Source organism: Burkholderia territorii (genome assembly GCF_902833055.1).
GTDB lineage: Bacteria > Pseudomonadota > Gammaproteobacteria > Burkholderiales > Burkholderiaceae > Burkholderia > Burkholderia territorii.
In genome coordinates, this window is record NZ_CADFEJ010000007.1 from 172,440 (window position 1) to 277,911 (window position 105,472).

The 105,472-nt window shown below is 66.8% G+C and carries 98 protein-coding genes, 1 tRNA gene and 1 rRNA gene (1 of these 100 running past the window's edge); 34 read left to right on the plus strand and 66 right to left on the minus strand.

The window, feature by feature from the left end:
- Positions 1-59: the start of a 4-hydroxy-tetrahydrodipicolinate reductase gene (gene dapB, locus HW466_RS15750; RefSeq protein ID WP_059451963.1), read on the minus strand. It extends 739 nt beyond the left edge of the window; 59 of the gene's 798 nt are visible here — the first part of the coding sequence; its start codon is at positions 57-59; its stop codon lies beyond the left edge, outside the window.
- Between the two features lie 65 nt (positions 60-124).
- Positions 125-922 carry an outer membrane protein assembly factor BamE gene (locus HW466_RS15755; protein ID WP_059451962.1) on the minus strand — a complete coding sequence of 266 codons (798 nt, stop codon included), beginning with the start codon at positions 920-922 and terminating at the stop codon, positions 125-127.
- Between the two features lie 142 nt (positions 923-1,064).
- Between HW466_RS15755 and fur the strand changes: the two genes are divergently transcribed.
- Positions 1,065-1,493, plus strand: coding sequence for a ferric iron uptake transcriptional regulator (gene fur / locus HW466_RS15760; RefSeq protein WP_059451961.1), 429 nt, complete (start codon positions 1,065-1,067; stop codon positions 1,491-1,493).
- 194 nt (positions 1,494-1,687) lie between these two features.
- Here the strand turns inward: fur and HW466_RS15765 are convergent, their stop codons facing one another.
- From HW466_RS15765 to HW466_RS15775, 3 genes are all read right to left on the minus strand, one after another.
- Positions 1,688-2,212, minus strand: coding sequence for an ureidoglycolate lyase (locus HW466_RS15765; RefSeq protein ID WP_059506915.1), 525 nt, complete (start codon positions 2,210-2,212; stop codon positions 1,688-1,690).
- A 13-nt stretch (positions 2,213-2,225) separates the two neighbouring features.
- Positions 2,226-3,233, minus strand: coding sequence for an allantoicase (alc, locus tag HW466_RS15770; RefSeq protein ID WP_059506914.1), 1,008 nt, complete (start codon positions 3,231-3,233; stop codon positions 2,226-2,228).
- Between the two features lie 101 nt (positions 3,234-3,334).
- A complete protein-coding gene (locus HW466_RS15775; protein WP_059452037.1) occupies positions 3,335-4,654 on the minus strand; it encodes a C4-dicarboxylate transporter DctA in 1,320 nt (439 codons plus the stop codon).
- Positions 4,655-4,841: 187 nt separating this feature from the next.
- Between HW466_RS15775 and HW466_RS15780 the strand changes: the two genes are divergently transcribed.
- On the plus strand, positions 4,842-5,564 hold the full coding sequence (locus HW466_RS15780) for a FadR/GntR family transcriptional regulator (RefSeq protein WP_174905773.1): 723 nt from the start codon (positions 4,842-4,844) through the stop codon (positions 5,562-5,564).
- 57 nt (positions 5,565-5,621) lie between these two features.
- Here HW466_RS15780 and cynR read toward each other — a convergent pair whose 3' ends face one another.
- Positions 5,622-6,512 (minus strand): transcriptional regulator CynR, encoded by an 891-nt coding sequence (cynR, locus tag HW466_RS15785; protein ID WP_059506913.1) that lies wholly within the window; start codon positions 6,510-6,512, stop codon positions 5,622-5,624.
- A gap of 315 nt (positions 6,513-6,827) precedes the next feature.
- Here cynR and HW466_RS15790 point away from each other — a divergent pair, with 315 nt between their 5' ends.
- On the plus strand, positions 6,828-8,027 hold the full coding sequence (locus tag HW466_RS15790; protein WP_151005978.1) for an MFS transporter: 1,200 nt from the start codon (positions 6,828-6,830) through the stop codon (positions 8,025-8,027).
- Between the two features lie 97 nt (positions 8,028-8,124).
- On the opposite strand, the gene gap is transcribed toward HW466_RS15790, so the two are convergent.
- Together gap and tkt are read right to left on the minus strand one after the other, a co-directional pair.
- Positions 8,125-9,135 (minus strand): type I glyceraldehyde-3-phosphate dehydrogenase, encoded by a 1,011-nt coding sequence (gene gap / locus HW466_RS15795; protein ID WP_006476940.1) that lies wholly within the window; start codon positions 9,133-9,135, stop codon positions 8,125-8,127.
- Between the two features lie 85 nt (positions 9,136-9,220).
- Positions 9,221-11,293: a transketolase gene (tkt, locus tag HW466_RS15800; protein ID WP_059506911.1), complete on the minus strand. Its 2,073-nt coding sequence runs from the start codon at positions 11,291-11,293 to the stop codon at positions 9,221-9,223.
- Between the two features lie 216 nt (positions 11,294-11,509).
- Between tkt and speE the strand changes: the two genes are divergently transcribed.
- The 3 genes from speE (at position 11,510) to HW466_RS15815 (ending at position 13,775) form a co-directional block, all read left to right on the plus strand.
- A complete protein-coding gene (speE, locus tag HW466_RS15805; protein ID WP_059451953.1) occupies positions 11,510-12,367 on the plus strand; it encodes a polyamine aminopropyltransferase in 858 nt (285 codons plus the stop codon).
- Positions 12,368-12,573: 206 nt separating this feature from the next.
- On the plus strand, positions 12,574-12,990 hold the full coding sequence (locus tag HW466_RS15810) for a VOC family protein (protein WP_059451952.1): 417 nt from the start codon (positions 12,574-12,576) through the stop codon (positions 12,988-12,990).
- A 17-nt stretch (positions 12,991-13,007) separates the two neighbouring features.
- Positions 13,008-13,775, plus strand: coding sequence for a 16S rRNA (uracil(1498)-N(3))-methyltransferase (locus HW466_RS15815; protein WP_174905774.1), 768 nt, complete (start codon positions 13,008-13,010; stop codon positions 13,773-13,775).
- Between the two features lie 166 nt (positions 13,776-13,941).
- On the opposite strand, the gene HW466_RS15820 is transcribed toward HW466_RS15815, so the two are convergent.
- The 3 genes from HW466_RS15820 to HW466_RS15830 form a co-directional block, all read right to left on the minus strand.
- A complete protein-coding gene (locus tag HW466_RS15820; protein ID WP_059452036.1) occupies positions 13,942-14,505 on the minus strand; it encodes a barstar family protein in 564 nt (187 codons plus the stop codon).
- Between the two features lie 16 nt (positions 14,506-14,521).
- On the minus strand, positions 14,522-14,953 hold the full coding sequence (locus HW466_RS15825; protein WP_059451950.1) for a ribonuclease: 432 nt from the start codon (positions 14,951-14,953) through the stop codon (positions 14,522-14,524).
- Positions 14,954-15,333: 380 nt separating this feature from the next.
- The gene (locus tag HW466_RS15830; RefSeq protein WP_275405505.1) at positions 15,334-17,676 is read right to left on the minus strand and encodes an NADP-dependent malic enzyme; all 2,343 of its coding nucleotides are present in this window, start codon (positions 17,674-17,676) and stop codon (positions 15,334-15,336) included.
- Positions 17,677-17,776: 100 nt separating this feature from the next.
- Between HW466_RS15830 and thiL the strand changes: the two genes are divergently transcribed.
- The 3 genes from thiL to HW466_RS15845 are packed head-to-tail and all read left to right on the plus strand — an operon-like array spanning position 17,777 to position 19,875.
- Positions 17,777-18,811: a thiamine-phosphate kinase gene (thiL, locus tag HW466_RS15835; RefSeq protein WP_174905775.1), complete on the plus strand. Its 1,035-nt coding sequence runs from the start codon at positions 17,777-17,779 to the stop codon at positions 18,809-18,811.
- Positions 18,801-19,343, plus strand: a complete 543-nt coding sequence (locus HW466_RS15840; RefSeq protein ID WP_059451948.1) for a phosphatidylglycerophosphatase A family protein — start codon at positions 18,801-18,803, stop codon at positions 19,341-19,343. The genes thiL and HW466_RS15840 overlap by 11 nt, the downstream gene beginning before the upstream one ends.
- A 31-nt stretch (positions 19,344-19,374) precedes the next feature.
- Positions 19,375-19,875, plus strand: coding sequence for a CinA family protein (locus HW466_RS15845; RefSeq protein ID WP_059451947.1), 501 nt, complete (start codon positions 19,375-19,377; stop codon positions 19,873-19,875).
- Positions 19,876-20,072: 197 nt separating this feature from the next.
- Here the strand turns inward: HW466_RS15845 and pyrF are convergent, their stop codons facing one another.
- The 17 genes from pyrF to mpl form a co-directional block, all read right to left on the minus strand.
- Positions 20,073-20,900 (minus strand): orotidine-5'-phosphate decarboxylase, encoded by an 828-nt coding sequence (gene pyrF, locus HW466_RS15850; RefSeq protein WP_151006566.1) that lies wholly within the window; start codon positions 20,898-20,900, stop codon positions 20,073-20,075.
- Between the two features lie 39 nt (positions 20,901-20,939).
- Positions 20,940-22,004 carry an aldose 1-epimerase gene (locus HW466_RS15855; RefSeq protein ID WP_059451945.1) on the minus strand — a complete coding sequence of 355 codons (1,065 nt, stop codon included), beginning with the start codon at positions 22,002-22,004 and terminating at the stop codon, positions 20,940-20,942.
- Positions 22,005-22,068: 64 nt separating this feature from the next.
- Positions 22,069-22,884, minus strand: coding sequence for an SDR family NAD(P)-dependent oxidoreductase (locus HW466_RS15860; protein WP_059451944.1), 816 nt, complete (start codon positions 22,882-22,884; stop codon positions 22,069-22,071).
- Positions 22,885-22,907: 23 nt separating this feature from the next.
- Positions 22,908-23,924, minus strand: a complete 1,017-nt coding sequence (araH, locus tag HW466_RS15865) for an L-arabinose ABC transporter permease AraH (RefSeq protein WP_059451943.1) — start codon at positions 23,922-23,924, stop codon at positions 22,908-22,910.
- 80 nt (positions 23,925-24,004) lie between these two features.
- Entirely contained in the window at positions 24,005-25,525 is a 1,521-nt protein-coding gene (gene araG / locus HW466_RS15870; protein ID WP_059546935.1) for an L-arabinose ABC transporter ATP-binding protein AraG, read from the minus strand.
- A gap of 67 nt (positions 25,526-25,592) precedes the next feature.
- Complete coding sequence (locus HW466_RS15875) at positions 25,593-26,588, minus strand: arabinose ABC transporter substrate-binding protein (RefSeq protein WP_059506905.1); 996 nt, start codon at positions 26,586-26,588, stop codon at positions 25,593-25,595.
- Between the two features lie 102 nt (positions 26,589-26,690).
- A complete protein-coding gene (locus tag HW466_RS15880; protein WP_174905780.1) occupies positions 26,691-27,470 on the minus strand; it encodes an SDR family oxidoreductase in 780 nt (259 codons plus the stop codon).
- On the minus strand, positions 27,470-28,147 hold the full coding sequence (locus tag HW466_RS15885) for a 2-dehydro-3-deoxy-6-phosphogalactonate aldolase (protein WP_060346735.1): 678 nt from the start codon (positions 28,145-28,147) through the stop codon (positions 27,470-27,472). The genes HW466_RS15880 and HW466_RS15885 overlap by 1 nt, the downstream gene beginning before the upstream one ends.
- 22 nt (positions 28,148-28,169) lie before the next feature.
- A complete protein-coding gene (locus HW466_RS15890; RefSeq protein WP_059506903.1) occupies positions 28,170-29,195 on the minus strand; it encodes a 2-dehydro-3-deoxygalactonokinase in 1,026 nt (341 codons plus the stop codon).
- Entirely contained in the window at positions 29,192-30,091 is a 900-nt protein-coding gene (locus tag HW466_RS15895; RefSeq protein WP_059465354.1) for an IclR family transcriptional regulator, read from the minus strand. Before HW466_RS15895 ends, HW466_RS15890 begins: the two co-directional genes overlap by 4 nt.
- A gap of 350 nt (positions 30,092-30,441) precedes the next feature.
- On the minus strand, positions 30,442-30,846 hold the full coding sequence (locus HW466_RS15900) for an EF-hand domain-containing protein (protein WP_059451936.1): 405 nt from the start codon (positions 30,844-30,846) through the stop codon (positions 30,442-30,444).
- An 84-nt stretch (positions 30,847-30,930) separates the two neighbouring features.
- Positions 30,931-32,541, minus strand: a complete 1,611-nt coding sequence (locus tag HW466_RS15905) for a S10 family peptidase (RefSeq protein ID WP_059451935.1) — start codon at positions 32,539-32,541, stop codon at positions 30,931-30,933.
- A gap of 426 nt (positions 32,542-32,967) precedes the next feature.
- Positions 32,968-33,705, minus strand: a complete 738-nt coding sequence (gene mtgA / locus HW466_RS15910; RefSeq protein ID WP_059506901.1) for a monofunctional biosynthetic peptidoglycan transglycosylase — start codon at positions 33,703-33,705, stop codon at positions 32,968-32,970.
- 15 nt (positions 33,706-33,720) lie between these two features.
- Complete coding sequence (gene aroE / locus HW466_RS15915) at positions 33,721-34,587, minus strand: shikimate dehydrogenase (protein ID WP_059451933.1); 867 nt, start codon at positions 34,585-34,587, stop codon at positions 33,721-33,723.
- Positions 34,584-36,677: an RNB domain-containing ribonuclease gene (locus HW466_RS15920; protein WP_151006174.1), complete on the minus strand. Its 2,094-nt coding sequence runs from the start codon at positions 36,675-36,677 to the stop codon at positions 34,584-34,586. Before HW466_RS15920 ends, aroE begins: the two co-directional genes overlap by 4 nt.
- Before the next feature lie 81 nt (positions 36,678-36,758).
- Complete coding sequence (locus HW466_RS15925; RefSeq protein WP_151006173.1) at positions 36,759-37,328, minus strand: YqiA/YcfP family alpha/beta fold hydrolase; 570 nt, start codon at positions 37,326-37,328, stop codon at positions 36,759-36,761.
- Positions 37,325-38,710: a UDP-N-acetylmuramate:L-alanyl-gamma-D-glutamyl-meso-diaminopimelate ligase gene (gene mpl / locus HW466_RS15930; protein ID WP_059451930.1), complete on the minus strand. Its 1,386-nt coding sequence runs from the start codon at positions 38,708-38,710 to the stop codon at positions 37,325-37,327. The genes HW466_RS15925 and mpl overlap by 4 nt, the downstream gene beginning before the upstream one ends.
- A gap of 233 nt (positions 38,711-38,943) precedes the next feature.
- On the opposite strand from mpl, the gene HW466_RS15935 reads away from it, so the two are divergent.
- The 10 genes from HW466_RS15935 (at position 38,944) to HW466_RS15980 (ending at position 47,211) form a co-directional block, all read left to right on the plus strand.
- A complete protein-coding gene (locus tag HW466_RS15935) occupies positions 38,944-39,588 on the plus strand; it encodes a UDP-N-acetylmuramate--alanine ligase (RefSeq protein WP_151006172.1) in 645 nt (214 codons plus the stop codon).
- Positions 39,589-39,595: 7 nt separating this feature from the next.
- Positions 39,596-40,150, plus strand: coding sequence for a TlpA family protein disulfide reductase (locus tag HW466_RS15940; RefSeq protein WP_059451928.1), 555 nt, complete (start codon positions 39,596-39,598; stop codon positions 40,148-40,150).
- Positions 40,151-40,344: 194 nt separating this feature from the next.
- A complete protein-coding gene (gene aroQ / locus HW466_RS15945) occupies positions 40,345-40,797 on the plus strand; it encodes a type II 3-dehydroquinate dehydratase (protein ID WP_040143361.1) in 453 nt (150 codons plus the stop codon).
- Between the two features lie 64 nt (positions 40,798-40,861).
- Positions 40,862-41,338, plus strand: a complete 477-nt coding sequence (gene accB, locus HW466_RS15950) for an acetyl-CoA carboxylase biotin carboxyl carrier protein (protein ID WP_059451927.1) — start codon at positions 40,862-40,864, stop codon at positions 41,336-41,338.
- Positions 41,339-41,423: 85 nt separating this feature from the next.
- Positions 41,424-42,791, plus strand: coding sequence for an acetyl-CoA carboxylase biotin carboxylase subunit (accC, locus tag HW466_RS15955; RefSeq protein ID WP_059451926.1), 1,368 nt, complete (start codon positions 41,424-41,426; stop codon positions 42,789-42,791).
- A 2-nt stretch (positions 42,792-42,793) separates the two neighbouring features.
- A complete protein-coding gene (prmA, locus tag HW466_RS15960; protein WP_059506895.1) occupies positions 42,794-43,696 on the plus strand; it encodes a 50S ribosomal protein L11 methyltransferase in 903 nt (300 codons plus the stop codon).
- A 45-nt stretch (positions 43,697-43,741) separates the two neighbouring features.
- Positions 43,742-45,109 carry a zinc-ribbon and DUF3426 domain-containing protein gene (locus tag HW466_RS15965; RefSeq protein WP_174905776.1) on the plus strand — a complete coding sequence of 456 codons (1,368 nt, stop codon included), beginning with the start codon at positions 43,742-43,744 and terminating at the stop codon, positions 45,107-45,109.
- A 72-nt stretch (positions 45,110-45,181) separates the two neighbouring features.
- The gene (gene tpx / locus HW466_RS15970; RefSeq protein ID WP_059451923.1) at positions 45,182-45,685 is read left to right on the plus strand and encodes a thiol peroxidase; all 504 of its coding nucleotides are present in this window, start codon (positions 45,182-45,184) and stop codon (positions 45,683-45,685) included.
- Between the two features lie 94 nt (positions 45,686-45,779).
- Positions 45,780-46,718: a carbohydrate kinase family protein gene (locus HW466_RS15975; RefSeq protein ID WP_059546947.1), complete on the plus strand. Its 939-nt coding sequence runs from the start codon at positions 45,780-45,782 to the stop codon at positions 46,716-46,718.
- A gap of 19 nt (positions 46,719-46,737) precedes the next feature.
- On the plus strand, positions 46,738-47,211 hold the full coding sequence (locus tag HW466_RS15980; protein WP_059451921.1) for an outer membrane lipoprotein: 474 nt from the start codon (positions 46,738-46,740) through the stop codon (positions 47,209-47,211).
- A 218-nt stretch (positions 47,212-47,429) separates the two neighbouring features.
- Here HW466_RS15980 and HW466_RS15985 read toward each other — a convergent pair whose 3' ends face one another.
- The 7 genes from HW466_RS15985 to HW466_RS16015 all read right to left on the minus strand — a co-directional run bounded on the left by HW466_RS15985 (position 47,430) and on the right by HW466_RS16015 (position 55,366).
- Positions 47,430-48,098: a histone H1-like DNA-binding protein gene (locus tag HW466_RS15985; protein WP_059506892.1), complete on the minus strand. Its 669-nt coding sequence runs from the start codon at positions 48,096-48,098 to the stop codon at positions 47,430-47,432.
- 28 nt (positions 48,099-48,126) lie between these two features.
- Positions 48,127-48,453: a hypothetical protein gene (locus tag HW466_RS15990; protein WP_081053240.1), complete on the minus strand. Its 327-nt coding sequence runs from the start codon at positions 48,451-48,453 to the stop codon at positions 48,127-48,129.
- Positions 48,454-48,535: 82 nt separating this feature from the next.
- On the minus strand, positions 48,536-49,747 hold the full coding sequence (locus tag HW466_RS15995) for a ribonucleotide-diphosphate reductase subunit beta (RefSeq protein ID WP_059451919.1): 1,212 nt from the start codon (positions 49,745-49,747) through the stop codon (positions 48,536-48,538).
- A 364-nt stretch (positions 49,748-50,111) separates the two neighbouring features.
- The gene (locus HW466_RS16000; RefSeq protein ID WP_059506891.1) at positions 50,112-53,105 is read right to left on the minus strand and encodes a ribonucleoside-diphosphate reductase subunit alpha; all 2,994 of its coding nucleotides are present in this window, start codon (positions 53,103-53,105) and stop codon (positions 50,112-50,114) included.
- 452 nt (positions 53,106-53,557) lie between these two features.
- Entirely contained in the window at positions 53,558-54,148 is a 591-nt protein-coding gene (ampD, locus tag HW466_RS16005; protein ID WP_060346738.1) for a 1,6-anhydro-N-acetylmuramyl-L-alanine amidase AmpD, read from the minus strand.
- A complete protein-coding gene (locus HW466_RS16010) occupies positions 54,145-54,459 on the minus strand; it encodes a PP0621 family protein (protein WP_059870141.1) in 315 nt (104 codons plus the stop codon). Before HW466_RS16010 ends, ampD begins: the two co-directional genes overlap by 4 nt.
- A 13-nt stretch (positions 54,460-54,472) precedes the next feature.
- Positions 54,473-55,366: a cytochrome C assembly family protein gene (locus tag HW466_RS16015; protein ID WP_059506889.1), complete on the minus strand. Its 894-nt coding sequence runs from the start codon at positions 55,364-55,366 to the stop codon at positions 54,473-54,475.
- Between the two features lie 89 nt (positions 55,367-55,455).
- Here HW466_RS16015 and ffh point away from each other — a divergent pair, with 89 nt between their 5' ends.
- Together ffh and HW466_RS16025 are read left to right on the plus strand one after the other, a co-directional pair.
- The gene (ffh, locus tag HW466_RS16020) at positions 55,456-56,823 is read left to right on the plus strand and encodes a signal recognition particle protein (RefSeq protein WP_040143347.1); all 1,368 of its coding nucleotides are present in this window, start codon (positions 55,456-55,458) and stop codon (positions 56,821-56,823) included.
- 94 nt (positions 56,824-56,917) lie between these two features.
- Complete coding sequence (locus HW466_RS16025; protein WP_009688452.1) at positions 56,918-57,469, plus strand: hypoxanthine-guanine phosphoribosyltransferase; 552 nt, start codon at positions 56,918-56,920, stop codon at positions 57,467-57,469.
- Positions 57,470-57,554: 85 nt separating this feature from the next.
- Here HW466_RS16025 and HW466_RS16030 read toward each other — a convergent pair whose 3' ends face one another.
- Positions 57,555-58,163 (minus strand): MarC family protein, encoded by a 609-nt coding sequence (locus HW466_RS16030; RefSeq protein ID WP_040143346.1) that lies wholly within the window; start codon positions 58,161-58,163, stop codon positions 57,555-57,557.
- Between the two features lie 21 nt (positions 58,164-58,184).
- A complete protein-coding gene (locus HW466_RS16035) occupies positions 58,185-59,921 on the minus strand; it encodes a proline--tRNA ligase (RefSeq protein ID WP_151004687.1) in 1,737 nt (578 codons plus the stop codon).
- 218 nt (positions 59,922-60,139) lie between these two features.
- Here HW466_RS16035 and HW466_RS16040 point away from each other — a divergent pair, with 218 nt between their 5' ends.
- A complete protein-coding gene (locus tag HW466_RS16040; protein WP_059451911.1) occupies positions 60,140-60,787 on the plus strand; it encodes an RNA pyrophosphohydrolase in 648 nt (215 codons plus the stop codon).
- A gap of 63 nt (positions 60,788-60,850) precedes the next feature.
- Positions 60,851-61,408: a CNP1-like family protein gene (locus HW466_RS16045; protein WP_059546960.1), complete on the plus strand. Its 558-nt coding sequence runs from the start codon at positions 60,851-60,853 to the stop codon at positions 61,406-61,408.
- A gap of 96 nt (positions 61,409-61,504) precedes the next feature.
- Here the strand turns inward: HW466_RS16045 and proB are convergent, their stop codons facing one another.
- The 4 genes from proB to rplU form a co-directional block, all read right to left on the minus strand.
- Positions 61,505-62,623 carry a glutamate 5-kinase gene (proB, locus tag HW466_RS16050; protein ID WP_040143342.1) on the minus strand — a complete coding sequence of 373 codons (1,119 nt, stop codon included), beginning with the start codon at positions 62,621-62,623 and terminating at the stop codon, positions 61,505-61,507.
- A gap of 90 nt (positions 62,624-62,713) precedes the next feature.
- The gene (gene cgtA, locus HW466_RS16055) at positions 62,714-63,826 is read right to left on the minus strand and encodes an Obg family GTPase CgtA (protein WP_059451908.1); all 1,113 of its coding nucleotides are present in this window, start codon (positions 63,824-63,826) and stop codon (positions 62,714-62,716) included.
- Positions 63,827-64,013: 187 nt separating this feature from the next.
- Positions 64,014-64,277, minus strand: coding sequence for a 50S ribosomal protein L27 (rpmA, locus tag HW466_RS16060; protein WP_006476999.1), 264 nt, complete (start codon positions 64,275-64,277; stop codon positions 64,014-64,016).
- Positions 64,278-64,301: 24 nt separating this feature from the next.
- Positions 64,302-64,613, minus strand: a complete 312-nt coding sequence (rplU, locus tag HW466_RS16065; RefSeq protein WP_006025184.1) for a 50S ribosomal protein L21 — start codon at positions 64,611-64,613, stop codon at positions 64,302-64,304.
- A gap of 210 nt (positions 64,614-64,823) precedes the next feature.
- Here rplU and HW466_RS16070 point away from each other — a divergent pair, with 210 nt between their 5' ends.
- From HW466_RS16070 to HW466_RS16110, 9 genes are all read left to right on the plus strand, one after another.
- On the plus strand, positions 64,824-65,819 hold the full coding sequence (locus tag HW466_RS16070; protein WP_059451907.1) for a polyprenyl synthetase family protein: 996 nt from the start codon (positions 64,824-64,826) through the stop codon (positions 65,817-65,819).
- A gap of 148 nt (positions 65,820-65,967) precedes the next feature.
- Positions 65,968-66,044: transfer RNA gene (locus tag HW466_RS16075), tRNA-Pro, on the plus strand.
- Positions 66,045-66,193: 149 nt separating this feature from the next.
- On the plus strand, positions 66,194-67,480 hold the full coding sequence (locus HW466_RS16080; RefSeq protein WP_081053742.1) for an HlyC/CorC family transporter: 1,287 nt from the start codon (positions 66,194-66,196) through the stop codon (positions 67,478-67,480).
- Positions 67,481-67,562: 82 nt separating this feature from the next.
- The gene (locus tag HW466_RS16085) at positions 67,563-68,840 is read left to right on the plus strand and encodes a GspE/PulE family protein (RefSeq protein WP_151004689.1); all 1,278 of its coding nucleotides are present in this window, start codon (positions 67,563-67,565) and stop codon (positions 68,838-68,840) included.
- 5 nt (positions 68,841-68,845) lie between these two features.
- Positions 68,846-70,051: a type II secretion system F family protein gene (locus tag HW466_RS16090; RefSeq protein ID WP_174905777.1), complete on the plus strand. Its 1,206-nt coding sequence runs from the start codon at positions 68,846-68,848 to the stop codon at positions 70,049-70,051.
- A gap of 44 nt (positions 70,052-70,095) precedes the next feature.
- Positions 70,096-71,007, plus strand: a complete 912-nt coding sequence (locus HW466_RS16095) for a prepilin peptidase (protein ID WP_151005327.1) — start codon at positions 70,096-70,098, stop codon at positions 71,005-71,007.
- A gap of 84 nt (positions 71,008-71,091) precedes the next feature.
- A complete protein-coding gene (gene coaE, locus HW466_RS16100; protein ID WP_151005329.1) occupies positions 71,092-71,700 on the plus strand; it encodes a dephospho-CoA kinase in 609 nt (202 codons plus the stop codon).
- Between the two features lie 109 nt (positions 71,701-71,809).
- Positions 71,810-72,565: a cell division protein ZapD gene (gene zapD / locus HW466_RS16105; protein ID WP_014898170.1), complete on the plus strand. Its 756-nt coding sequence runs from the start codon at positions 71,810-71,812 to the stop codon at positions 72,563-72,565.
- 28 nt (positions 72,566-72,593) lie between these two features.
- Positions 72,594-72,794: a DNA gyrase inhibitor YacG gene (locus HW466_RS16110; protein ID WP_059506884.1), complete on the plus strand. Its 201-nt coding sequence runs from the start codon at positions 72,594-72,596 to the stop codon at positions 72,792-72,794.
- 61 nt (positions 72,795-72,855) lie between these two features.
- Here HW466_RS16110 and HW466_RS16115 read toward each other — a convergent pair whose 3' ends face one another.
- The 4 genes from HW466_RS16115 to secA all read right to left on the minus strand — a co-directional run bounded on the left by HW466_RS16115 (position 72,856) and on the right by secA (position 78,374).
- On the minus strand, positions 72,856-73,299 hold the full coding sequence (locus tag HW466_RS16115) for an NUDIX domain-containing protein (RefSeq protein ID WP_151005331.1): 444 nt from the start codon (positions 73,297-73,299) through the stop codon (positions 72,856-72,858).
- Entirely contained in the window at positions 73,296-74,165 is an 870-nt protein-coding gene (locus tag HW466_RS16120) for an ATP-binding protein (RefSeq protein WP_059506883.1), read from the minus strand. The genes HW466_RS16115 and HW466_RS16120 overlap by 4 nt, the downstream gene beginning before the upstream one ends.
- Before the next feature lie 19 nt (positions 74,166-74,184).
- Positions 74,185-75,426 carry a bifunctional glutamate N-acetyltransferase/amino-acid acetyltransferase ArgJ gene (gene argJ, locus HW466_RS16125; RefSeq protein WP_151005333.1) on the minus strand — a complete coding sequence of 414 codons (1,242 nt, stop codon included), beginning with the start codon at positions 75,424-75,426 and terminating at the stop codon, positions 74,185-74,187.
- A 149-nt stretch (positions 75,427-75,575) separates the two neighbouring features.
- On the minus strand, positions 75,576-78,374 hold the full coding sequence (secA, locus tag HW466_RS16130) for a preprotein translocase subunit SecA (RefSeq protein WP_059451899.1): 2,799 nt from the start codon (positions 78,372-78,374) through the stop codon (positions 75,576-75,578).
- A 266-nt stretch (positions 78,375-78,640) separates the two neighbouring features.
- Here secA and HW466_RS16135 point away from each other — a divergent pair, with 266 nt between their 5' ends.
- On the plus strand, positions 78,641-79,120 hold the full coding sequence (locus HW466_RS16135) for a DciA family protein (RefSeq protein WP_060346757.1): 480 nt from the start codon (positions 78,641-78,643) through the stop codon (positions 79,118-79,120).
- Between the two features lie 80 nt (positions 79,121-79,200).
- Here HW466_RS16135 and lpxC read toward each other — a convergent pair whose 3' ends face one another.
- The 18 genes from lpxC to coq7 form a co-directional block, all read right to left on the minus strand.
- A complete protein-coding gene (lpxC, locus tag HW466_RS16140) occupies positions 79,201-80,118 on the minus strand; it encodes a UDP-3-O-acyl-N-acetylglucosamine deacetylase (protein WP_059506998.1) in 918 nt (305 codons plus the stop codon).
- 240 nt (positions 80,119-80,358) lie between these two features.
- The gene (locus HW466_RS16145) at positions 80,359-80,865 is read right to left on the minus strand and encodes a peroxiredoxin (protein ID WP_151005144.1); all 507 of its coding nucleotides are present in this window, start codon (positions 80,863-80,865) and stop codon (positions 80,359-80,361) included.
- 197 nt (positions 80,866-81,062) lie between these two features.
- Positions 81,063-82,259 carry a cell division protein FtsZ gene (gene ftsZ / locus HW466_RS16150; RefSeq protein WP_011883181.1) on the minus strand — a complete coding sequence of 399 codons (1,197 nt, stop codon included), beginning with the start codon at positions 82,257-82,259 and terminating at the stop codon, positions 81,063-81,065.
- A gap of 111 nt (positions 82,260-82,370) precedes the next feature.
- Entirely contained in the window at positions 82,371-83,603 is a 1,233-nt protein-coding gene (ftsA, locus tag HW466_RS16155) for a cell division protein FtsA (protein ID WP_006752447.1), read from the minus strand.
- Positions 83,604-83,629: 26 nt separating this feature from the next.
- A complete protein-coding gene (locus tag HW466_RS16160) occupies positions 83,630-84,382 on the minus strand; it encodes a cell division protein FtsQ/DivIB (protein WP_059465315.1) in 753 nt (250 codons plus the stop codon).
- Positions 84,383-84,401: 19 nt separating this feature from the next.
- Complete coding sequence (locus tag HW466_RS16165; RefSeq protein ID WP_151005138.1) at positions 84,402-85,343, minus strand: D-alanine--D-alanine ligase; 942 nt, start codon at positions 85,341-85,343, stop codon at positions 84,402-84,404.
- Between the two features lies 1 nt (position 85,344).
- Positions 85,345-86,742 (minus strand): UDP-N-acetylmuramate--L-alanine ligase, encoded by a 1,398-nt coding sequence (gene murC / locus HW466_RS16170; RefSeq protein WP_151005140.1) that lies wholly within the window; start codon positions 86,740-86,742, stop codon positions 85,345-85,347.
- Positions 86,739-87,842: an undecaprenyldiphospho-muramoylpentapeptide beta-N-acetylglucosaminyltransferase gene (gene murG / locus HW466_RS16175; RefSeq protein ID WP_059506879.1), complete on the minus strand. Its 1,104-nt coding sequence runs from the start codon at positions 87,840-87,842 to the stop codon at positions 86,739-86,741. The genes murC and murG overlap by 4 nt, the downstream gene beginning before the upstream one ends.
- A complete protein-coding gene (ftsW, locus tag HW466_RS16180) occupies positions 87,839-89,122 on the minus strand; it encodes a putative lipid II flippase FtsW (protein WP_059451893.1) in 1,284 nt (427 codons plus the stop codon). Before ftsW ends, murG begins: the two co-directional genes overlap by 4 nt.
- A complete protein-coding gene (gene murD, locus HW466_RS16185) occupies positions 89,119-90,630 on the minus strand; it encodes a UDP-N-acetylmuramoyl-L-alanine--D-glutamate ligase (protein ID WP_151006372.1) in 1,512 nt (503 codons plus the stop codon). Before murD ends, ftsW begins: the two co-directional genes overlap by 4 nt.
- Before the next feature lie 28 nt (positions 90,631-90,658).
- Entirely contained in the window at positions 90,659-91,828 is a 1,170-nt protein-coding gene (mraY, locus tag HW466_RS16190; RefSeq protein ID WP_059451891.1) for a phospho-N-acetylmuramoyl-pentapeptide-transferase, read from the minus strand.
- 16 nt (positions 91,829-91,844) lie between these two features.
- The gene (locus HW466_RS16195) at positions 91,845-93,251 is read right to left on the minus strand and encodes a UDP-N-acetylmuramoyl-tripeptide--D-alanyl-D-alanine ligase (protein ID WP_174905778.1); all 1,407 of its coding nucleotides are present in this window, start codon (positions 93,249-93,251) and stop codon (positions 91,845-91,847) included.
- A complete protein-coding gene (locus HW466_RS16200) occupies positions 93,248-94,786 on the minus strand; it encodes a UDP-N-acetylmuramoyl-L-alanyl-D-glutamate--2,6-diaminopimelate ligase (protein WP_174905779.1) in 1,539 nt (512 codons plus the stop codon). The genes HW466_RS16195 and HW466_RS16200 overlap by 4 nt, the downstream gene beginning before the upstream one ends.
- A complete protein-coding gene (locus HW466_RS16205; protein WP_151004999.1) occupies positions 94,783-96,630 on the minus strand; it encodes a peptidoglycan D,D-transpeptidase FtsI family protein in 1,848 nt (615 codons plus the stop codon). The genes HW466_RS16200 and HW466_RS16205 overlap by 4 nt, the downstream gene beginning before the upstream one ends.
- Positions 96,627-96,968 carry a cell division protein FtsL gene (gene ftsL, locus HW466_RS16210; RefSeq protein ID WP_059506874.1) on the minus strand — a complete coding sequence of 114 codons (342 nt, stop codon included), beginning with the start codon at positions 96,966-96,968 and terminating at the stop codon, positions 96,627-96,629. The genes HW466_RS16205 and ftsL overlap by 4 nt, the downstream gene beginning before the upstream one ends.
- Entirely contained in the window at positions 96,965-97,906 is a 942-nt protein-coding gene (rsmH, locus tag HW466_RS16215; protein WP_151004997.1) for a 16S rRNA (cytosine(1402)-N(4))-methyltransferase RsmH, read from the minus strand. The genes ftsL and rsmH overlap by 4 nt, the downstream gene beginning before the upstream one ends.
- Positions 97,907-97,929: 23 nt before the next feature.
- Entirely contained in the window at positions 97,930-98,358 is a 429-nt protein-coding gene (gene mraZ / locus HW466_RS16220; RefSeq protein WP_006400450.1) for a division/cell wall cluster transcriptional repressor MraZ, read from the minus strand.
- Between the two features lie 386 nt (positions 98,359-98,744).
- Entirely contained in the window at positions 98,745-99,371 is a 627-nt protein-coding gene (coq7, locus tag HW466_RS16225; protein WP_059546993.1) for a 2-polyprenyl-3-methyl-6-methoxy-1,4-benzoquinone monooxygenase, read from the minus strand.
- Positions 99,372-99,648: 277 nt separating this feature from the next.
- On the opposite strand from coq7, the gene HW466_RS16230 reads away from it, so the two are divergent.
- Positions 99,649-100,806: a porin gene (locus tag HW466_RS16230; protein ID WP_059506872.1), complete on the plus strand. Its 1,158-nt coding sequence runs from the start codon at positions 99,649-99,651 to the stop codon at positions 100,804-100,806.
- A 389-nt stretch (positions 100,807-101,195) separates the two neighbouring features.
- On the opposite strand, the gene HW466_RS16235 is transcribed toward HW466_RS16230, so the two are convergent.
- From HW466_RS16235 to rrf, 3 genes are all read right to left on the minus strand, one after another.
- Positions 101,196-102,869: a long-chain fatty acid--CoA ligase gene (locus HW466_RS16235; RefSeq protein WP_059506871.1), complete on the minus strand. Its 1,674-nt coding sequence runs from the start codon at positions 102,867-102,869 to the stop codon at positions 101,196-101,198.
- 136 nt (positions 102,870-103,005) lie between these two features.
- Entirely contained in the window at positions 103,006-105,081 is a 2,076-nt protein-coding gene (locus HW466_RS16240; RefSeq protein WP_151004995.1) for a molybdopterin-containing oxidoreductase family protein, read from the minus strand.
- 292 nt (positions 105,082-105,373) lie between these two features.
- A 5S ribosomal RNA gene (rrf, locus tag HW466_RS32295) occupies positions 105,374-105,472 on the minus strand; the annotation flags it as partial.

Consider the following 105,472-nt stretch of genomic DNA (forward strand, 5'->3'; position numbering starts at 1 on the left):
ACGGCTTCGATCAACATCCGGCCCATACGGCCCGATGCACCGGCAATCGCAATCTTCATGGCTTTCTACACGACAGGTCTAAAGGCGGGCGGCGCATGCCGCCCTGTTTCCGCTCGCCGGCCGCTTACTGCGCCGGCGCGGTGAGCGGCTGGTTCTGCAGGGTGTCCGAGCCTTGCGGGCCGACTGGCGGCGCCGCTTCGTTCGTCGCGGCCGGCTGCGGCGGACGGTGGAACTGGAACTGCGGCTGGATCGCCGGCGCGGCGCCCGGCGGCTGGCCGCCCGGCACCGGCGCGCCGCCCGAGGCCTGCGCGGACGGCGTGAAGCGGCGGGCGGTCGTGCCCTGGCCCGACACCTGGTTGGTCGCGCGGTTCGCCGCGCGCGCGGCCTGCGCGTTGGCATCCTGGTCGACCGCCGCAGCGGAAACCGGCGCGGCCGATGCGCTCGCAGCGGCGGCCGCCTGCGCGGCGCTCGCGGCCGCCGCGGCTTCGGACGCCTTCTTCGCCGCGGCCGCGGCCTTCGCCTTCTTGCCGCCGCGATCGCCGTCGATATCCGCCAGCAGGTCGAGCTCGGAAGGCAGGTTCTCGGCACCCGTCCAGCTCGCGAGGCGATCGCCCGCGAACGTCAGCACGAGGTCGCGCTGCTGGACGACGGACGTCGAGCCGCGCTTGAAGTAGAAGAGGTAATCCCAGCGGTCGGCATGGAACATGTCCGACAGCAGCGGCGTGCCGAGCAGCGCGCGGACCTGCTCGCGCGTCATCCCGGCCTGCAACTGCGCGGCCTTCTCCTGCGACACGAAGTTGCCCTGCACGACGGTGATCCGATAGGGCGTGATGCTCTGCGCGATGCGCTGCGTCACGCTGTCGTACGACGAACAACCAGCCAGCGCGGCAACGGCGGCGGCAGCGATGATGGCACTCCGCATGCGACTCCTCTGAAGGTGCGAAAGAGATTCCGTGAACATTTCCGTCACCGTGCAGGCCCGCGTCGCGGGCCGCGCGTGTTTCTGGAACGGCGAAAAGCCGGTAACATTGAAGCCCTGCATTGTACTCTAGGGATGCCTAGCCATGACCAATCCGACGGATCTCAAGAATATCGGGCTAAAGGCCACCCTACCGCGCCTCAAGATTCTCGAGATCTTCCAGCAAAGCCCGGTGCGTCACCTGACGGCCGAAGACGTCTACCGCAACCTGCTCAACGAGCAACTCGACATCGGGCTTGCCACCGTTTACCGCGTGCTGACGCAGTTCGAGCAGGCCGGCCTGCTGTCGCGCAGCAACTTCGAATCCGGCAAGGCCGTGTTCGAACTGAACGAAGGCTCGCACCACGATCACCTGGTCTGTCTCGATTGCGGCCGCGTCGAGGAATTCTTCGATGCCGAGATCGAAACGCGCCAGCAGGCGATCGCGAAGGAACGCGGCTTCCGGCTCCAGGAACACTCGCTCGCGATGTACGGCTCCTGCACGACCGAGAACTGCCCGCACCGCAAGCACTGACCCGCACGCTTCACGCCTGCGCCACGGCCCGGACGGCATCTCGCCGCCGGGCCGTGTCGTTTTCGGGATCGGAATGCAAAAGGCCCGCAAGCTGCGTGCGGGCCGGTTCGAGAACGTTTCCAATCGTGAGCGGCACGCCGTGCCGCCGCCGCACGGCGCACGCTGCCCGCCCCCGATCGCGCGTTCGCCGCGCGTCAGACCGCGCTCGCGCAAGCCGGCGCGAACTCGAGCGCCCACGCGCCGTCGAGCGGAATCTCGTCGCAGTTCGGCTGCGGGCCGCCGCGGTCGACGATCACGAAGTCGCTGACCGCGTCGAGCGCGAGCAGCGGATGGTGCCAGACGCCCTTCGCGTAATTCACGCCCTGCCAGCCTTCGGCGAGAAACGCGCGCATCGCGTCGGGCCGGAACTCGCCGGCCGGCGCGACGACGATCGCGTACCGCGACACGGCCGCGAGCGGAATGAACGCCTGGCTGCCATGAGGATGGCGCTCCATCAGCGTGAGCGCGACCGGCAGCGCGCGCGGCTGTGCGCGAAACACGCTGACGAGCGGCCGGCCGCCGTCCGCGCAGACGTCGATCGTCGCGAGATCGTGGAAGCGCTCGGTCGTGCCGCCGTTGATCGGGAAGTGCCGCGCGCCTTCGAGCGCGATCACGTCGCCGAACGGCGCGAACGCCTCGCGGGTCAGGCGCTCGACGCGCAGGATGTGTGGTCCGCTCATGCCGATGCCTCCGTCAAGCCGGCTCGCCCCACAGACGCAGGCGCGACACGCCGCCGTCCGGGAAGATGTTGAAGCGCACGTGCGTGACGGGGCCGAGCGCCGCGAGCTGGTCGAACGTATGCACGTGGTCCATCTGCAGCTTCTGCTCGCCGAGCAGCTCGGCCCAGAACATCGCCTGCGTGACGAGCGAATCGTCGGTGCCGCCCGCGACCCGCGCGGCCTGCAGCGAACAGCGATCGGGGAAGTTGCCCTTGAAGAACGCCGTGTCGACCTCGACGCGCCGGATGATGCCCGGCCGCGCCAGCGCGACGATCGCCCAGTCGTTGCCGGGCTCGCGGCGGCGCCGCGTCTCCCACCCGTCACCCATGTTCGCGCCGCGCCCCGGCATCAGCATCTGCGAGGCCGCGCCGAAGTGCTGGTTGTTCGCGGCCACCAGGTAGCCGCCATTCTCGATCGCCGCGAGATCGACGAGCTCGCCGGCCGCCACGCGGCGCCAGTCTCGCTGCGGCTGGCCGTACACGCGCAGCCGCGCGAGCCCGCCGTCCGGATACAGGTTCACGCGCAGGTGCGTGACCGGCTGCCCGTCGTCGACGCTCACGTAGTGATGCGCATTGCCCTGCAGCGTCGTCGCGGGAACGATCGTGCGCCATTCGGCGTCGTCCGGCGGCGTGTCGCCGTCCACCGCGCACGCGTCGATCGACGCGGCCGGCGGGAAGTTGCCGGTGAAGTGGCTCGTATCGAGATCGACGCCGTGAATCACGCCCGGCCGCGCGAGCCGGACCACGCAGAAGTCGTGGCCGGTGGTGCGCTTGCGGCGCGTTTCCCAGCCGTCCATCCACTTGCCGTGGTCGTCGTACTTGCCGGGAATGAAGACGGCCGGCTCCGGATTCAGCATGCGCTCCTTCGGCGCGAAGAATTCGTCGCTGGCGAAGAGCGCCTGCGCGCCCAGGCGCGGGTCGGCGAGATTCATGTAGCGCCGCGTGAAGGCCGGCGCGTTCGGATCGAGGATGGGGGCTGCCATGTCGTCTCCATTGTCATGTCGACGGCCGGCGCATCGTCGCGCCGGCCGCAGGAAAGTCGTGCGCGCGAAGCGGCCGGGGAAGCGGCTTCGCGCGAGCGTGCTCAGAGCGCGTGTGCCTGGTCGCCGGCGACCGGTGCGGCGCTGCCCGGCTCGTCGGCCACGTAGCGCAGTTCGCGATTCAGCACGCGCGTCGCGCGGGCCCGGTCGATGTCGTTCTCCCACACGGCGACGACCACCGTCGCAACGCAGTTGCCGATCAGGTTGGTCAGCGCGCGGGCGATGCCGACGAACCAGTCGACCGGCAGGATCAGCACGAGGCCGAGCACCGGGATCGCGGGAATCGCCGACAGCGTCGCCGCCAGAATCACGATCGCCGAACCGGGAATGCCGTGCGCGCCCTTCGACGTGACGAGCGATACCAGCAGCACGACGATCAGGTCATGCGTGGACAGCGGCGTGTTGGTGGCCTGCGCGATGAACAGCACGGCAAGCGTCAGGTAGATCGAGAAGCCGTCGAGGTTGAACGAATAGCCGGTCGGGATCACCAGGCCGACCGTCGAATCCTTGATGCCCATGTATTCGAGCTTGCTCATCACCTGCGGCAGCACGGCGTCCGACGATGCCGTGCCGAGCACGATCGACAGCTCCTCGCGCAGGTAGCGGATCAGCTTGAACACCGAGAAGCCCGCGATGCGCATCACGATGCCGAGCACGACCGTGACGAACACGAAGCAGCTCAGGTAGAACACCGCGACGAGATAGCCGAGCTGCTTGAGCGACGCGACGCCGTACTTGCCGGTCGTGAACGCGATCGCGCCGAGCACGCCGAGCGGCGCGAGCTTGATGATGAAGCCGATGATGCGGAAGAACACGTGCGACAGCTCCTCGATCAGGCTGTTCACGCGCTGCGCCTTGTCGCCGAGCAGCGACAGCGCGGAGCCGAACAGCACCGCGAACACGAGGATCTGCAGGATGTCGCCCTTCGCGAATGCATCGATCGCGGTCTCGGGGATGATCTTCATCAGGTAGCCGGCCGTGTCCTTCAGGCTTTCGGCGTTCTTCGCGTACGACGACAGCGACGCCGCATCGAGCGAGCGCAGGTCAATGTTCATCCCGACGCCCGGGCGCGTGAACCATGCGAGCACGAGCCCGATGCCGAGCGCGATCGTCGTCATCACCTCGAAGTAGACGACCGCCTTCAGGCCGACCCGGCCGACCTTCTTCAGGTCACCCGCATTGGCCATCCCGCTGACCACGACGCAGAACACGATCGGGCCGATGACCATCTTGATGAGCTTGAGGAAACCGTCGCCGAGCGGCCGCAGCGACTCGGCGAAATGCGGGAAGAACGCGCCGAGCGCGACCCCCAGTATCAATGCGACGACTACCCGGCCAAACAGCGAATTGAGGAATTTCGACACGGCGCTCTCCCGATCCAACGGTTGCAGTTTCGTCTGTTCATACTGGTAAGACCAGTGATGTTATGGTGGATAGTAGGAAGCCGATATAGTCGAGTCAAGGCGAACAAAATAGGGATTTCCCGCCCATGCAGGGGCGGATCGTGGCTTTCCCGTAGGCCGCTCATGCACCGCGCGCGGCCGGATTACAATGCCGGTCAGACCGGCCATCGTTCACATCATGAAAAACGTTCCGCACACCGTGACCGACGCCGCCATCGCGACGATCCGCGACCGGATCGAGGCAGGCGTGTACCCGGTCGGCAGCCTGCTGCCGGCCCAGCGCCAGCTCTCCGAGGAGCTGGAGATCAGCCGTGCGTCGCTGCGCGAGGCGCTCTCCACGCTCGAGGCGCTCGGGATGCTGCGCATCCGCGCCGGCAAGGGCGTGTATGTCGAAAGCGCGCAGGCAACGGCGGCACATCCGTGGCAGTTCGCCGAGCAGTCGTCACCGCCCGACACGTACCAGATGCGCTATGCGCTCGAAGGATTCGCCGCGCGGATGGCCGCGCACGTCGTCACCGACGACGACATCGCTTGGTTCGAGGACAACCTCGCCGCCCTGCACGTCGCGCTGACCGAGAGTGCGCTCGACGAAGCGTCGCAGCTCGACTTCGACTTCCACATGCGGATCATTCATCTCGCCGGCAACGCGGCGATCGAGTCGGTGCTGCGCAGCAGCGCGGACATCATGAAGGAAAGCCAGCGCATGCCGTTCTACCGGCGCGAGCTGCTGCTGTCGACGTGGCACGAGCACCGCGCGATCGTCGATGCGCTGATCGCCCGCGATGCGGCCGCCGCCGGCACGGCGATCGAGACGCACATCGCGAACGCCGCGCAACGCGCGGGCATCTTCTTCCCTACACCGGGTACCTGACGCGACCGTCGGCCGGCGGTCGTGGCCGCGGCTGCGGTCACGCGCCGGACGTACCGATCAGCACCCCGAAGGATCGCGATACGCGAGCGCGCGCGCGATGAACGCGCGCGCCGCGACGCTGCGGTACGCACCCTTGCGCGTGAGCAATGCCGCCGTGCGCGACGGCAGTGGCGGGTCGAGCGCCAGCGCGCACAGGTCATCGCTCTCGCGCGCGACCGCATCCGGCAACACCGTCGCAAGCCGCCCGCGGCGCACGAGCTCCAGCACCGCGGTGACCGTGTTCGTCTCGATCGCGATCGTCGGCCGCGCATCTTGCTCGATGAAATACCGGTCGATGCTTTCGCGCGTCGCGAATGCTCGGCTCAGCAGCACGAGCGGCTCGCCGACGAGCTCGGCCGGGCTCAGCGCGCGCCGGCGGCGGGCAAGGCGGTGCGTGCGGGCCGTCACGAGCGCGAGCGATTCGTCCCATAGCGGCAGCGCGTCGATGTCCGGCGCGCGCGGCGGCACGAACGCGAAACCCGCATCGAGCCGATCGTCGGCGAGCAATGCCTCGATGCGCTCCTGCGGCATCGCGTCGATCGTCAGCGCGACGTTCGGGAAATCCGCGTGGAATGCGTCGATCAGCGAGCCGCTCAGGTAGGCCGCGAAGGTCGGCATCATCGCGAGCCGCAGCGAACCGCTACCGAGGTCGGCGACGTCGTGCAGCGCACGCTGTCCGGCATCGAGCTCGTGCAGCGCCGCGCGCGCATGACGCGCATAGACCTCGCCGAATTCGGTTAGCCGCACCGCGCGGCCCGAGCGGTCGAACAGCTGGACGCCGAGCATGTCCTCGAGCTGGCGGACCTGCTGCGACAGCGTCGGCTGCGACACGTGCAGCGCGTCGGCCGCGCGCGTGAAGCTGCGCTGCTCGGCGACGGCCAGGAAATAGCGGATGTGACGGAGTAGCATCGCGGCCCATGTATTGGCAATATCAATGGATGCCATAAGAATCCAGTCTTGGACGCTATGGCTCGATGTCCGCATCATACGCACATCCGCTCCCGCGGCGGCTGGCTGCCACACCGGAGCGGTCCCCCGGGCCCGCCCTCCCTTAGCCCGCCGTACGACGACGGTCGCGACCCGATCCGGGTGCCGGCCGCGCGTCACGCGGCGCGCATCGACGGATCGGCGGATCGCCGATCCGTCGACGCCGGCCCCGATTCCCGCAACCCCGCGTTGCCGATGGCCTTTGCCGCCGGCCGGCGACGCCGTCTTTTCGCGACCATGGAACCGCATCACGACAACCATCCTCCGCTGACCCGCGCGATGACGCTGCTGTTCGCGTGCGCATGCGGCATCGTCATCGGCAACATCTATTACGCGCAGCCGCTGCTCGCGGCGATCGCGCACAGCTTCGGCCGCCCGCCCGCCGAACTCGGCTATCTCGTCACGCTGACGCAGCTCGGCTATGCGGCGAGCCTGCTGCTGGTCGTCCCGCTCGGCGACGCGCTCAATCGTCACACGCTGATCGTGCGGCTGCTCGTGCTCAACGTGATCGCGCTGGCCGCCGTCGCGTTCAGCACGAACTTCACGATGTTCGTCGTTGCGAACGTCGCGCTCGGCTTCGTCACGTGCTCGACGCAGCTGCTCGTGCCGTTCGCCGCTTCGCTCGCCGATGCGCGCACGCGCGGCCGCGCGGTCGGCACCGTGATGAGCGGGCTGCTGCTCGGCATCCTGCTCGCGCGCGTCGCGGCCGGTGCGATCGCCGACGGGTTCGGCTGGCGTGCGGTGTACGGAATCGCCGCGGGGCTGATCGTCGTGCTGACCGGCGTGCTCGCGCTGAAACTGCCGAAGGACCGCCGCCACGCGCGGCTCGATTACGCGGTGCTGATGAAGTCGCTCGTCGCACTGGTGCGCGCGCAGCCGCTGATCGCGCTGCGCTCGATCTACGGCGCGCTCGTGTTCGCCTGCTTCAGCATGCTGTGGACCGGCCTCACGTTCCTGTTGAGCCAGCCGCCGTACAGCTATTCCGAAGGACAGATCGGCCTGTTCGGAATCGTCGGCGCGGTGGGTGCGCTCGCGGCAACGTCGGCCGGCCGCCTCGTCGATCGCGGTCACGGCAACGCGGCGACCGGCCTGTTCGCGGCGGCCGTGCTCGCCTCGTTCGCGCTGATCGCGACCGGCGCGCATTCGCTCGTCGCGCTGATCGCGGGCATCCTGCTGCTCGACGTCGGCGTGCAGGGCATGCACATCTCGAACCAGAGCGTGATCTATGCGCTTGCCGGCAACGCGCGCAGCCGCGTCACGACGATCTATCTGACGAGCTACTTCATCGGTGGCGCATTCGGATCGTGCGCGGCAAGCGTCGCGTACGGCATCGACGGCTGGCGCGGCGTGTGCATCGCGGGCGCGGCGCTCGCGGGCGTGTTGATCGCGCTGTGGCTCGCGTCGCAGCGCGCCGGCACGCGGCAAGTCACGCAGTAATCGGTTTGCGCCGGACAACAAAAAAGCCCGACCGGAAAAACCGGTCGGGCTCGTTCGCCACGCAGGCCGCCTTGCGGCGGCCGCGCGACGTGCAGGATTACTTCGCGTTCGCGAATGCGATTGCCGTATCCAGCATGCGGTTCGAGAAACCCCACTCGTTGTCGTACCAGCTCGACACCTTGACGAGGCGGCCCGAAACCTTGGTCAGCGTCGCGTCGAACGTCGACGAAGCCGGGTTGTGGTTGAAGTCGATCGACACCAGCGGTGCGTCGTTGTAGCCGAGGATGCCCTTCAGCGCGCCTTCCGATGCTTCCTTCATGATCGCGTTGACTTCCTCGACCGTCGTGTCGCGCTTCGCGATGAACGACAGGTCGACGATCGACACGTTGATCGTCGGGACGCGGATCGCGTAGCCGTCGAGCTTGCCGTTCAGTTCCGGCAGCACGAGGCCGACGGCGGAAGCCGCGCCCGTCTTCGTCGGGATCTGGCTGTGGGTGGCCGAACGCGCGCGGCGCAGGTCTTCGTGATAGACGTCCGTCAGCACCTGGTCGTTGGTGTATGCGTGGATCGTCGTCATCAGGCCGGTTTCGAGGCCGATCTTGTCGTTCAGCGGCTTGACGAGCGGCGCGAGGCAGTTCGTCGTGCACGATGCGTTCGAGATGACGGTGTGCTCGGCCTTCAGCACGTCGTGGTTCACGCCGTAGACGATCGTCGCGTCGACGTCCTTGCCGCCCGGCGCCGAGATGATCACCTTCTTCGCGCCGCCCTTCAGGTGCGCGCTCGCCTTTTCCTTCGTCGTGAAGAAGCCCGTGCATTCCATCACGACGTCGACGCCCAGCTCGCCCCACGGCAGTTCAGCCGGGTTGCGGTTGGCCAGCACGCGGATCTTGTCGCCGTTCACGACGAGGTAGTCGCCGTCGACCGACACTTCGCCCGGGAACTTGCCGTGTGCGGTGTCGTACTGGGTCAGGTGCGCGTTGGTCTTCGCATCGCCCAGGTCGTTGATCGCGACGATCTCGAGATCGTGCTTCTTGCCGTTTTCATAAAACGCGCGCAGCGTATTGCGGCCGATACGGCCGTAGCCGTTGATTGCGACGCGAATCGTCATGGTCTATCTCCTGATGGCTGAAAAAATTCGTTTCGTGCAGCTTCACGGTGCGACGCGCGCGGGGCGGCGCGCGTCGCGAATGCTTTTAGGCCAGCACGGCCTTCGCGGTCTCGACGACGCGCTCGACGGTGAAGCCGAAGTACTTGAACAGCACGCCGGCCGGGGCCGATTCGCCGAACGTGTCGATCCCGACGACGCCGCCCTCGAGGCCGACGTACTTGTGCCAGAACGCGGTCACGCCCGCCTCGATCGCGACGCGGCGCACGCCGTGCGGCAGCACGCGTTCGCGGTATTCAGCGTCCTGGCGGTCGAACACGTTGGTCGACGGCATCGACACGACACGGGCCGCGATGCCCTGCTGCGCGAGCGGCTCGACGGCCTTCATCGCGAGCTCGACTTCCGAGCCCGTCGCGATCAGGATGATCTTGCGCGCGACGATCTCTTCGTCCCAGTCCTTCAGCACGTAGCCGCCCTTCTCGATGTTCGCGATCTGCGCGTCGGTGCGCGGGTTGAACGCAAGGTTCTGGCGGCTGAAGATCAGGCTCGACGGACGGTCGGCGGCGACCGCGTGGGTCCATGCGACGGCCGTCTCGACCGTGTCGGCCGGGCGCCATACGTCGTGGTTCGGGATCAGGCGCAGGCTCGACACGTGCTCGATCGACTGGTGCGTCGGGCCGTCTTCACCGAGACCGATCGAATCGTGCGTGAACACGAAGATCGACGGGACCTTCATCAGCGACGCGACGCGCAGCGCGTTGCGGCTGTAGTCGGAGAACGTCAGGAACGTGCCGCCGAACGGCTTGTGGCCGCCGTGCAGCGCGAGGCCGTTGATCGCGGCGCTCATGCCGAATTCGCGCACGCCGTAGTTGATGTGGTTGCCGAGCAGCACGCCGGCGCCTTCCGGATTCGCGCGCACGGCCTTCGATGCCTTCCAGTTCGTCAGGTTCGAGCCGGTCAGGTCGGCCGAGCCGCCGAGCAGTTCGGGCAGTGCGGCGGCCAGGCCTTCGATCGCCTGCTGCGATGCCTTGCGGGTCGCGACCGTCTCGGCACGCTCGTTCGCGCCGGCGATGATCGCCGCGGCCTTCTCGGCCCAGTCGGCCGGCAGCTTGTTGGCCATCCGGCGTTCGAATTCAGCGGCTTCCGCCGGGAATTTCGCGCGATATTGCGCGAACGACGCGTCCCATTCGGCTTGCGCACGCTTGCCGGCTTCCTTCGCATCCCAGGCCGCATAGACTTCCTGCGGGATCACGAACGGTTCCCACTTCCAGCCGAGCGCTTCGCGCGTCTTCGCGATTTCTTCCGCGCCGAGCGCCGCGCCGTGCACGTCGTGGCCGCCGGCCTTGGTCGCCGCGCCCTTGCCGATCACCGTCTTGCAGCAGATCAGCGTCGGCTTGTCCGACAGCTTCGCCTTCGCGATCGCCGCGTCGACCGCGTCGACGTCGTGGCCGTTCACGTTCGGGATCACGTTCCAGCCATATGCCTCGAAACGCTTCGGCGTATCGTCGTGGAACCAGTTGACGACGTCGCCGTCGATCGAGATGCCGTTGTCGTCGTACAGCGCGATCAGCTTGTTCAGCTTCAGCGTGCCCGCGAGCGAGCAGGCTTCGTGCGAGATGCCTTCCATCAGGCAGCCGTCGCCGAGGAACACGTACGTGTGGTGATCGACGATCTTCGCGCCGTCACGGTTGAACTCGTCGGCCATCAACGCTTCGCCGAGCGCCATGCCGACCGCGTTCGCGAGACCCTGGCCGAGCGGGCCGGTGGTCGTCTCGACGCCCGGCGTGATGCCGTATTCCGGGTGGCCCGGCGTCTTGGAGTGCAGTTGGCGGAAGTTCTTCAGCTCTTCGATCGGCAGGTCGTAGCCGGTCAGGTGCAGCAGCGAGTACAGCAGCATCGAGCCATGGCCGTTCGACAGCACGAAGCGGTCGCGGTCTGCCCAGTGCGGGTTCGCCGGGTTGTGCTTCAGATGGCGCGACCAGAGCGCAACGCCGATTTCGGCCATGCCCATCGGCATGCCGGGGTGGCCGGAGTTCGCTTGCTGGACGGCGTCCATCGCGAGCGCACGGATCGCGTTGGCCATCAGGGTGGTGGAGGCGGGAGACGAAGTCGTCATGTCGAGTCCGGAGAACGAGTCGAGGAAACGGGGGCACGGCGGCATCCGGAAGCTCGAGCGTCAATCGTTCCCGGCGCGCGGTGCGGCGCCTGACGGACGCGAAGCGGACGGAGCCTACGGACGGGGCTGCAAAGCTCGTCATTTTAACAGATGGGCCGACATTTCCCCTGTCGGCACGCGGTGTTCCGGCACGCTTTTCCGCGCAACCGCGCGCCTCCTATAATTCAGGCGTCGGAACTGCCCGCCTCGCGCGGCCCGCCCGTGAACACGACCCTTCTCTTCCATCCCACGCCCGACGCCGCGTACGGCTTCCCGAACGCACGCCGGCTCGCGCACGTCGCGTCGCCGCACCAGCACATCGAAGTCTGGGAAACCCCGCAGCTCGGCCGCCTGTTCACGCTGGACGGACGGCCGATGACGTCGGTCGGCGACGAATACGTGTACCACGAGTGCATGACGCACCCGGCCGCGCTCGCCCATCCGTGCCCGAGGAAGGCGCTCGTGCTCGGCGGCGGCGACGGCGGCGCGGCGCGCCAGCTGCTCAAGCACGCATGCATCGAGCGGATCGTCGTCGCCGAGCTCGACGACGAGGTGATCGGCATGGCGCGCCGCTATCTCGACGACGTCCATCAAGGCGCGCTCGACGATCCGCGCGTCGAAGTCGTGATCGGCGACGCCGCGCATTTCGTCACGTCGACCGTCGAGCATTTCGATCTCGTCGTGTTCGACCTCACGCCGCCCGATTCGCCGGCCGCCGGCCTCTATACGCGCGAGTTCTACGCGCGGCTCAAGCGGATCCTCACGCCGCGCGGCGCGATTTCGATGCACCTTGGCTCGCCGCTGTTCCACGTGGCGCGCATCGCCGCGCTGCTGGACGACCTGCGCGCGAGCTTCGCGTTCGTCGATCCGCTGTCGGCGCACGTGCCGCTGTATGGCTCGCAATGGCTGATGGCGATCGCGAGCGACACGCTGGATGCGGCCGCGCTGTTCGCGCACGACATCGACGAGCGCCTCGCCGCGCGCCGCGTGCAGGGCTTGCGCTACTACGATGCGCGACTCCATGCGGCCCTCTTTGCCCTGCCGCGCGCGCTGCGCGATACACTGGGCGTTCGCCGCTGAGCGTGCGGGCGGACGCATCGTTGCGCGGACCGCCCGCGCGCGCTCCCGCGCCTGCCTCGCGATGCGCATGCCCGCGACGATGCGCTCGACCCGCCGGCGTATTCGCGGGACCGCACCGGGCGCCCGCGCGCCAATACCCGTTGGACTGCAAAGCATGGGACAGGCGTAACCGCTCAAGCGCCAACACCGTTCGACAGGAGATTTTCATGACCGATCCACGTCCGGCCAACGTGCCTTGGTTGACGCCTTACCTGGCCGTGCGCAATGCGCAGGCGGCCATCGAGTTCTTCAAGGCCGCATTCGGCTTCGAGTTGCGCGACGTCCTCGACGAAGACGGCGCAATCATGCACGTCGAGATGACCTACCGCGGGCAACTGATCGTGATGTTCGCGCCCGAACGCGCATTCGGCTCGCCCGCGCTCACGCCGAAGAGTGCGGGCGCGACCGCGCCGCAGTCGTTCTACCTGTATGTCGACGATGTCGACGCGACCTGGCAGCGCGCGCTCGACGCCGGCGCGAAGTCGCTGACCGCGCCGCAAGACCAGTTCTGGGGCGACCGCTTCGCGCAGATCGAGGATCTCGACGGCTACCGCTGGGCGCTCGCGCGCCGCCTGGCCGCATGAACGGAGCCGCGATACGCATGAGTGAAGCCACCACCACCGCGGCCGTGCCGCGCTTTTTCGTCGAAGCGGCGCTGCGCACCGACGCGACGCTCGCGTTGCCGGCCGACGTCGCGCGTCACGCGCAGGTGCTGCGGCTGCAGCCCGGCGACGCCCTGGCGCTGTTCGACGGCAGCGGCGGCCAGTACCGCGCGCGGCTCGTCGAGATCGACAAGCGCAGCGCGCTCGCGCAGATCGACGCGTTCGACCCGGCCGAGGCCGAGCCGCCCTATCGCGTGACGCTCGCGCAGGGCATCGCCGGCGGCGACAAGATGGACTGGGTGATCGAGAAGGCCGTCGAGCTGGGCGTCGCGGCGGTCGTGCCGCTGTCGACCGCGCGCGGCGTGGTGAAACTGTCCGGCGAGCGCGCGGACAAGCGCGTCGCGCACTGGCGCGGCGTCGTGCGCGCGTCGTGCGAACAATGCGGGCGCAATCGCGTTCCCGACGTCGCGCCGGTACGCAGCTTCGGCGCCTGGCTCGACACGCTGCCGGCCGCGCCGGCCGGCGGCGAGCTGCGGCTGCTGCTGTCGCCGCGCGCGAGCATCCCGTTCGCGTCGCTGCCCGGGGCGCCGCCCGCGGCGGCCGTCACGCTGCTGATCGGCCCCGAAGGCGGGCTGTCGCCGGACGAGGAAAACGCGGCACGCGCACACGGGTTCACCGCGTTGTCGCTCGGTCCGCGCGTGCTGCGCACCGAAACGGCCGGCGCGGCCGTGCTCGCGGCGCTGGCCGCGCGCTGGGGCGGCTGGTGACGACTCGACGTGCCGCGACACGCGGCGCCCCGGCTCGCGGGGTCGCCACGTGAATGCGGCACGCTTCGCGCATTGCAACCGGCTGCGCGCACGGACGCAAAAAAGCCCGCGCAAGGCGGGCCTTTTGCCGGACTGACCGCACTCTGGCGGCCGGTAGATTCGCGCTTTACGCGAACGAATAGAACACGCGGAACGCGACCTTGCGCTCGGCCCAGAATTCGGCGGCTTCGCGGAACACGTCGAGCAGCGTCTCGCGCCCTTCCTTGTCGAATTTCTGCGCGATCGGCAGCCCTTCGAGCACGATCACGAAACCCGGCTGCGCGCCGGCCTTCGCGACGAGGTCGGTCAGGCAATCGTACAGCGCATCGTAGTTCTTCCCGAAATGCTTCGGAAACAGGAACGACGTCGCGATCGTCTCCATCACTTCCTGCTTCGACTGCGCGGCGCCGCAATATGCGTACAGGAAATGCTGGCCGAGCCGGCCGGCTTCGTCGGCAAGATCCTGCACGCGGAACGCGCGGATCGACTGCACGAGATTGGGTCGCACGGTCGTGAAAAGGCTCATAGGCTCCTCGTTCGATGAAAGCCCGGGCTCGGCTTCCTGTTGCTCAGGCGCGCCGCCGGCCTGTGCCGCCGCGTGGAGTTGCATCACACGCTGAAACAGATTGCCGTCGCCGGCCGCGAACAGTTCCGCCGCCGCCGTATCGTGCGCGTAGATGGAGTCGCTCATGCCGTTCATCCCGAAGTCATTCAACAATACGTTTAAAACTGTTGTAGTGGTCGTCCGTGTAATAACAGTTGTCGATCCGGCGCAATGGCCCGCCACAGACGATCCGGCGCGCGCCGCGATTGCGTGCACGCGGCGTCGGCACCGTGTACTCGTGGTAGTAGCCGCGCTTCGCCTTCGGCAGGATCCGCTCGCGGTTGCCGAAGACGACGCCGTCTTTCTCGTACGGATAGGGGCCACCGGCGCCGATCAGGCCGAGCGTGGTCACGGCCTCGCGCGGCAGACGGGCGGTCGGGATCGTATCGACCCCGCCGACGGCCATGTCGGCCGAAACGGCCTGCCGTGCGTAAGCGGCGGAAACCAGACTGCCCGTCGGTGTACCGACGATACCCATCGCGAACATCGCGAAGACGGACGCCAGCGCGCCGTTGCGGAGCCACTTGCGTGCCATGAACCAGGGTTCCCGCTGTTAAATCAAGTAGTTGACGACCAACCAAAGGCGTTAGCGTAGCGCTATTGTCCGCGCGAATCAATGTTCGTTTGGGAATCGAAAGGCTGGCTTCGCCCCGAAGCGCGCATTTTTTACCGAAAATAGACTACATTTAGCTTACATGGGATAAAATGTCGGCGGCATCTCTCGTGTGGCAAGACCCTGCCTCCTTGCCACGCTCGCTGCCCTGGGTGGAGAGATGCTGCTGTTGCTTACGGGAAGCGCGTTTGCGCCCTGCCCGACGGCGTGCCCATTGCGGGCACGCCTCTTTTTGCTTTTGTTTACAATTTCGCCCGCCGCGCGGCGCCGGTTTCGACCGTTGCCGCGCGGTTCGCGCCGGCTCAGCGTGCGGCGTTCACGTCGGCGACCAGCAGCGCCGCCATGTTGACGATGCGGCGAACGGTCGCCGATTCGGTCAGCACATGCACCGGCTGGGCCGCGCCCAGCAGGATCGGTCCGATCGCGATGTTGTTGCCGGCGGCCGTCTTCAGCAGGTTGTACGCGATGTTCGCGGCATCGATGTTCGGCAGGATCAGCAGGTTCGCTTCGCCTTCCAGCGTCGACTCCGGCAGGATTTCCTTGCGCAGCGCCGCGTCGAGCGCGACGTCGCCGTGCATTTCGCCGTCGACTTTCAGCTCGGGCGCACGTTCCTGCAGGATCGCGAGCGTATCGCGCATCTTCTGCGCCGACGGCGCGTTGCTCGTGCCGAAATTCGAGTGCGACAACAGCGCGACCTTCGGCTCGATGCCGAAGCGGCGCACTTCTTCGGCGGCCATGATCGTGATCTCGGCGAGTTGCTCCGGGGTCGGATCGACGTTCACGTGCGTGTCGACCAGGAAGATCTGGCGGCCCGGCAGCACGAGGCCGTTCATCGCCGCGTACACGCTGCAGCCCGGGCGCTTGCCGATCACCTGGTCGATGAAGTGCAGGTGGCGGTGCGTGGTGCTGATCGTGCCGCAGATCATCCCGTCCGCTTCGCCCTTCTTCACCAGCATCGAGCCGATCAGCGTCGTGCGGCGGCGCATCTCGACGCGGGCCAGCTGCTCGCTGATGCCCTTGCGCGCCATCATCTTGTGGTACGTCTGCCAGAAGTCGCGGTAGCGCTCGTCGTGCTCGGTGTTGACGACCGTGAAGTCGGTGCCGGGCGTGAGGCGCAGGCCGTAGCGCTGGATACGATGCTCGATCACCGACGGACGGCCGATCAGGATCGGCTTCGCGAGCTTCTCGTCGACGATGATCTGCACGGCGCGCAGCACGCGCTCTTCCTCGCCTTCCGCGAACACGACACGCTTCTTCTCGGCCGGCGCGCTGCGCGCGAGCTGGAAGATCGGCTTCATCGTCGTGCCGCTGTGGTACACGAACTGCTGGAGGTGCACGCGATACGCCTCCATGTCCTCGATCGGGCGCGTTGCGACGCCGCCGTCCATCGCAGCCTGCGCGACGGCCGGCGCGATCTTGACGATCAGGCGCGGGTCGAACGGCTTCGGAATCAGGTATTCGGGCCCGAACGACAAGTCCTGGATCCCGTATGCGGTCGCGACGATGTCGCTTTGCTCCTGCTGCGCGAGTTCGGCGATCGCATTGACGGCCGCAATCTCCATTTCACGCGTGATCGTCGTCGCGCCGACGTCGAGCGCGCCGCGGAAGATGAACGGGAAGCACAGGACGTTGTTGACCTGGTTCGGATAGTCGGTGCGGCCGGTCGCGAGAATCGCGTCGGGGCGCACTTCGAGCGCGGCTTCCGGCAGGATCTCGGGCGTCGGGTTCGCGAGCGCGAGGATCAGCGGGCGCTCGGCCATGCCCTTCACCATTTCCGGCTTCAGCACGCCGGCGGCCGACAGGCCGAGGAAGATGTCCGCGCCGTCGATCACCTCGGCCAGCGTGCGGGCGTCGGTTTCGCGGGCAAAACGCTCCTTGTCCGGATCCATCAGCTCCGTGCGGCCCTTGTAGACCACGCCGGCCAGGTCGGTCACCGTGATGTTCTCGAGCGGCAGGCCGATGTCGACCAGCAGGTCCAGGCACGCGAGCGCGGCCGCGCCCGCGCCGGACGCGACGAGCTTCACCTTCTTGATGTCCTTGCCGACGACCTTCAGGCCGTTCGTGACGGCCGCGGCCACGACGATCGCGGTGCCGTGCTGGTCGTCGTGGAACACCGGGATCTTCATCCGCTTGCGCGCTTCGCGCTCGACGATGAAGCAGTCCGGCGCCTTGATGTCTTCCAGGTTGATCCCGCCGAAGGTCGGCTCCAGCGCGGCGATCACGTCGACCAGCTTGTGCGGATCCGACTCGTTCAGCTCGATGTCGAACACGTCGATGCCGGCGAACTTCTTGAACAATACGGCCTTGCCTTCCATCACCGGCTTCGACGCGAGCGGGCCGATGTTGCCGAGCCCGAGCACCGCCGTGCCGTTCGTGACGACGCCGACCAGATTGCTGCGCGCCGTGAAGCGCGCGGCGTTCAGCGGGTTCTCGACGATCTCCTCGCACGCAAACGCGACGCCCGGCGAATACGCGAGCGCGAGGTCACGCTGGTTGATCATCTGCTTGGTCGGGGCAATCGCGATCTTCCCCGGCGTGGGGAACTCGTGATAGTCGAGAGCGGCTTCGCGGAGCTTGGCTTTGGAGGAGGCTTGAGTCGACATGTGTCTCTTGACGTGCGGATTAGAATAACTGTTCGACGGCATTGTAGCGCCAATCGAAGCCCGCCAGACCGGCGATTCGGGTGCAACAGCCGCGACAAAAATGTACTGAACGGTGCAGGAACGGCACCGTTCGCTGCGTACAATGCCGTTCCTTTCACCGCTTCCGGGTTCGTCCGCCGTGCCAGCCGCCTTGTCCGAGTTTTCGCTGATCGATCGCTTCTTCGCGCGCCGCGCGGCCCGCGGAGCGCGTGCGTCGACGCTCGGCATCGGTGACGATTGCGCACTGATCGCGCCTCGATCCGGAAAATTGCTGGCCATTTCGACGGACATGCTGGTCGAGGGGCGCCATTTCTTCCCCGATGTCGCGCCCGACGCGCTCGGCCACAAGACGCTCGCGGTGAATCTGTCGGATGTCGCGGCGATGGGCGCCGAGCCGCGCGCGTTCACGCTCGCGTGCGCACTGCCGCGCGCGGACGCCGCGTGGCTCGAGGCATTCAGCAACGGGCTGTTCGCGCTCGCCGAGCGGTTCGACTGCGAACTGATCGGCGGCGACACGACGAGCGGGCCGCTGAACCTGTGCGTGACCGTGTTCGGCGAAGTCTCGCCGGACGCGGCGCTACGGCGCGATGCCGCGCGTGACGGCGACGACGTCTGGGTGTCCGGCACGCTCGGCGACGCCCGCGCGGGGCTTGGAATCGCGCGCGGCGAATGGACCGCCGGCGCGCACGAAGCCGCCGCGTTCCGGCAGGCGCTCGAGCGTCCCGAGCCGCGCATCGCGCTCGGGCTGGCGCTCGCGGGCGTCGCGCATGCGGCGCTCGACATCTCCGACGGCCTCGCCGGCGACTTGCAGCACATCCTGACCCGCTCGAACGTGCGCGCCGAAATCGACGCGGACGCGGTGCCGCGCTCGGCCGCGCTCGCGACGCTGCCGCCCGACGTGCAGCGACGCTGCACGCTCGCCGGCGGCGACGACTACGAACTGTGTTTCACCGCGCCGGCGTCGGCCCGCGCGGCGATCGACGCGGCGGGCGCGAGCGCCGGCGTCCGCGTCACGCGAGTCGGTACAATACATGCGTTGTCCTCGCCGTCCGAGCAGCCCGCGATCGCGTGGCGCGACGCCACCGGCGCCCCCCTGACTCTCACGTTGCACGGCTTCGACCACTTCCATGCAGACTGACCCGCCCGCGCAATCCGCGGCCGCGCCCGGCGCCGCCCGCAACGTGCCGCAGCGCGCCACCGCGCGCTTCATGCTGTCGCACCCGGCGCACATCGTGTCGCTCGGCTTCGGCAGCGGGCTCGCGCCGTTCATGCCCGGCACGTTCGGTTCGCTGTTCGGCTGGCTCACGTTCGTGGTGCTCAACCGCTACCTGACGGTGCCCGAATGGTGGGCGCTGATCGCGGTCGGCTTCGCGGCAGGCACGTGGATCACCGGTTTCACCGCACGGAAGATGGGCACGTCCGATCCGGGCGCCGTCGTCTGGGACGAAATCGTCGCGATCTGGCTCGTGATGCTGTTCGTCACGCCCGCGACCTTCATCGGCCAGCTGTGGGCGTTCGTCGTGTTCCGCTTCTTCGACATGCTCAAGCCGCCGCCGATCCGCTATTTCGACCGTCGCGTGAAAGGCGGGCTCGGCATCATGATCGACGACCTGATCGCCGCGTTCATGACGCTGCTCGTGATCGCCCTCTGGCGCTCCGTCGTCGGCTGACCGATTTCCCGACTCCCGTTTCCCGACGCGCATGCCAACCGATTCCGTCGTCCATCAGCTTGCGATCCGCGCAGGCAACAAGCTGCGTGACGAGCACCTGTCGCTCGCCACCGCCGAATCCTGCACGGGCGGCATGATCGCCGCCGCGATCACCGACATCTCCGGCAGCAGCCAGTGGTTCGAGCGCGGCTTCGTCACCTACTCGAACCAGGCGAAGAGCGAGATGATCGGCGTGCCGCCGGACCTGATCGAGAAACACGGCGCCGTCAGCGAGCCGGTCGCGCGCGCGATGGCCGAAGGCGCGCTGCGCAACAGCCGCGCGCAGGTCGCGTTGTCCGTCACCGGCATCGCCGGACCGGCGGGCGGCAGCGAGAAGAAGCCGGTCGGCACCGTCTCGTTTGCCTGGAGCAACCGGCTACACACCGACGTCGAGACGCTCGTGTTCAGGGGCGATCGCGAACAGATCCGCACGCAGGCGGCCGCGCATGCGCTGCGCGGGCTGCTGAAGCTGCTCGACGAGCGCGAAGGCTGATTGGCAGGCGCGGCGCACGGGCCGAGCGCGGCCCCTGCCCGCTTGCCGGATCGCGTCGGGCTTCCCGACGGTCCCGTTCTTGTCCGAATCGTTCGCGTGCGCCCGATGGCGAATACGCGAAGCAGGCGCGCGGCCCGCGGATGCGGGCTCGGCGAGGAAAGGCCGCCCCAGCGGGCGGCCCGTGTTTCAGCGATATTTCAGCGATGCGCGTTGATCGTGTCGCGCGTCTTCTGCGCCGCGAGCGCCGCGGCTTCGGCGAAGTCCTCGCCGCGGCTCGCGTACAGGATCGCGCGCGACGAGTTGATCATCATCCCCGTGCCGTCGGCGGTGCGGCCCGCGTTGACGGTCGCCTGCACGTCGCCGCCCTGCGCGCCGATGCCGGGAATCAGCAGCGGCATGTCGCCGACGATCCCGCGCACGATCTCGATTTCCTTCGGGAACGTCGCGCCGACCACGAGGCCGAGCTGGCCGTTCTTCGCGTTCCACTTGTTCGCCGCGAGATCGGCGACGACCTGGTACAGCGGCCGCCCGCCCGTTTCGAGGAACTGCAGATCCGAGCCGCCCGGGTTCGACGTGCGGCACAGCACGATCACGCCCTTGCCTTCATGCTCGAAGTACGGCTCCACCGAGTCGTAGCCCATGTACGGGTTCACGGTGACCGCGTCCGCGCGATAGCGTTCGAACGCCTCGCGCGCGTACTGCTCGGCCGTGCTGCCGATGTCGCCGCGCTTCGCGTCGAGGATCACGGGCAGGCCCGGATGCTGGAGGTGGATGTGCGCGATCAGGCGCTCGAGCTGATCTTCCGCGCGATGCGCGGCGAAGTACGCGATCTGCGGCTTGAACGCGCTCGCATATTGCGCGGTCGCGTCGACGATCTGCCGGCAGAACTCGAAGATCGCGTCGGGCTGGCCGTCGAGCTGCACGGGAAAGCGCGACGGCTCGGGATCGAGGCCGACGCACAGCAGCGAATTCGTGCGCTGCCACGCGGCGCGCAGCGATTCGATGAAAGTAAGCGGGGAAGACATGGCGGGTACTCGCGGCAAACCGTTGGTAGACCGTGTATTTTACCCGCGTCGCCGGCGCCCTTCGCGCGCGGCGGCGTCGATGCGCGCATCGGACCGCTCGACGGTGAACGCGAAACGCCGCGCGAGCCGCTCGCCGGGCGCGAGCAGCGTCATCCCGTGCGCGGCCGCGCCGCCCGGCAGGTTCACCGCATTGATCGGATGATCGACCGGCTCGAAGCAGAAGAAAGGCTCGCCGGGCGGCGTGTAGAGCACGTACGAGTCGGCGTCGGCCGCGATCGTCAGCAACAGCCCGCGGCGCGGCCAGCTCACCGTCGCGTGGCCGCCCCAGCCGGTAAATGCATGATTGACGAGCGTCGCCGGCAACGGATACGCGACGCCAAACTGCCAGGCCGGCGGCACGCTCACATGCCGCACCGGCAGGAAATCCGCGCCCGACAGCCACAGGCCGCCCGCGGCCGCGGCCAGCTCGGTCGCGTCGTCGCGCACCAGGAACGGATGCAGGCCCAGCCCGAACGGCAACCGCGCGCGCCCCGTATTCTCGATCGTCAACGCGATCGACAGCGTCGTGTCGTCGAGCGCGAACGACTGGATCGCGCGAAACGCATACGGCGCGCCGCTTGCGCGATCGAGCGACAGCTGCAGCGTCGTGTCGGTCGCGTCGTCCACCTGCCACGGCGCGAGCCAGCCGTCGCCATGAATCGGCAACGGCTCGTCGCGGCGGTTGCGCGGCACCACGATGCGGCGTCCGTCGAGTTCGAAGCGGCCGTTGCCGATCCGGTTCGAGTACGGCAGCAACGGATAGCACGCGAGCGCGTTCGGATCCGTCGCCGTGTCCGGATGCTCGCAGCGGCGGAACACCGGCACGAGCGCGCCGTGATCGCCGCGCCAGTCGAAGCGCGCGATGCCGCCGCCCAGGTGCGGCAGCACGTCGAGCCGCAGCGCCGCGTTCGACAGCGTGACGGCCGCCGCATGCGCGGCGCCGACGCCCTGCGCGAACGCGGCGGTCTGCGGGCCCGCACTGACCGGCTGCGCGGCGGCAGCCAGCCGCGCGCGGCGCGACTGGCTCGTGGACGACGACGATGCGCGCGAGGACGTGGCGGTCATGATGGACTCCTTTCCTTCGTCGATGAAACGATACGGGGCGCCGCGCGAGCGCGGCCCCCGGCAATCAGGCCCAGCCGCCGTCGACCACCACGTCCTGCGCGGTGATCATCCGGCTGTCGTCGGCCGCGAGAAACAGCGCCATGCGCGCGAGATCCTCGGGCAGCAACTCGGCGTCGATGCACTGGCCGGCCTTGATCGACGCGCGACCGGCGTCGTCGAGCCACAGCCTGCGTTGCTTGTCGGTCATCACCCAGCCGGGCACCAGCGAATTCACGCGGATGCCGAACGGGCCGAGATCGCGCGCGAGCCCGCGCGTGAGGCCCTGCACCGCGGCCTTCGCCATCACGTAGACGGGGTAGCCGCCGTTCTTCAGCATCCAGCTGATCGAGCCGAGATTGATGATCGCGCCGCCGCCGCGCTGCTTCATGTCGTCGATCACCGCCTGCGCCGCGAAGAACTGGTGGCGCAGGTTGACCGCGATGCCCGCGTCGAACGATTCGGGCGTCACGTCGGCGATCGCGTGGCGCGTGTCGTTCGCCGCGTTGTTCACGAGCACGGCGATCGCACCGATGCGCGCGCGGATCGCGTCGATCGCACCGCGCAGCGCGCCGATGTCGGTGAGGTCGCACGGCAGGAACAGCGGCGCGTGGCGCACGTCCGGCGCCTGCGCGAGGCTTTCCGCGAGGGCGTGGCCGGCGTGCGCGTCGAGATCGACGAACGCCACGCGTGCGCCCTGCCGCGCGAAATGCTCGACGAACGACGCGCCGATGCCGGTCGCCCCGCCCGTGATCAGCACCGCGCGATCCGCGAGACTCGGGTAGCGCGCATAACGCGCGTCGCTCGCGGCGTGCTGCGCTGGCGCGGGTGTTTCGATGGTCATGCGAATCGTCTCCGTGTATTCGGTCAGTCGCGTACGCCGCGGTTCTTCAGCTGGTCGAGCAGCACGGCCGCGAGCAGGATCGCGCCGCGCACCAGGTACTGGTAGAACGCGTCGATGTTCAGCAGGTTCATCACGTTCTCGACGGTGCCCATGATCAGCACGCCGATCACGACGCCCGAGATCGTCGCGCGGCCGCCCATCAGCGACACGCCGCCGAGCACGCACGCGGAGATCACGTTCAGCTCGAAGCCCTGCGCCGCGTTCGGCTGGCCCGACGTGATGCGCGACGCGAGGATCACGCCCGCGAGCGCCGTCACCGCGCCCTGGATCAGGAAGATGTACACGCGCGTGCGTTCGACGTTGATCCCCGCGAGGCGCGACGCCTCCGGGTTGCCGCCGATCGCGAGCGTATTGCGGCCGTAGACGGTCTGGTTCAGCAACACGCCGAACACGACGAAGCACATGAGCGTGACCCAGATCGGCAGCGACACGCCGAAGAGCGACAGCCCGCCGAGCGCGATGAACGTATCCGACGACACGCCGACCGCCTGCCCCTTCGACACGATGAAGCCGAGCCCGCGCACGATTTCCATCGTCGCGAGCGTCGTGATCAGCGCGTTGATGCGCAGGTACGCGATCACCGCGCCGTTCACGAAGCCGATCGCGGCACCTGCCGCGACCGCCGCGACGATCGCGACGAACGTGTTGCCGGTCGCGTTCAGGACCATCGCGCACAACACGCCGGAGAACGCGACGGTCGAGCCGATCGACAGGTCGAAGTCGCGCGATGCCAGGCAGAACATCATCGTGCACGCGACCATCCCGATCTGCGAGATCGACAGCGCGAGGCCCAGCATGTTGTCGATCGAGAAGAAGTGCTCGACCGTCAGCGACATCGTCACGAACATCACCGCGAAGATCGCGATCAGGCTGTATTCGGTGAGGTGCTGCCACCACTTCTGGCGGTCGCTCTGCTGTGGAACCAGCGCGTCGGCCGACGGCTTCACGGCTGCGCTGGCGAGGTTTTCCCTGACTTGCATGATTGTGTCTCCTGCTCCTGCATCGCGCGGCCCGCGCCGCGCTCGATCGATTCGAAAGTCCTGCGTCGCACGCGGCGACCTCAAACTGCGTCAGCCGCCTCGACAACGCTCGTCTGCGGCAGCGCGAGGCTCAGCACCGCATGTTCGTTCGCCCGCTCGCGCGGCAGCTCGCCCGCGATGCGGCCTTCGCGCATCACGACGATGCGGTCGGACACGCCGAGCACTTCCGGCAGCTCCGACGACACCATCACGATCGCGCAGCCGCGCTCCGCAAGCCGGTAGATCACGTCGTAGATCTCGTGCTTCGCGCCGACGTCGATGCCGCGCGTCGGCTCGTCGAGGATCACGACCTTCAGGTCGGGCTCGGCGAGCCAGCGCGACAGGATCGCCTTCTGCTGGTTGCCGCCCGACAGGAAGCGGATCTTCTGCCGCCGGTTCGGCGTCTTGATCTTCAGCCGCTGGATGAAGCGGTCGGCCGTTTCGGACTCGGTCTTGCGGTCGATGAACAGCCCCGCGCGCAGCGAATGACGGCGGCAGCTGATGTTGATGTTCTCCGCGACCGACGCCATCGCGATGATCCCTTCCTCCTTGCGATCCTCCGGGCACAGCACGATGCCGTGACGGATCGCGTCGCCGGTGCGCTTCACGTCGATGCGCTTGCCGTCGAGCGTGAGCACGCCCGCGCGCCGGCGGTCCGCGCCGTACACGAGCCGCATCAGTTCGCTGCGGCCCGCACCGACCAGCCCGAAGAAGCCGACGATCTCGCCCGCGCGCACCGAGAAGCTCGCGGGCTCGCGCAATGCGGGGCCATCGACGCCTTCGGCCGAAAACCGCACGTCGCCGAGCGCACGCGGCGCGTAATGGTAGATATCCGCGATCTCGCGCCCGACCATCTCGGCGACCAGCCGCTCGCGCGGCACGTCGGCGAGCGATTCGTGCGACGCGATCTTGCGACCGTCGCGGAAGATCGTGCACGCGTCGCACAGCCGGTAGATCTCGTCCATCCGGTGCGAAATGTAGATCAGCGCGCGGCCCTGCGCGCGCAGGTCGTCGACGAGCTTGAACAGCACCTCGGTCTCGCGGTGCGACAGCGAACTCGTCGGCTCGTCGAGCGCGATCACGCGCGCGTTGCGCATCAGCGCCTTGCAGATCTCGACCATCTGCCGCTGCGCGATCGACAGCCGCCCGAGCTTCGCATCGGGATCGAGATCGACGCCCATCGCGGCGAGCCGCTCGCGCACGTGACGCTTCGCCTCGCCCTTTCTCACCCAGCCGAGCGCATTCGGCAGGCGGCCGAGCAGCAGGTTCTCCGCGACCGTCAGGTCGGGCACGTACTGCAATTCCTGGTGAATCACCGCAATGCCGGCCGCGATCGACGCGGCCGCACTCGAGAAATGCACGGGCTGGCCGTCGACCAGCACGCTGCCCGCATCGGGCTGGTATTCGCCGCCGAGAATCTTCAGCAGCGTCGACTTGCCCGCGCCGTTCTCGCCCATCAGGCCATGCACCTCGCCCGCGTGCACGTCGAACGAGATGCCGTCCAGTGCGCGCACGCCGGGAAATACCTTGCCGATATTGTCAAAACGCAGTGCCGCTGACACGTCGTCTCCCCACTAGCAGTTCCATCGATCGCCGGCCGCCGCATCGCCGCGGCGGCCGGCGGGCCGCTTACTTCGATGCGAGCCCCATCTCCTCGCGCACCTTCGACACGTTGTCGCGCGTGGCGAGCATGCCCGTCGTCAGCGTCAGGGGCGGCGGTGCCTTGCCCTGCGTGATCCATGCGTACATCAGGTCCGAGGTTTCCTCGCCGTGGCGCTTCGGGCTGATGATCACCGTGCCGTAGAAGCCCGTCGGCTGCGGCTTCTTGAATTCGTTGAGCGCCGAATCGGATCCGCCGATGCCGATGCCGATCATGTTGTCCGCCTTGAAGCCGCGTCCTTCCGCCGCGCGCACCGCGCCGAGCACGGCCTCGTCGTTCAGGCCGTACGCGACCCAGTGCTTGAACTGCGGGTTCTTGGTGAGCGCGATGTTCGCCGCGTTGAACGCGTTCTCGGTGTCGGTCTTCGCCTGCGGCGCCGCGATCACGTTCGCCTTCGGGAAGCCGGCCGCCACCAGCGCGTCGGTCGCGCCGCTCGTGCGATCGTGCGCGGTCGGCAACTGCTCGTAGGTGATGTCGATCGCGCCGACGTCCTTCATGTCCCAGCCGCGCTTCTTGATCTCGGCCGCGATCCCGTCGCCGACCTGCTTGCCGATGTTGTACGCGGAGATGCCCATGTGCGGCACCGCCTCGATCGGCTTGCCCGCGCCGTCGACGAGGCGATCGTCGACCGTCATCATCTTCAGGTTGTGCGACTTCGCCTTCGCGACGATGCCCGGCCCGAGCTTCACGTCGGGCGTGCAGATGATGAAGCCCTGCGCCTTCTGCGCGGACAGGTTGTCGATCGCGCTCATCACCTTCTCGCCGGACGGCGCGCCGATCTTCACGAGCGTGAAGCCCTTGTTCTTCGCCGCGATCTCGGCGAACTTCCATTCGTCCTGGAACCACGGCTCTTCCGGCTGCTTCACCAGGAAGCCGATCTTGACCGGGTCGGCCGCGTGCGCGACCGGGCTGCCGATCACCACTGCCGCCGCCGCGGCCAGCGTTACGAAGGTTCTGCGTTTCATCTCCAGTGTCTCCTAGTCTTCATCGAACGAAATGCAGCCGCTTGTTGGTTTCGACGCAGCGTGCGCGCGGCCGTCGCACGTGCGGTCTTTCGAATCGTTGCGTCAGTCGTGGTACAGCGCCGCGCGCCCGCCGTCGACGGTGATGCACGCGGCATTGATGAACGGCGCCTCGTCGGACGCGAGGAACACGGCCGTCATCGCGACTTCCTCCGGCTTGCCGATCCGCTTCATCGGCTGCAGCTCGAGCGTCTCGGCGCGCGCGGCGGCCGGGTCGGGCTGCGCGTCCCACCAGTCGCGCGTGAGCTGCGTCTCGATGTAGCCCGGCGCGATCGCGTTCACGCGCACGTTGCGCGCCGCGTATTCGATGCCGAGCGCCCGCGTGAGGCCGAGCACGCCGTGCTTCGCGACCGGATACGGAAAACAGCCCGGGATGATCCGGAACGCATGCGTCGACGCGATGTTCACGATGCTGCCCCGGCCGCGTTCGACCATTCCCGGCAGCGCCGCGCGGCAGCCGTGCCACACGCCGTCGAGATCGACCGCGAAGCAGCGCCGCCAGTCGTCGTCCGTCATCGTCAGCGGATCGGCGAACACGTTGATGCCCGCGTTGTTCACGAGCACGTCGAGCGGGCCGAATGCGGCTTCGGTCTGCGCGAGCGCGTCGCGCACCGACTCCTGCCGCGCGACGTCCGCCTGCAGCGGCAGCACGCGCGCGCCGTCGCATTCGTGTGCGATCGCGGCGGCCGTGTGCTGCGCCTGCGGGAAGTCGAGATCGACGAGCGCAACCGCCGCGCCTTCGCGCACGAACGCGCGCGCGATCGCCGCGCCGATGCCGCGGCCCGCGCCCGTCACCAACGCGACCTTGCCCGCGAGGCGGCCCATCATGCGGCTCCGCCGCGCGCCGCGCGCAAGCCGGCCTGGAACGCGCGCGCGTTCGCCGCCGTCGCATCCGCCGACTGGCCGGGCCGGTACAGCGCCGAGCCGAGCCCGAAGCCGTTGGCGCCGGCCGCGAGGAACGGCTGCATGTTGTCCGGGGAAATCCCGCCAACCGGGATCAGCGGCACCGCACGGTCGATCACCGCGCGCCACGCCTTCACGACGGACACGCCGAGCTGCTCGGCCGGGAACATCTTCAACACGTCGGCGCCGTTCGCGAGCGCGGCGAACGCCTCGGTCGGCGTCGCGACGCCCGGCGCGCTGGCCAGCCCGCATTCGCGCGCGCGGCGGATCACGGCCGCGTCGCTGTGCGGCATCACGATCAGCGAGCCGCCGGCGTCGCGCACGCGGTCGACGAATTCGGCGCGCAGCACGGTGCCGGCGCCGACGATCATGTCGTCGGGCAGCGCGCGACGCAGCGCCGCGATGCTGGCGAACGGTTCGGGCGAGTTGAGCGGCACCTCGACGATCCGGAAGCCCGCTTCGTGCAATGCGAGGCCATGCTCGGCTGCTTCGCCGGGCGTGATGCCGCGCATGATCGCGATCAGCGGACACGCGTCGAACGCGCGCATCAGCGCGGCGTGCGGCGTGTACGGTGCGGGCAGCGTAAGGTCGGACGACATCGGCAATTCCTCTTCAATCGGTTCATTGGTCGGCGCAGACGGGCGCGCCGTCCGCGCGGACGAGCCCGGCGCGCGACGCGATCCACCACAGGCCGCGCTCGGTCGCCTGCGCGACGACGCGCGCATGCGTGCAGCCGAACACGCTCAATGCGTCGACGTAGCGCGCGCACAAGCCGTCGTCGCCGATCAGCAGCAGCGGCTGGTTCGCGAGCGCGACACCGCGCTCGGCCAGCATCGCGTCGAGCGCGTTCAGCTCGTGTCCGATCAGCAGCCCGGACAGGTAATCGCCCTGCGCATCGGGCGCGAGCCGGTCGGTCAGGCCGAGCGTGCGCGTGCTGAAGATCGTCGCGAGCAGCCCCGCGCGCTGCGCGCCGCGGGCCACCGCGACACCGCGCGCGAATGCCGCGCGGTCGGGCGACGCGCTCGCGCGCATCGTGCGGCCGAGAATCGTGTGGTCGCGCAGCGCCGCGAACAACTCGCCGGTCATGAAGGTCTGGAAGCGCTCGATGAGCCCGTCCTTCACCCATGCCCACTTCGCATGCGTGCCCGGCAAGCCGATCAGTACCCCTGAACGATCTGCATCAAGCATCGGATCGTTCGCGAGTGCACCGAATATCTGCGTTTCCTCGCCGCGCATCACGTCCGGCAATTCGCCCGTCGCGATCACGCCCGGCACGATCGACACCGTCGTGCCGCGCGACGTCGTCACCGTGACAAGCCCCGCGACGAGCGCGTCGGCGCCCGCCGGCACTTCGACGTACGGCGCCTCGCGCCAGCCCTGCGCGCTGCCGACCATCCCGGCGGCCAGCACCGGCACGCCCGGCGCGCGGTCGAGCCAGTCGCCGCACGCTTGCTCGAACACGACGTCAAACGCACGCGCGCCGCCGGCCGGCACGTGCATCACGCCCGCGGCACGGCTGCGCGTGTCGAGCAGCGCGCCGTGCGCGTCGAACAGATACGCGCGCAGCGACGTGGTGCCCCAGTCGAGCGCGATCAGCGACGGTGCGGCGCGGGAGGCGTCCGGAGCGGTCCGGGTCGAATTGGTCATCGTTTGATCCTGCGGGTACCCTGCGGCGGGCTCCAGCCCAGTTCCGCGGAAATGGCTCGCGCTTCGCGCTGCACGAGCGGAATCAGTTCGTCCATCCGGTCGTGCGGCATGTACGGAATCGTGCTCGCGACCGATACGGCCGCGACGATCGCGCCCGACGCGTCGCGAATCGGCGCGGCCACGCAGCGGATCGACGCCTCGTTTTCCTCGAGGTCGAACGTGTAGCCGCCGGCCGCGTAGTGCGCCATGCGCTGCAGGAACGCGCTCGTCTCGGGCCGGTTGTCCGGCTTGAAGTTGACGCCGGCCAGCGCGCGCCGCGCGGCTTCGAACAGCGAGCGCCACAGGTCCGGATCGAGGTCGAGCATCATCGCCTTGCCGATGCCGGTCGACGCGAGCGGCATCCGGTGGCCGACGCGCGAGCGCATTTCGAGACCGCGCGTGCCGGGAATCTTGTCGATGTACAGCACGTCGTCGCCGTCGCGCACGCCGAGGTGGATCGTGTCGAGCGTCGCCTCGGCGAGCGCCTCGAGGTGCGGCCGTGCGACGGCCGTCAGCGGCATCTGTTCGAGCGCGATCGTGCCGAGCTCGATCAGCTTCGGGCCGAGCAGGTAGCCGCCCTGCACCTGGCGCAGGTAGCGCGCCTGCACGAGGCTGCTGACGAGACGGTGCGTCGTGCTGCGAGTCGTGCCGAGCGCCGCGCCGATCGCACGCATGTCGCGCGCGCCGTTCGCGATCGCTTCGAGGATCGCGAGACCGCGCAACAGCGTCTGCGTGCCGGCCTGCTGCGCGGCGAGATCGAGCGGCGTGCTGGTCGCGCCGATCGTGTCGGTGAGCGGCGCATCGTCCGGCGTCGCGCGCCGGGCGTCGAGAGCAAGGGAATCGGGCATCTTGGTCATGGAACGGGCTTCGTCAACGGAATCGGTGAAGCCGCTGTCGCGACGCCGCAACGAGGTCGGGCGTCGCGGCAACGCGGCGGTCGATGCACCGAGGAAAGCGCCCGGCGAACTTCATGGAATGTGTCTCCGTATGCGTCGGGCGCCGCGCGGTGCGTGGGTCCGAAGCTGTCGATGTGCTTCGGATTGTAGGAGCGCACGCACTCGTCTCCAATATTTGAATGCGTTGTCCAGATAATGAGAAAACGTGCGAATGGCTGGGCCGTGTCGTCGCGAAACGGCCGCACCATGCGCACGGGGGCGGAACCCGGCGCATCGCGGGTTCCGCCCCCGTCGAGTCACGCGCGCCGCGCTTACTGCTGGTTCGTGCTGCGCGCCTGCATGTAGCGCTGCACGTCGGAGAACGACACGCGGCCGCTACCGCTCGCATCGATCTGCCGGAAGTGATTCGCGACATAGCCGAGGCCGGCCGCGCGCGCCTGCGCTTCGGTGATCGAACCGGTGTTCTGCGTATCGGCCGCGCCGAACTGCCGCGCGAGCTTGCGCACCACCTGCGCGTGCAGCGCGGCGCCCGTCGTTTGCGTGCCGGCGGTCGGCTTGCGCGCGGCCGGCGGCACGTACGGATCGCCGAGCTGCGCCTGGCGCGCGCGTGCCGGGGTGGCGGTGTCGCTCGCCTGCGCGAACGCGGATACCGATGCGGATGCTGCAACGCCGGCGCATGCGAGCGCCGCGGCAACGACGATGAAACGTTTCTTCATGTCAGGCTCCAGTCTGGAATGAGGTCGTCGACGGCCGGCGAACGGCGCCACGACGGGCGCGCGCCGCCAGGCCCGCACATCGCATCAGTGCGCGGCCGCGTTGTAGAAAGTCACGAGGTCGGCTTTCTCCTGCGGACGCGACGTATCGTCGAGATAGACCATGTGTCCACCCTGATAGTCCTTGATCGTCAGGTTCGGTTGCGAGCCAAGCCGCGCGAGGTCGAGCTCGGTCTGGTAGAACGGCGTCGCGATGTCGTGATACCCGTTCAGCGACAGCACCTTCAGCGACGGATTCAGCGTCAGCGCAGCCGCGAGATCGGGGATCGTGTCCGGCATCGCGAGCCCGTCGTGCGTCCAGTCCCAGGTCTGGATCGCATTGCTGCTGACCGAATACGCCGACTGCGCGCTGTACTTGAGCACGTTCGGCAGGTAGCTGCCGATCGTGTCGGTGAACGGCTTGGTGATGAACGTGCTCGACGGGTCGCCGTCCGCCGCGAGCGGGCTCGACGACGGCACGTTCACGCGCGCGTCGTAGCGGCCGATCAGCGTGCCCGGAATCAGCGATACCTGGAAGCTGTTGTCGAAGAAGGTCGGGACGACGTTGAAATCCGCGTTCCACAGCGCCTGCTTCACGCCGGTCGAATTCACCATCGTCGTGACGAGCGTCGGCGAGGGCGGCGTGTGGCTCGCGAGATACGCGTTCACGGCGGGCGCGTAGCTGCCGGCCGTCAGCTGGCGCATCTGGTCCGCGTATTGCGGCAGGCTCGACGGGTTCGGGTTGTCGAGCTGGTAGTACGCGCCGACCGTGCCGTACGACGGCACGAAGCCCGCGCAACTCACCGGGCTCGCCCCGTTGTTCGAGTTGCCGACGTAGTCGCTCGCCATGTCGCAGTTCGCGTTGTAGTTCAGGATCGACGACTGCAGCACGATGCCGTCGAGCTTCACGCCGGCCGTCTCGAGCAGGTTCGCGAGCACGTCGGTGCGCGGCGTGCCGTACGACTCGCCGAACAGGTATTTCGGCGAAGTGTCGCGCTGGTTCACGGCGATGTAGCGCGTCACGAAATCGCGGAACGCGCCGGCATCCTGGTCGACACCCCAGAACGTCTGGTTCGTGTTCGGCGCGATCGCTTCCGAGAAGCCGGTGCCGATCGCATCGACGAACACGAGGTCGGTCGTATCGAGCAGGCTTTCCGCGTTGTCGACGAACGGGAAGGTCGACGTGTTCGCATTCGGGTCGCCCGTCTGGATCCGCTTCGGACCGAACGAGCCGAGATGCAGCCACACCGACGCGGAGCCGGGGCCGCCGTTGTACAGGAACGTGACGGGGCGCTTGGCCGCGGGCTGGTTGTCGGCGGTGTACGCGACGTAGAAGAACGATGCTTCGGGCGCGCCCGTCTGCGGATTGCGCGCGACGAGGTGGCCGGCGGTGGCCGTGTAGCGAATCGTCTTGCCGTTCAGCGTGATCTGGTGATGGGTGACGGCGGCCTTTTCGACCGCGGCGGACGCGTCGAGCGACGCGGTCGCGCTCGACGAATAACTGTTGGGATCGTTGTACGGCTTGTCCACCTGAGCGGCGGGATCGGCTGAATTGTCGGTACCTGCTGCCGAGGACGACGTCACGTCGTCGTTGCAGGCCGTCAGAATCAGCGAAGAGAACACGACTCCCAACAACAGCTTCGCTTTGCTCGCTGGCATCGTTGCTTTCCTTCTCTCGAATGTTTTTTATGTCGAGCAGCCGGGTAAGCCGCCCCCCGCCTCGATTGCGGCCGATAAGCCGAGGCGCTGGCCAATATACGTGAGCAGGTGGGCTTTGAAAAATTTGGAAATATTCGATCGACGCTCGGTGCGGCGCACACCTTTCAGGAATGCTTCGATTCGCGCACCGTTGCGTTTCAACAGTCTTTCAACTGCTTTCGCGTTTACCCGGAAATGCTAAAACCGCGCGGATTTCGTGCCATATCGGCAAACAAAATCCCGCGCGGGCGCGCATTGCTCAGTAAAGCGAAATAGACGAATTCGTCTAATGGATGTGTCCCGAAATGCGGGCGACACGAATGCGCTGCAGCGCACCAATGGCGCACCGGCGACGGAATGGACAACGTGACGGCGCGTTCGCGTCGCTCATTGCGATTGCGGAAGTTCGGCGGCGCCCATCCGGCGGGCGATCACGGCCGCGCGCTGCGCCTGGTAGGCCGAGCCGCGGTGCGCGTCGAACCAGCGCGGCTTCGGCAGCATCACCGCGAGACGCGCCGACTGCCACGCACCGAGCCGGCTCGCGGGAATCTTGTAGTAATAGCGGGCGGCAGCCTCGGCACCGTACACGCCGCGGCCCCATTCGACGGAATTCAGGTAGATCTCGAAGATCCGCTCCTTGTCGAGCACCGTCTCGAGCATCCACGTGATGATCAGTTCCTGCCCCTTGCGGATATAGCTCTTCTCGCGCGACAGGAACAGATTGCGCGCGAGCTGCTGCGTGATCGTCGAACCGCCCGCGACGATCCGGCCGCGCGCCTTGTTCTTCTCCCACGCCTGCAGGATCGCATCGACGTCGTAGCCGTTGTTGGTCGCGAAGGTCGAATCTTCCGATGCGATCAGCGCACGCTTCAGATTGCGCGAGATCTGGTCGTACGGCACCCACTGGTGCTGGATCCGCGCGGGCGGATTGTCGCGCGACAGCCACCACGCGTCGGTGCGCATGAACGCGGTCGACCCTGGATTGATGAACGACCACAGCGCGATCTGCGCGAGATAGAACAGCTGCGTCGCGAGCCACGCGCCCGCGAACACCGAGGCCGCGTAGACGATCCAGCGGGTCGCGCCGATCGTCCGCGTGCGCTGCGTGCCGCTTACCGCCACCACTTGCCGCGCTCCGGCTCAGGCCGCCGCGAGCGCCTGGCGCAGCGCGGCCAGCACCGGTGCACCGTCCGGCCGCACGCCGCGCCAGATGAAGAACGATTCGGCCGCCTGCTCGACCAGCATGCCGAGCCCGTCGGCCGTGCGCGCGCCGAGCGACGCCGCATGCTGCATGAACACGGTCGGCTGCGCGCCGTACATCATGTCGTACGCGAGCGTGTGCGCGCCGAACGCGGCCGCGTCGCACTCCGGCAGCGCCGCGTCGAGGCTGCCGGCCGTCGCGTTGACGATCACGTCGTACGGTTGCGCACGCACGGTATCCGGGCCGCCGCCCGACAGCACGCAGCCGGCATCGTGCGCCGCCTGCGAGAACTGGCCGACGAGCGCCTCGGCCTTGCTCGCGGTGCGGTTCACGATCGTGATCGACAGCGGCGCGCGCTCGAGCATCGGCAGCACGACCCCGCGCGCCGCGCCGCCCGCGCCGAGCAGCAGGATGCGCGCGCCCGCGAGCGACACGCCGAGGTTCGCTTCGATGTCGCGCACGAGGCCGACGCCGTCCGTGTTGTCGCCGTAGAGGCTGCCATCGGCTTCGATGCGCAGCGTGTTCACCGCGCCGGCCGCCGCCGCGCGCGGCGACAGCGTGTCGGCGAGCGCATGCGCGTCGAGCTTGAACGGCACCGTCACGTTGGCGCCGCGGCCGCCTTCGGCGATGAACGCGCGCACGGCGGCCTCGAAACCGTCGACCGGCGCGAGCCGGTGCTCGTAGACGATCGCCTCGCCCGTCTGCGCGGCGAACTGCGCGTGGATGAACGGCGACTTGCTGTGCGCCACCGGATTGCCGAACACCACGTAGCGGTCGGCGCCGCTCGTCGACGCGGCTGCATTCATGATGCGCGCCCCTGTTCGCCTGGTTCGCTTTCGCGGTCGTTGCCGGCGTCGCCGCCATCGGCCGCCGCGCCGTCCGCTTCGGCCAGCGCCTCGGCCTCCGCTTGCGCCGACGCGTCTTGCGCATCGACCAGCGTGTCGTCGCCGCCTTCGGTCTCGTCTTCGTCGTCGGCCGCATCGCCACTCGTCACCGTCGGCGCGTCGAGCACGTTCAGCAGCCGCACCGACGCCTCGATCGTCAGCTCGTCGAGCGACATCACCTCGAGCAGCACGCGCGTGCCGCGCGCATGCACGCCGAGGCCCGGCACGTGCAGCAGCAGCGGAATTTCCTCGAGGCGCACGAGATCGCCCTTCACGACGCTCGCGACAACCTGCTTCTTCTGCTCCTGCGCGAGCCAGCGCAGGCACCAGAAATACTCCATCCGGCGCTGGTAGTCAGCGTAGGCCGTGTACGTATCGTCGAAGCCCTGCACGACCGCGTACAGGTCGGCGTCCTTCGGCTTGAACGGCGCGGCGAGCTTCGCGGTGACGCCGTGCTGCACGCACGCGAGCAGCTGCCACTGGTTCACGAGGTCGACGTAGCGGCGCAGCGGCGACGTGCTCCACGCATACTGCGCGACGCCGAGGCCCTCGTGCGGCGCGGCCGTCGTCTGCATCCGCGTGCGCTTCGGGCCGGGTGCACCGAAGCCGCGCTGCGAGCGGTAGATGCCCGGCACCGTGTGATCGTGCAGGAACGCGCCCCAGGTCGAGTTCGCGAGGATCGCGAGCTCCGACACGATCAGGTCGAGCGGCGAGCCGCGGCGGCGCGGCGTGATCGTCACGTGCTCGCCTTCGACGTAGAAGTTGTAATCGGTGTTGCGCTGCACTTCGCGCTTCAGGCCGTAGCCCGCGCGCGCGACCTGGCGCTTCTCGAACAGTGCCTGCGCGAGCGGCCACAGCACGGCGATGTCGTCCTTGTGCGGGTAGTCGCCGGTGCCGGCCGCGAGCGTCTCTTCGTTGACGAGCTCGTCGAGCGTGTTGTGGCGCAGGTTGTTCTTCACGTACACGAGCTCGGCGCGCGTCTCGTTCGCCACGATCTCCTGCGTCTCGCGGTTGACGATGATGTACAGCGACAGCGCAGGACGGTAATCGCCTTCCTTCAGCGTGAACACGTCGACGACGTCGTCCGGCAGCATCGTGATCTTGTCGCCCGGCATGTAGACGGTCGACAGGCGCGCGCGCGCGATCGCGTCGACCGCGTCGCCGCGCACGATGCCCAGCGCCGGCGCCGCGATGTGCACGCCGATCCGCACGCGACCGTCGGCCAGGTGCTCGACCGAGAACGCGTCGTCGATTTCGGTCGTCGTGATGTCGTCGATCGAGAATGCCTCGACGTCCGCGCGCGGCAGGTCGTCCGGCAGCGGGCCGACCGTGACGGGCGGAAAGCCCGTGCCGTGCGGGAAGAATTCCGCGAGGAAGCGCGCTTCGTGCAGCGCACGCGGCGACTCGATGCCGCCGCAGTCGAGCATCAGCCGAGCCGGCGACACGCCGCGCGCGCCGGCCGCCGCTTCCATCGCCTTGTATTCGATCGAATTCTTGTCCGGCCGCGTCAGCAGGCCGAGCACCTTGCCCGCGAATGCCTCCGGCAGCTTGCCGGCCTTCAGTTCCTCTTCGTACTGCGCCTGCACGAGTGCCTGCTGGCGCTTGCGCTCGAGCGACGCGAGCGCCATCTTGAGCTGCTCTTCCGGCGCGCGCTGATACTGGCCGCGCCCCTTGCGGCGGAAGTAGACGGGCGAGCCGTGCAGCCGCAGCACGAGCGCCGCGCGCTCGACCGGGCCGTAGGTCGCGCCGAAGTATTCCGCGGCCAGCGCCGTATACGCGAATTCCTCGGGCGGCGCGCACTCCCACAGGAAATCCAGGTCGATCTGTTGCGCGGCCGTGTCGGCTTCCTGCATCAGCTCGCTCGCGGCCGGCTTCTCGAATTCGATCAGCACGTCTTTCGCACGCACCTTCGCGCGCCGCCCGCCGGGCAACTCGACCTGAAATGCGTCGCCTTGGCGCGACAGCACGCTGCCCGCCTTGAAACTGCCCGATTCCTCGAAGAAAACGTTCACTCAGTACTCTCGTTCAGACTGCCGGGCGCCGTATCGGCGGCGCCGCAAGATGATGGGAATTCGATCGGCATGACGCCGGATTCATGACGTACGTTCGTCGCAAAAGGCGAGAACGTCGTCGACGTAGTCGGCAAATTCGCTGATCCCGTGATCGCTGCCTTCGATCACGCGCGTTTTCGCGCCCGGGTAATGGGCGAGCATCTCGCGGTAGTCCAGCACTTCGTCGCCCGTCGCCGCGAACAGATAGTAGCGTTCGGGCCGCGAAATCGCCGGCACGCGCAGCGCATCGAGTTCGTGCAGGTGACGGCGTTCGACGACGATCGACCCGCCGCCGTGCCAGAGCGGCTGTTCGCCCAGATACTGCTCGAGATCGCGCTGCGGGACGATCGCCGGATTCAGCAGCACCGCCTTCCAGCCGCGCTTCTCGGCGAGCCAGGTCGCATAGTAGCCGCCGAGCGAGCTGCCGATCACCGTCACGTCGCGCGCGCCGGCCACCTCGGTTTGCGCGAGTGCGATCGCCTCGAGCGGCGACACCGACAGCGACGGGCAGCGCCACTCGTGCGAGCGGCCGAGTTCGGCCATGCGCGCGGCGAGGAGCCGCGACTTCTGCGACTCCGGCGACGACCGGAATCCGTGCAGGTACAGGATCACGCGCGGCTCCCGAGCGCGTCGAGCAACTTCTGGTGCACGCCGCCGAAACCGCCGTTGCTCATCACGAGCACGTGGTCGCCCGGGCGCGCGGCCTCGACGACCGACTTCACCAGCAGATGGAGATCGTCGAACGCGCGAGCCTTGTCGCCGAGCGGCGCGAGCGCGTCGCCGAGGTTCCAGCCGAGCGCGTCACGCCCGGTCGGCGCACCGTAGCCGAACACCAGATCGGCGTCGGCGAGGCTTGCCGGCAGTTGCGCCTTCATCACGCCGAGCTTCATCGTGTTCGAACGCGGCTCGAGCACGGCGAGAATGCGGGAATTTTCGCGACCGATGCGCGCACGAAGGCCGGCGATCGTCGTTTCGATCGCGGTCGGATGGTGCGCGAAGTCGTCGTAGACGGTCACGCCGTCCACGCTGCCGCGCACTTCCATGCGCCGCTTCACGTTGCGGAACGATGCGAGCGATTCGGCGGCCTGCGCGGGCGGCACGCCGACGTGGCGCGCGGCGGCGATCGCCGCCAGCGCGTTCATCCGGTTGTGGTCGCCCTGCACCTGCCATGCGACTTCGCCCACGCGCTCGGCCTGCGAGTACACCGCGAAGCGCTCGTCGACCGGCACGCCGTCCTCGGCCGGGAGCGCCTGCCAGCCGCCGTCGACACCGAAGCGCTCGACTTCGCTCCAGCAGCCGCGCGCGAGCACACGCTCGAGTGCGTCCGAGCGGCCGTTGGTCACGATCCGGCCGACGCCCGGCACGGTGCGCACGAGGTGATGGAATTGCGTTTCGATCGCGGCGAGATCCGGGAAGATGTCGGCGTGATCGAATTCCAGATTGTTGAGCACCGCGGTGCGCGGCCGGTAGTGGACGAACTTCGAGCGCTTGTCGAAGAACGCCGTGTCGTATTCGTCGGCCTCGATCACGAAGAAGCTCGAATCGGTCAGCCTCGCGGATACGCCGAAGTTCAGCGGCACGCCGCCGATCAGGAAGCCCGGGTTCAGGCCGGCATCTTCCAGCAGCCACGCGAGCATCGACGAGGTGGTCGTCTTGCCGTGCGTGCCGGCGACCGCCAGCACCCATTTGCCGGCCAGCACGTGCTCGCCGAGCCATTGCGGCCCCGATACATACGGCAGGCCGCGATCGAGGATCGCCTCCATCAGCGGGTTGCCGCGCGTGACGACGTTGCCGATCACGAACAGGTCGGGCTTGAGGTCGATCTGTTCGGCGCCGTAGCCCTCGATCAGCGTGATGCCCTGCGCCTCGAGCTGCGTGCTCATCGGCGGATAGACGCCCGCGTCGCAACCCGTCACCGTGTGCCCCGCCTCGCGCGCGAGCACGGCGAGACCGCCCATGAAGGTGCCGCAGATGCCAAGAATGTGGATGTGCATAGATGAATGCTTTCGCGCCGCCGGGCGCCGTCGATTCGGAAAGATGGTCTGCGGCACGCCGGACGGGCCGTCCGGCCAACGACTTTCGCCGCGACACGAAGACCGCCATTGTAACTGACGGCCCGCCATGCCCGGCGGCCCGAACGACGGATCCGAACACCGCGCGGCGCGGCGGGCGGCACCGGGGCGCACCACGCTCGGCCGTGGCGTCGATCGAGTATGATTGCCGGATCATGTCTCGCAAACCTCTTGTCGACCCGCGGCGCGCCCGCGAGGAAATTGCCCAGTCCGCCGCCCGCCTGATCGCGGAGGACGGCCTCGATTACGCCGGCGCGAAACGCAAGGCCGCGCGCCAGCTGTTCGGCGACACGCGCGTTGCCGGCGAATGGCTGCCTGATAACGACCTGATCGAGGAAGAACTGCGCGAGTACCTGGCCTTGTTCCAGAGCGACACACAGCCGGGCGAGCTGCGCCGCCTGCGTGAAATCGCGCTCGACTGGATGCGCCGGCTCGCCGACTTCAATCCGTTCGTGACGGGCGCGGTGCTGAATGGCACCGCGAACACGCATTCGGACATTCATTTGCAGATATTCACCGACAACCCGAAGGACGTCGCGATCTACCTGCTGAACCAGAACGTTCAGTACGACGTGTCCGAGACGCGGCATTTCGCCGGCCGCGCCGACGTCGAGACGCTCAGCTTCCTGTGGCGTCCACGGCGCGACGTGGACGCGATCGGCATCCACGTCGCGCTCTACGCGAGCGACGACCTGCGCGGCGCGGTCAAGGCCGACGCGCGCGGCCGAATCGCCCGTGCGGACGCCCACGTGTTGCGCGCGCTGCTCGAGGCCGGCAACGCCCCTTCCGAACCGGAATGATTCAACGATGATGATGAAACGCATGTTGGCGCTCGCGGTGGTCGCGGCCGCCGCCGTCGCCGGCGGGCTCGCCGCCGGCCATTGGTTCCGCGGCGGCAGCGCCGACGACGGCGTCGCCGTCGCCGCATCCGCCACGCCAGGCAGCCCGGTCGACCAACTGTGGGCCGCGTCGCTGACCGGCGTCGACGGCAAGCCGGCGTCGCTCGCCTCCTTCAAGGGCCAGAAGGTCGTCGTCAATTTCTGGGCGTCGTGGTGCGGCCCCTGCGTCGAAGAGATGCCGGAGCTCGTCGCGTTGTCGCACCAATACAAGCAGAAGGGCATCCGCTTCATCGGAATCGGCGTCGATTCCGACCAGAACGTGAAGAACTTCCTGCAGAAGGTGAAGGTCGACTACCCCGTCTTCGTCAGCGGCTATGCGGGCGCCGATCTGGCCCGTAATTTTGGAAATACCGCGGGCGCGCTTCCGTTTACGGTCGTCATCGACGAAACCGGCAAAGTTCGCGAGACAAAATTGGGACAAATCCAACCGGCGGAGCTGAAAAAGACCCTGGACGCGTTGTGATCGCCGTGAGCCGCCGCTTGCGCGTTGGCGGCGATTTATCCGTCGATCACCGCAATTTCACGTGATTTCGCTGAGACTTTGCGATGGCACCGGTAATTCTTGCAGGTCGCGCGCGCCCGGCCGTTCGGCAAAACTAGACAAATTTCTCTAAATAGCGCTAAAGTTCGCGCAATTCCGCAGAAATAGAAGCGACCATGACACGATTGCTGGTGCTGCACGGCCCCAACCTGAACCTTCTCGGCACCCGGGAACCGGAGGTGTACGGCCGCGTCACGCTCGCGCAGATCGATCAGGCGCTTGCCGCGCGGGCACAGGAGGCCGGTGCCGAACTGTCGTCGTTCCAGAGCAACCATGAAGGCGCGCTCGTCGACCGCATCCAGGCCGCGCGGGAGGAACAGACCGATTTCATCCTGATCAATCCCGCCGCGTATACGCACACGAGCGTCGCGATCCGGGACGCGATCGCCGGCGTCGGCATCCCGTTCGTCGAGGTTCATCTGTCGAACGTGCACCGCCGCGAAGCGTTCAGGCACCACTCCTACTTTTCCGACCAGGCCGAAGGCGTGATCTGCGGGCTGGGCTGGAAAGGTTATCTGTACGCGCTCGAGTACGCGCTGGACAAGCTGCAAGGCGCGTCGCGCGGCTGATTTCGCGATCTAGATTCAGCGCCGGTCTCACCGGCGCTTTCACGTATTGAAAGGGGAATTCCCGATGGATCTTCGTAAGCTGAAAACTCTGATCGACCTCGTCTCCGAATCCGGCATCTCCGAGCTGGAAGTGACGGAAGGCGAAGGCAAGGTGCGTATCGTCAAGAACGCACCGCCGGTCTATGTCCAGCCGACGGGCGGATTTGCCCCGCAGGTCAGCGCGCCGGCCCCGGCGGCCGCACTGCCGACCGAAGGCGCGGCTGCCGCGCCGGCCGCCGGCGCCGCTGCCGCGCCCGCCGCACCGCAAGGCCACGTCGTGACGTCGCCGATGGTCGGCACGTTCTACCGCGCGCCGTCGCCGGGCGCCGACCCGTTCGTCCAGGTCGGCGATTCGGTCAAGGAAGGCCAGACCATCTGCATCATCGAAGCGATGAAGCTGCTCAACGAGATCGAGTCGGACAAGGCCGGCGTGATCAAGGAAATCCTCGTCGAGAACGGCCAGGCCGTCGAATACGGCCAGCCGCTTTTCGTGATCGGCTAAGCCCGCCGCGCGGCCCGTCCGGCCGCGCTCCGCCGATGCTCGCCAGGCGCCGTTCGCGCGCCCCTCGAAGAGACGAATACTCGCTATGTTTGAAAAAATCCTCATTGCCAACCGCGGTGAAATCGCGCTGCGCATCCAGCGCGCGTGCCGCGAGCTCGGCGTCAAGACGGTGGTCGTCTACTCGGAAGCCGACAAGGAAGCCAAGTACGTGCGCCTCGCGGACGAAGCCGTCTGTATCGGCCCGGCCCCGTCGAATCTGAGCTACCTGAACATGCCGGCGCTGATCAGCGCCGCGGAAGTCACCGATGCCGAGGCGATCCACCCCGGCTACGGCTTCCTGTCGGAGAACGCCGACTTCGCGGAACGCGTCGAGCAGTCGGGCTTCACGTTCATCGGCCCGCGCCCGGAAACGATCCGCCTGATGGGCGACAAGGTCACCGCGAAGCAGACCATGATCAAGACGGGCGTGCCGTGCGTGCCGGGTTCGGAAGGCGCGTTGCCGGACGATCCGAAGGAGATCGTGAAGATTGCCCGCGCGATCGGCTATCCGGTCATCATCAAGGCAGCGGGCGGCGGCGGCGGGCGCGGGATGCGCGTCGTGCACACCGAGGCCGCGCTCGTCAATGCGGTCAACATGACCCGCGAGGAAGCCGGCCGTGCGTTCGGCAACCCGCAGGTGTACATGGAGAAGTTCCTCGAGAACCCGCGCCACATCGAAATCCAGGTGTTGTCGGATGCGCACAAGAACGCGATCTGGCTCGGCGAACGCGACTGCTCGATGCAGCGCCGTCACCAGAAGGTGATCGAGGAAGCGCCGGCGCCCGGCATTCCGCGCCGCCTGATCGAGCGCATCGGCGACCGCTGCGCGGACGCGTGCAAGAAGATGGGCTATCTCGGCGCGGGCACGTTCGAATTCCTGTACGAGAACAACGAGTTCTACTTCATCGAGATGAACACGCGCGTGCAGGTCGAGCACCCGGTGTCGGAGATGATCACGGGCGTCGACATCGTGCAGGAACAGATCCGCATCGCAGCCGGCGAGAAGCTCACGCTGCGCCAGCGCGACATCCAGTTCCGCGGACATGCGATCGAATGCCGGATCAACGCGGAAGATCCGTTCAAGTTCACGCCGTCCCCGGGCCGGATCACGTCGTGGCATACGCCGGGCGGCCCCGGCGTGCGCGTCGATTCGCATGCATACAATGGCTATTTCGTGCCGCCGAACTATGATTCGATGATCGGCAAGCTGATCACCTACGGCGCGACGCGCGACCAGGCGATCCGCCGGATGCGCATCGCGCTGTCGGAAATGGTCGTCGAAGGCATTCAGACCAACATCCCGCTGCACCGCGAGCTGATGATCGACTCGAAGTTCGTCGAAGGCGGCACCAGCATCCATTACCTCGAACACCGGCTCGCCCAGAAGCAGCAGGTCGCACCGGAAGAAGCGTAAGCATGAGCTATCGCGAACTCGTCGTCGAACTGGCCCGGGAGCATGCGGAGGCGCTGTCCGATGCGCTGCTCGAGCTCGGCGCGCTGTCGGTGTCCGTCGAGGATGCCGATGCCGACACGCCCGACGAACAGCCGCTCTTCGGCGAGCCCGGGCTCGTCCCCGAACGCACCGCGTGGCAGCACTCGCGCGTGATCGCGCTGCTGTCGCCCGATCACGAGCCGGCCGTGCTGCTCGCGGCGGCCGCGAACGAGATCGGCGTCGCCGAGACGCCGAAGTTCGACGTGCGCGAAGTCGAGGAGCAGGACTGGGTACGGCTCACGCAATCGCAGTTCGAGCCGATTCCGATCGGCGAGCGGATCTGGGTCGTGCCGTCGTGGCACGACGCACCCGACCCCGATGCCCTGATCCTCGAGCTCGACCCCGGCCTCGCATTCGGCACGGGCAGCCATCCGACCACGCGCCTGTGCATGGAATGGCTCGAGCAGTCGGTGAAACCCGGCCAGTCCGTGCTCGACTACGGCTGCGGCTCGGGCATTCTCGCGATCCTCGCGAAGAAATGCGGGGCGAATCCCGTGGTCGGCATCGACATCGATCCGCAGGCGGTCGAATCGGCGCGGCAGAACAGCGAACGCAACCATGCGGAAGTCACGTACGGGCTGCCCGACGCGTGCCCGGCCGGCGAATTCGACATCGTCGTCGCCAACATCCTGTCGAACCCGCTGAAGCTGATGGCGTCGATGCTCGCATCGAAGGTGAAACCGGGCGGGCATATCGCGCTGTCGGGCGTGCTCGCGCGCCAGGCGGACGAGGTCGCGGCCGTCTACGCGCGCTACGTCGACATCTCGGTCTGGCGCGAACACGAAGGTTGGGTATGCCTCGCCGGAACGCGGCGCGAAAGCCATTAGAATAGCGCTGTCCTTCACTCTGGCCAGCAGGCCGCCCGGCTCGACATGCTTCTTGCGACGCGCTGCCCTCATTGCGAAACCGTCTTCCGGCTGCAGCAGGAACAGCTCTCGCTGCATGACGGGCTCGTGCGCTGCGGACACTGCCAGCAGATCTTCAACGCGTCGCACTCGCTCGTTCCCGAGCCGGCACCGCAGCCCGAGCCGGCGCTGAGCGAAGCGGCTCCGGCCGGCCCGACCGCCGCCGAACCGCAACACGAAGCCGCGCCCGCGCGGCTCTTCACTACCGACGCACCGGTCGAGCCGGCATCGGCCCGTTCCGACTACCAGCCAGAAGGCTGGGACATGTGGGCGCCCTGGCTCGACGCCGGCGTCGATCCGTCCCTGCAGCACAACGTTCGGACCGTGCGCACCGAGCCGCTGGTGCCGCTCGCGCTGCCGGCCATGGAGGCCGGTGTCGTCCATCTGTCCGGCACGCCCGCCCCGATCGCATCGGCGCCGGCCGAACTGCACGCCGTCGTGTCGGGCGAGCCGGATCGGGCGCCGCACGAAACCGACCGGTCCGACACGTCGCAGGCGACGCCCCCGGCCGAACCGGACTTGCGCGAACCGCGCTTCGTCGCGCACACGCCATCGGCGGCCGATGCAGGCGAACCGCTCGGCAACGCGCACTTTCCCGTACTCGACGACGATCGCGAGCCGCGCGAACCGCGCTTCGCATTCACGCCGGCGCAAGCCGTTCCTGAACACGATGCCAACGCCGACGAGCGCTCCTCCGCTGCGGCCGCGGCTGTCGGCGAAGCGCACGCCCGAGCGGACGCACAGCCGGCCGTCCAACCGGCCGTCCGACCGGCCGTCCCCTTCCCCGCCGCACTGGGCGACGACGATCGCCCGCACTTCGCCGTGACCCGCGAGACGCGCGCGCCGCAGCGACGCGGGATGCTCGGCGGCTTTTTCGGCGGGCTCGTCGCCGCCGCGCTCGCGGTGCTGCTCGTCGCGCAACTCGCATGGTGGCAGCGCGAAAACGCGATGATCTACTGGCCGGTCACGCAGGGCTGGTTCCGGCAGGCGTGCGCGCCGCTCGGCTGCACGGTCGCGGCGCCGCGCGCGATCGACGGCCTGCGGCTCGACGCGGCCGACTTGCGCCAGCTCGACGGCCCGCGCGTGCTGGAGCTGAAGGTGCCGCTGACGAACCGCTATCGCGTCGCACTCGCCTACCCGTCGCTCGAGCTGACACTGCTCGACGACACGAATCACGTGACCGTGCGCCGCGTGCTCGCGCCGCGCGACTACGTCCGCCCGGGCACGCCGATCGATGCGGGGCTGCCGCCCGGCACGACGCGGACGATGGTCGTCCGCCTCGACACGAACGGCGCACCCGCCTCGAATTTCCGCGTCCAGATCTTCTATCCGTGACGCCCCGCGGCGCGCGCATGCGCGCCGTCTCAACCCGCGCGCCGCAGCGGCGCGCTATTTCGGAGCACGAACATGAGCAAAGTTACGCTGGGTGGCAACCCGATCGATCTCGCCGGCACGTTTCCGGCCGTCGGCTCGCAAGCCCCCGACTTCAAGCTGGTCGGCAAGGACCTCGCCGATCTGTCGCTCGCCAGCTTCGCCGGCAAGCGCAAGGTGCTGAACATCGTGCCGAGCCTCGACACGCCGACCTGCGCGACGTCGACCCGCAAGTTCAACGAAGCCGCGTCGTCGCTCGACAACACGGTCGTGATCGTCGTGTCCGGCGACCTGCCGTTCGCCGCGACGCGCTTCTGCACGACGGAAGGCCTCGCGAACGTCGTGACGGCCTCGACGTTCCGCGGCGGCCGCGCGTTCGCGAACGCGTACGGCGTCGACGTGACGAGCGGCCCGCTGAACGGCCTGACGGCCCGCGCGGTCGTCGTGCTCGACGCGCAGGACAAGGTGATTCACGCGGAACTCGTCGGCGAGATCAAGGACGAGCCGAACTACGACGCGGCACTCGCCGCACTGAAGTAACCCGCTGCCGCCCGGCCCCGCCGCGCGAGGCCCGACGGCCTCGTCGCACCGGCCGGGCGGCCGCTTCTTATTGCTCTCTACAGGAACGCACGCCTTGACTACGCTGATTTGCGGCTCGCTCGCCTACGACAACATCATGACCTTCGAAGGCCGGTTTCGCGAGCACATCCTGCCCGACCAGGTTCACCTTCTGAACGTGAGCTTCCTCGTGCCGACGATGCGTCGCGAATTCGGCGGTTGCGCGGGGAACATCGCCTACGCGCTGCACATGCTCGGCGGCGACGCGCGCATCATGGCGACGGTCGGCGCGAACGACGCCGATCGCTATCTCGAACGTCTCGACAGCCTCGGCCTGTCCAGGGCCAGCGTGCGCGTGGTGCCCGAAACGCACACCGCGCAGGCGATGATCACGACCGATCTCGAGAACAACCAGATCACCGCATTCCACCCGGGCGCGATGATGCAGTCGCACCTGAACCGCGCGGACGAAGTCGCCGGCGTGAAGCTCGGCATCGTCGCGCCGGACGGCTTCGACGGGATGGTCCAGCACGCCGAGCAATTCGCGAAGGCCGGCATCCCGTTCATCTTCGATCCGGGCCAGGGGCTGCCGCTGTTCGATGGTGCGACGCTGCGCCGCATCATTGAACTCGCGACCTTCGTCGCGGTCAACGACTACGAGGGCAAACTCGTCAGCGACAAGACGGGCTGGTCCGAACAGGAAATCGCCAGCCGGGTTCAGGCGTTGATCATCACGCGCGGCGAGCACGGCGCCACCATTCTTCACAAAAACGGCGAAGAACAGATTCCGGTCGTGCAAGCCGAGCGTATCGTCGATCCGACCGGCTGCGGCGACGCCTTCCGGGGCGGCCTGCTGTACGGCATCGAGAACGGCCTCGACTGGGCAACCACGGGCCGCCTCGCGAGCCTGATGGGCTCGATCAAGATCGCCCACCAGGGGCCTCAAACTTACGCACTGACGCGCGCCGAAATCGACGCGCGTTTCGAGGCTGCCTTCGGGTACAGTCTCAAATGAATATTGTGGGAGAGCAAAAATGTTGACCAGGAAAACCCTCACGCTCGCCGCGATGCTGACGGCCACGCTCACGCTCGCGGGCTGCTTCACGGCGCCGGGCTCGGCGGATGTCTATAGCGTCGGCCAGGCGCAGCGCGAACAAACCGTCCGCATGGGCACGGTCGAAAGCGTCCGTGCCGTGCGCATCCAGTCCGACGGCGGCGGCAGCGCGATCGGCACGCTCGGTGGCGGTGCGCTCGGCGCGGTCGCGGGCAGCGCGATCGGCGGCGGCAAGGGATCGATCCTGACGGCCATCGCCGGCGGTCTCGTCGGCGCGGTCGCGGGCAACGCGGTCGGCGAAAACCTCAGCACGGCGAACGGTGTCGAAATCACCGTGCGCCTCGACAACGGCGATCTGCGCTCGATCACGCAGGCGGCGAGCGGCGAAATGTTCCGCGCCGGCGAACGTGTGCGACTGCTCTCGAGCGGCGGCGTCACGCGCGTCACGCACTAACGGGCATCCTCAGCACGCGGCGCAGGCCGCGGTCGAACGCATGTGCGAAGCTGCACATGCGTTTTTTTTCGTCCGTGGCCGGCAACCACCGATCGACACATCGACGAATGCGGACGAAAAAAATCCCGCCACCTGAGCCAGATGGCGGGATCGATTGAGTAGCGCTACTCAACCCACGGACACCGCGTGAGTGTCCGGGTGGTACGGCTCAGCCGCGATTACGGACGGCTGCCGGTCGGGAACGGCCATGCCGCTGCCGGGTTGAGCGCGGTCTTCACGCCCGATGCCGGCGCGACCGATGCGGTCGACGCGGTGGTTGCCGGTGCAGCCTTCTTCACGACGGCCTTCTTCGGAGCAGCAGCCTTCTTCGCCGGTGCGGCGGCCTTCGGTGCAGCAGCAGCCTTCTTCGCGGGCGCAGCCTTCTTGGCAGGAGCGGCCTTCTTCGCAGCAGCCTTCTTCGCAGGCGCGGCCTTCTTCGCGGCAGCCTTCTTCGCCGGTGCGGCCTTCTTCGCAGCAGCCTTCTTCGCCGGTGCTGCCTTCTTCGCAGCAACCTTCTTCACCGCGACCTTCTTGGCTGCAACCTTCTTCGCTGCGGCCTTCTTCGCCGGTGCTGCCTTCTTCGCGGCAACCTTCTTCACCGCGACTTTCTTCGCTGCGACCTTCTTGGCTGCAACCTTCTTCGTTGCGACCTTCTTTGCCGCGACCTTCTTCGCAGCAGCCTTCTTCGCCGGTGCTGCCTTCTTCGCGGCAACCTTCTTCACCGCGACCTTCTTGGCAGCAACCTTCTTCACTGCAGCGGCCTTCTTCGCCGGAGCAGCAGCCTTCTTCGCAACGGTCTTCTTGGCAGCGACCTTCTTAGCAGCCGGTTTTTTCTTGGCAGTAGCCATGTTGTTCTCCTTCAGGTTCAGATGAGAGTCAGTTCAAACTACACCCTTCGTCAAAACCCGCTTCCCGCGGACGCTGTTCAGGACGTGCGCTTCGAAGCGGGCTATTCATCGGCGTACGCGGATACCGCGCGCTTACGCTAATGAATACGGTATGGCGCGCGTGACCCCATGGCCTCGCGCGCCAAATCAAGTCGGTAGCCGGCGCACCTCGCGCCGCTACCCCTAATCGCTTGATCAAGCGGACCGCCACACGGCCGCCCGCTTTTTCCGGAGGGAAGTTTGCCCATCCCACTGAAGGGTTCGCAAAGTGCCGATCATGTCGTTGGGCCGTTAAGGCACCGGGCATGCTTTGCATCAGGCGTTCTTGCTCCTAAACCTTGGGCCGGGGCCGAGAGGCCGCCGGCTGCTCCATCATGTGACGGGTTCGCTGCTGCGGGTTATTCCCAGGACAGCGCACCGCCCGTCTGATACTCGATCACACGCGTCTCGAAGAAGTTGCGTTCCTTCTTCAGGTCGATCATCTCGCTCATCCACGGGAACGGGTTTTCCTCGTTCGGGAACAGCGGATCGAGGCCGATCTGCTGGCAACGGCGGTTGCTGATGAAGCGCAGATAGCTCTTGAACATCGACGCGTTCAGGCCCAGCACGCCGCGCGGCATCGTGTCCTCGGCGTAGCGGTATTCGAGTTCGACAGCCTGCTTGAACAGCTCGCGGATCTCGGCGCGGAATTCCGCGGTCCAGAGATGCGGGTTCTCGAGCTTGATCTGGTTGATCAGGTCGATGCCGAAATTGCAGTGCATCGACTCGTCACGCAGGATGTACTGATATTGCTCTGCAGCACCCGTCATCTTGTTCTGGCGGCCGAGTGCGAGGATCTGCGTAAAGCCGACATAGAAGAACAGGCCTTCCATGATGCAGGCGAACACGATCAGCGACTTCAGCAGCTTCTGATCCGCTTCGAGCGTGCCGGTCTTGAAGGCCGGGTCCGTCAGCGTGTGGATGAACGGGATCAGGAATTCGTCCTTCGCGCGGATCGACGGTACCTCGTGGTACGCGTTGAAGATCTCGCCTTCATCGAGACCGAGCGATTCGACGATGTATTGATACGCGTGCGTGTGGATCGCTTCCTCGAATGCCTGGCGCAGCAGGAACTGCCGGCACTCGGGCGCCGTGATGTGGCGGTACGTGCCGAGCACGATGTTGTTCGCGGCGAGCGAGTCGGCGGTCACGAAGAAGCCGAGGTTGCGCTTCACGATGCGGCGCTCGTCCTCGGTCAGACCGTTCGGGTCCTTCCACAGAGCGATGTCGCGGGACATGTTGATTTCCTGCGGCATCCAGTGGTTCGCGCAACCGGCCAGATACTTTTCCCACGCCCATTTGTACTTGAACGGCACCAGCTGATTGACGTCAGTCTGGCCGTTGATGATGCGCTTGTCGGCGACATTGACCCGCGCTTCCGAACCGCCGGCGGGAACAGCCGATGCTTGCGGCGGCACCGCAAGATCGCCTTCGAAAATGTCGCGGACCTGATGGGCGGCAGGCGTTGCAGCCTGCAGTCCGACAGCCATCCCTGCGGAAGTGCGCATCGCGTTTTGCTGCGCTCCGCTCGCGGGGGTTACGGCAGTCTTCTCGTCATCCCAGTTGAGCATAAATTCTCACCATCAATTTAGAACGGTTTGTACCATCTTTTCCTGAGCGATAAAAGGGTTCGCTCACGAAAAATCCTTTTTTCGATTCGCGTTGCGACCTCGATACAACACTTTGAGCAACGCATCGTCGTTCATGCAGAGCGCGACGCGTGTCACGCATGTATCGCGAGGTGCGCTCGACGCATCGAACGCTGATCGAAACGCGACGTCGTCGGGGATGTTTCGATCGCTTGTCACTGCCTGCAACGCAAGTGCCGCGTTACAGATTCCTTATCATTTTTTTAGTAGAGAGCAGCGCACACTTCAACCTTGATCGGTTGCCGTGCGCGCTGCCCGAACCTTCTTCAGGTCATGCGCGCCCGCGTTACTGGCACGCTTCGCACTCGTCGAAACCCGGATCGCCCGGACGCATCGTGCACACCGGACCGTCTGCTTCGACCGGCGCGAGTGCCGGTGCCGCGTCGAGTGCGCCCGACGACGACGCCGCGCCGCCTGCCGCACCGAAGCCGCCGGCCGCGCCTTGCGCGCCGCCGCTGCTCGAGCCGCCCGTCGGCACCGCGTTCAGCGCGCCGTGCGCGACCGTCGACTTCTCGACGTGCGTCGCCGCCATCGTGCGCAGGTAGTAGGTCGTCTTCAGACCGCGCAGCCATGCGAGCTTGTAGACCTCGTCGAGCTTCTTGCCCGACGCGCCACCCATGTAGATGTTCAGCGACTGCGCCTGGTCGATCCACTTCTGACGACGCGATGCCGCTTCGACCAGCCACGTCGGGTCGACTTCGAACGCGGTCGCGTAGATCGCGCGCAGGTCGGCCGGGATGCGATCGATGCGCGACAGCATGCCGTCGAAGTACTTCAGGTCGGCGACCATTACTTCGTCCCACAGGCCGCGTTCCTTCAGGTCGCGAACGAGGTACTCGTTGACCACCGTGAATTCGCCCGACAGGTTCGACTTCACGTACAGGTTCTGGAAGGTCGGCTCGATGCATGCCGACACGCCGATGATGTTCGAGATCGTCGCCGTCGGCGCGATCGCGACGCAGTTCGAGTTGCGCATGCCGTGCGCGGCGATGCGCGAGCGCAGCGTCGTCCAGTCGAGCGTCTCGGACGTGTCGACCTCGACATAGCCGCCACGTGCTTCCGTCAGCAGCTTCAGCGTGTCCTGCGGGAGGATGCCGCGATCCCACAGCGAGCCGCGGTAGCTCGAGTAGCGGCCGCGTTCCTCGGCCAGCTCGGTCGACGCGTAGTACGCGTAGTAGCAGACCGCTTCCATCGAACGATCGGCGAACTCGACGGCCTCTTGCGACGCGTACGGCGTGCGCAGCAGGTGCAGGCAGTCCTGGAAGCCCATGATGCCCATGCCGACCGGACGGTGCTTCAGGTTCGAGTTACGCGCCTTCGGCACCGCGTAGTAATTGATGTCGATCACGTTGTCGAGCATGCGCATGGCGACGCTGATCGTGCGCTTGAGCTTGTCGTGGTCGAGCGCGTAGCTGCCGTCGGCCTGCTTCACCAGGTGGGCGACGAGGTTCACCGAGCCCAGGTTGCACACCGCGATTTCGGTGTCGCTCGTGTTCAGCGTGATTTCCGTGCACAGGTTCGACGAATGGACGACGCCGACGTGCTGCTGCGGCGAGCGCACGTTGCACGGATCCTTGAACGTGATCCACGGGTGGCCGGTTTCGAACAGCATGCCGAGCATCTTGCGCCAGAGCTGCTGCGCCGGGATCTTCTTGAACAGCTTGATCTCGCCGCGCGCGACCTTCTCTTCGTAAGCCGTGTAAGCCTTCTCGAACTCCGCGCCGAACTTGTCGTGCAGGTCCGGGCAGGTCGACGGCGAGAACAGCGTCCAGTCGCCGCCTTCCATCACGCGCTTCATGAACAGGTCGGGAATCCAGTTCGCCGTGTTCATGTCGTGCGTACGGCGGCGGTCGTCGCCGGTGTTCTTGCGCAGCTCGAGGAACTCCTCGATGTCGAGGTGCCACGATTCCAGGTATGCGCACACCGCGCCCTTGCGCTTGCCGCCCTGGTTGACCGCGACGGCCGTGTCGTTGACGACCTTCAGGAACGGAACCACGCCTTGCGACTTGCCGTTCGTGCCCTTGATATGCGAGCCGAGTGCGCGCACGCGGGTCCAGTCGTTGCCGAGACCGCCGGCGAACTTCGACAGCAGCGCGTTCTCCTTCAGCGCTTCATAGATGCCGTCGAGATCGTCCGCGACCGTCGTCAGGTAGCACGACGACAGCTGCGAGCGGTGGGTGCCCGAGTTGAACAGGGTCGGCGTCGAGCTCATGAAGTCGAAGCTCGACAGCACGTTGTAGAACTCGATCGCGCGCGTTTCGCGGTCGATCTCGTTCAGCGACAGGCCCATCGCGACGCGCATGAAGAATGCCTGCGGCATTTCGATGCGGGTGCCGTCGACGTGCAGGAAGTAGCGGTCGTACAGCGTCTGCAGGCCGAGGTAGCCGAATTGCAGGTCGCGGTTCGCGTCGAGCGCTTCGCCCAGACGCTTCAGGTCGAACTGCAGCAGCTTGTCGTCGAGCAGGCCGGCGTCCACGCCGCGCTTCAGGAACTGCGGGAAGTACTCGGCGTAGCGCGCCGACATGTCGGCCTGCACCACCTCCTCGCCGAGGATCTCGCGACGGATCGTGTGCAGCAGGATGCGCGCCGTGACCTGGCTGTACGCCGGATCCTTTTCGATCATCGTGCGTGCTGCGAGGATCGCCGAGTCGTAGACCTGGCTCATCGGCACGCCGTCGTACAGGTTCTTCACCGTCTCCGCGACGATCGGGTCAGGGTTAACCGCGGTACCGAGGCCGTCGCATGCCGACACGATCAGCGCGCGCAGCGCATTCAGGTCGAGCGGGCGCGTGACGCCGTTGTCGACGACGTTGATGCCGGTGCTCGACTCGCCGCCCGCAGCCGCTGCTTCCTCGCCCGCATGCTGACGCTCGAGGTGACGCTTCTCGCGATACAGCACGTACGCACGCGCGACGTTGTGTTCGCCGCCGCGCATCAGCGCGAGTTCGACCTGGTCCTGGATGTCTTCGATGTGGAACGTGCCGCCGTTCGGGCGGCTGCGCACGAGTGCGCGCACGACGTTGTGCGTCAGTTGCTCGACGAGTTCGCGTACGCGCGCCGATGCCGCGCCCTGCCCGCCGTTGACGGCCAGGAAAGCCTTGGTCACCGCAATCGCGATCTTCGAAGGCTCGAACGACACCACGCTGCCGTTGCGGCGGATCACCTTGTAGTCGGCGAACGTGGCCTGCGGCGCGAGCGCCTGCGCGCCCTGTTCGGTCCCGCCGAGCGGACGGCTCGAGGCGCTCTCGTACTGGGACGTCGCGTTGTCGGTGGTTTGCATGTGCAAAGCTCCTGGTGTTGGATGGTGCGGAGAGAACCGCGGATTAAAACGAACGCTGCGCAAGGAAGTGCGCGAGCGGTAAGAGGCGAGCGATGCGTCGGGGAAGCCGGTTCGGTCGATGCGCGACAACCGTCCCGGTCGTGTGCTTCGTCATGTGTACCCTGCCCCGTCGAAGTTCGCTGCGCTTGATCGCGACGCCCGGACCGCCCGGCCTGGCGCGCCGCCCTGAGAACCCTGTCCGCCGGCGTTGCCCGCCGGCCGGTGCCGCTCGGGTTTCCCCTGCGACACACACTATATCTAGTACAGAACTGCTCAACTGGCACCAAGTATAGTGGACATTCGGACGAGGTCAAAACGGATAATTTGCGGTCGAGGTCTTGACATCGCTCGCGCGCAGATACGACAAGGCATTGGTCGGAGAAAAAACTTTCCCCGGCCAAAAAACCCTGCGCTCAGTGCTGACGGAAAGGAAAGTATTCGGCGGAAAAGCCGGCATCGCGTGCGAAGCGTTGCCAATCGAAGTGCGGGCCCGGGTCGGTCTTGCGGCCCGGTGCGACGTCGGAATGCCCGGCCACCGCATCGATCGGGTAGCGCGCGGCGAGCGAGCGCGCGAGCACGCCGAGCGTCGCGTACTGAGCCGCGTCGAACGGCACGTCGTCCGCGCCTTCGAGCTCGATGCCGATCGAGAAGTCGTTGCAGCGCGGCCGGCCGAAGAACTCGGATGCGCCCGCGTGCCACGCGCGCTCGTCGCACGACACGAACTGCACGAGCTCGCCGTCGCGACGGATCAGGAAGTGCGCGGACACGCGCACGCCGCGCAGATGGCTCTGGTAATAAGGGTGCGCATCGCAATCGAGGCGATTGAGGAACAGCGCCTCGATCGCATCGCCGCCGAACTCGCCGGGCGGCAGGCTGATGTTGTGGACGACGACGAGCGTCGGCACCGCGCCCGCGGGCCGCGCCTCGAAATTCGGCGACGGCGCGTGGCGCGCTTCGCGCACCCAGCCGTGCGCGTCGACCGACAGCGGCGCTGCGTCGTTCATCGCGCGTCGTGGCCGCTCGCGTGCGCGCCGTGGCGCTGCGCGTGCTCGGTGCTGCAGAAGTATTCGCCGCCCGCGACGACGGCGTCGCCCTTCGGCGCATGCACGCCGCATTCGGCGCAGCGAACCATCGGTTCGGGCAGCGAGCGCGCCTCGCCGTTCGGGCGTGCCGCCCCGGCGCCGGAACCGGGCGCGCCGTCGAAGCCGCCACCGCGGCCGGTGCGCGCCTGCGCGTGCTCCTGGGCCTGGCGCAGCTTGCGCGTGAGCCACGAACCCGCGAAGAAGAGAAGAATCAGGAGAAGAATCTGTCGCATCGGAGACCTGCGTTCAAACCACGGAGCGGTGCAGCAGCACCTCGAAAACGAACCGGCTGCCGACATACGCGAGCAGCAGCGCGGCAAACGACACGAGCACCCAACGCGCGGCGCCGCGCCCGCGCCAGCCCGACGTCTTGCGAGCCACCAGCAGGCCGCCGAACATCAGCCACGACAGCACCGCAAACACCGTCTTGTGATCGAGCCGCAGCGCGCGCGCATCGACCTGCTCGCTGAACAGGATTCCCGACGCGAGCGTGAGCGTCAGCAGCACGAAGCCGGCGCCGATCAGGCGGAACAGCAGCTTCTCGAGCGTGAGCAGCGGCGGCAGCGTCTCGAGCCAGCTCGCGATCCAGCCGGTCGAGCCGTCGCGCCCGCCGCTCCTCAGCGACTGCAGGCGCCGCTCGACCATCAGCATCAGCACCGCGTGCAGCGCGGCGATCGCGAACAGGCCATACGCGATGTTCGCGATCAGGAAGTGCATCTTGAACAGCGGCGCTGCGGCATAAGGCAGCACCCGCACGCCGCCGAACACGAGCGGCAGCAGCGACGCGCCGCATGCGAGCGGCAGCACCAGCAGGCGCAGGCTGTCGAGCGGGAAGAAGAAGCTCTCGATCCAGTAGATGCCGGCGCCGAGCCAGAACATCGCGGACAGCGCGAACGCGAAGCCGAAGACCATCGCGTCGTGCGGAAAAATCGTCATGTGCAGCAGCACGCCGTGCGCGACGAGCGCCGCGAACAGCAGCGCGCGGCCGGCCCCGCTCATCCCCGATGCGGCGGACGCCGGAACCGGCACGGCCGGCACGCTCGCGACGAGCGAGGTCGCGCCCTGGCGGTGCGTGCGCCAGCCTGCGACGGCGAGGCCGCCGTACAGGAATGCGGTGAGGGCATACAGTACAATATCCATGTTCGAAGTTTACACTAGGCCCCCTTCCCGCGACGGCTCCCTTTGTTCAGTTCCGTTGCGCCTTCGGGCCCCACTGTCCATCGCTCCCCATGCTCGACAATCTCACTCAACGGATGGCGCGCGTCGTCAAGACGCTGCGCGGCGAGGCCCGGCTTACCGAGGCGAACACCCAGGAGATGCTCCGCGAGGTGCGTCTCGCGCTGCTGGAAGCCGACGTCGCGCTGCCCGTCGTCCGCGAATTCATCGCCAAGGTCAAGGAAAAGGCGCTCGGCGAGGAAGTGATCAGCAGCCTGTCGCCGGGCCAGGCGCTCGTCGGCGTGGTCCAGAAGGAACTGACCGCCGTGATCGGCGGCGACTACGAAGGCAAGGCCGCCGAGCTGAACCTCGCGGTCACGCCGCCCGCGGTAATCCTGATGGCCGGCCTGCAGGGCGCCGGCAAGACGACCACCGCCGGCAAGCTCGCAAAGCTGCTGCGCGAGAAGTACAAGAAGAAGGTGCTGACGGTGTCGTGCGACGTGTATCGCCCGGCCGCGATCATGCAGCTGAAAACGGTGAGCGAACAGGTCGGCGCCGACTTCTTCCCGTCGACGCCGGACCAGAAGCCCGTCGACATCGCGCTCGCGGCCGTCGACTGGGCGAAGCGCCACTACCATGACGTGCTGATCGTCGACACGGCCGGCCGCCTCGGTATCGACGAGGCGATGATGCAGGAAATCGCCGCGCTGCACGGCGCGCTGAAGCCGGCGGAGACGCTGTTCGTCGTCGACGCGATGCTCGGCCAGGACGCGGTCAACACCGCGAAGGCGTTCAACGACACGCTGCCGCTCACCGGCGTCGTGCTGACCAAGCTCGACGGCGATTCGCGCGGCGGTGCCGCGCTGTCGGTGCGCCACATCACGGGCAAGCCGATCAAGTTCGTCGGCGTCGCCGAGAAGCTCGACGGCCTCGAGGTGTTCCACCCGGACCGGATGGCGAACCGGATCCTCGGCATGGGCGACATCCTCGCACTCGTCGAGGAGGCACAGCGCGGCGTCGACGTGCAGGCCGCACAGAAGCTCGCCGACAAGGTCAAGAAGGGCGGCGACTTCGACCTCAACGATTTCCGCGCGCAGATTTCGCAGATGAAGAACATGGGCGGCCTGTCGTCGCTGATGGACAAGCTGCCGGCGCAGTTCCAGCAGGCGGCGGCCGGCGCCGACATGAGCCAGGCGGAGAAATCGATCCGCCGCATGGAAGGGATCATCAGCTCGATGACGCCCGCCGAGCGCGCGAAACCCGAAATCATCAAGGCGACGCGCAAGCGCCGCATTGCAGCCGGCGCGGGCGTGCCGGTGCAGGAAGTCAACCGGATGCTGAACCAGTACGACCAGATGCGTACGATGATGAAGAAGCTGAAGGGCGGCAACATGCAGAAGATGATGCGCGGCCTGAAGGGCATGATGCCCGGCATGCGCTGATTCCGCCCGTCGGTCGGCGCGCGGGTTTTTGCCGTAGCGCGCGCTGGCCGTTCTGCCTCATCCTTATTTGTATACCGACTGCCCGCCAGAACACATGAACCGCGAAGAAGCCCTCCACATTTTCGACCACTCCGAAGAGATCGTCTCGGCCGATGCCGTCAACGCATCGATCGCCCGGATGGCCGACGCGATCCGCGCCGAGATCGGCGATGCGTTCCCGCTCGTTCTCTCGGTGATGGGCGGCGCCGCGGTGTTTACCGGGATGCTGCTGCCGCACCTCGATTTCCCGCTCGAGTTCGACTACATCCACCTGACCCGCTACCGCAACACCACGCAGGGCAGCCCGGAGATGCACTGGCGCGTCGCACCGCGTGAATCGGTGAAGGACCGGATCGTGCTCGTGCTCGACGACATCCTCGACGAAGGCGAGACGATGGCCGCGATCCGCGACCGCATCCTCGACATGGGCGCGAAGCGCTTCATGTCCGCCGTGCTGTGCGAGAAGACGCTCGCGAAGGCGAAACCGCTGCACCCCGACTTCTGCGGCTTCTCGGTGCCGGACCGCTACGTGTTCGGCTGCGGGATGGACGCAAAGGGCTACTGGCGCAACCTGCCGACGATCCGCGCGCTGACCGCGAACGTGTGATCGCCGCCCTGCCCGCCATATAAATGGAAAGCGGCGCTCCGGTTTCCCGGAGCGCCGCTTTTTTTCATCGACCGCACCGCCCGCGCTACGGCTGCAACTGGTGCACGAACGCGCGAATGCCGGCCAGCAGCATCTCGACCGAGATCGCGACAAGCACGAGGCCCATCAGCCGCTCGAACGCGGCGACGGTCCGCTCGCCGAGCCACGCCTGAATCCTTTCAGCCAGCACCAGCGTGATCGCGCAGACGATCATCGTGACCGTCAGCGCGCCGACCCACTCGAACATCTTGCCCGGCGCCTGCGACGTCAGCAGCATTACCGTCGCGAGCGCGGACGGCCCGGCAAGCGCCGGAATCGCCAGCGGCACGATGAAAGGCTCGCCGCCTGCGCGCGGATCGCTGCCGAGCGCGCCGTCCGGATGCGGGAAGATCATCCGCAACGCGATCAGGAACAGCACGATCCCGCCGCCGAGCCGCAGCGACAGGTCGGTGAGGCTCATCATCCGCAGGAAGCGGTCGCCGACCACCATGAAGAACAGCAGGATCACGAATGCGATCCCCACTTCACGCAGGATCAGCTTCACGCGCCGCTCGCGCGGCACGTCGCGCATCGCCGTGATGAACAGCGGAATGTTGCCGAGCGGATCCGTGATCAGCACGAGGAGCACGGTGGCCGACAGGAAGGTGTATTCCACCGTGTCCCCCGGTTGCAGCGCTTAGCGCGCGAGCGCGGCGCGGATCTTCTCCGTCACCGTCGCCGCGGCCGCGTCGGCCGGCAGCAGCGTCGCTTCGGCGTCGCGGCGGCCCTGATACTCGATCTTGCCTTCCTTCAGGCCGCGCTCGCCGATCACCAGGCGATGCGGCACGCCGATCAGCTCCCAGTCGGCGAACATCACGCCCGGGCGCTCGCCGCGGTCGTCGAGGATCACGTCGACGCCGGCGGCGGTCAGTTCCGCGTACAGCTTGTCGGCCGCCTCGCGAACCATCTCGCTGCGATCGTAGCCCATCGGGCACAGCACGACCTCGAACGGGGCGATCGATTCGGGCCAGATGATGCCCTTCTCGTCGAAGTTCTGCTCGATGGCCGCGCCGAGAATGCGCGTGACGCCGACACCGTAGCAGCCCATCAGCATCGGCTGCGGCTTGCCGGATTCGTCGAGGAACGTCGCGCCCATCGCTTCCGAGTACTTGGTGCCGAGCTGGAACACGTGGCCCACTTCGATGCCGCGGCAGATGTCGATCACGCCCTTGCCGTCCGGCGACGGATCGCCCTTCTTCACGTTGCGCACGTCGGCGACTTCCGGCTCCGGCAGGTCGCGGCCCCAGTTCACGCCCGCGATGTGATAGTCGACCTCGTTCGCGCCGACGACGAAGTCGCTCATGTTCGCGACCGTGCGATCGGCGATCACCTTCACCGGCTTCTTCGTGCCGACCGGGCCGAGATAGCCCGGCGGCGTGCCGAACCACTCGACGATTTCCTGCTCGGTCGCGAAGCGGTGGTTCTTCAGCCCCGGCAGCTTCGACACCTTGATTTCGTTCAGGTCGTGGTCGCCGCGCAGCATCACGAGCCAGATGGTCGGCTCGGCGCCTTCGTTGTCGGTGGCCAGCACGATCGACTTGATCGTGCGCTCGAGCGGGATCTCCAGCAATTCGGCGACGGCTTCGCACTTCGCCTTGCCGGGCGTCGCGACCTTTTCCATCGCTTCGGCCGGCGCCGCGCGTTCGGCAATCAGCGGCAGCGCTTCGGCCGCCTCGATGTTCGCCGCGAACTCGGACGTCGGGCAATAGGCGATCGCGTCCTCGCCGGTATCGGCGATCACGTGGAACTCGTGCGAGAAGTTGCCGCCGATCGAGCCGCTGTCGGCCGCGACCGCACGGAATTCGAGGCCGAGGCGCGTGAAGATGCGCACGTATGCGTCATACATCTTGCGATACGACTCGTTCAGGCCGGCTGCGTCCTTGTCGAACGAATACGCGTCCTTCATGATGAATTCGCGGCCGCGCATCACGCCGAAGCGCGGACGAATCTCGTCGCGGAACTTCGTCTGGATCTGATAGAAGTTCACCGGCATCTGCCGGTAGCTCTTGATCTGGTTGCGCGCGATGTCGGTGATGACTTCCTCGTGCGTCGGCCCGATCACGAAGTCGTTGTCCTTGCGGTCCTTGAAGCGCAGCAACTCGGGGCCGTATTGTTCCCAGCGGCCCGATTCCTGCCACAGCTCGGCCGGTTGCACGGCCGGCATCAGCAGCTCGATGGCGCCCGCCCGGTTCATTTCCTCGCGCACGATCGCCTCGACCTTGCGAATGGAACGCAGGCCGACCGGCAGGTAGTTGTAGATGCCGCCGGCGACGCGACGGATCATGCCGGCGCGCACCATCAGCTTGTGGCTGACGATCTCTGCGTCGGCCGGTGCTTCTTTGAGGGTGCCGATAAAGAAACGGGAAGCTTTCATGCGGACGGTTCCAAATGCGGCGCCCCAAGGCGGGGCGCCCGAAAAAGTTTCAAGGTGAAAAAGCTGCGCGCGACGAACGGCGATGGCGCAGATGACGTAGCAGACAAATCAGGGACAATTCAGCCGATGCACCCCGCGCGGATTCGCTCCGTCACGGTGCGCAGCGCCCGTTATCTGTTTATAATCAAAGCAATTTTAAAGGATTCGAAGGTGGTTGTATGCTGGATCGTGAAGGCTTTCGCCCGAACGTCGGCATCATCCTCTTGAACGCGCGCAACGAGGTGTTTTGGGGCAAGCGGCTCCGCGAGCACTCCTGGCAGTTTCCTCAAGGTGGGATCAAGTACGGCGAGACCCCCATGCAGGCGATGTACCGGGAACTGCACGAGGAGACCGGCCTGCATCCGGAACACGTCAAGATAATCGGCCGCACCCGCGACTGGTTGCGTTACGAGGTGCCTGACAAGTTCATCAAACGCGAAGTACGCGGCCATTACCGCGGCCAGAAGCAGATCTGGTTCCTGCTGCGGATGGTCGGACGCGATTGCGACATTTGCTTGCGCGCGACCGATCACCCGGAGTTCGATGCGTGGCGCTGGAACGAGTACTGGGTGCCGCTCGATGCGGTGATCGAGTTCAAGCGGGATGTTTATCAGTTGGCGCTGACGGAACTGTCGCGCTTCCTGCGCCGCCCGGCGCAGCGAGCCGAAAAGCCGCGCGGGCCGCGTCCGGCGCGCTATCCGCGCGTCGTCGGGGCGCAGGTCCAGCAGACGCTGACGATTGTCGACACATCGGTAGTGTGTTCGGAGATCGAAGCGGAGGCGAGCACGCTCGACGAGATGCCGCCCCGCGAGATCGTCGGCAAATGACGAGTCGGACTGCATGACCGGGCGCGACCTTGTGTCGCGCCCTTTTTTTACGAGGAATGCATATTGAAAGCGATTGCTCTCGCGCTCGCATCGATTGTCGCGGCGGCCACGCTGGCCGGTTGCGCGAATTCGAAGACGCCGACCAACAAGGACGACAGCGAATTCGTGTACCTGCTGGACCGCCAGGGCAACTGGAAGGAAAACCCGGTCGACACGCTGCCGCCGCTTCCGCAAGCGGGCGACCTGCTGCCGTTCAACGTATCGCAGAACACGCCGCTCAAGTTCTCCGTCGATGCGAAGTCGCTCGCGGTCGGCACTGATGGCGTCGTGCGCTATGCGGTCGTCATCACGAGCCCGGCCGGCGCCCGCAACGTGAACTACGAAGGCATCCGCTGCGACACCTACGAATGGCGTCAGTATGCGGGACTGAATGCGGATCACGACGGTTGGGACCGCACGGTCGAGAACGACTGGCGTCGCATCGAGAACGGTGAGCTGAACGCGTATCACTCGGCGCTGTACCAGGACTACTTCTGCTCGAACAAGATGCCGCAGGGCACGACCCAGCAGATTCTCGAGAACATCCGGTTCCATCGCACCGCGATGAGCCAGTTGCGCTGACAGCGCGACGCCGGCCGGAAGCCCTTCGGCCGGCCGCAACAAAAAGCCCGCACGATGCGGGCTTTTTTAGTATCTCGAGACGCCTTGACCGGGCGCTTACACGAGCACGAGGTTGTCTCGGTGAATCAGTTCCGGCTCCAGCATGTAGCCGAGCACCGTCTCGATCTCGCCGCTGGGTTTGCGGTGAATCAGCTTCGTTTCCGCGCTGCTGTAGTTCGTGAGGCCGCGCGCCACTTCGCGTCCATCGGGGCCGACGCAGGCGATCACCTCGCCGCGCGCGAAGGCGCCCTGCACGCCGGTCACGCCGATCGGCAGCAGGCTCTTGCCGCCGGCCGTCAGCTTCTCGACCGCGCCGGCATCGATCACGACGTGCCCGCGCACCTGCAGGTGATCGGCCATCCATTGCTTGCGCGCGGCCATCCGCGCGGTGCGTGCGACCAGCTGCGTGCCGATCGCCTCGCCCGCCGCCAGCCGCACCAGCACGTCGGCTTCGCGGCCGCTCGCGATCACGGTGTTCGCGCCGCTGTGCGCGGCGCGCTTCGCCGCGAGGATCTTCGTCAGCATTCCGCCGCGGCCGAGGCTCGAGCCGGCCCCGCCCGCCATCGCCTCGAGTTCCGGCGCGCCCGCACTGGCTTCCGCGACCAGCGTCGCGTTCGGATCCTTGCGCGGATCGGCGGTGAACAGCCCCGACTGATCGGTCAGGATGATCAACGCGTCGCCTTCGATCAGGTTCGCGACCAGCGCGCCGAGCGTGTCGTTGTCGCCGAACTTGATTTCGTCGGTGACGACCGTGTCGTTCTCGTTGATGATCGGCACGACGCCGAGCCGCAGCAGCGTGAGCAGCGTCGAGCGCGCATTCAGGTAGCGTTCGCGATCGGCAAGATCGGCGTGCGTCAGCAGGATCTGCGCGGTGCGGATATCGTGCTCGGTGAAGCGGCTTTCATAGACCTGCGCGAGGCCCATCTGGCCGACCGCGGCGGCAGCCTGCAGTTCGTCGATCTCGCGCGGGCGCTTGCTCCAGCCGAGCCGCTGCATCCCTTCGGCGATCGCGCCGGAACTCACGAGCACCACTTCCTTGCCCTGCGCCCGCAGTGCGGCTATCTGGGCCGCCCAGCGGCCGATCGCTGCATGATCGAGCCCCTTGCCGTCGTTGGTTACGAGGCTCGAGCCCACCTTCACCACCAATCGCTTCGAATCCGCGATGATCGAACGCATCGTGCGCTGTCTCCTGTATCTGATGCCTGCCCGGCCGGGCGCGATTAAATTCCGGCACCGGGCGCGATGCCCGGTGCGCTCCGGCCCCGCTCAGGCGTCGTCGCCGGGCGTCGCGCCGCCATCGGCGGACGGCGCATCGCGGAACCGCACGTCAGCGGCCAGGTCTTCCTCTTCCGCCGCGCGATGGGCGTCCGAATGCTCGGCGAGGTAGTCGTAGATCGCATAGCACAGCGCTTCGCAACCCTGCCCCGTGAGCGCCGAAATTTCGAACACCGGGCCATCCCAGCCGAAACGCTCGAGGAAATCGGCGACGCGCGCCTCGCGCTCGTCCTCCGGCACCATGTCGAGCTTGTTGAGGACGAGCCAGCGCGGCTTCTCGTAAAGCGCCTCGTCGTACTTGCGCAGTTCGCCGACGATCGCCGTTGCCTCCGCGACCGGATCGACGCTTTCGTCGAACGGGGCCAGATCGACGAGATGCAGCAGCACGCCGGTGCGCTGCAGGTGTCGCAGGAACTGGTGGCCGAGGCCCGCGCCTTCGGCCGCGCCCTCGATCAGCCCCGGGATGTCGGCGATCACGAAGCTCTTGCTCGGGCCGACCCGCACGACGCCGAGGTTCGGCGCAAGCGTCGTGAACGGATAGTCGGCGATCTTCGGCTTCGCGTTCGACACCGACGAGATGAAGGTCGACTTGCCGGCGTTCGGCATGCCGAGCAGACCGACGTCGGCGAGCACCTTCAGCTCGAGCTTCAGCATGCGCCGTTCGCCGGGCTTGCCGTCGGTCTTCTGGCGCGGCGCGCGGTTCGTGCTCGACTTGAAATGCAGGTTGCCGAGACCGCCGGCGCCGCCCTTCGCGAGCATCACCAGCTGGTCGTGCTCGGTCAGATCGGCGATCAGCTCGCCCGTCTCCATGTCGGTCACGACCGTGCCGACCGGCATGCGCAGCGTGACGTCGTCACCGCCCTTGCCGTAACAATCGGATCCGCGACCGTTTTCGCCGTTGCGCGCCAGGTGCTTCTTCGCGTAACGATAGTCGATCAGCGTGTTGATGTTGCGGTCGGCGATCGCGTAGACGTTGCCGCCCCGGCCGCCGTCGCCGCCATCCGGCCCGCCGAACGGAACGAATTTCTCGCGGCGCATCGACGCGCTGCCATCGCCTCCGTCGCCGGCGATGACTTCGATTCGTGCTTCGTCAATGAACTTCATTCGTCACTCCGACCAGTATTTCCGCTATTGTGCCGCGCGCCGGCGCGCTTGAACAATCTGCCGTTTGGCGGATTGCGTGCCGTTTCGCGACAGCCGCCGGTGCGCACATGCGCCCGGCGGCCAAATAAAAAAAGGCCCCGCGAAGACTGCGGGGCCTTTCGGCTACGAAGCCCGTGGGTGCCTGAACTTAGGCAGCCGCCGGGACGACGATGACCAGATGCTTCTTGTCCGCGCCCTTGGTCGCGAACTTGACGTGACCGTCGACCAGCGCGAACAGGGTGTGATCCTTGCCCATGCCGACGTTCTCGCCAGCGTGCATGCGCGTACCGCGCTGACGCACGATGATGCCGCCGGCGTTGATCGCCTGGCCGCCGTACACTTTCACGCCGAGACGTTTCGACTCGGAGTCGCGGCCGTTCCGGGAAGAGCCGCCTGCCTTTTTGTGTGCCATCTGATTGCTCCTTTACCGAGGCGCTTACGCGTTGATCGCGTCGATGCGCAGCTCAGTGTAGTTCTGGCGGTGGCCGCCGTGCTTTTGGTAGTGCTTCCGGCGACGCATCTTGAAGATGGTGACCTTGGCATGACGACCGTGCGACACAACGGTGGCCTTGACGGAAGCCCCACTGACCAGCGGCGTACCGAACTTAATCGATTCGCCTTCGCCCACTGCGAGAACCTGGTCGAGCGTGATTTCAGCGTCAATGTCAGCCGGTATCTGTTCTACTTTGAGTTTTTCGCCAACGGCAACCTTGTACTGCTTGCCGCCGGTTTTTATGACCGCGTACATTGAGAACCTCACTCTGGATCCAATTTTTCCGCACACCACGCGCGGAAAACACGTGATTATACATGGGGTTAGCACCCAAGTCAAAGCCGATCCACGATTGCCGCGCGCAAGCCCTGGCCGGACGGCCAAAATCACGGCGCCGGCACGTCCGACAGACCGGGATACCGCGGATTCGACTTATAATCCGCGGCATCACCCATTTCGATCATCATGTCGTCGTCCACCGCCTCCCCCACCCTCAGCGCCGCCCACCTGCTCGCCCCGATCGCCAGCGACATGGAGCAGGTCAATCGCGTTATCCGGCAAAGCCTCGCGTCCGACGTGCTGCTGATCAACCAGATCGCCGAGTACATCATCGGCGCGGGCGGCAAGCGGCTGCGTCCGGCGCTGCTGTTGCTCGTCGCCGGCGCGCTCGGCGAGACGTCGCACCAGCGGCACGTGCTGGCCGCCGTCGTCGAGTTCATCCACACGGCCACGCTGCTGCATGACGACGTCGTCGACGAATCCGAACTGCGGCGCGGCCGCCAGACGGCCAATGCGCTGTTCGGCAACGCCGCGAGCGTGCTGGTAGGCGACTACCTCTATTCGCGCTCGTTCGAGATGATGGTCGGCGTCGGCAAGATGCGCGTGATGGAAATCCTGTCGGAAGCGACGACGATCATTTCCGAAGGCGAAGTCCTGCAGCTCCTGAACATGCACGACGCGGACGTCGACGAGTCGCGCTACATGCAGGTAATCCGCTACAAGACGGCAAAGCTGTTCGAGGCATCGGCCCGCCTGGGCGCGGTGCTCGCCGGCGCCGATGCGCCGACCGAAGCCGCCGCGGCCGAATATGGCCGCCGCATCGGCACCGCATTCCAGATCATGGACGACTGGCTCGACTACGCGGGCACGGCCGAAGCGATGGGCAAGAATGCCGGCGACGATCTGCGCGAAGGCAAACCGACGCTGCCGCTCATCTATCTGATCGAACGCGGCACGCCCGAACAGTCGGCGCTCGCGCGCGAGGCGATCGAACAAGGCGGCACCGATCGCTTCGATACGATCTTCGATGCGATCACCCGTTCAGGCGCGCTCGACCACACGCTCGAATGCGCGCGCCAGGAAGCACAGGCCGCTGCTGCCGCGATCGCCGCGTTCCCGGACTCGATCTACAAGGAAAGCCTGCTCGCGCTGTGCTCGTATTCGACGTCGCGGCAGTCGTAAACGCGCCGCGAAGGGAACGCGATACCTTCTCTCGAAAAATTTCTTCGCGAAGGTATTCCCTTTTAGAAAAAACATCGTTATAGTTACGTTCTTGCTTGAGACGACGCAGCGATCTTCACGAAGGCGCCGGAGTCGGAAGAGCAAAAATCGGGGTGTAGCTTAGCCTGGTAGAGCGCTACGTTCGGGACGTAGAGGCCGGAGGTTCGAATCCTCTCACCCCGACCAGATTTGAAAAAACCGTGCACCACGTGCACGGTTTTTTTTTTGCCTTTCCTCTGCCGATCGCGTGGTCGCCATGCGGCGCGCGACACGACCCGGCCGCCGGCCTCTGCTATATTTCCTCCATCCCTGTCCTTCACTGCCCTTTCTGACGCGTGGACCAAATTCCCTTATGGGCGCAAATCGGCGCCGTCTTCCTGCTTCTCCTCTGTTCCAGCTTCTTTTCCATTTCCGAGACCGCGATGATGGCGCTCAACCGCCATCGGCTGAAGCATCTCGCCGGCCAGGGCGTACTCGGCGCGAAAACCACGCAGGGTCTTCTCACGCGCACCGACCTGCTGCTCAGCGTGATCCTGATCGGCAACAATCTGTTCAACACGATCATCCCGGTCCTGACCACTTCGCTCGCGCTGCACACGTTCGGCCGTAACAACCTCGCGCTGTCGATCGCGACCGGCATCGTCGCGTTCCTGATCATCGTGTTCGCGGAAATCGCGCCGAAGATCGTCGGCGCGACCTTCCCCGAGCGCATCGCGCTGCCCGCCAGTCTCGTGATCGCGCCGCTGATGCGCGTGTTCAAGCCGGTCGTGTGGTTCGTCAACGCGCTCGCGAACGGCGTGCTCTGGGTGCTGCGCATCAATACGAAGAAGGGCCGCGACCAGCGCATGTCGGCCGACGAGCTGCGCGCGATCGTGCTCGAATCGAGCAGCTTCATGCCGACCAAGCACCGCAGCATCCTGCTCAACCTGTTCGACCTCGAGAACATCACCGTCGACGACGTGATGGTGCCGCGCCGGCAAATCGAATCGCTGAACTTCTACGCGCCGCTCGACGACATCCTGCATCAGCTCGAGACCTGCTATCACAACCGCCTGGTCGTCTACGAAGGCGACATCGACAAGGTGCTCGGCGTGCTGCATGTGAGGAAAACACTCACCGCGCTGCACAACCAGGATTTCGATCGCGAAACGTTGCGCACGCTGCTCGCCGAGCCGTACTACGTGCCGTCGGGCACGCCGGTGGTGCAGCAGCTCCAGTATTTCCAGGAAAGCCGGCAGCGAACGGCGCTCGTCGTCAACGAGTACGGCGAACTCGAGGGGCTCGTCACGCCCGAGGACATCATCGAGGAACTGATCGGCGAATTCACGACGTCGATGCCGCGCGGCGAGCGCGCGGGCGGCTGGGATCAGAACGGCGAATGCATCGTCGCCGCCAGCATGCCGTTGCGCGAACTGAACCGCTGGCTGCACCTGCAACTGCCTACCGACGGACCGAAGACGCTGAACGGCCTGATCCTCGAGATCCTCGAGGAAATTCCCGAAGGCGACGTGTGCCTGAAAATCCAAGACGTGATGCTCGAGGTCATGCGCAGCGACGACCAGGCCGTTCGAACCGTCAAGCTGTTCAGGCCACGCGGCACGCGCGCGCGCGCCGCACGCTAGCCGAACGGCCGACTGTCGGCGCCGCTCGCGATACGCGACCATTTGCAGGTCACGATCAACAGGCGGCCGAGCGCCGGCTCACATGCACTTCCCAGCACCCGGGGCGCCGCTGCGCGGGCAGCGGCCGCCCGCCTCCAGCAACGCATCGTCCGCTGAAACGCCACGGCCGCTCGACGCGGCGCAGCTCGACGACTCGCCCGCCGTCCGGCTGCTGACAGACACGCTGCACGCCGCCCGCGTGCGCGACGCGTCCGACGTCCACATCGAACCATCCGAAGCAGGCTGGCGCATCCGCCTGCGCATCGACGGCGTCCTGCATGAACACGCGCGGCCGCCTGCGCATTTGCGCGACGCACTCGTGACGCGGATCAAGGTGCTCGCCCGCATGGACATCGCCGAGCGCCGGCTTCCGCAAGACGGCCGGCTGCGCATCACGGTCGACGGCGGCATGCGCGGCGACTACCGCGTCAGCTCGCTGCCCACGCTGTTCGGCGAGAAGCTGGTGTTGCGCCGCCTGGAAACGTTGCCGCCCGATCTCACGCTCGCGCGCCTGGGCTTCGACGCGCGGCAGGCCGCGGCAATGGAGGCCGCGATTCGGGCGCCGCACGGCCTCGTGCTCGTCACCGGGCCGACCGGAAGCGGCAAGACGCTGTCGCTCTACTGCGCGCTGCAAATGCTCGACCGAGATGCGCACAACGTGTGCACCGTCGAGGATCCGGCCGAGATTCAGCTCGACGGCATCAACCAGGTCGGCGTGGCCGAAAAAGCCGGGCTCACTTTCGCCACGGCGCTGCGCGCGCTGCTGCGGCAGGACCCGGACGTGATCATGGTCGGCGAGATTCGCGATGCGGAAACGGCCGACGTCGCGATCAAGGCCGCGCAGACCGGGCACCTCGTGCTGTCGACGCTGCATACGAACGACGCGCCGGCAGCCGTCGCGCGACTGCTCGACATCGGCGTCGCGCCGTACAACCTCGCGGCCGCATTGCGCCTCGTCACCGCGCAACGCCTCGTTCGGCGCCTTTGCACCGTCTGCCGCGTGCGTTCGGACGCATCGGCACGCGCGCTGTGCGAAGCCGGCTGCGATCCGGCAGCGCTGGAATCCGGATGGCGTCCGTTCGTCGCACGCGGCTGTCCCGCCTGTCACGGCATCGGTTATCGCGGCCGGATCGGCCTGCATCAGACGATGCCGGTTTCACCGGCGATGGCGGAGCACATCGTCGCGCGCGCGAGCGTCGGCACGCTCGCGCAATGCGCGGCCGCCGACGGCGTACGGACTCTGCGCGACGCGGCACTCGCGCACGTCCTCGACGGCACGACGAGCGTCGCGGAAGCGTTGGCCGCGACGCCTGACGCGTGATTGCCATGCCTGCACCGCCAAACGAAACCCGCTTCGCGTGGCGCGGCCGTCGTCGCGACGGCACGCCATGCCACGGCGACGTCATCGCATTCGATGCAGCCGCCGCACGCGCAGCGCTCGCGCGCGACGGCGTCGCGGTGCTGTCGCTCGACATTCGCGGCGCGGCCCGGCCTCCGGCCGCCGGTGCAAGAGAGGTCACGCGCTTCACGCGTCAGCTCGCGAGCTTGCTGCAGGCCGGACTGCCGCTCGCACCGTCGCTCGAGATGCTCGCCCGCACGCGCACACGCGACGGGCTGCCGCGCATCGCCGCCGGCCTCGCGCGCGAGATCGTCGGCGGGCAACGCTTCGCAGCCGCGCTCGCACGCTATCCGGCCCAGTTCGGCGCGCTGTATCGTCAATTGATCGAGGTGGGCGAGGCCTCCGGCGCACTCGGTACCGTGCTGACCCGCGTCGCGGAGCACCGGGAACGCACCGATGCGCAATGGCGCAAGCTGCGTGCCGCGCTCGCGTACCCGGTCGCCGTCATCGTGTTCGCGCTCGCGATCTCGGCCGCGCTGATGGTGTGGGTCGTGCCGACGTTCCGGCAGATCTTCGACGGCTTCGGCGCGGCGCTGCCGGCGCCGACCCGCGCCCTCCTCGCCCTTTCGTCCGCGACATCGGCGTGGGGCGGCATGTTGGTTGCCGGCGCAGCCATCGCGGGGCTCGCCGCGCGCCACGCGCTGCGGCGCTCGCCGTCGCTGCGCCATACGGTCGCGCGGCATTCGCTGAATCTGCCGCTCGTCGGCGGCGCGCTCACGCGCTTCGCGACCGCGCGCTGGTGCCGCTCGCTCGCAACGCTGCTCGGTGCCGGCGTCCCGCTCGCCGATGCGTTCGCCACGCTCGAGCGCACCGCCGGCCATCCGGTGTTCGAACGGGCCACCGCGCAGATTGCGTCGCGTGTGCTGCGCGGCGCGCGTCTGGCCGATGCGATGCACGCGGCGGGCTGCTTCCCGGACGACGTCGTGCAGCCGATCGCCGTCGCGGAAGAAACCGGCGCGCTCGACACGATGCTCGCCGATATTGCCGCGCTATGCGAGCGTCAGCTCGACGCGCGCCTCGATGCGCTCGGCGCGCTCGGCGAACCGCTGATCGTGATCGTGCTGGGCGCACTCGTCGGCGGCCTCGTGATCGCGATGTATCTGCCCATCCTTCAGCTGGGCAACGTGGTGTAGCATCGCAACCGATTCCGTCGCCTTTCATGCCGAACCCGAACCTCATGACGTCCGCGCCCCTGATCACCGTTTTCGACTCGCCCGACAGCACGCTGCTCGCGCTGGCGATGCTGCCGCCCGCGGTGCAGTACGCGTTTGCCGTCGTGCTCGGCCTGTGCGTCGGCAGCTTCGTGAACGTCGTCGTGCACCGCGTCCCCGTGATGATGCAGCGCGCCTGGCAAGCCGAGATCGCCGAAGCGACCGAGGGCGCAAGCACGGCGCCGGACGACGGCTATCCGCCGCGCTACGATCTGTGGCGCCCGCGCAGCGCTTGTCCGCATTGCGGTCACGTGCTGCATGCGTGGGAGAACATCCCGGTCGTCAGCTACCTGCTGTTGCGCGGGCGCTGCCGTCAGTGCGGTCATGCGATCGGCGCGAGCTATCCGCTCGTCGAGCTCGCCGGTGCGCTGCTCGCTGCCGGTTCGCTCGCCGCGTTCGGTCCTACCGTCGCGGCATTCGCCGCGTTCGGACTGTGCGCGGCTTTACTGGCGATGAGCGCAATCGACATCCGGACCGGCTACCTGCCCGATTCGATGACGCTGCCGTTGCTCTGGGCCGGTCTCGCCCTGAACCTCGGCGGCACCTTCACGTCGCTGCGTTCGGCCGTGGTCGGCGCGATGGCCGGTTACCTGTTCCTGTGGTCGATCTACTGGCTGTTCAAGTGGTTGCGCGGCATCGAGGGCATCGGTTTCGGCGACCTGAAGCTGCTCGCCGCGCTCGGCGCATGGATGGGCTGGGCCGCGCTGCCGCAGGTCGTGCTGTTCGCCGCGGTAACGGGCGCGCTCGTCGGGCTCGTCGCGACCTGGCGCGGACGCATGCGCTTCGAGGAGCCGATTCCGTTCGGCCCGTTCCTCGCGGCAGGCGGCGTCGCGACGCTGTTTTTCGGCACCCCTTTCTATTCGGCACTCGGCGGCTGACATGGCGCATCGCCGGCGGCCGCCATGTTCGCTGCGTCGCGGGGCGGCGCGCCGCTGCCTCGCGACGGCCCGGCGGAGGCACACATGTTTGCAATAGGACTCACCGGCGGCATCGGCAGCGGCAAGACGACCGTCGCCGACATGTTCGCCGCACGCGGCGCATCGCTCGTCGATACCGACCTGATCGCGCACCGCATCACCGCACCGGCCGGCCTCGCAATGCCGGCGATCGAACATGCATTCGGGCCGGATTTCGTCGCGGCCGACGGCTCGCTCGATCGCGCGAAGATGCGCGCACTCATTTTCAGCGACGACGACGCACGCCGGCGTCTCGAAGCGATCACGCATCCGCTGATTCGCGCCGAGACCGAGCGCGAGGCCCGCGAAGCGCAGGGCCCGTACGTGATCTTCGTCGTGCCGCTGCTCGTGGAGTCAGGTAACTGGAAGGCGCGCAGCGATCGCGTGCTGGTCGTCGACTGTGCGGTCGAAACGCAGATTGCACGTGTGATGCGGCGCAACGGTTTCACGCGCGAGCAGGTCGAGGCGATCATCGCAAGACAAGCCTCGCGCGAAGCGCGTCTCGCCGCGGCCGACGACGTGATCGTCAACGATGCAACGACACCCGCTGCGCTCGCCGCCCAGGTCGATGCACTGCACCAGCGCTATCTCGCATGCGCGGCCGCCGCGCACTGACCGCCGCGCGCGATCGTGATGGTGTACGAAATTGGTGCGTTGCTAGGGTAGACCGTGAGCATTAGAATGTCCTGCATTGTTTCAATCCCTACCCTAGAGGCGAGCGCGCTTGATTCTTTACGAGTATCCGTTCAACGAGCGAATTCGCACGCTGCTGCGCCTCGAAGACCTGTTCGAGCGCTTCGCGTTCTTTTTGGCTCAGGAGGACCCGCGAGAACATCACGTCGCGCTGACGACGCTGTTCGAAATCGCCGAGGTCACAGGCCGCGCGGACCTGAAATCGGATCTGATGAAGGAGCTCGAACGTCAACGCCAGACGCTCGCCCCCTTTCGCGGCAATCCGGGCATCGAACAGAATGCGCTCGAGGCCGTGCTCGGTGAAATCGAGCAGACGCTTGCCAATCTTGCGCAGATGCAGGGCAAGACCGGGCAGCATCTGGTCGACAACGAATGGCTCGCCAGCATCCGTAGCCGCGCGGTGATTCCCGGCGGCACGTGCAAATTCGATCTGCCGTCGTACTATGCGTGGCAGCAATGGCCCGCGGAACAGCGGCGCCAGGACATCGCCAAATGGATTCTGCCGTTGCTGCCGCTGCGCGACGCCGCAGCGATCGTGCTGCGGCTCGCGCGCGAATCGGGCCAGGCTTCGAAGGTGATGGCGATGCAGGGCAGCTACCAGCAGATGCTGTCCGGGCGCACCTACCAGCTAATGCAGGTGCGCGTGCCGCCGGAGCTGCGCGTGATTCCCGAAGCGAGCGCCAACAAATACATGCTGTGGGTACGGTTCACCATGCAGGACGGCGACGTGCGGCCGCGCGCGGTGGACATCGACGTACCGTTCCATCTGACCCTGTGCAATCTGTAACGGCCACGTGCCGGTTCGACGCTTTCGTATGACTACCGTTGTGAAATGTCCGTCGTGCGGCGCAGAAGTGCGCTGGACGCCCGAAAACAAGTTCCGTCCCTTCTGTTCGGCCCGCTGCAAGCAGCTCGACCTCGGCGCATGGGCCGCGGAAAAGTACCGGATCGGCGGGGCCTCCGACGAGGGTCCGTCGTCGGAGGAAGACGGCACCGACGGCCGCCGCGACAGCTGAGCAGCGCGCGGGCCGCCCGCCCAGCCGATATGGCCCGCCTTTCAGGCGAGCCGCCACGGCGTCATTGCGACGCCACCTCCTTCTCCAGCAGCTCCAGCACCGGCAGCGCCGCCGGCAACAGCGGTGCGACCTCAACCGGCAGTTGCTGCCACACGAATGCCTGCCCTTCCTTGCTGTGCGGCTCGCCCGTCCAGCCCGTCACCTTGCAGAAATAGAGGCGCACGTACGCGTGCGGATAATCGTGCTCGAGCGTATGCCAGCGGTGGCTGGCCGTGACTTCGATGCCGAGTTCCTCGTGCAGTTCGCGCGCCAGCGCGTCCTCCACGCTCTCCCCGGCCTCCAGCTTGCCGCCCGGGAACTCCCAGTAGCCCTCGTACGGCTTGCCCTGCAGCCGTTGCGCGAGCAGGTAACGGCCGTCCGGCTGCACCATCACGCCGACCGCGACCTCGGTCACCTTGCGGCCATCGGGTGCGTGCGCGCCGCCTGCTGCGAAATCCGCGCTCATGCCTGCTCCTTGCGACCCGACCAGTCGCGCGCGAACTGCCATGCGACGCGCCCCGAACGCGAACCGCGCTCGAGCGCCCAGACGAGCGCGTCGCCGCGCGCCGTCTCGATCTCGGCGTCCGCGCAACCGAAATGGCGCAGCCAGTGCGCGACGATGTCGAGGTAGTCGTCCTGCTTGAACGGGTAGAAGCTGACCCACAGGCCGAAGCGCTCCGACAGCGAGATCTTTTCCTCGACGACTTCGCCGGGGTGGATCTCGCCGTCCGGCAGATGCTTGTACGACTCGTTGTCGCTCATGTACTCGGGCAGCAGATGGCGGCGGTTCGACGTCGCGTAGATCAGCACGTTGTCGGATTGCGCGGCGATCGAGCCGTCGAGGGCCACCTTCAGCGCCTTGTAGCCCGATTCGCCTTCCTCGAACGACAGGTCGTCGCAGAACACGATGAACCGCTCCGGGCGCTGCGAGATCAGATCGACGATGTCGCCGAGATCGTGCAGGTCGTCCTTGTCGACCTCGATCAGGCGCAGCCCGTCCTTCGCATAAGCGTTCAGGCAGGCCTTGATCAGGGACGACTTGCCGGTGCCGCGTGCACCGGTCAGCAGCACGTTGTTTGCCGGTTTGCGCTGCACGAACTGTCGCGTGTTCTGCTCGATCAGCCCTTTCTGTCGATCGATGTTGTGCAGATCGTCGAGCGTGATCGACGATGCCGCCGGCACCGGCTGCAGATAGCCGCGCCCCTGGCGCTTGCGCCAGCGGAACGCGGTGGCGGCATTCCAGTCGATGGCCGCCGGCGCGGGCGGCAGCATTCCCTCGAGGCGGCCGAGCAGCGCTTCCGCGCGCGTCAGAAACTGTTCGAGCTTGTCCATGTCGTCCGAATGCTCCCGATCAGGAGCGGTAATCCGCGTTGATGCTCACGTAATCGTGCGACAGGTCGCACGTCCAGACGGTTGCCTGCGCGTCGCCGCGGCCGAGCAGCACGCGGATCGTGATCTCGCTCTGCTTCATCACGCGTTGGCCGTCCTCTTCCTGGTAGGCCGGGTTGCGGCCGCCCGCTTTCGCGACCAGCACGTCGTCGAGATACAGATCGATCTTGCCGACGTCGAGATCCGTGACGCCCGCGTAGCCGATCGCGGCGAGGATTCGGCCGAGGTTGGGGTCGGATGCATAGAAAGCCGTCTTCACCAGCGGCGAGTGCCCGATCGCATACGCGATCTGGCGGCACTCGGCGACGCTCTTGCCGCCTTCGACCTGCACCGTCATGAACTTCGTCGCGCCTTCACCGTCGCGCACGATCAGCTGCGACAGCACCTGGGCAACCTGCGTGACCGCGTCGCGCAGCGCCGCATAGGCCGGCGAGTCGGTCGACGTGATCGCGGGCAGCGTGCTCTTGCCCGATGCGATCAGGATGAACGAGTCGTTCGTCGACGTGTCGCCGTCGATCGTGATGCAGTTGAACGAGCGGTCGGCGACTTCCTTCACGAGCGTGTCGAGCACCGGCTGCGCGACGTTCGCATCGAACGCGAGGAAGCCCAGCATCGTCGCCATGTTCGGCTTGATCATGCCCGCGCCCTTGCTGATGCCCGTGAGCGTGACCGTGTGGCCGTCGATCGTCACCTGTCGCGACGTGGCCTTCGGCAGCGTGTCGGTCGTCATGATCGCCTGCGCGGCGTCGTACCAGTTCTCGGCCTTGCGGTTCGCGAGCGCGGCGGGCAGCCCGGCCTTCAGGCGCTCGATCGGCAGCGGCTCGAGAATCACGCCGGTCGAGAACGGCAGCACCTGCGCGGCATCGATGCCCGCGAGGCGCGCGAGTTCCGAGCAGGTCTCGCGCGCGTTCACGAGGCCCGGCTCGCCGGTACCCGCATTCGCGTTGCCGGTGTTCACGACGAGCGCGCGGATGCCCGAGCCGCCGGCACGCACCTTGGCCAGGTGCTCGCGGCACACCGTCACCGGCGCGGCGCAGAAGCGGTTCTCGGTAAATACGCCGGCGACCGTCGCCCCTTCGTCGACGGAGATGACCAGCACGTCCTTGCGATTCGGCTTGCGGATGTTCGCTTCCGCCCAGCCGAGCGTGACGCCGGCGACGGGATGGAGTTGGGCGGGATCGATCGACGGAAAATTGACAGCCATGGGGCACACCTGCCGGATGGAAAATGCCGGCATGCGCCGGCATCGATTGGAAGAACCAGCGGCCGCATGCGCGGGCCGCCGCAACTCACATCACTATCACTGACTCGAAGCTGGGAACGACGCGGCACGCGGACGCGCGCCGCCGTCGATCATGACAGCTTCCCGTGACATTGCTTGTACTTCTTGCCGCTGCCGCACGGGCACGGGTCGTTGCGGCCGACCTTCGGCATCTCGCCGCCCGGGCCGCCGTGAGTCATCGCGCTGCCTACCATGTCGGCCGTCGCCGTGGCTGCGGTGGCAGCCGCAACGTTCGCGACCGGCGCGCCCGATTCCGCGTAGTCGGCATGCTGGTACTCGACATTTTCGAGATGACCGCCGCGCTCCTCGATCTGCTCGGCGGCTTCCTCGAGCTGCTCCGGCGACTGGATCTGCACGTTCATCACGATACGCGTGACTTCCTGCTTGATCGCCTCGAGCATCGCGGCAAACAGCTCGAACGCTTCGCGCTTGTATTCCTGTTTCGGGTTCTTCTGCGCATAACCGCGCAGGTGGATGCCCTGGCGCAGATGGTCGAGCGCCGCGAGGTGCTCGCGCCACAGGCGGTCGACCGTCTGCAGCATCACCGAACGCTCGAACGCGCTGAACGATTCGCGGCCGACCATCGCGACCTTCGCCTCGTACTGCTCGTCGGCGGCGGCCGTCACTGCTTCGAGAATCTCCTCGGCCGTGATCGACGACGACTCGTTCACCATTTCCTGGATCGCGAGGTCGAGCTGCCAGTCGTTGCGCAGCGCTTCCTCGAGCTCGGGCACGTCCCACTGTTCCTCGATGCTGCCTTGCGGCACGAACTGGTGGACGACTTCGGCGATCACGCCGTGACGCATCGCCGAGATCGTCTCGGTGATGTCGTGCGCTTCGAGCAGTTCATTGCGCTGCTGGTAGATCACCTTGCGCTGGTCGTTCGACACGTCGTCGTATTCGAGCAGCTGCTTGCGGATGTCGAAGTTGCGCGCTTCGACCTTGCGCTGCGCGGACTCGATCGAACGCGTGACGATGCCGGCCTCGATCGCCTCGCCTTCCGGCATCTTCAGGCGATCCATGATCGCGCGCACGCGGTCGCCCGCGAAGATGCGCAGCAGCGGATCGTCGAGCGACAGATAGAAGCGCGACGAGCCCGGGTCGCCCTGGCGGCCCGCACGGCCGCGCAGCTGGTTGTCGATCCGGCGCGATTCGTGGCGCTCGGTGCCGATGATGTGCAGGCCGCCCGCGGCCTTCACCTGTTCGTGCAGCGTTTCCCACTCGTCGTGCAGCTGCTTGATACGGCGCGCCTTTTCGTCGGCCGGGATCGCGTCGTCGGCTTCGATGAACGCGGCCTGCTTCTCGGCGTTGCCGCCGAGCACGATGTCGGTACCGCGACCGGCCATGTTGGTCGCGATCGTGATGCGCTTCGGACGGCCGGCTTCCGCGACGATCGCGGCTTCACGCTCGTGCTGCTTCGCGTTCAGCACTTCGTGCGGCAGGCCGGCCTGCTTCAGCAGGTGCGACAGCAGCTCCGAGTTCTCGATCGACGTCGTGCCGACCAGCACCGGCTGGCCGCGCTCGTAGCAGTCGCGAATGTCGCGGATCACCGCGTCGTAGCGCTCCTTGGCCGTCTTGTAGATCTGGTCCTGCTTGTCGATCCGCTTCGGCGGGCGGTTGGTCGGGATCACGACCGTCTCGAGGCCGTAGATCTCGTTGAATTCGTACGCCTCGGTGTCCGCCGTGCCGGTCATGCCCGCGAGCTTCGCGTACATGCGGAAGTAGTTCTGGAACGTGATCGACGCGAGCGTCTGGTTCTCGCTCTGGATCTTCACGTGTTCCTTCGCCTCGACCGCCTGGTGCAGGCCGTCGGACCAGCGGCGGCCCGCCATCAGGCGGCCCGTGAATTCGTCGACGATCACCACTTCGCCGTTCTGCACGACGTAGTGCTGATCCTTGTGGAACAGCGTGTGCGCGCGCAGCGCCGCATACACGTGGTGCATCAGCGTGATGTTCTGCGGCGCGTACAGGCTCTCGCCCTCGCCGATGAGGCCCCACTCGGCGAGCAGCCGCTCGGCCTTCTCGTGGCCCGACTCCGTCAGGAACACCTGGCGCGCCTTCTCGTCGAGCGTGTAGTCGCCCGGTTTCTCGACGCCCGTGCCGTCGGCCTTCTCCTCGCCGATCTGACGCTCGAGCAGCGGCGGCAGCGCGTTCATCCGCACGTACAGGTCGGTGTGGTCTTCCGCCTGGCCCGAGATGATCAGCGGCGTGCGCGCCTCGTCGATCAGGATCGAGTCCACTTCGTCAACAACTGCGAAGTTCAGCGCCCGCTGCACGCGCGCGTCGGTCTCGTAGACCATGTTGTCGCGCAGGTAGTCGAAGCCGAACTCGTTGTTCGTGCCGTACGTGATGTCCGCCGCGTAGGCCTGCTGCTTCTGGTCGTGCTCCATGCCGGACAGGTTGATGCCGACCGACAGACCGAGGAAGTTGTAGAGGCGCGCCATCCACTCGGCGTCGCGCTGCGCGAGATAATCGTTGACCGTCACGACGTGCACGCCGCGCCCGGCCAGCGCATTCAGGTACACGGGCAGCGTTGCGACGAGCGTCTTGCCCTCGCCGGTGCGCATTTCCGCGATCTTCCCGTAGTGGAGCACCATGCCGCCGATCAGCTGCACGTCGAAGTGGCGCATCTTCAGCACGCGGCGGCTCGCCTCGCGGCAGACCGCGAATGCCTCGGGCAGCAGCTTGTCGAGCGACTCGCCGCCCGCGATCCGCTGACGGAACTCATCCGTCTTGCCGCGCAACTGGTCGTCCGTCAGCTTCTCGATCTGCGTTTCGAGCGCATTGATCGTCGCGACGGTCTTTTGGTATTGCTTGACGAGCCGCTGGTTGCGACTGCCAAAAATTTTCTGGAGAAAACCGGTTGTCATCGGATCGGATCCTGCGTCGCTGCACCGGCGCCCGGCGCGCGTTGCGCGCCCCGACGCCCGAGCCTCGGCGGCTTAGCGAATTAGTGGAATCAAACGAGCAATTTTAGCACGCGAGTCGGCATGCGCCGGTGTCCCGGCCGGACTCGCGCCGCACGCCGAACCCGCCCGCGCAGCCGGGCGCACGGCCCGAAAGCCGCCCCTGCGCGAGCCGGCGCGGGTACAATCGGCGCAACGTCCGCGCGCGTGCGCGCCCGAAGAATGCCTCGATGAACCGATTTTCCAAGCGTTTCGGCCCGCTCCCCGCGTATCGCCCGCAACCCGTGTCCGAAGTGCTCAACCGCACGGACGCGTTCGCCGCCCTGCGCGCCGGCGTCGAACAAGTGGCGTCGCTGCAGCGCGACCTCGCCGCCCTCCTGCCCGACTACCTTGCAAATCACGTCGAACCGGGCTCGATCAAGGACGGCACCCTGACCCTCTTTGCCGCGCACAATGCGCTCGCCGCCCGCCTGCGGCAGGTCGAGCCGCGCCTGCTCGCCGATCTCCAGAAGCGCGGCTGGCCGGTCTCGGCGCTGCGCGTGCGCGTGCGGCCGAAGGATGCGCCGGAGCCGCCGCACGTGAAGCGGGCGCGCATGACGAGCGTGGGCGCCGCCGCGTTGCGCGACCTCGCCGATCACCTCGAGCCGTCGCCGCTGCAGGCCGCACTCGCGCGGATGGCCGCGCGGCACGGTGCGAAGTCTTCGCGCTGAACGCCGCGCCGACGCGCAGGCGGCCGCCCAACAAAAAAGCGACCCGAAGGTCGCTTTTTTATCGCAAGGCTGACCGCCGGTCAGGCGAACGCCGTCTGCGTATCGAACGCGAAGCCGCTCGGCGCGGCTTGCGGATCGTCGAACGTGACGATCTCGTACGCGTCTTCGTGCGCGAGCAGTTCGCGCAGCAGCGCGTTGTTCAGTCCGTGACCCGACTTGTATGCGGTGTACGACGCCAGCAGCGGATGGCCGACCACGTAGAGGTCGCCGATCGCGTCGAGCATCTTGTGCTTCACGAATTCGTCGTCGTAGCGCAGCCCGTCGTTGTTCAGGATCCGGTATTCGTCGAGGACGATCGCGTTGTCCATGCTGCCGCCGCGCGCGAGGCCCAGCTCGCGCATCATTTCGACTTCATGGGCGAAACCGAACGTGCGCGCACGCGCGATCTCGCGCACGTACGACGTATTCGCGAAGTCGACCTCGAGTTCCTGGCCGGTCTTGTCGACGGCCGGATGACGGAAGTCGATCGTGAACTTCAGCTTGAAGCCGAAATACGGATCGAGACGCGCGAACTTGTCGCCGTCGCGGATTTCGACCGGCTTCTTCACCTTGATGAAGCGCTTGGGCGCGTTCTGCTCCTCGATGCCCGCGGACTGGATCAGGAACACGAAGGACGCGGCGCTGCCGTCCATGATCGGGATTTCCTCGGCCGTCACGTCGACATAGAGGTTGTCGATGCCGAGGCCGGCGCACGCCGACATCAGGTGCTCGACCGTCGACACGCGCGCACCATCCTTCTGCAGCACCGATGCGAGCCGCGTGTCGCCGATCGACATCGCGGATGCCGGAATGTCGACGGGCGTGGGCAGGTCGACGCGCGAGAAAACGATTCCCGTGCCCGGCGCGGCCGGGCGGAGCGTCAGTTCGACCTTGCGGCCCGAGTGCAGACCGATGCCCACGGTCTTCACGATCGATTTGATGGTGCGCTGCTTCAGCATGATGTTCTTCAACTTGATTGAGAATATCAATCAGGAGTTATATTCGATAGGCGAGATTATAGCGTAATTCCCTATTCAACGCTGTTTGAAACTGCGTATCAATCTGTTTCGACTGTTTACCCGCGCCGATACGGGACGGGCCGATGCCCGGAACGGAGGCGTTTCCGGTCATCGGCCCGTGTTACAACTGCCCTGAGGCCGGTGAGCAGCGTTGCCGGCAGGCAACGGCGCACCGCACGATCAGGACGTCAACGTCGCGAGCACACTCGCCGCATCGCTCACTTCGAACTTGCCCGGCGCTTCGACGGCCAGCGTCTTGACCACACCGTCGTCGATCACCATCGCGTAGCGCAGGGAACGGATTCCCATGCCACGCGCGGACAAATCCTGCGTCAGCCCCAGCGCATGAGTGAAAGCAGCGCTGCCGTCCGCCATCATGCGCACCTTGCCCGCGGTGTGCAGATCACGTCCCCATGCGCCCATCACGAATGCGTCGTTGACGGACACGCACCAGAGCTCGTCGATGCCCGCCGAGCGCAGTTGCTCGGCGTGCTCGACATAGCCCGGCACATGCTGCGCCGAACAGGTCGGCGTGAAAGCGCCCGGCAATCCGAAGATCACCACCCGCTTTCCCGCAACCTGGTCGCGCACGCTGAAGGCATTCGGCCCCAGCGTGCAGCCTTCGCGCGCGTCGTCGATGAACTCGAACAGTTGCGCGTCGGGCAGCGCGTCGCCCACTTGAATCATGGCTGGTCCCTCATAGCGATACGGTTTTCGGCGTATTGCGGACAGCACGTCCCATCCCGCTTCGCTGATGCGAAGAGGGCACGTTTCCCGGCCCGGCGTCGCATCCGACGCGGCCTGTCGTGGTTCGTGGCATCCGTCACGCCGGCGTTACCGCGGCAATCTCGTCGATCGCGCCGCGGCTTCGCCTGTGTGCGTCGTCAGTCGGCCTGCTTGCGCAGGAAAGCCGGGATGTCGTACGTGTCGACACCCTTCTCCTGCAGCGCCTGCACGTGCGATGCCGCGGTTTCGCGCGAGTTGCGCCACACCGCCGGCGTATCGAGCGCGCCGTAGTCGGCCGTGCTGACGTGTTGCGGCTGTGCATACCCGTGCGAGACCGCGCTGACCGGCTGGTTGTCGGTGCCCGTGCGCAGCAGCGTCATCGGAGCCGATTGCTGCTTCTTCGCCGCACGGCCCAGACCCGTCGCCACGACCGTCACGCGCAGTGCATCGCCCATTGCGTCGTCGTACACCGCACCGAAGATCACCGTTGCGTCTTCCGCCGCGTAGCTCTTGATCGTGTTCATCACTTCGCGCGTTTCCGACAGGCGCAGCGAACGGCTCGACGTGATGTTGACCAGCACGCCGCGCGCGCCCGACAGATCGACGCCTTCGAGCAGCGGGCTCGCCACGGCCTGTTCCGCCGCGAGGCGCGCGCGATCGACGCCGGCAACCGTCGCCGTGCCCATCATCGCCTTGCCCTGCTCGCCCATCACCGTCTTCACGTCTTCGAAGTCGACGTTCACGAGGCCATCGACATTGATGATTTCGGCGATGCCTGCCACCGCGTTGTTCAACACGTCGTCCGCGCACTGGAAGCACTTGTCCATCTCGGCGTCATCGCCCATCACGTCGAACAGCTTGTCGTTCAGGACGACGATCAGCGAGTCGACGTGATCCTCCAGTTGCTGCGAGCCTGCTTCCGCGACGCGCATGCGCTTGCCGCCTTCGAATTCGAACGGCTTGCTGACGACACCGACCGTCAGGATGCCCATCTCCTTCGCGATCTGCGCGACCACCGGCGCCGCGCCCGTGCCCGTGCCGCCGCCCATGCCGGCCGTGATGAACACCATGTGCGCGCCACGCAGTGCGTCGGCGATGCGCTCGCGCGCCTCTTCCGCCGCCGCCTTGCCCATTTCAGGCTTCGCGCCGGCGCCGAGGCCGGTGTTGCCGAGCTGGATCACGGACGGCGCACGCGCGCGCGACAGCGCCTGTGCGTCGGTGTTCATCACGATGAAGTCGACGCCCTGCACGCCACGGTTGATCATGTGCTGAACGGCATTGCCGCCAGCGCCGCCAACGCCGACCACCTTGATGATGGTGCCGTTGGTTTCGGTTTCCAGCATTTCGAATTCCATTGTTGCCTCCGTCAAGAAAATAAAACTACTCGGCCGTTATTCGGCAGGAGATCGGGCAACCTCCTGTCGCGCGCCAGCCGCCGGCACCGGCGCGAATTTCGATTCGGTTCGTCAGAAGTTGCTCAGGAACCATTCCTTCATCCGCGAGAAGATCTGCCCCGCGTTGCCGGACTGCACGGCGACCTTGCGGCCGCGCATGCGCTGAGCGCTGCCTTCGACGAGCAGGCCCATCGCCGTCGAGTAGCGCGGGTTGCGCACCACGTCGGCCAGGCCGCCTGCGTATTCCGGCGCGCCGATGCGCACCGGTTTCAGGAAAATGTCTTCGCCGAGCTCGACCATGCCCGGCATCATCGAAGCCCCGCCGGTAATGACCACGCCGGAGCTAAGCAGTTCTTCGTAACCCGACTCGCGCACGACCTGCTGCACCAGCGAGAACAGTTCCTCGACGCGCGGCTCGATCACGGCCGCGAGCGCCTGACGCGACAGCGTGCGCGGGCCGCGTTCGCCGAGACCCGGCACTTCGACCATCTCGTCCGGATCGGCGAGCGCCTGCTTCGCGATCCCGTAGCCGACCTTGATGTCTTCCGCGTCCGGCGTCGGCGTGCGCAGCGCCATCGCGATGTCGCTCGTGATCTGGTCGCCGGCGATCGGAATCACTGCCGTGTGGCGGATCGCGCCTTCGGCGAAGATCGCGATGTCCGTCGTGCCGCCGCCGATGTCGACCAGCACCACGCCGAGATCCTTCTCGTCTTCCGTCAGCACGGCCAGCGACGACGCGAGCGGCTGCAGGATCAGGTCGTTCACTTCCAGCCCGCAGCGGCGCACGCACTTGACGATGTTCTGCGCGGCACTGACCGCGCCCGTCACGATGTGCACCTTCACTTCCAGCCGGATGCCGCTCATCCCGATCGGCTCGCGCACGTCTTCCTGGCCGTCGATGATGAATTCCTGCGTGAGGATGTGCAGCACCTGCTGGTCGGTCGGGATGTTGATCGCCTTCGCGGTCTCGATCACGCGCGCGACGTCCGTCTGCGTGACTTCCTTGTCCTTGATCGCGACCATCCCGCTCGAGTTGAAGCTGCGGATGTGGCTGCCGGCAATCCCCGTGAACACGTTGGTGATCTTGCAGTCGGCCATCAGCTCGGCTTCCTCGAGCGCGCGCTGGATCGACTGCACGGTGGCCTCGATGTTGACCACCACGCCCTTCTTCAGACCTTTCGATTCGCTCTGGCCGAGGCCGATCACCTCGTAATGGCCTTCGCCCTTCAGCTCGGCGACAATGGCCACCACCTTCGACGTGCCGATGTCGAGGGAAACCAGCAGATCCTTGTAGTCTTTGCTCATAAAGTGCTCTTGCGTGTGATCTCTCGTTACTTCTTGCGCTTGTCGGTATCGGTCAGGAACCGCATGCCTGCCGCACGAATCGCGAATCCGTTCGGATAACGCAGGTCCGCGTACTCGATGTCGTTGCCCCAACGCTCCGTGACGGCCGGCCACGCGGCGACGAGGCGCTGGCTCCGGTCATGCAGGGTCTCGCTGGTGCGCTCCTTGCCCAGTTCGACCTGCATGCCGTTCGACAGCTTCACCGTCCACGCGTAGCGCGCCGACAGCGTCACTTCTTCCGGCGCCGCCTTCAGCGGCGCAAACCAGTTCGTGAAGTCGCGATACCGCGTGACGACTTCCTTCGCACTGCCCTCCGGGCCGTCGAACGCCGGCAGCTCCTGATCCAGTTCGCCCTGGTTCGCGGTGAACAGCTCGCCGTCGACGCTCACCAGTTGCGCGCTGCCCCAGGTCCCGAGCGGTTTGTACTCCTCGAGCGTGACAGCCAGCGCATTCGGCCACACCCGGCGCACGCTCGCGTGACGCACCCACGGCATCTGCTCGAACGCGGCACGCGCCGCGTCGAGATCGACCGTGAAGAAATTGCCCTTCAGCCGGCCGACCACGCCCGCACGCACCGTCGGCGTGTTGATGTGCTCGGTGTCGCCGTCGATCCGGATTTCGCGCAGCGCGAACGTCGGACGCTGGATCAGCCAGTAGCAGCCGGCCGCCGCCAACACGAGCAGCAACAGCGCGTACAGCGCGCTGGCGGCAAGGTTGAGTTGGCGAACGTTGTTCCACATACGTCGTTCCGTTCCTGCGTCAGTCGTTGAGCGTAAGCGACAGCACCTTCACGACCAGCTCCGAATAGCTGATGCCGATCGAGCGCGCGGCCTTCGGCGGCAGCGAGTGGTCGGTCATCCCGGGGGCCGTGTTCACTTCCAGGAAATACGCGTTGCCGGCGGCGTCGAGCATGAAATCCGCGCGGCCCCAGTCGGTGCAGCCGAGCACGTCGAACGCGCGACGTGCGATGCGCTTCAGTTCCGCTTCCTTGTCGGCCGGCAGTCCGCACGGAATCAGGTATTGCGTGTCGTCGGCGACATACTTCGCGTGGTAGTCGTAGAACTCGCCGGCCGGCACGATCTTGATCAGCGGCAGGTCGAGATCGCCGGCGATGCACGCGGTGTATTCGCCGCCACCTTCGATGCTCTTCTCGACGATCACGATCTTGTCGTGCGTCGCGGCTTCCGACAGTGCGGCGGGCAACGCGTCGGCCGTCTTCACCTTCAGCACCGCGACGCTCGAGCCTTCGCTCGCCGGCTTCACGAACAGCGGCAGGCCCAGTTTCGCGACGATGTCCGTCGCGCGCGCCGCGTAGTCGTCGCCGCGCATCACCGTCTCGAACGGCGGCGTCGGCACGCCCGTCTGCTGCCACACGAGCTTCGTGCGGAACTTGTCGAGGCCGAGCGCCGAGCCGAGCACGCCGCTGCCCGTGTAGCGGATCCCGTAGAAATCGAGCGCGCCCTGGATCTGGCCGTTCTCGCCGTAGCCGCCGTGCAGCGCGTTGAACGCGCGCACGAAGCCTTCGTCCTTCAGCGCCGACAGCGGCCGCTCGGCCGGGTCGAACGGATGCGCGTCGACGCCCGCGCCACGCAGGCCCTGCAGCACGAGACGGCCCGAGGTGAGCGACACCTCGCGCTCGGCCGATTCGCCGCCGAACAACACCGCCACCTTGCCGAAACGTTTCGGATCGATCCCGCTCATGTCATGCCTTCTGTTGTGTGTGTTGCACGAGCTTCGCCGGCACGCCGCCGATCGAACCCGCACCCATCGTGATCACCACGTCGCCGTTCTGCGCGACCCTGGCCAGTGCGTCCGACACGTCGTCGACCGTGGCGACGAACACCGGATCGACCTTGCCCACCGCGCGCAGCGCCCGCGACAGCGCGTCGCCGTTGGCCGTCGCGATCGCCGCTTCGCCCGCGGCATAGACTTCCGTCAGCACCAGCGCGTCGACCGTCGACAGCACGTTGACGAAATCGTCGAAACAGTCGCGCGTGCGCGTGTAGCGGTGCGGCTGGAATGCCAGCACGAGCCGGCGGCCCGGGAATGCCCCGCGCGCGGCCGCGATCGTCGCGGCCATCTCGACCGGGTGGTGGCCGTAGTCGTCGATCAGCGTGTACCGGCCGCCGTCCGCGGTCGGCACCTCGCCGTAGCGCTGGAAGCGCCGGCCGACGCCGTTGAATTCCGCCAGTGCGAGCTGGATCGCGTCGTCGGCCACGCCGAGATCGGTCGCGATCGCGATCGCCGCGAGCGCGTTCTGCACGTTGTGCAGACCGGGCAGGTTCAGCACGACCGCGAGCGGCGCACGGCCTTCGCGGATCACCGTGAAATGCATGCGGCCGTCGCGCGCGTCGATGTCTTCGGCGCGCACCTGCGCGTCCGGCGACAGCCCGTAGCGCACGACCGGCTTCGAGATGAACGGAATGATCTGCCGCACGTTCGGATCGTCGACGCACACCACCGCGCTGCCGTAGAACGGCAGGCGCTGCGTGAATTCGATGAACGCCTGCTTGAGCCGCGCGAAATCGTGGCCGTAGGTGTCCATGTGATCGGCGTCGATGTTCGTGATGACTTCGATCACCGGATACAGGTTCAGGAACGACGCGTCCGACTCGTCGGCCTCGGCGACGATGAAGTCGCCCGTGCCGAGCCGCGCGTTCGCGCCGGCGCTGATCAGCCGGCCGCCGATCACGAAGGTCGGATCCAGCCCGCCCGCCGCGAGCACGCTCGCGACGAGGCTCGTCGTCGTAGTCTTGCCGTGCGTGCCGGCGATCGCGATGCCCTGCTTCAGGCGCATCAGCTCCGCGAGCATCACCGCGCGCTGCACGATCGGCACGCGCTGGTGGCGCGCGGCCAGCACCTCGGGGTTGTCCGAGCGCACGGCCGTCGACACGACGACCGCGTTCGCGCCCTCGATGTTCGCCGCGTCGTGGCCGATCGCGATCCGCGCGCCGAGGGCCGCGAGGCGGTCGGTCACCGCGTTGCGCGACAGGTCGGAGCCGCTGACCTCGTAGCCGAGGTTCACAAGCACTTCGGCGATGCCGCTCATGCCCGCGCCGCCGATCCCGACGAAATGAATGTGTTTGACGATGTGTTTCATTGCAGTTGTTCCAGGTTCGCGCCGGCCACCTTCGCGCAGACGCGCGCGACTTCGTCGGTGGCCTCGGGCTTCGCCAGCGAGCGCGAACGCTCCGCCATGTCCGCGAGCGACGCCCGCGTCTGGCCGCGCAGCCAGTCGGCAAGCAGTTCCGCCGACAGGTCGCGTTGTTGCACCAGCACCGCCGCGCCCGCATCGGCGAGGAACGCGGCGTTGGTCGTCTGGTGATCGTCGACCGCGTACGGGAACGGCACGAACAGCGCGGCCACGCCCACCGCCGCGATCTCCGACACCGTCATCGCGCCGGAGCGGCAGATCACGAGATCGGCCGCCGCGTACGCGCTCGCCATGTCGTCGATGAACGGCACGAGCCGCACGTCGTCGCCGCCGGTGAATCCCGCCGCTTCGTAATTCGCCTTCAGCGCGTCGATGTGCTTCGCGCCGGCCTGGTGCACGATGCGCGGGCGCTCGCCCGGCGCCAGCAGCGCCAGCGCGCGCGGCACGACTTCATTCAGCGCGGCGGCGCCGAGACTGCCGCCGACGACCAGCACGTTCAGCGGGCCGCTGCGCGATGCATAGCGTGCTTTGGGCGTTTCCGTGCGCGCAAGTTCCGCGCGGATCGGGTTGCCCGTCCATTCCGCGTGCGGCAGTGCGCCGGGGAACGCGACGAGCACGCGCTTCGCGAATTTCGCGAGCACCTTGTTCGCCAGACCGGCGATCGAATTCTGTTCGTGCAGCACGAGCGGGCGGCCCGACAGCGCGGTCATCACGCCCGCCGGGAACGTGATGTAGCCGCCCATCCCGAGCACGACGTCCGGCCGCACGCGGCGCAGCGCGCCAAGGCTCTGCCAGCATGCGCGCAGCAGGTTGAATGGCAGCGTCAGCTTGGTCTTCAGTCCCTTGCCGCGCAGCCCGCCGAAGCGCACGTATTCCATCGGAATGCCGTGCTTCGGCACGAGCGTCGCCTCCATCCCGGCCGGATTGCCGAGCCATACGACGCGCCAGCCCGCCGCTTCCATTCGGTGCGCGACCGCGAGCCCCGGGAACACGTGGCCCCCGGTGCCGCCTGCCATCACCATCAGCGTGCGTCGCGACGCGGTCATACCTTCCCTCCGCGCATCAATACGCGATTTTCATAGTCGACCCGCAGCAGCACCGCGAGCGCGACACAGTTCAGCAGAATGCCCGAGCCGCCGTAGCTCACGAGCGGCAGCGTCAGGCCCTTGGTCGGCAGCAGCCCGAGGTTCACGCCCATGTTGATGAACGTCTGCGCGCCGAACCAGATGCCGATGCCCTTGGCCATCAGGCCCGCGAACGTGCGATCGAGCGCGAGCGCCTGACGGCCGATCTCGAACGCGCGACGCACGATCCAGTAGAACAGCAGGATCACGACCATCACGCCGACGAAGCCGAGCTCCTCGCCGATCACCGCGAGGATGAAGTCGGTATGCGCTTCGGGCAGGTAGTTCAGCTTCTCGACGCTGCCGCCGAGGCCGACGCCGAACCACTCGCCGCGGCCGAACGCGATCAGCGAGTGCGTGAGCTGGTACGCCTTGCCCTGCGCGTAGCGTTCGTCCCACGGGTCGAGATACGCGAAGATCCGCTCGCGACGCCACGGCGACAGCCACACGAGCATCGTGAAGGTGCCGACCGCCGTCGCAACGAGGCCGCCGAACAGCTTGCCGTTCACGCCGCCGAGGAACAGCACGCCCATCGCGATCGCGGCGATCACCATGAACGCGCCCATGTCCGGCTCGAGCAGCAGCAGCGCGCCGACGAGGCCGACCGCGCAGGCCATCGGCAGGAAGCCCTTCGCGAAGCTCTGCATGTATTCCTGCTTGCGCACCGTGTAGTTCGCCGCGTAGATCGTCACCGCGAGCTTCATGACTTCCGACGGCTGCATGTTCGTGATGCCGAGCGGAATCCAGCGGCGCGCACCGTTCACGCCCTTGCCGACGTGCGGAATCAGCACGATCACGAGGCCGACCAGCGCGATCAGGAAGAGATGCGGCGCGTATTTGTCCCAGGTCGACACCGGCACGCGGAACGCGATCACCGCCGCGATGAACGCGACGACGAGCGACACGCAATGGCGCATCAGGAACGCGTAATCGTGATACGACGCGTATTTCGGCGAATCGGGCATCGCGATCGACGCCGAATACACCATCACGACGCCGAGGCCCAGCAGCGCAATCGCCACCCACAGCAGCGAGTAGTCGAAGTCGAGCATCCGCGAGCGGCTCGGCCGCACGCCGTTGACGACGCTCGCGAGCCCGCCGGTCGCGGCGCGCGTGGCCGACGCGACGCGGCCGCCCGCGGCATTGCCGCCGGTGTCGCGCCGGTCGTTGAAACGGGAGACGAGGCGATCGGACCAGCTCATGGCGTCGCTCCTTTGTCGAGGGCGATTTCATCCACCGCCGCGCGGAACACGTCCGCGCGATGGGCGTAGTTCCTGAACATGTCGAGGCTCGCGCACGCGGGCGACAGCAGCACCGCGTCGCCCGGCTCCGCAAGCCCGGCAGCCGCATGCACCGCGGCTTCGAGCGTCGCGTGATCGGCAAGCTGCACGCCGGTTTCGGCGAGCGTGTCGCGAAGCGCGGGCGCATCGCGGCCGATCAGCATCACCGCGCGGCACCAGCGCGCGACCGGCGCGACCAGCGGCGCGAAATCCTGGCCCTTGCCGTCGCCGCCGGCAATCAGCACGATCTTCTGCGCGAGCCCGTCGAGCGCGGCCACCGTCGCGCCGACGTTCGTTCCCTTGCTGTCGTCGACGTAGTCCACGTCGTCGATCGTCGCGATCACTTCGACGCGATGCGCTTCGCCGCGGTATTCGCGCAGCGCATGCAGCAGCGGCGCGGCCGGCAGGTCGATGGCGCGTGCCAGCGCGAACGCGGCCAGCGCGTTCGCCGCGTTGTGCAGCCCGCGGATGCGCAGCGCGTCGGCCGGCATCAGGCGCTTCTGCGCGATGTCGGGCGTATGCGCGCCGTCGCGCTTGCGCCGACGGCTCGTCGTGGTCTCGTCCGGCGCATCGCGGTCGACGGCTTCGACGAGCCATGCAATGCCGTTGTCGCGCGACAGGCCGTAGTCGCCGTCATGCACCGGCTCATTCAGGCCGAACGTGACGGTGCGCGGCGCATCGGCGGCGCCAGCGGCCGGCGCGAACTTCATCACGGCCGCATCGTCGCGATTGAGCACGCGCGTCGTCGTCGCACCGAAAATCCGGCCCTTCGCCGCCGCGTACGCGTCGAAGCTGCCGTGCCAGTCGAGGTGATCCTGCGTGATGTTGAGGATCGCGGCCGCGTCCGGCGCGAACGTGCGCGCGGTTTCGAGCTGGAAGCTCGACAGCTCGAGCACCCAGACGTCGGGCAGCGCCGTATCGTCGATCGCGGCCGCAAGCCGGTCGAGCATCGCCGGGCTGATGTTGCCCGCGACGGCCACCTTCTTGCCCGAACGCTGGCACAGCAGGCCCGTGAGGCTCGTCGTCGTGGTCTTGCCGTTGGTGCCGGTGATCGCGAGCACCTTCGGCTGATAGCCGCTCGTGCCGAGCGCGCGCAGCGCCTGCGCGAAGAATTCCAGTTCGCCCCACACCGCGATCGCGCGCTCGTTCGCGGCCGCGATCAACGCGGCGAGCGCCGGCTCGAGCGGCGACAGGCCGGGGCTCAGCCCGACGATCTCGACGCCGCCGTCGAGCAGCGCAGGCGTGAACGGCCCGCCGACGAACTCCGCGTCGATGCCTTCGGCCTGCAGCGCGGCAAGGTTCGGCGGCGCCTCGCGGGTATCGGCAATACGCAGCCGGCACCCGTGCCTCGCGCACCATCGCGCGATCGCGAGACCCGATTCCCCGAGCCCCAGTACGAGCACCATCGGCCGCTGCCGATCTCCAAACATCTCGCCAGACATCCTTGTTACCTTTCCTTTACCGCAACTTGAGGGTGGACAGACCGAACAGGCACAGCATCAGCGTGATGATCCAGAAACGCACCACCACCTGCGTTTCCTTCCAGCCGGACAATTCGAAATGGTGATGCAGCGGCGCCATCTTCAGCAGGCGCCGCCCTTCGCCGTAACGCTTCTTCGTGTACTTGAACCACGACACCTGCAGCATCACCGACAGCGTTTCCGCGACGAAGATGCCGCCCATGATGAACAGCACGATTTCCTGGCGCACGATCACCGCGACCGTGCCGAGCGCGCCGCCGAGCGCCAGCGCGCCGACGTCGCCCATGAACACCTGCGCGGGGTGCGTGTTGTACCAGAGGAACGCGAGCCCTGCCCCGCCCATCGCGGAACAGAAGATCAGCAGCTCCCCGGCGCCCGGAATGTGCGGAAACAGCAGGTATTTCGAATACACCGAGCTGCCCATCACGTACGCGAACACGCCGAGCGACGCGCCGACCAGCACGACCGGCATGATCACGAGACCGTCGAGGCCGTCGGTCAGGTTGACCGCGTTGCTCGCGCCGACGATGACGAAGTACGTCAGCACGATGAAGCCCCAGACGCCCAGCGGGTAGCTGATCGACTTCAGGAACGGCAACATCAGGTCGGCCCGCGCGGGCAGCCCCATCGACAGGCCGCTCCTCACCCAGGCCATGAACAGGTCGAACACGCGCACGTTGTTCGCCTCGGACACGCTGAATGCGAGGTAGACCGCCGCGAACAGCCCGATCACCGACTGCCAGAAATACTTTTCGCGCGACGACATCCCGCGCGGGTCCTTGTAGACGACCTTGCGGTAGTCGTCTACCCAGCCGATCACGCCGAAGCCGAACGTCACGAGCATCACGATCCAGATGAAACGGTTCGTCAGGTCGCCCCACAGCAGCGTCGCGACCGCAATGCCGATCAGGATCAGCACGCCGCCCATCGTCGGCGTGCCGGACTTGACGAGATGGCTCTGCGGGCCGTCCTTGCGCACGGCCTGCCCGACCTTCATTTGCGTCAGCTTGCGGATCACCCACGGTCCGCACACGAGCCCGATCCCGAGCGCGGTGATGGTAGCCATCACCGCACGGAACGTCAGGTACGTGAACAAGCGCAAAAAGCTTGCGTCTCCTTGCAGCCATTGCGCCAGCGCCAGCAGCATGCTTCCTTCCTTCTACTCAGTGTGCAGCGGGCACCGTGCCCGCCGCGGATTGTTTCGTCAGCGCGTCGACCACGCGCTCCATCTTCATGTACCGCGAACCCTTCACGAGCACCGTCGCGCGCGCGCCGTAGCCCGCCGCGAGCAGTGCCGTCACCAGCGCGCCGACGTCGTCGAAATGCCGGGCCGTGTCGCCATACGCGGTGCAGGCATCTCGCGACGCATCGCCGAGCGCGAACAGCGCATCGATGCCGCGCTCGCGTGCATACGCGCCGATCTCGCGGTGAAACGCCGGGCCTTCGTCGCCGACCTCGCCCATGTCGCCGATCACCAGCACGCGCGGCGCCGGTTGCGCGGCCAGCACGTCGATCGCCGCGCGCATCGAATCGGGGTTCGCGTTGTAGGTGTCGTCGACGACCGTTGCGCCCGCGAGGCTGCCGACGTCCGCCTGCCGGACCTGCAAACGGCCCTTGACCGGCTCGAACGATTCGAGGCCCTGCTTGATCGCAGCCAGCTCGATACCGGCCGCGAGCGCCGCGGCCGTTGCAGCCAACGCGTTGCGTGCGTTGTGCTCGCCGAGCGCGCGCAGGCGTACCGTCACCGGGCCCGACGGCGTGTCGATCGCAAGCTCGCCGCCGTGCAAGCGGCCCGTGACCTGCGCTTCGACCTGCCGTTCGGCGTCGTGCAGCGCGAAATCGAGAATCCGGTTGCCGGTCGCCGCGACACGCCAGATTCCGGCGTACGCATCGTCGGCCGGAAACACCGCGACGCCGTCCGGCGTCAGCGCGTGGATCACGGCCGCATGTTCGAGCGCGACCGCCTCGACCGTCGCCATGAACTCCTGGTGTTCGCGCTGCGCATTGTTGACGAGCGCGACGGTCGGCGCCGCGAGGCGCGCGAGCACTTCGGTCTCGCCCGGGTGATTCATTCCGAGCTCGATCACCGCGACGCGATGCGCGCCCGACAGGCGCAGCAGCGTCAACGGCACGCCGATGTCGTTGTTCAGGTTGCCGGCCGTCGCCAGCCGCGCGTCGGCGCCGACGGCCGCCGCAAGGATCGACGCGATCATTTCCTTGACGGTCGTCTTCCCGTTGCTGCCCGTCACCGCGACGAGCGGCACCGCGAAGCGCTTGCGCCAGCCATGCGCGAGCGCGCCGAGCGCCGCGCGCGTTTCCCCGCCTTCGATGACCGGCATTGCAAGGCCCGCCGGCGCGTGCGCGACGAGCGCCGCGGCTGCACCTCGCGCGGCCACGTCGCCGAGGAAGTCGTGCGCGTCGAAGCGCTCGCCTTTCAGCGCGACGAACAGGTCGCCCGGGCCGACCGTGCGGCTGTCGGTGGACACGCGCTCGAACGTGGTGTCCGGATCGCCGTGCACGGAGGCACCGGGAATCAGGCGCGCGGCTTCGCCGAGACTGAGCATCGTCATTCGCCGCCTCCCTTGCCGTGCGTCGCGCGTGCCGCAAGCGCGAGCCGCGCGTGATCCTGATCGGAGAACGTGCGCTTCTTGCCCATGATTTCCTGCGTCGCCTCGTGACCCTTGCCGGCCAGCACGACGACATCCTCGCGGGCGGCGCCACGCACGGCTTGCAGGATCGCGCTCGCGCGATCCTCGATGCGGCGTGCGCGATCGGGCGCGGTCATCCCCGCGATGACCTGGTCGATGATGCGCTGCGGATCCTCGCTGCGCGGATTGTCGCTCGTGACGACGACTTCGTCCGCGAGCCGCTCGGCGATCGCGCCCATCAACGGACGCTTCGTCGCATCGCGATCGCCACCGCAGCCGAACATGCAGATGAGCCGCCCGCCGCGCGCCGCCGCGATCGGGCGCAACGCGTCGAGCGTCTTGTCGAGCGCATCGGGCGTGTGCGCGTAGTCGATCACGACCAGCGGTTCGTCGCTCTGCAGCCGGCCGCCAAGGCGCTGCATGCGCCCGTTGACGGACTCGAGCCGCGCGATCTCCGCGACGGCCGCGTCGAACGGCACGTCGGCCGCTAGCAGCGAACCGAGCACCGCGAGCAGGTTGCTGACGTTGAACGTGCCGAGCGTGCCGACTTCGACGTCCGCTTCGCCCCACGACGAGCGCAGGCGGAAAGCCGTGCCCGTGGCGGTCGCGCGCACGTCGAGCGCGACCAGCTCGCGATCGGCGTCGGCTGCCTGCGCGTCGCCGATACCGTAGGCGATCGTGCGCACACGGCCGGCAAGCTTCTCGAGCAGGCGGCGGCCGGCTGCGTCGTCGCGATTGACGACCGCGGCCCGCAGCCCGCGCCACGCGAACAGCTTCGACTTCGCGGCTTCGTACGCGTCGAACGTGCCGTGATAGTCGAGGTGATCCTGCGTGAGGTTGGTGAAGACGGCAATGTCGAATGCCGTGCCGTTCACGCGGCCCTGATGCAACGCGTGCGACGACACCTCCATCGCGACGGCCTTCGCGCCCGCGTCGTGCAACTGCGCGAGACTGCGCTGCAGCTGCGGCGCGTCCGGCGTCGTGAAGCCGGTCGGCACGAGTTGCCCCGGCATGCCGCTGCCGAGCGTGCCGATCAGCGCGCACGGCTGGTGCAGCGCCGTCAGCGCGGCTGCGATCCAGTGCGTGCAGGACGTCTTGCCGTTGGTGCCGGTCACGCCGACGACGAGCAGGCCGTCGCTCGGGTCGCCGTACCAGCCGCTGGCGATCTCGCCGGCCAGCTGGTCGAGCGCCGGCACCGCGAGCGCGACGGGCGCCGCCGGTGCGGCTTCGAGGCCCTCCGGCTGATACAGCACGGCGGCCGCGCCGCGCGCGACGGCATCGGAAATGAAGGCGCGATTGTCTGCCCCGTCGACTGCATAGCCGAGGAACGCGTCGCCCGCCTGCAGGCTGCGCGTGTCGGCATGCAGTTGCGCCGCGGGGGCCACATGCTGGCGCAGCCACGCAAGCGCGGCCGCGATCTGCTGATGCGCCGGATGGGAACTGCGAGCGGCGCTCATCGAACAACTCCTGGTGAATTACGTGTCGTGCTGGATACGATCATATGCTTCGCACCGCTGCCCGCGGCGAGCTTTTGCGGGCCCGTCCCGGCGGGCGCGCCGGGTGCGTCGTCGGACACGACGAGCTGCTTGATCGGCATGTTCGGCGGCACGTTCAGCGCGCGCATCGTATCGCCCGCGATCGCCGAGAATACGGGGCCGGACACCTGGCCGCCGAAGTGGCTGCCGGCGGTCGGTTCGTCGACCGACACGGCAACGACGATGCGCGGATTCGGCATCGGCGCCATGCCGACGAACGACGCGCGGTACTTGCGCGTGTAGCCGTGGCCTTCGTGCTTGTAAGCGGTGCCGCTCTTGCCGCCGACGCGATAACCGGGCACGGCCGCATCGGGCGACGTGCCGCCCGGCGCCACCACCGTTTCGAGCATCGCACGCACCTCGCGCGCCGTGGTCGGGTTGAACACCTGCGTGCCCACGACCGGCTGGTTGGGGTCGGTCTTGAAAATGGTCACCGGCATCAGCTCGCCGTCATGCGCGATCGCCGTGTATGCGCGCGCCAGCTGGAACAGCGACACCGACAGGCCGTAGCCGTACGACATCGTCGCCTGCTCGATGCGACGCCAGCTCTTCCACGGACGCAGGCGGCCGGCCACCGCACCGGGGAACCCGACCTTCGGCGCCTGACCGAGGCCGATGCTCGTATACATATTCCACATTTCCTCGGGCCGCATCGTCATCGCGATCTTCGTCGCGCCGATGTTGCTCGACTTCTGGATCACGCCGCCGACCGTCAGCGTGCCGAAACCCGCATCGTCGGTGATCGGTGCGCCGTCGAGCACGAAGTGCCCGTTGCCCGTCTCGACGAGCGTGTTCGGCGTCACGCGGTGCAGGTCGAGCGCGAGCGACACGGTAAACGGCTTCATGATCGAGCCCGGCTCGAACACGTCGGTCATGATCCGGTTGCGCAACTGCTCGCCCGTCATGCGCGAACGATCGTTCGGGTTGTACGTCGGGTAGTTGACGAGCGCCAGCACCTCGCCGGTGCGCACGTCGACGACCATCGCCGCGCCGGCCTTCGCCTTGAACTTCTCGACGGCGGCCTTCAGGTTCGCATACGCGATGTACTGGATCTTGCTGTCGATCGACAGGTCGACGTCGGTCCCGTTGTGCGGCGGAATCTGCACGGCGACGTCCTCGACGATGTGCCCCATCCGGTCCTTGATCACGCGGCGCACGCCGGACGTGCCGGACAGCAGCTTCTGGTCGCCGAGCTCGACGCCTTCCTGGCCTTCGTCCTCGACGTTCGTGAAGCCGATCAGGTGAGCGGTGATCTCGCCTTCCGGATAGAAGCGCTTGTATTCGTTGCGCTGATAGATACCGGGAATGTCGAGCGCGGCGACCTTGTCCGCCACGTCGATCGGCACCTGGCGCTTGACGTAGACGAAGCCCTTGTCTTCCGACAGCTTCACGCGCAGCTCCTTCGGCGTCATGCCAAGGAGCTTGCCGAGCTGATTGATCTTGTCCGCGCCGAGATCGTCGGGCACCGCGTCGGGAATCGCCCAGATCGCGCGCACGGGCAGGCTCGTCGCGAGCACGAGCCCGTTACGGTCGAGGATCTTGCCGCGCGTGGCCGGCAGCTCGATCGTGCGCTGGTAGCGGCTCTCGCCCTGCTTCTGATAGAAGGCGTTGCCGGGCCCCTGGATCCAGAACGCCCGCGCGGCGAGCGCGACGAACGCCATGAACAGCAGGAACACGACGAGTTTCGAGCGCCACATCGGCAGGTGCACGCCGAGCACGGGGCTCGACGAGAACTTCACGTCCTGGCGCTTTTGCGACGGCTTCATCGCGCGCCTCCGCGGCCCTTCGTGGCCGTATCGGCCGACGCGGGAATCGGCGCATCGATCGCCTTCGCGGCGCCCGGCGGCAGCGTCAGGTACTGGGTGCGACCGGTCGTGATCGGCTGCATCTTCAGCGAATCGTTCGCGAGCTGCTCGATGCGCGACGTCTTCGACAGCGCGCTCTGCTGATATTGAAGCTGCGCGTAGTCCTGCTGGAGCTGACGCTCCTGCGACTGCGCGCGCTGCAGCTGGATGAAGATCTGGCGCTGCTGGTTCGTCGAGTTGACGACCGACAGTGCGCAGCCCATCACGATGATCAGCAGGAAGATGTTGAAGCGGCTCATGGCGTGACGCGCTCCGCGATGCGCATCACGGCCGACCGGGCGCGCGGGTTCGCGGCGACTTCCGCGTCGCTCGGGAACTGGCGGCTGATGATCTTGAGCGGCGGGCTCGGGAGGTCGACGGCGCGGATCGGCAGGCGACGATCGACCGCAGGCGCACTCGCGTGCGCCTGCATGAATCGCTTGACGATCCGGTCCTCGAGTGAATGAAAGCTGATGACCACCAGCCGCCCCCCTTGCTCCAGCAACGACAATGCCGCGCCTAGTACGACTTGCAGGTCCGCAAGCTCTTGATTGACGTGAATCCGTATAGCCTGAAAGGTGCGGGTTGCCGGATCCTTGCCCTTCTCACGGGTTTTGACGACGTTACCCACGATTTGGGCAAGCTCGCCCGTGGTGTCGAGAGGCCCAAGACGGTCGGACTCTGCCCGGCGAGCAACAAGCGCCTTTGCAATCTGAAAAGCAAACCGTTCTTCCCCATAATCCCGTATCACCTCCGTCAATTCCTGCACCGAAGCCCGTGCGAGCCACTCGGCCGCCGACTCGCCGCGCGTCGGATCCATACGCATGTCCAGCGGGCCATCGGCGCGAAAGCTGAAGCCGCGCGCCGGATCGTCCACCTGCGGCGAGGACACGCCCAGGTCCAGCAACACCCCCGACACCTTCTCGACACCGCGCGCCGCAAGCGCGTCGCGCATCGATGCAAAGCTGTCATGCACGATCGAGAAGCGCGCATCCTCGATGCGCTGCGCCGTCTCGATCGCCCTCGGATCCTTGTCGAACGCGATCAGCCGGCCGGCCGGCGCCAGCCGCGCGAGCACCGCGCGGCTATGGCCGCCGCGCCCGAACGTGCCGTCGACATAAATGCCGTCCGGCCGCGTCACGAGCGAATCGACCGCTTCGTCCAACAGCACGGTCCGATGCTGCAATTCGTTTCCCATCGCGGGCGTCTCCGTCACCGCAATCAGAACGTGAAATTCTTCAGCGCGTCGGGCATGCCCTGCGCCATCGCTGCCTGCTCCTTCGCGATGTAGGTCTGCGAATCCCACAGCTCGAAGTGACTACCCATTCCCAACAACATGACTTCCTTTTCCAGTCCGGCCGCCATTCGCAGCTCGGGCGATACGAGAATCCGGCCTGCGCTGTCGAGATCGACGTCCATCGCATTGCCGAGAAAAATTCGCCGCCACCAATGAGCGTCCATCGGCAGCGCGGCGATCTTGGCGCGGAACACTTCCCATTCAGGGCGCGGAAACAGCAACAGGCAGCCGTCCGGGTGCTTGGTCACAGTCACCCGTCCTTCTGCCTGTCCTTGCAGCGCTTCGCGATAGCGAGCCGGCACCGACATCCGCCCTTTCGCATCGAGCGTCAGCGCCGACGCCCCTTGGAACACGTTCCGCTCTCCCGTTCAGGGCACCGAAGCACCCGCTCAATGCTCGAGAATTTAGCCCGAATAGCCCGCCAAATCACACAAAAATACACTTTCTCACACTGTCTCCCACTTTAGTGGAAGGGTTTGGCACGGTCAAGGGAGCGGCCCGGATTTTTGACGAATTTTGTTAGTTAGAACAAGGACTTACGCGCGCATGCTCATGCGGCCCCTCATACCAAAAACCGTTATAAATGAATGAGCTAGTGCAACTTGTGAAGGTGATACGTGAGAAAGACGGGCCAGACTGGCGTGCGGAAGGGGCTTCGGGGGCGGGAAAACGCGGAAAAAACGGGCGGTATCGAGGACGGCGGACCGGGACGGCATCGCGCGCCGCCCCGGCCCGAATGTCAGAGATAGTACGCAGTGCTCGTCATGACTTTCGATGCGGCGCGCATCAGCATCCGTGCGGGCAGCGGCAACTCGACGCCGCCGGCATCGGTCGCGGCCTTGCCGTGCTTCACCTCGTCGAGCCGCATCTGCTCGACGATCGCACGCGACGCCGTGTCGGTCGCGGGCAGCTCGGACAGATGCCCGTCGAGATGGCTCTCGACCTGGCGCTCCGTCTCGGCCATGAAACCGAGGCTGACCTTGTCGCCCAGCGTGCCGGCGACGACGCCGATCGCAAGCGCGCCAGCGTACCACAGCGGGTTGAGCAGACTCGGGCGCGAATCGAGTTCCTTCAGCCGATGGGCAGTCCACGCGAGATGATCCTCCTCCTCGCGCGCGGCCTCCTCGAACATCGCCTTCGACGACGACGAGCGCGCGGTCAGCTTCTGCGCCTGATAAAGCGCCTGCGCGCAGACCTCGCCGACGTGGTTCACGCGCATCAGTCCGGCGGCATGCGTGCGCTCCGCGGGCGTCAGTTCGGCGGCCGGCGGCTCCGCCGGCGCGGGCACCGGCCGGCTCATCCGGCTAATGCCGGTCAGCGATCGCAGGCCGCGATCGAATTCGCTGATCAGTTCATCCAACACCATCCTGTTCTCCTGGCTGCGTGTGCTGCCGCGGGCGGCAAGGGCACGTGCTCCGCTGCGTAACCGACTTGATTATTCAGCGGAAATTGCGGTTAACCCGTGATTTTAACCATTGTTGCATAAAGGAAACATGGCAACCTTGCGCCACGGCATTTCGCTTTGTCGGAAAAAACGGCTTTGCTACATTACGTGCGACTTCTTGCGAAGTTGATGGGGCGCGTCAACACAACATAACTATCCGCCCCGCCAAAAAAATTCAGTGATTCTTGGAGATCCGTTAATGAAAAAGTCGCTTCTCGCGCTCGTCGCGCTGGGCGCGTTCGCTGGCGCAGCTCATGCGCAAAGCAGCGTGACGCTTTACGGCATCATCGATGAAGGCCTCATCTTCAACAACAACGCCAAGGGCGGCCACCTGTACGGCCTGGCAAGCGGCGTGATGCAAGGCAGCCGCTTCGGCCTGCGCGGCACCGAAGATCTGGGCAGCGGCCTGAAGGCGATCTTCGTGCTCGAAAACGGCTTCGACGTCAATTCCGGCAAGCTCGGCCAAGGCGGCCTGATGTTCGGCCGTCAGGCTTACGTCGGCCTGTCGAGCCAGTACGGTACGGTCACGCTGGGTCGCCAATACGACTCCGTCGTCGACTTCGTCGGCCCGCTCGAGGCAGGCGACCAGTGGGGCGGCTACATTGCGGCTCACCCGGGTGACCTCGACAACTTCAACAACGCATACCGCGTGAACAACGCGGTCAAGTACACGAGCCCGACCTACGGCGGCTTCTCGTTCGGCGGCCTGTACAGCTTCGGCGGTCAAGCCGGCCAGTTCTCGAAGAACCAGGTCTGGTCGCTCGGCGCCGGTTACAACAACGGCCCGCTGGTGTTGGGTGTCGGCTACTTGAACGCACGCACGCCGGCAAACTTCGGCGGCATGTTCAACACCGGCGCGTCGGCTGCGGCGACGGCGGTGTCGTCGCCGGTCTACGGCGCGTATGCGAACAGCGCGAACACGTACCAGGTCATCGGTGCGGGCGGTGCGTACACGTTCGGCGCAGCGACGATCGGCGCGACGTACTCGAACACGAAGTTCAAGGGCTTCTCGGTCGGTCCGTTCGTGAACCAGACCGCGACGTTCAACAACGGCGAAATCAACTTCAAGTATCAGCTGACCCCGGCGCTGATCGTCGGCGCGGCGTATGACTACACGCAAGGCAGCAAGATCGACGGCAACTCGGCAGCCAAGTATCACCAGGGCTCGCTGGGCGTCGACTACTTCCTGTCGAAGCGCACGGACGTCTACGTGATCGGCGTGTATCAGCACGCATCGGGCAACGCGCTCGATTCGAAGGGCAATGTCATTCCGGCCACCGCATCGATCAACGGTCTCGATCCGTCGAGCACGAGCAACCAGGTTGCAGCGCGCGTCGGCATCCGTCACAAGTTCTAATCAGCTTGCCTGACAAGCCGCAGCATATTGAAGGCGCCTTCGGGCGCCTTTTTCTTTTGCGGCCATGAAGCGGTGTGGGAGGAGAACGGGACGATCGCCCGTACGGGGCGTGCCATCGACGTGAATGCCACGGCTGCTCGTCTGCACCCTGCACCCTGCACCCTGCACCCTGCACCCTGCACCCTGCACCCTGCACGCAGGGTATCGCATCAAGCGAATTGCGGATCACGGTCGCCGCCGAGCCGGCCTGGCGGCTCCGTCGACCATGGCGCCTCCCGGTAGAACGCGTACCGTTCCCGCGACCGTCGAATCACGGCGCGGAAGCCTCGCTGCAGCATTACAAATGAAAAAGCCCGGCACTTGCCGGGCTGACTGGTTCCACTTCGGCGTTACGCGCGTCCGTCGCGCAATTCGCGCCGCAGGATCTTGCCTACGTTCGTCTTCGGCAGCTCCGTGCGGAACTCGACGAGTTTCGGCCGTTTGTAGCCAGTGAGACGCTCCTTGCAGTACGCGAGGATGTCCTTGTCGGTGAGCGCCGGATCCTTCTTCACGACGAACAGCTTCACGGCTTCGCCCGAGTGCTCGTCCGGTACACCGACCGCCGCCACCTCGAACACGCCCGGATGCGACGCCACCACGTCCTCGACCTCGTTCGGATACACGTTGAAACCGGATACCAGGATCATGTCCTTCTTCCGGTCGACGATCTTCACGTACCCGCGCGCGTCCATCACGCCAACGTCGCCGGTCTTGAAGAAACCGTCCGGGAACATGACCTTCGCGGTTTCCTCCGGACGATTCCAGTAGCCGGCCATGACCTGCGGCCCGCGGATGCAGATCTCGCCCGGCTCGCCGAGCGCGACGTCGTTGCCGGCGTCATCGCGGATGGCCACTTCGGTCGACGGCAGCGGCAAGCCGATCGTCCCGCTGTATTCGGTCGCGGTCACCGGATTGCAGGTCGCGACCGGCGAGGTCTCCGACAGACCGTAACCCTCGACGATCGCCGTATGGGTCTTCTCGTACCAGCGTTTCGCGACGCCTTCCTGGATCGCCATACCGCCGCCGTTGGCGATCACGAGCTTCGACAGGTCGAGCTGGTTGAAGTCAGGATGGTTCAGCAGGGCGTTGTACAGCGTGTTGACGGCCGGAATCGTCGAGATCTGATAACCCTTCAACTCCTTGATCATGCCGCCGATGTCGCGCGGATTCGGGATCAGGATGCCCATGCCGCCCGTGCGCATCGTCAGGAAACCGCACACCGTCAACGCGAACACGTGATAGAGCGGCAGCGCGACGACCGTCACGAACTGTTTCACCTCAGGGTACTTCTCGTGCGCGGGATGGTGCCATGCGCCGGCCTGCAGCACGTTCGACACGATGTTCCGGTGCAGCAGCGTCGCGCCCTTCGCGACACCCGTCGTACCGCCCGTGTACTGGAGGAACGCGACGTCGTCGGGGCCGAGCTGCTGCGGCTTGAAGGTCTGCCGCGCGCCTTCGGACAGCGCGGCCTTGAAGCGCGTGAACGACGGAAGCTGCCACGCCGGCACCATCTTCTTCACATTGCGCACGACATAATTGACGAGCCAGCCCTTGATACCCAGTAGATCGCCCATCGACGCGACCACGACATGCTTGACCGCGGTATTGGCGATGACGGCCTGCAGCGTCGACGCGAAATTCTCGAGGATGACGATCGCCTCCGCCCCGCTGTCCTTGAGCTGGTGCTCGAGCTCGCGCGGCGTATAGAGGGGATTGACGTTGACGACGGTGAAGCCCGCGCGGAGCACTGCGACGATCGCCACCGGGTACTGCAGCACGTTCGGCATCATGAGCGCGACGCGCGCGCCGCGCTTCAGGCCGCGGGACTGCAGCCACGCGCCGAACTGGCGCGACAGTGCATCGAGCTCGCCGTACGTGATGCTCTTGCCCATGCAGACGAACGCCTTGCGGTCGCGATACTGCTTGAAGCTCTCGTCGAGAAGATCCGGAATGGAAGGATACGGGGACGCGTCGATTTCGGCTGGAACGCCGGGCGGGTACGATTTCAGCCAAATTTTGTCCATACTGCGCGTCTCCTCACTGATTTTCGAATGGTCGTGCTAAAACGCATCGTAGCGGCTCGCCCACCCCGAGACAACAGGGTTAGATGCCCACTTCCAACTTTCGGCCAGAATCGTCTGATGATATCTCGAAGTTCGGTCAAATCCGCTCAACTTCCACCAGACAATCGTAAAAAGTCGCCGAGTTGCCGAGATCGGTCAGCGCCTGGCTCGTCACCTCGTTCGCGTTGCGCCCATCGGGCGACAATTTCTTCCACCAGATCGACAGCCCGACGACGAGCCCCGCTCGCGCACGATCGGTCACTCGCGCAACCGCCTGCATCGATCCGCGGTCGTTGAAGATGCGCACGATGTCGCCCTCGCCGATGCCGCGCGCGTCTGCGTCTTCCGGGTGTATGTCGAGGTGCGGCTGGCCTTCCGTACTGCGCAGGCTGTCCACGTTCACGAACGTGCTGTTCAGGAAGTGACGGGCCGGCGGGGAAATCATCGCCAGTGGGTAGCGCGCGGCGAGTTCCGGCGCGGCCTCCGCAGATTCGAACGGCGGCAGGTAATCGGGCACCGGGTCCATGCCCATCTGCTCGAGTCGCGCACTGTAGAACTCGCATTTGCCGGACGGTGTACGGAAACCGCCATTTGCGAAAGGCGCGTCCGCCAACTTCAGTTTGAGCCAGCCGGCACGCTTCAACGTTTCCCAATCACTGTCGAGCGCCGGATCGTCCCAACGCAGCGCCACCCGCGCGACCTCTTCGTCGCTGTGATAAAGCGCCGGCTCGTCGAGCTCCATGCTGCGTGCGATGCCGCGAAAGATTTCCGTGTTCGGCCGCGCCTCACCGACGGGCGGAATCGCCGGGAGATTTGCCATCACGTAGGTATGGCCATACGACTTGTGGACGTCGAGATGCTCGAGTTGCGTCGTGGCCGGCAATACAATATCGGCGAAATCGACCGTATCTGTCTTGAAGTGCTCGAGAACGACCGTGAACAGATCTTCGCGCGCGAATCCGGCGGCGACTTTCGACGAATCGGGCGCGACCGCGACCGGATTCGAGTTGTAGACGATCACCGCTTCGACCTTGGGCCCGAAGGTTGCGTCGCCCGGGTGCAGCAGCGCGTCGCCGATCGCATTCATGTTGATGACGCGCGGCACTGTATGAGGCCAGCCGGGCATCAGGTCCGGACGCTGCAGCGCCGCGTGATTGACCGGTGCGGATTCGGACGATGACAGCAGCAGCCCGCCAGCCCGATCACGCCACGCGCCTGTCAGCGCGGGCAAGCTTGCAATCGCGCGCACGGCATTGCCGCCGCCGCGCACGCGCTGCATGCCGTAATTGAGGCGAATCGATGCCTTGCGGGTCGCACCGTAAAGGCGTGCGAGTTCGATCAGTTCCGATACTTCGATGCCGCAGATTTGCGCGACACGCTCCGGCGGATAGGACAGAGCTCGCGCCTTGAGCGCATCGAAGCCGATCGTATGGCGCGCGATGTAATCGTGATCGAGCAGATCTTCGGTAATCAGCACATGCATCATGCCGAGCGCGAACGCGCCGTCGGTACCCGGTTTCAACGCGATGTGCTGATGGCATTTTTCTGCCGTCAGCGAGCGGTAGGGATCGATTGCGACCAGACGGGCGCCTCGCCGCTTGGCTTCTTGCGCCCGGGTCCAGAAATGCAGGCTGGATGCGATCGGGTTGGCGCCCCAGATCAGGATCAGCTCGCTCTCCTCGAAATGCTCAAGATGCATGCCGATGCTGCCGCCATACGTATAGCGCAGCCCTGCCGCACCGGCCGCGGAGCAGATGGTCCGCTCGAGCCGGGACGCACCGAGTTTATGGAAGAACCGCTGCGCAATGCTTTCGCCCTGCACGAGTCCCATCGTTCCCGCGTAGCTGTACGGCATGATCGCCTCCGGCGCGCGCGCTGCGATTTCCCCGAGACGTCGGCCAATCTCGTCAAATGCGTCGCTCCAGCTGATCGGCACGAAGCGCCCTTCCCCCTTCGCGCCGACGCGCTTGAGGGGCACGGTAAGCCGGTCGGGATGATGAACGCGGTCGGCATACCGGCTGACTTTCGTGCACAACACGCCCTGCGTAGGCGGATGGTCGGGGTCACCCGTAACCTTGATGGCTCGGCCGTTTTCGACGGTCACGCGCATCGCGCACGTATCCGGACAATCGTGCGGGCAAACGGCCCGAGCTATCTGAGTGGCGACGTTCATCGTTCTGGATGCGACTGGATGGAGATTCGCAAATTTTACGTGGGTGGACCCGATAAGGCCTCATTTCACATGAATTTTGCGTCTATGCGGTTTCGCCCGAGGCGGTACGAGCCGTCTGTGTGGCCGGAAATGCAGCGATTAAGACGGGGATGGGTTCGGGATGATGAAGCGGGGATTCAAGGTACGCCACTCGAACGACACGTGCGGAGGTTCGGTTACCTCCACGTGCATTTGCGCCGCTCCAAATGCAAAAACCCCCGCCTTTTGGGCGGGGGTTTCTGGCTTGAGGGGAGCCTGACGATTACCTACTTTCACACGGGAATCCGCACTATCATCGGCGTAGAGTCGTTTCACGGTCCTGTTCGGGATGGGAAGGGGTGGGACCGACTCG

Bases quoted from the DNA above. Each gene is read 5' to 3' on its own strand.
- pyrF (WP_151006566.1), bottom strand. From the start codon at position 20,900: ATGTCTTCCCCGCTTACTTTCATCGAATCGCTGCGCGCCGCGTGGCAG.
- HW466_RS16235 (WP_059506871.1), bottom strand. From the start codon at position 102,869: ATGGACAAAATTTGGCTGAAATCGTACCCGCCCGGCGTTCCAGCCGAA.
- HW466_RS15875 (WP_059506905.1), bottom strand. From the start codon at position 26,588: ATGAAACGCAGAACCTTCGTAACGCTGGCCGCGGCGGCGGCAGTGGTG.
- ffh (WP_040143347.1), top strand. From the start codon at position 55,456: ATGCTCGACAATCTCACTCAACGGATGGCGCGCGTCGTCAAGACGCTG.
- araH (WP_059451943.1), bottom strand. From the start codon at position 23,924: ATGCAAGTCAGGGAAAACCTCGCCAGCGCAGCCGTGAAGCCGTCGGCC.
- rpmA (WP_006476999.1), bottom strand. From the start codon at position 64,277: ATGGCACACAAAAAGGCAGGCGGCTCTTCCCGGAACGGCCGCGACTCC.
- HW466_RS15890 (WP_059506903.1), bottom strand. From the start codon at position 29,195: ATGACCAATTCGACCCGGACCGCTCCGGACGCCTCCCGCGCCGCACCG.
- HW466_RS16110 (WP_059506884.1), top strand. From the start codon at position 72,594: ATGACTACCGTTGTGAAATGTCCGTCGTGCGGCGCAGAAGTGCGCTGG.
- HW466_RS16160 (WP_059465315.1), bottom strand. From the start codon at position 84,382: ATGTGGAACAACGTTCGCCAACTCAACCTTGCCGCCAGCGCGCTGTAC.
- ftsW (WP_059451893.1), bottom strand. From the start codon at position 89,122: ATGAGCTGGTCCGATCGCCTCGTCTCCCGTTTCAACGACCGGCGCGAC.
- cgtA (WP_059451908.1), bottom strand. From the start codon at position 63,826: ATGAAGTTCATTGACGAAGCACGAATCGAAGTCATCGCCGGCGACGGA.
- HW466_RS15980 (WP_059451921.1), top strand. From the start codon at position 46,738: ATGTTGACCAGGAAAACCCTCACGCTCGCCGCGATGCTGACGGCCACG.
- tpx (WP_059451923.1), top strand. From the start codon at position 45,182: ATGAGCAAAGTTACGCTGGGTGGCAACCCGATCGATCTCGCCGGCACG.
- HW466_RS15815 (WP_174905774.1), top strand. From the start codon at position 13,008: ATGAGTGAAGCCACCACCACCGCGGCCGTGCCGCGCTTTTTCGTCGAA.
- mraY (WP_059451891.1), bottom strand. From the start codon at position 91,828: ATGCTGCTGGCGCTGGCGCAATGGCTGCAAGGAGACGCAAGCTTTTTG.
- lpxC (WP_059506998.1), bottom strand. From the start codon at position 80,118: ATGCTGAAGCAGCGCACCATCAAATCGATCGTGAAGACCGTGGGCATC.
- HW466_RS16200 (WP_174905779.1), bottom strand. From the start codon at position 94,786: ATGAGCGCCGCTCGCAGTTCCCATCCGGCGCATCAGCAGATCGCGGCC.
- HW466_RS16085 (WP_151004689.1), top strand. From the start codon at position 67,563: ATGCACTTCCCAGCACCCGGGGCGCCGCTGCGCGGGCAGCGGCCGCCC.
- HW466_RS15820 (WP_059452036.1), bottom strand. From the start codon at position 14,505: ATGAGCGACTCCATCTACGCGCACGATACGGCGGCGGCGGAACTGTTC.
- HW466_RS16115 (WP_151005331.1), bottom strand. From the start codon at position 73,299: ATGAGCGCGGATTTCGCAGCAGGCGGCGCGCACGCACCCGATGGCCGC.
- HW466_RS16000 (WP_059506891.1), bottom strand. From the start codon at position 53,105: ATGCAAACCACCGACAACGCGACGTCCCAGTACGAGAGCGCCTCGAGC.
- ftsZ (WP_011883181.1), bottom strand. From the start codon at position 82,259: ATGGAATTCGAAATGCTGGAAACCGAAACCAACGGCACCATCATCAAG.
- HW466_RS16120 (WP_059506883.1), bottom strand. From the start codon at position 74,165: ATGGACAAGCTCGAACAGTTTCTGACGCGCGCGGAAGCGCTGCTCGGC.
- HW466_RS15825 (WP_059451950.1), bottom strand. From the start codon at position 14,953: ATGGCACGCAAGTGGCTCCGCAACGGCGCGCTGGCGTCCGTCTTCGCG.
- HW466_RS15790 (WP_151005978.1), top strand. From the start codon at position 6,828: ATGGAACCGCATCACGACAACCATCCTCCGCTGACCCGCGCGATGACG.
- HW466_RS16035 (WP_151004687.1), bottom strand. From the start codon at position 59,921: ATGAAAGCTTCCCGTTTCTTTATCGGCACCCTCAAAGAAGCACCGGCC.
- tkt (WP_059506911.1), bottom strand. From the start codon at position 11,293: ATGCCGCCGTGCCCCCGTTTCCTCGACTCGTTCTCCGGACTCGACATG.
- argJ (WP_151005333.1), bottom strand. From the start codon at position 75,426: ATGGCTGTCAATTTTCCGTCGATCGATCCCGCCCAACTCCATCCCGTC.
- HW466_RS15860 (WP_059451944.1), bottom strand. From the start codon at position 22,884: ATGACCATCGAAACACCCGCGCCAGCGCAGCACGCCGCGAGCGACGCG.
- thiL (WP_174905775.1), top strand. From the start codon at position 17,777: ATGCCGTTCCTTTCACCGCTTCCGGGTTCGTCCGCCGTGCCAGCCGCC.
- murC (WP_151005140.1), bottom strand. From the start codon at position 86,742: ATGAAACACATCGTCAAACACATTCATTTCGTCGGGATCGGCGGCGCG.
- HW466_RS15895 (WP_059465354.1), bottom strand. From the start codon at position 30,091: ATGACCAAGATGCCCGATTCCCTTGCTCTCGACGCCCGGCGCGCGACG.
- HW466_RS15830 (WP_275405505.1), bottom strand. From the start codon at position 17,676: ATGCCGTCGAACAGTTATTCTAATCCGCACGTCAAGAGACACATGTCG.
- aroQ (WP_040143361.1), top strand. From the start codon at position 40,345: ATGACACGATTGCTGGTGCTGCACGGCCCCAACCTGAACCTTCTCGGC.
- HW466_RS15755 (WP_059451962.1), bottom strand. From the start codon at position 922: ATGCGGAGTGCCATCATCGCTGCCGCCGCCGTTGCCGCGCTGGCTGGT.
- HW466_RS16025 (WP_009688452.1), top strand. From the start codon at position 56,918: ATGAACCGCGAAGAAGCCCTCCACATTTTCGACCACTCCGAAGAGATC.
- HW466_RS16230 (WP_059506872.1), top strand. From the start codon at position 99,649: ATGAAAAAGTCGCTTCTCGCGCTCGTCGCGCTGGGCGCGTTCGCTGGC.
- ampD (WP_060346738.1), bottom strand. From the start codon at position 54,148: ATGAACGACGCAGCGCCGCTGTCGGTCGACGCGCACGGCTGGGTGCGC.
- proB (WP_040143342.1), bottom strand. From the start codon at position 62,623: ATGCGTTCGATCATCGCGGATTCGAAGCGATTGGTGGTGAAGGTGGGC.
- HW466_RS15905 (WP_059451935.1), bottom strand. From the start codon at position 32,541: ATGCCAGCGAGCAAAGCGAAGCTGTTGTTGGGAGTCGTGTTCTCTTCG.
- HW466_RS16070 (WP_059451907.1), top strand. From the start codon at position 64,824: ATGTCGTCGTCCACCGCCTCCCCCACCCTCAGCGCCGCCCACCTGCTC.
- HW466_RS15985 (WP_059506892.1), bottom strand. From the start codon at position 48,098: ATGGCTACTGCCAAGAAAAAACCGGCTGCTAAGAAGGTCGCTGCCAAG.
- HW466_RS15995 (WP_059451919.1), bottom strand. From the start codon at position 49,747: ATGCTCAACTGGGATGACGAGAAGACTGCCGTAACCCCCGCGAGCGGA.
- secA (WP_059451899.1), bottom strand. From the start codon at position 78,374: ATGACAACCGGTTTTCTCCAGAAAATTTTTGGCAGTCGCAACCAGCGG.
- coaE (WP_151005329.1), top strand. From the start codon at position 71,092: ATGTTTGCAATAGGACTCACCGGCGGCATCGGCAGCGGCAAGACGACC.
- cynR (WP_059506913.1), bottom strand. From the start codon at position 6,512: ATGCTACTCCGTCACATCCGCTATTTCCTGGCCGTCGCCGAGCAGCGC.
- fur (WP_059451961.1), top strand. From the start codon at position 1,065: ATGACCAATCCGACGGATCTCAAGAATATCGGGCTAAAGGCCACCCTA.
- HW466_RS15810 (WP_059451952.1), top strand. From the start codon at position 12,574: ATGACCGATCCACGTCCGGCCAACGTGCCTTGGTTGACGCCTTACCTG.
- murD (WP_151006372.1), bottom strand. From the start codon at position 90,630: ATGTTTGGAGATCGGCAGCGGCCGATGGTGCTCGTACTGGGGCTCGGG.
- HW466_RS16095 (WP_151005327.1), top strand. From the start codon at position 70,096: ATGACGTCCGCGCCCCTGATCACCGTTTTCGACTCGCCCGACAGCACG.
- HW466_RS15990 (WP_081053240.1), bottom strand. From the start codon at position 48,453: ATGCAAAGCATGCCCGGTGCCTTAACGGCCCAACGACATGATCGGCAC.
- HW466_RS16240 (WP_151004995.1), bottom strand. From the start codon at position 105,081: ATGAACGTCGCCACTCAGATAGCTCGGGCCGTTTGCCCGCACGATTGT.
- HW466_RS16145 (WP_151005144.1), bottom strand. From the start codon at position 80,865: ATGATTCAAGTGGGCGACGCGCTGCCCGACGCGCAACTGTTCGAGTTC.
- murG (WP_059506879.1), bottom strand. From the start codon at position 87,842: ATGACCGCGTCGCGACGCACGCTGATGGTGATGGCAGGCGGCACCGGG.
- HW466_RS16090 (WP_174905777.1), top strand. From the start codon at position 68,846: ATGCCTGCACCGCCAAACGAAACCCGCTTCGCGTGGCGCGGCCGTCGT.
- HW466_RS16195 (WP_174905778.1), bottom strand. From the start codon at position 93,251: ATGACGATGCTCAGTCTCGGCGAAGCCGCGCGCCTGATTCCCGGTGCC.
- alc (WP_059506914.1), bottom strand. From the start codon at position 3,233: ATGGCAGCCCCCATCCTCGATCCGAACGCGCCGGCCTTCACGCGGCGC.
- HW466_RS15845 (WP_059451947.1), top strand. From the start codon at position 19,375: ATGCCAACCGATTCCGTCGTCCATCAGCTTGCGATCCGCGCAGGCAAC.
- HW466_RS15880 (WP_174905780.1), bottom strand. From the start codon at position 27,470: ATGGGCCGCCTCGCGGGCAAGGTCGCGTTGGTGACGGGCGCGGGCCGC.
- HW466_RS16135 (WP_060346757.1), top strand. From the start codon at position 78,641: ATGAACCGATTTTCCAAGCGTTTCGGCCCGCTCCCCGCGTATCGCCCG.
- HW466_RS16010 (WP_059870141.1), bottom strand. From the start codon at position 54,459: ATGCGACAGATTCTTCTCCTGATTCTTCTCTTCTTCGCGGGTTCGTGG.
- HW466_RS16165 (WP_151005138.1), bottom strand. From the start codon at position 85,343: ATGAGCGGGATCGATCCGAAACGTTTCGGCAAGGTGGCGGTGTTGTTC.
- HW466_RS15885 (WP_060346735.1), bottom strand. From the start codon at position 28,147: ATGTCGTCCGACCTTACGCTGCCCGCACCGTACACGCCGCACGCCGCG.
- HW466_RS15965 (WP_174905776.1), top strand. From the start codon at position 43,742: ATGCTTCTTGCGACGCGCTGCCCTCATTGCGAAACCGTCTTCCGGCTG.
- accC (WP_059451926.1), top strand. From the start codon at position 41,424: ATGTTTGAAAAAATCCTCATTGCCAACCGCGGTGAAATCGCGCTGCGC.
- HW466_RS16040 (WP_059451911.1), top strand. From the start codon at position 60,140: ATGCTGGATCGTGAAGGCTTTCGCCCGAACGTCGGCATCATCCTCTTG.
- ftsA (WP_006752447.1), bottom strand. From the start codon at position 83,603: ATGAGCAAAGACTACAAGGATCTGCTGGTTTCCCTCGACATCGGCACG.
- rsmH (WP_151004997.1), bottom strand. From the start codon at position 97,906: ATGGGAAACGAATTGCAGCATCGGACCGTGCTGTTGGACGAAGCGGTC.
- HW466_RS15855 (WP_059451945.1), bottom strand. From the start codon at position 22,004: ATGACCGCCACGTCCTCGCGCGCATCGTCGTCGTCCACGAGCCAGTCG.
- mpl (WP_059451930.1), bottom strand. From the start codon at position 38,710: ATGCACATCCACATTCTTGGCATCTGCGGCACCTTCATGGGCGGTCTC.
- HW466_RS16015 (WP_059506889.1), bottom strand. From the start codon at position 55,366: ATGGATATTGTACTGTATGCCCTCACCGCATTCCTGTACGGCGGCCTC.
- HW466_RS15765 (WP_059506915.1), bottom strand. From the start codon at position 2,212: ATGAGCGGACCACACATCCTGCGCGTCGAGCGCCTGACCCGCGAGGCG.
- HW466_RS15940 (WP_059451928.1), top strand. From the start codon at position 39,596: ATGATGATGAAACGCATGTTGGCGCTCGCGGTGGTCGCGGCCGCCGCC.
- HW466_RS15780 (WP_174905773.1), top strand. From the start codon at position 4,842: ATGCCGGTCAGACCGGCCATCGTTCACATCATGAAAAACGTTCCGCAC.
- ftsL (WP_059506874.1), bottom strand. From the start codon at position 96,968: ATGAGCCGCTTCAACATCTTCCTGCTGATCATCGTGATGGGCTGCGCA.
- HW466_RS16205 (WP_151004999.1), bottom strand. From the start codon at position 96,630: ATGAAGCCGTCGCAAAAGCGCCAGGACGTGAAGTTCTCGTCGAGCCCC.
- HW466_RS15840 (WP_059451948.1), top strand. From the start codon at position 18,801: ATGCAGACTGACCCGCCCGCGCAATCCGCGGCCGCGCCCGGCGCCGCC.
- rplU (WP_006025184.1), bottom strand. From the start codon at position 64,613: ATGTACGCGGTCATAAAAACCGGCGGCAAGCAGTACAAGGTTGCCGTT.
- coq7 (WP_059546993.1), bottom strand. From the start codon at position 99,371: ATGGTGTTGGATGAACTGATCAGCGAATTCGATCGCGGCCTGCGATCG.
- HW466_RS15900 (WP_059451936.1), bottom strand. From the start codon at position 30,846: ATGAAGAAACGTTTCATCGTCGTTGCCGCGGCGCTCGCATGCGCCGGC.
- HW466_RS15935 (WP_151006172.1), top strand. From the start codon at position 38,944: ATGTCTCGCAAACCTCTTGTCGACCCGCGGCGCGCCCGCGAGGAAATT.
- gap (WP_006476940.1), bottom strand. From the start codon at position 9,135: ATGACGATTCGCGTCGCAATCAACGGCTACGGCCGTATCGGCCGCAAT.
- prmA (WP_059506895.1), top strand. From the start codon at position 42,794: ATGAGCTATCGCGAACTCGTCGTCGAACTGGCCCGGGAGCATGCGGAG.
- aroE (WP_059451933.1), bottom strand. From the start codon at position 34,587: ATGAATGCAGCCGCGTCGACGAGCGGCGCCGACCGCTACGTGGTGTTC.
- accB (WP_059451927.1), top strand. From the start codon at position 40,862: ATGGATCTTCGTAAGCTGAAAACTCTGATCGACCTCGTCTCCGAATCC.